We start from the raw sequence: 110,206 nt of genomic DNA, 5'->3' as shown, positions 1-110,206 counted from the left end.
AGAGGTCACTCCCCATGGCTTTGAAAGTTCTCTTCATTGGCGGCACCGGCCAGATTTCCTACCCCTGTGTCGAACGCGCCGTCGCCGCGGGCCACCATGTCAGCGTCTACAATCGCGGCTTGAGAGAAGCCGCCCTGCCCGCCGGTGTCACCTCGATCGTCGGGGAGCTGGGGTCGAGCGCCTATGCCGATCTCGCCAAGGCCAATTACGATGTCGTCTGCCAGTTCATCGCCTTCACGCCGGATCACGTCGCCCGGGACATCGAGGTCTTCACGGGCAATTGCGGCCAGTACATCTTCATCTCCTCGGCCTCGGTCTATGAAAAACCGCCGCGTCATTACGTGATCACCGAGGAGACGCCGGCGATCAATCCCTACTGGCCCTACAGCCAGGCCAAGATCGCCTGCGAGGAACTGCTGAAGAGATCCGATAATCTCGCCTGGACGATTATCCGCCCCAGCCACACCGTTCGCACCGGCCTGCCGATCATGATGGGCGACAGCGACATCATGGCGAGACGCATGCTGGACGGCGACCCCATCATCGTGGCGGGCGACGGCCACACGCCCTGGACGCTCACCCGCTCGATTGATCTCGCCGTGCCCTTTGTCGGCCTTTTCGGCAAGCAGGCGGCACTGAAAGAGATCTTCCACATCACCTCGGATCGCGCCCATATCTGGGACGATATCCAGAAGACCATCGCGAGATTGCTGGGCGTCGAGGCAAAGATCGTCCACGTGCCGACGGACACGCTGATCAAATACAATCCCGAATGGATCGGCCCCCTCCTCGGAGACAAGGCCTGGACTGCCATTTTCGACAATTCGAAGGTCAAGCGCGTGGCCGGAGACTTCACGTGCGCCGAGAGGCTGGATGAAATCCTGGCCGACCCGATCATGCATCTCAAGCAGCGGCTTGCCAAAAACCCACCACCGAGGGGTGAACTCGATGCGCTGATCGACAGGATCTGTGCTGAGCAAGGTGCTCTTGGTTAGGTTGCTCCGTTGGCGACTGGGCGTCCGCGATTGGTACAAAATTGCCGTGACGCTCCGACCGCTCGCAGCCCTTTGCTGCCGTTCGAGGTCGATCCGAGGAACGTGCGGTATGTGCTAGAATGCGGGTCGCGGTGTGATCGAACCAGAATTCGCGCGACCGAGAGCCGACGTTGTGCTCTTCGAAGGGGAGACGAGAACGATGCCGACAACACAGCAACCCAGTCTAATAGTTCGACAGAAATCCCCACCGAACATCGAGTTTCCGTTTGCGTCGCTCTCCGATTGGCTGATCCCAACCGAGCAGTTCTTCGTGCGAAATCATTTCCCCTCACCTGACCTCGATGCGCGAGACTGGAGATTGCGCGTTGGGGGGGCGGTGGAGCAGCCGATCGAACTTGACCTCGACAGCATCAAGGCGATGCGGAGCACGACTTTCAACGCCGTCGTCGAGTGCGCAGGGAACGGGCGCGTCTACTATGTGCCGCCGAGGGAGGGGTTGCAGTGGCAGAACGGAGCCGTCGGCAATGCCGCGTGGACAGGTGTTCTTCTGCGCGAGATATTGGAAATAGCGGGCGTTAAGCGAACCGCATGTGAGGTTCTGCTCGCAGGCGCCGACAGCGGCGTCGTCGACACGAACAAGAAAACGGCTTCTCCCGGCCCCATCGCTTTTGCCCGCAGTTTACCGCTTGAGAAGGCCATCGCTGACAGCACGATCCTTGCCTATTCGATGAACGAGGAGCCGTTGACGCGCGATCACGGCTACCCGCTACGCGCGGTCGTGGGTGGCTGGTTCGGCATGGCTTGGGTCAAGTGGATTACTGATATCACCGTTGTGGAGCAACCGTTCCTTGGCTACTGGCAGGCGCGCGACTATTTCCGTTGGGAGCGCAACCTCGGGGAACCCAGGCTGGTCCCCCTTGCGGAGATGGAGGTCAAAGCGCAGATCGCGCGTCCCGTCCAGGGGGCGCATCTCATCGTCGGCCAGCCGTACCGGATTTTCGGAGCCGCCTGGAGCGGAGAGGCTGCTGTCCGGCAGGTGCAGGTCTGCACTGGAGATGGCAGTGGCTGGCGCGAGGCAAGGCTCCTCGAAACGGAACGTCCCTTTGCATGGCGCTTGTGGGAGTACATGTGGACCCCTGAAGAAGTGGGGCGATATGTACTGCGATGTCGCGCGATCGATGGGGCGGGGTGCGTGCAGCCCGACCTCCAGCGTTCCGACTGCGAGAGCTACGCGGCCAATTGGATCATTCCGGTGGAGGTTACGGTCGTTCCCGAGCCAAAGACGTACGAGGAGGAATTCGTGATCTGATCACCCGCATGGGGCGGAATGGCGGCTTTTGGCGCAAAGCGGCCGAGGCTCGTCGGCGATCGGTCCCAAGCAGCCGGCGCTCAGTTCTTGAGAAATGCTGCGTTTTAATCCTCGCTGGCCGGCCGACGCTGAACGACGTCTTGCGCATGAGGCGAAGTGCAGCCGCCTTCATCTGTCCACCCCTCGGGAATTGTGGCATAACGGGGCCATGGCGATACATGTCTTGGCGGTCCATCGCGACACGGTCGGGACGGAACAGGCGGCGGGCGGTTCGCTTGCAGGCGCCTATTCCGTGGGGGTTTTCTGCTGGCTGCTGTCGGCCGGTGTCTATATCGCCGCGAAATGGGTTTCTTCGGAGATGCCGCCCTGGGCGCTTTGCTTCTGGCGCGTTCTGATCGCCTGGGCGATCCTGATGCCGATCGTGCACCGGCATTTCGGCGCCATGGTGACACTCGCGCGGGCTCGCGGCCTCGAGCTGCTCGCCATCGGCGGCATGGGGCTTGCGATCTGCCAGGGGCTGATCTTTGTCGGCCTCGAACATGCCGATGCCACGACCGCCGGTATCATCATCGCCCTGATCCCGATCATCACCATGATTCTTGCCCGTTTCATTCTGGCTGAGCCGATGGGACGCTGGCAGGTGATCGGCTCGATCGTCGCCTTTCTCGGGATCGTGGTCATCATCGTCAAGGGCAGCCCGACGGCGCTCCTGCGTCTCGACCTTAATCCGGGAGAGCTGTGGATCGTCGCTGGCGCGTTCTGTTTCAGCCTCTATACCGTCCTGCTCCGTCGGGCGAAATTCGATCTGAACCGCCTTGCGCTCCTGGTTCTCCTCCTTGGGGCGGCGGCGTTAACGGCGCTGCCTTTCTACCTGTTTGAGCTTGTCTCCGACGAGCGCTCGACACTGAATGCCAGCGGCCTTATCGCGCTCGGCTATGTCGCGATCCCGGGCGGCGCGGTGATGTATTATCTCTTCAATCGCAGCATCGAGGCCCTGGGTGCAGCGCGCGCGGGCGTGCTGCTTTACATCCAGACGGTCTTTATCGCCGTGCTCGCCTACCTGTTCCTCGGCGAACAGCTGCAACGCTATCATCTCGAAGGCGCGGTACTCATCATCGCCGGCCTGCTTCTCATCATCTTGCTGAGGCCCGCGACCAGCGCGGAGACGACCAAAGCCTGAGGACGAGCGGAATGGCATCCCAGTGACCGCTTCTGGCGCCGCAGCCATCCGTCCTCGCGTCCTCTCGCGAGGCACGTCACCTCCCCCCCAAGCGGGGAGAGGGTCACGGTGAGGGGCAATCACGGCGTTCTCCAAGGCTCCTCATGCTGAGACGCGCTGCCCGAGAGGGCGGAGCCTCGAAGCATCGCTCAAACGTCCTTCGGGGCAACTCAGGATGAAGCTTTCTTGAGCACTCGCACCTATTCCGACCGCCGCGCCGCCACCGGAGCCTCCTGCCTGAAGCCATCGAAACAGCGCCCGCCGTGCAAGTCGAGCTCCCGGTCGGCCAAGGCAAGGAATCGGGCGCAGTTACCCTGTACCGCCAACCTGAACGCAGCGTCGAATTCCGCAGCTAGTTGCGCATCGAGTTTCGTGATGAGGCGCGGCGCCCATTTGCCGCGGCCGGTCCATGCGCCGCGCCCGAGCAGGATCAGGTCGGCCAGCTTCTAGTAGAGAAGAGCTGAAATAGCGCCGATCTCTTCGGGCGGGCGGGCGCCGCGCAGATCGTCGGCGAGATCCGTGACCTGATAGCGCAGCATATCGTAGCTTGGGCCGTCGAGAGGTTTCGGCCCTGCCGCCAGCACTTTCGCTGCCTTTGCCTGGATGGCGCGGGCGTGCTCGATATTAGGCCCCACGATGCTGCCCGTCGCGACCATATTGACCATGACCGGATAGCCGCTCTCTGCGTCTGCATGGAGATAATGCGCCAGCGTTTGGGGATCGTGGACGAAGGCCTCGACCGGAAAACGGTCTTCAGTGAAGGACTCCCGCCAAGCTCTTTCGAGTGACGGGAAGACGACGACCAGATCGATATCCGAAAACGCGGTCCCCTCGCCGCGCATGATGGAACCGGCGACATAGGCGAAGGCCGCCCCGGCATAGCGGCTGGCGAAGGAGCGGCCGGCGGCGGCGAGCGCCCGCTTGGCAAGCATCTGTTTCTGAAGTTCGTCCACGATCTCGTCCTCGAATGCGGGAGACGAGCGACAACAAAAAACCCGCTCGTTCCGGCGGGTTGGTGTCTTCTGCTATGAACGGACTTCAGTTCACGCGTCTGCCACCCACCGCCAAATGGTGGTCGTAGACGTCGTGGATGCTGCGAAAATCCTGTCCATGGACACGAGGTTATCGTTCGCCGGCAACAGCGTCAATCTGTCAAGCACGCTTCCCCGCCGCACTGTTTTCCGTCTAAGATGCGCGCAAAGACTCGTTGAACAGGAAGCCCCCATGCCCCATCCCGCCACCGTCGTTCCGCGTCCCGCACCGGTTTTGCTGCCGGTCGAAGGCAGCGACGAGCGCTTTCCGGTGCGCCGCGTCTATTGCGTCGGGCGCAATTATGCCGATCACGCGATCGAGATGGGGCACGATCCCTCTCGCGAACCGCCCTTCTTCTTCCAGAAGAACCCCGACAATCTGCTGCCGGCTGGCAACCCTTTCCCTTACCCGCCGCTGTCGATCGACGTGCATTACGAAGTGGAATGCGTGTTGGCCCTGAAATCGGGCGGCGCGAACATTGAGGCCGCGGATGCGCTCGACTGCATATACGGCTATGCCGTCGGAATCGATTTTACCCGGCGCGACCTGCAGGCTGAGGCCAAGAAGCTCGGCCGTCCCTGGGAGCTCGCCAAGGCATTCGAACATTCCGCGCCCGTCTCCGCCATCGTGCCGGCAAGCCGCGTCGGCCATCCCGCAAACGGCCGGATATGGCTGGAGCAGAACGGCAGGCGCGCCCAGGACGGCGACCTCAACCAAATGATCTGGAAGGCGCCGGAAATCATCGCCGAACTGTCGAAGCTCTTCATACTGGCGCCCGGCGACGTGATCATGACCGGCACGCCGGCCGGCGTCGGCGCGGTTGCGAGGGGCGACCGCATCACCTGCGGCATCGAGGGTGTCGCGACGCTGTCGGTCGAGGTCATCTGAGCGGAGGATATCATGCCGATCTATGCCCTTGGCGGACTGACCCCGAAACTGCCGCCCGCCGGCCTCCATTGGATCGCGCCGGATGCGCATGTGATCGGAGATGTCGAGCTCGGCGAGAATGTCGGCATCTGGTTCGGATCGGTGCTGCGCGGCGATAATGAGAGGATCACCATCGGCGCCGGCACCAACATCCAGGAAGGTGTTATGGCCCATACCGACATGGGCTTCCCGCTGACGACGGGCAAAGGCTGCACCATCGGCCACCACGCCATCCTCCACGGCTGCACGCTCGGCGACAACGTGTTGATCGGCATGGGCGCCACCATCCTGAACGGCGCCAAGATCGGCAACAACTGCCTCGTCGGCGCCAATGCGCTGGTGACGGAGGGCAAGGAATTCCCCGACAATTCCCTGATCGTCGGAGCGCCCGCCCGTGTGGTGCGGGTGCTGGATGAGAAGGCTGTCGAAGGCATCCGCCGCTCGGCGGATAATTATGTGGCGAACTGGCAGCGGTTTGCGCGGGATCTCAGGGTGATTGGGTGATTGACGGCGCCTCTTCCAGGAAAAATATGCCTTTGGCTTGCGCTCAAGGCGTTCGTCGCTAAGGCACGAAGCGCAAGCTGGGGGGCAAGTAACCGGACGCATTACGGCCACACCCACGCCCTCACCAAATTCTCGGAATCCACCGCCAGCGCACCCGCGCCACATACTCCTCATATCCCGTAAGCCCCTTGCGCAACTCCGCCTCCTCTCCCAGCGTCCGGCCGAAAAGCACGGCAATGAGCAGCCCCACCGGGATCAGTGCGTAAAGCGAGCCGAGCGACAGCGCCATTCCGGAAGCAAGCACAATGGCGAACGCATAGCCCGGGTGGCGGATGACGGCGTAGGGCCCGCTGTCGATAACCTGGTGGTCGCGGTCGGTCTGGATGCGCACCGTTGGCTCGAAATGCCGGTTTACCGATTGCGCCCAGGTCAGGCCCAGATATCCCACGGACGTCAGGAGATAGCCGAGGAGAACGACCCAATCGGGCTGCGGCGCCCAATGGAAGCGCCCGTCGTCGAACGCACCGACCGGAAGAATGGCCGCAAAGAGAATGATCGTCAGCGTCGCGACGACGGCGTCCCAGCGCTTGGTTCCCTTTTGATATCGGCTGCGTGCCGCAAACAGCTCCGGATTCGTCCGCCAGATCCAGACGATCGCGATTGCAGTCAGTGCGAGGAAGAGGCCGAGAAAGATCCAGCCGCGCGGCCAAGCGAGCGTGCCGGCAGGCCAGAACAGCACGACGACCATCACTGCGACGGTTATGGCGAGCGATCCAAGCGGCGGAGCTGCCGCAAAGGATCGACCGGGCCGGCTGCGTTCCTGTGTCATGACCGTTTTCCTACTTCACCGGGCAAGCGCCCTCTGCCGAAAGCGGCCGCAAAAGTCTGACAGTCCTGCGTCTGATGTAGGAAGTGGGACGCGCGTAACAACCGTGCCAACGCGGCAAATGAATTCCGCCTCCCAAAGCAGATGTCATTGTTTTTCGCGGCTGTCTTACCGGAGACTGCGGCTGCTGCAGCATCGGATAATGTTGAAAGGCCGCTCTATTCGGCCGCTTCCAGAAACTGGTTCTCTCCCGAAGAAGCGGCTAGCGCCCGAACCTTGGCTTCCGTCTTGGCGATCAACTGATAGAATTCGTCCTGCGCCTCGACATCCAGCTGAATGACGGCATTGACGTCATCGGGCGTATCGCAAACGAAGGCGACCGCCGAAATGGGGCAAATGCCGCCGGGGTAGCGTTTACCGGTCCCTGTGTAGGCACGACGGCCCCAGCGTTCGGAATAAACCGTTTCTTCCCGATCGAGATGCAGGATCGTGCCTTTACAGGCGGTCACGATGGCCGCCTTTCCGTATGCGAACCAATGATAGTTCAGCTTACGGAGAATATATTTGCCAGTGATGTCTTCTCCAGCCAGTTCGGCAGGGTCTTCTATCATTCTGATCATGACGGCATCCTCAACGTCTGCGCAATATCCTTCAAGTCTGGTTGCGCAGCAAGTCGAAAAACGCTGCTTTTGGAGGGACTTAGTCACAAAGTGTTTCCGATTCTTACATCATGCACGCAATGGACAGTCCGTCCGCCACACAATTCTTCGTCGAATTTGCCGCAGCCTGCACGTTCTTGAGACTTTGTTGAGGAAAACGAGCCGACCGCCGCCGGCAACAAAACGACCATACGGCATTCGCCGGCGCATTGCCGTGATGTGAGTGCAAGCGATCAGCGCCCGCCCGCAAGCTGAGCTTCAATCGCCACCTTGTCCAGCACCGACCACACTTCGCTGATTTTGCCGCCGCGGAATTCGTAGATCACGTTTTCACCGAACGACAGTCGCTTGCCGTTCACATCGAGGCCGAGGAACCTTCCCTTTGGTGTGCACTCAAAACCGAGCCGGCCCGCCACGTAAGGCGGGTCGCAGACAAGCAACAGAACATTGAAGTAAAGATCCGGAATCTCGTTGAAATCCCGCTCCAGCATGGCGGTGTAACCCGACAGCCCAAGCCGTCGCCCGTTATGGATTGCGTCGTCCGCGACGAACTGCCCGAGATTCAGCCAGTCCTGTCTGTTGAGGCAGGCGATGTAGCCGCGATAGAGGTCCGCAAGTTCGGTTTTCGTCATGGGTTTGTCCGGGCTTGGCAACAGCTCCGCAGTCAAGATAGCGCGGCAATCCGTGCCCGCCAGCGCACCACGCGGCCCTCATCTCACTCACGCCGCACAAGCCTCACACAGACCGCGGATCTCGATGGTCGTTTTCTCCGGCTTGAACTTCTGCCCGCGCACCCAGCCCATCAGCCGGTGGTCGACCTCATGGTCGTGGAACTCCATCACTTGGCCGCAGCTTTCGCAGATGGCGAAGGCGACGATGCCGTGGCTGTGGCAGTCGTCGTCGGGATGGGCGCAGGCGACGAAGGAATTGATGCTTTCCAGCCGGTGCACGACGCCATATTCAAGCAGCTTTTCAAGCGCCCTGTAGACCTGCAGCGGCGCTCGAAAACCGTGGTCGCGCAGCTTGTCGAGGATGGTATAGGCGCTGAGCGGCCCCTCGGCCTTTTCGAGCACCTCGAAGACCAGCGACTGGTTCTTGGTAAGCTGCGGTGTTGTCATGAGCTTTGTCCTTGCATGACCGCGCGGCGCCTGAGGGGAAGCAGGCTGAGAATGAAGAGGATCAGCGCCGCGACCACGATCGACGGGCCTGACGGCGTGTCATAGGTGAGCGAGCCGAACAAGCCGCCGACGACTGCGGCCGCCCCGATCAGCGAGGCGAGCACCGCCATGATCTCCGGCGTCGATGAGAAGCGGCGCGCCGTCGCAGCCGGGATGATCAGCAGCGAAGTGATCAGCATGATGCCGACGATCTTCATCGCGATGGCGATAACGACAGCCATCAAGAGCATGAAGAAGAGCCGCGCCCGCTCGGGCTTCAGCCCTTCCGCCTCGGCAAGCTCGGCGTTGACGGTCGAAGCCAGCAGCGGCCGCCAGAGCCAGGCGATCGCGACGAGCACGAAAACCCCGCCGCCCCAGATCAGCGCGATATCGGTCGAGGAGACGGCGAGGATATCGCCGAACAGAAAGGCGACGAGATCGACCCGCACCCAACTCATGAAGGCGACCATGACGAGACCGATCGCCAGCGTCGCGTGCGAGAGGATGCCGAGCAGCGCATCCGCCGACAGCGCCTGGCGCTTCTGCAGGAAGAGCAGCAGCACCGACACGAGGGCGGCGACGGCAAAGACGGCCAGCGTCAGGTTGAGTTCGAAGAGCAGGGACAGCGCCACGCCGAGCAGCGCCGAATGGGCAATCGTATCGCCGAAATAGGCCATGCGTCGCCAGATGATGAAGCAGCCGAGCGGCCCGGTCGTCAAAGCCAGCCCGACGCCGGCAAGGATGGCGCGCACGAAGAAATCGTCAAACATGGCGGCCCTCCCCGCTACGGGAATGAGCGTGTTCATGTGCGTGATCGTGTCCGTGATGGCCGTCATGAGTGTGCCCATGTCCGTGCCCGTGTCCGTGCCCATGATCATGGTCATGGGCGTGATGCCCGTCTTCCGGATGGCAATGATCGGTGACGGACCCGTCCGCATGCAGCACGCGCCCATCCGGCAGGTGCGTATGATCGTGGTGATGACTGTAGACGGCGAGCGTCTGGGCTGCTCGGCTGCCGAACAGGCGCACATATTCCGGGCTGCGGCTGACAGCCTCGGGCGTGCCGCGGCAGCAGACATGGCCGTTGAGGCAGATCACCGTGTCGGTCTCGGCCATGACGACGTGAAGATCGTGCGAGATGAGCAGGATGCCGCAGCCGCTGGCGTTGCGGATCGATTTGATCAGGTCGTAAAGCGCGATCTCGCCGGAGAAATCTACCCCCTGCACCGGCTCGTCGAGCACCAGCAGGTCGGGTTTGCGCGCAATCGCCCGGGCCATCAGCGCCCGCTGGAACTCGCCTCCGGAGAGGTGCTGCACTTCGGCGCCGATCATATGGGCGATGCCGGCGGCTTCGAGCGCTGCCTGCATGTCGCGCTCCGGCAGCGGGCCGGTCAGGGTCATCAGCCGGCGCACCGAGAGCGGCAGCGTCCAATCGATCGCAAGCTTCTGCGGGACATAGCTGACCTTGAGGCCGGCCTTGCGCTCCACCCTACCCTCATCGGGCCTCAATACGCCGATTGCCGTCTTCGCACTCGTCGATTTTCCTGAGCCGTTCGGCCCGATCAGCGTAACGATCTCGCCGCGCGAGACGGAAAAATCGACGCCGCGCACCAGCCAGCGGCCGTCGCGCAGGACGCCGACATTCTCAAGCGAAACCAGCCGTTCGCCCTTCGTATTTGCGGGAGAGAGCATCAAATTTTCCGAAAGTCCTGTTGCGTCCTGCTATCGCACACGTTATAGCATAACGCAATTGATGTAATAACATAACAACTGCAATTCAAGCGGAGCATATGATGAAACGCGCCTTGAGGCCTGACCTGAACAACCTGGCCCTCAAAATGCCGGCTGCCCTCGCCATCGCGGCCCTTACCATCCCCAGCCTCCTTTTTGCCGGCACGATGCGGGCGGCAGATGCGCCTGTCGTCGTCACCTCGATCAAGCCGATCCATTCACTGGTTTCGGCAATCATGCAGGGCGTCGGCGAGCCGGAGTTGATCGTCGATGGCGGCGCCTCCCCGCACACCTACAGCATGAAGCCCTCGAATGCGCGGGCCCTGCAGGAGGCCAAGGTCGTCTTCTGGGTCGGGCCGAACCTGGAGGCTTTCCTGGAAAAGCCGCTCGAGGCGTTGGGCTCGAACGCCAGCGTCATCGAACTCGACAATGCGCCTGGCCTGACCAAGCTGCCCTTCCGCAAAGGCGGCGCCTTCGAGCCGCACGATGACGCCGAACATGAAAGCGCCTCTCCGGAGCATGAGCATGCCTCCGGAGATGAGCATGGTCACGACCATGCCGCTGAGCCCGGCCATGCCGCTGAGCCCGGCGGTGATAGCGGCCATGCGCATCATGATGACGATGAAGAGCACCAGCACGGCCATAGCGCCTTCGACACGCATCTCTGGCTCGACCCGACGAATGCGAAGGCGATGGCTGCCGTGATTACCACGACTCTGGTCGCCGCCGACCCTGCCAACGCGCTGACCTATCAAGCCAATGCCAAGGTGCTTGATGACAGGCTGACGGCGCTGGACAAGGAGATTGCCGCCACCGTCGCCCCTGTCAAGGACAAGCCCTTCGTCGTCTTCCACGACGCTTACCAGTACTTCGAACACCGCTACGGGATCCGTGTCGCGGGTTCGATCACCGTCAGCCCGGAAACCATTCCCGGCGCCGAGCGTGTCTCGGAAATCCACCGCAAGGTCGGCGAACTCGGCGCAACCTGCGTCTTTGCCGAACCGCAATTCGAACCGCGCCTCGTCAAGGTGGTCATCGAGGGTACGAGCGCCAGGTCCGGCGTTCTGGACCCGGAAGCGGCGACGCTCAAAGCCGGTCCCGACCTCTATTTCACCCTCATGCGCGGCATCGCCGACAGCATGAAGGCCTGCCTCTCCGGCGCTTGATCACCGAAGTGCACTAGATTTCGGAAAATCACGCACCACCGCAGATGTTCGGAGCGCCTTCATCCCGGCAGACGGCGCTCCGGGGAGAGCTAAGGCGGAAAGAGGTTGATGACCCCGTTCCGCCTTTTTCGGCACTATGCATGTAATGATATAACATATACAACAACGAGGCTTCCATGGACAAGAGACTTCCAGTCACCGTGCTCTCCGGCTTTCTGGGCGCTGGCAAGACGACCCTTCTCAATCATGTGCTTGCCAATCGCGAAGGCCTGCGCGTTGCCGTCATCGTCAACGACATGAGCGAGGTGAACATCGACGCCGCACTGGTGCGCGATGGCGGCGCCAATCTCTCGCGCACCGAGGAGCAACTGGTCGAGATGACCAATGGCTGCATCTGCTGCACGCTACGCGACGACCTATTGAAGGAGGTGCGGGACCTCGCCGATCAGGGCCGCTTCGATTACCTGCTGATCGAATCCACAGGCATCGCCGAGCCCCTGCCCGTCGCCACCACTTTCGAATTCCGCGACAAGAACGGCCGGAGCCTTTCCGATGTCGCGAGGCTGGACACGATGGTGACCGTTGTGGACGCCGCTAATCTGCTCGCCGACTACGCCTCGGCTGATTTTCTCGCCGACCGCGGCGAAACGGCGGGCGACGAAGATAATAGGACCATCGTCGACCTGCTGGTCGAACAGATCGAATTCGCCGACGTCGTTGTGCTGAACAAGATCGGCACGGCAAGCGAGGAGGCCCGCGACGCCGCGCGCAAGATCATCATCGGCCTCAATCCGGATGCGAAGCTGATCGAGGTCGATTTCGGCCGGGTGCCGCTCGCCCAGGTGCTCGGCACCGGCCGCTTCGACATCGAGAGGTCAGAGACCCATCCGCTGTGGTACAAGGAGCTGCACGGCTTCCGCGAGCACGTGCCGGAGACCGAGGAATATGGTATCCGCTCCTTCGTCTACCGCGAGAAACGGCCCTTCCATCCGGCAAAATTGCAAGCCTTTCTCGATCGGACATGGCCGGGTGTAGTGCGCGCCAAAGGCTTCTTCTGGCTCGCGACCCGCCCGCATCATGTCGGCGAGATCAGCCAGGCGGGCGCCCTCGTGCGCACCGGCAAGATGGGCCTGTGGTGGGCGGCCGTCCCACGCGAACAGTGGCCGCAGGAGCCGGGCTTCCTCGGCGCCATCGGCCCCTATCTCGATCCGGTCTGGGGCGATCGCCGCCAGGAAATCGTCTTCATCGGCGCCGATCCGATGGACGAGGCCTGGATCAGGGGGGAGCTCGATGCCTGTTTGGTGGAAAGCCAGGCCTTCACACCCGAACGCTGGCGCAACCTGCCCGATCCCTTCGCCAGCTGGAGCAGGCAGGCGGCATGAGGGCGACGGCAATCAAAACCTATCGCTGCGTCTGCACGGATGCGATCCGTTGCTACCGATCGATGGGCTGCATCCGTTGACGCATAAGGCAGAGGATGAGACGCCAGGCAAAGCCAGAGGCATTCTCAACGTCATCGGAGAGCGGATCATGCCGTTGCTTCGGCGGGAATAACACGAGAAATGCTTTCGGTGGAACGAAGCGGGCGGAGGATGGAGATCACCGGCAAACGGCACCTCCCGTACAAGTGGTTGATTCAGCCGAACCGCCGCCGCCCACCCTCATCCTTGTGCTCGTCACAGGGATCGAGAGCTGGATTCCTGTGCACGCATAGGAAAGAGGAGTCTGGAGAGACGTCGCCAAACCTTTCTCGAAAGCGAAAGGGCGACCGGAAGCCGCCCCTCCTCCAATCACCATCAAAGCCCGGCAATAATGCTGGAAATGACGCCGCTGAGTAATGAAATCCGTAGCGTGCGCCGGAAGGTTTATACTTCAGATTAACCTATACGCATCCAGGCCGAAGTTCCTGGGATTCCGCTCGCGGGCCGCGTTCGGCATCGTACGCGCGGCATTTGATTGGAGAGCGGATTCGATTTCCAAGGAATTTTAGCGCAGATTTCAGGATAGGAAGCGTCTGCAAACGCTACTCGCAGGCTCGTTCGAGGCAACCATGGCACAATGGAGGAAACCATGTCCGGCATCAGCATGCGCTACATCGTCGACGACGTTGACGCAGCCGTGGATTTTTACAGGCAGCATCTCGGCTTCGCCCTCGCGTTTCGCCCTGCGCCCACCTTCGCCATCTTGACCAGGGACGGCTTTCGCCTGCTCGTCAGTGGCATGACGGGACCAGGCGGAGCGCCCCAGGCTATGCCAGATGGACGAAAGCCGGAGCCTGGCGGATGGAATCGGATGCAAATCGAAGTCGAGGACCTTGAGGCGGAGGTCGGCAGGTTGCGCCAGGCGGGCGCACGATTTCGCAATGAGATCGTACAGGGAATGGGCGGGAAGCAGATCCTGCTCGAAGATCCGGCCGGAAACCCGATAGAGCTCTTCGAAGCGCCAAAGGAATAACCGAGGTGAGCTTACCTTCTCGACAGCGTTGTTCCACCAGGATTCCAATGACGATCGCCCGATATGGACGTTGCTCCTGTCAACAATGGCGGCTGCGCCTTGCCAGCATTGTGCGAGCGTGTAGTTTCGGACTCGCGTCAATTCAGAGGTAGGCACAACATGTCCGAATCCGCGGGCGGGCTCCTCGACTATGTCGGGATACTAGCCGTATTCTTTCTCGTCGCCGCCAATGGCTTCTTCGTCGCCGCCGAATTCGCACTCGTGTCGATGAGGCGCAGCCGTGTCGCCGAGCTCGTCACGGCAGGGCGCATGAACGCCTCGGCCCTTCAGCGCGCCGTTGACAATCTCGACTCCAATCTCGCCGCCACCCAGCTCGGCATTACCATCTCCTCACTGGCGCTGGGCTGGGTCGGCGAGCCCGCACTTGCCCACCTGATAGAACCGCTGCTCTCTTGGCTGCCCGAGCCGTGGGCGACGACCGGGGCGCATACGGTCGCCATCGTCATCGCCTTCGTCATCATCACCGCGCTGCATATCGTGCTTGGCGAACTCGCTCCCAAGAGCCTGGCTCTTCAGCGCAGCGAAGCCACCTCGCTTGCCGTCGTGCGCCCGCTCGGCCTTTTCCTCGTGCTGTTCAAACCGGCAATCTTCACGCTGAACGGCCTCGGCAATCTGGTACTCAAAGCCGTCGGGCTTCGTGCGGGAGCCGGTGAATCCTCCTTCCACTCACCGCAGGAGCTGAAGCTCCTGGTCGCCGAGAGCCAGGAGGCCGGTCTTCTGAACCAGGTGCAGCAGCAGCTCGTCGAGCGGGTATTCAACATCGGCGAGAGGCCAATCTCCGACATCATGACGCCCCGTCTCGACATCGAATGGTTCGATGCCGACGACAGCGAGGCGGAGATCCTGAAGACGATCCGGGAATGCAGCCATGAACAGCTGCTGGTCGCCCGCGGCTCGATCGACGAGCCGATCGGCATGGTATTGAAGAAGGATCTTCTCGACCAGGTCCTCGACGGCGGCAAGGTCAGACCGCTGGAGGTGATCAAGCAGCCTCTGGTGCTGCACGAGGGTACGAAGGTGGTCCGCGTCATCGACAGCTTCAAGGCGTCCCCCGTGCGCCTCGCCATCGTCGTCGACGAATATGGCAGTCTCGAGGGCATCGTCACCCAGACCGACCTGCTCGAAGCTATCGCCGGCGATCTGCCGGGCGCCGACGAGAAGCCCGACATCGTCGTTCGGGAAGACGGTTCGCTGCTGATCGACGCGATGATGCCAGCCTTCGATGCCTTCGAGCGTCTGGGCCTCAAGGATCGACCTGACGCCGATTTCCATACCCTCGCTGGCTTTGCACTGCATCAACTCCAGCATATCCCCGAAGCAGGCGAAACCTTCCTGTTCGAAGGCTGGCGCTTCGAGGTGATGGACATGGACGGCATGCGCATCGACAAGATGCTTGCAACGCGCGTCCCCGCCGAGGGAGCAGAGGCCTGATCAATTCATTGCCAACGTCCAGAGCATTCCGACAGCAGCGCAGCTAAGCAGGGTCGCAATGACGGAGGCCCTGAATCGGAAGATCGCGATCGCGGCGGCAATTGACAGCGCCATTGCCGCCGGCACGGCCGATTGCAGTACGGGAGTGTCGAGCCACAGCCCCCCAAGGCGAATGACGGCGACCTCGGCGAACAGCGTGTGCAGGCCGAACCAGATTGCCAGGTTGAGAATGACCCCAACCACGGCCGCCGTTATCGCCGACATCGCACCGGCCAGAGCGACATTGCCGCGCAGATTTTCGATGAACGGCGCGCCGAGAAAGATCCAGAGAAAACAGGGCACGAAGGTCACCCATGTCGTCAGTATGGCCGCAAGCGTGGCGGCGAGCATAGGATCCAGCGATCCGGGATCGCGGTAGGCGCCCATAAAGCCGACGAACTGGACTACCATGATCAACGGCCCCGGTGTCGTTTCGGCCATGCCGAGACCATCAAGCATCTCCCCCGGTCTCAGCCAGCCGAAATGCTGCACGGCTTCTTGCGCGACATAGGCAAGGACGGCATAGGCTCCGCCGAACGTCACGACAGCCATTTTGCTGAAGAACAGGGAGATCTCGGTGAAGACACTGTCTGCTCCAAGGGCTGCGTAGAGCGCAACGACAGGAATGAGCCAGAGGGCAAGCAGGATGGCCGACATACGCAATGACCAGGGTAGATTCGGGCGAGCATGAGCCGGAATATCCTCGCCCAGCGCCGAGTCGGCATCCGACAGCACCGGCCCACCGCCCGCCCCGTGCCCTCCTCCGGTTCTGAAGGCGGCAAGCTCGAATCTGCCGCCGAAATAGCCGACGATACCGGCTGAGAGCACGATCAGCGGGAACGGCACATGAAGAAAGAAGATGGCGACGAAGGCCGTGGCCGCAATCGCGATCATGACCTTGTTCCTCAATGCCCGCCCGCCGATGCGGATGACGGCCTGTACGACGACGGCAAGCACCGCCGCCTTCAGGCCGAAGAACAAGCCGGCAATGATGGCGACGTTGCCGTAGGCCGCATAGATGTAGCTGAGACCGAGGATCGAAAGAAATCCCGGCAGCACGAACAGAATGCCGGCAACCAGGCCGCCCAATGTCCGATGCATCAGCCAGCCGATATAGATGGCTAGCTGCTGGGCCTCGGGACCGGGAAGCAGCATGCAGTAGTTCAGCGCGTGCAGGAAGCGATGCTCGCCGATCCATCGCTTCTCGTCGACGATGATCCGGTGCATAACCGCAATCTGACCGGCCGGGCCGCCGAAGCTCAAGGCCGCGATCCGCAGCCAGACCCGGAAAGCCTCGCCGAACGAGACGCCGTGATGATGCTCTGAACCTGCGTGTTTCTCCGCCTTTTCACTGGTGGGCGCGTTTCCTGTCATCTCGACCATCTCATGCCCTCTTCTTCGGAATGGGCCAGTTGTGGTTTCCTCGGTCGCCTCGCGGCACCAGCGGAATAAGGCGTCGTGGAGAATCATGCCTGCCTCGAGCTGCTCCAGATCGTCGGAATACATCCTGGAGAGGCCGAGCGAAACGGCAAGCAGCCCGGGCGCCTCCGGCCCGAGATCGAGCCTCGCTGCAATCCTCGTCCGTGCGGACGTCGATGATGCAGGGCGTACCGCGTGTTCCGATGAGGCGGCTGAGCTTATCGGGAGATATTTCGAGAAATGACGGCATGACGCGTCCCTCCGTTGATCGGTTGTACCGGACGCGATTCTTCAGCATGCCGCCTCGTGGGGTGATCGCAACCCCAGAGCCAAAGCATTGGCAAACCGATCCCCTCCTGTCAAGAAAGATGCTTATACGACGGTTGTCCCTGCGTCCGTGGCCATGATGACTGTGTGACGACCGTGCCGCCCCCGGCAAAAATTCTCGTCCTCGATGGGACACCGGCCAACCCGGCACTGGAGCTTCTTGGCACCACGTCTCCTCCCCTCGTGCACTCGAATCCAGCCGTGGCGCGTCATCGCCCATCATCTTCGCCTTTTTCAAGGTTCAACCTGAAAAACGCAATCGAAACGGGCAGAACCTCGGAGCACGCGCCATCGCGCTGCTCCTTGCATCTACAGCCGCCAACACCTGTCTCGTTGCTCAATATCCCCACCGAACTCTCTTGCTTCGCGCTCGGTGGAAACCGCTGGGCGGCAAAAACCCCGTCAATACAAACGCTTCGGCCCCATAATGGAACAAAAGTCCAACTCGTCCATTTCTCTCACACCGAAAGAGGAGAAAGTACCATGACGTACGACCCCAATAATGCCAACGATCCGAACCGCCCGCTGAACCCGAACCTGGACCTGCGCACCACTCCGACTACGCGCAATAGCAATACGTGGGTTGTCTGGGTTGCTGCATTGGCCGTGATCGCTGTTGCTGCATTCGCCTATTCGCAGTGGAGCAGCACCCCCGGCACTTCGCCGGATACGACAGCCTCCACGACCCAGTCCGAGCCGGCCCCGGCCAAGCCGATCGCTCCGACCGATAACAGTGCAACGCCTGCTCCGGCACCTGCACCGGCCACACCGCCGGCCGCTCCTGCCCAGCAGTAACCGCTGCCGGTCGAAAGAAGCTGCGCTAGATGCCTCCTTGGCGTATCCGGCAGGACACGCCAAGGAGGATCTATGCATCAAGGACACTTTGGCTGGGGCGACATGTTTCTTAGAGCGACGCGTCCGGCACCAGCTTCTTTTCGACGGCCGGCTCTTGAAGAAGAGCAATCGGCACTTATTTAGAGATTATTAAATTTGTCTCTGACGGCTGACCACGGATGTACTGGCAGCCGTCATCGAGACAGATCGAGGAAGGTCGGTGCGAGTTTCGCCCGGCCTTTTTTTGTTTTCGTCACCGACGCCGAAATAGTCCGGCTACCCGCCGTTATTGCTCTTCTTGCTGTCGGACCTGGAGGAACAGCGGTCTCCGTTGCCGCAGGTGTTGTAGCAGCCGCCGGAATCGCGCTCCATCATGTAAGTATCGCGGCACGGGCCGGAGATCGGCACATGGCAGGCTCCACTAGCCGGACAATGCTTAGGCTCAAAGGCTAATTGGGAATTCTGTTGTAAAAGGACTGAGGATCGTAGACGCACTCATAGTCGAGGAGGCAGATCTTGCCGTCTGCATCTCTCACCCGCGCGGTGTCGTATTTGTCCCCCAGATTGCACCTTGCCGGCGGATAGCGAAAGCTGCGGCCGCCGAAGCCCATGCGGACGAATACCCGCTTGTCCTGCTGAATGACGCGTCTGAGTTCCGTGCAGCTGTGGTCCCTGGCATTGACTTCCACCGTCTCGGCGGCAAAGGCTACAGACGGAAACGATAGCACGACGGCCATAACGAGATTTTTCATGGACAACTCCTGAATGGGAGGGCTGAAGTAGGGCGGCCGGCCGAGACAGCCAGTAGCCAATCCAACTGCACCGCGCCGAGCAGCAATTCTTAGCCGCTGGATTGAAAAACGCCCTCGCCTCAACACGTGGTGCCGAGTTATGCGACTCCAAGCCAATCCGCAACCCAACTGTTGTTACCCTTATTGCCGCACGACGCGCACCGCAGCCTTGGCGTCAGTACGCCGATCATCGCACCGGTGCCGAACCGTCGCGCGAGCTCCGATTGATCGATCCAGCCTACGTGACGGCATGCCGCGCACCTTCCACCGAGGATGTCCTCCTTCTTGAGCTCGGCCAATGTCAGCCGACCTCCGGCATGCGGAAGCGTGGCCGCGCCTCCCTGTTTGGTGGAGGCCGATCTTGAAGACCCTCGTCGGCTGCCTTCGTTGACTGTGTAGCCGGTGTCCGCGCCAGGCCGTACAAGGTCGATGCCCTTCTGGTGCTTCATTGTAGGGGACGCTCTTTGCGGATTGCCGCGAGCGCGCGATTTTGCGCTCGCAGGACAGCAGCAGCCAGATCCCCGTCCGAATGCAGCCGGTTGGCTGCTACTTCGGTCTCACTGAAGGCGAGCTGCTCTGCCATGATATTTCCCTAGAAGTAGCCTCTGCATTCAAGCGAGCTCGTTCGTATTTTGTTCCCGCATCCCAAAGAGTCAAGAGAGCTGCCGCGGTGTCAGGGGAAAATATAAAGCGAGGCGGGGTCGTAGACGCAGGCGTAGTCAGGGACGCACTGCCTCCCCTCCGCATTGCGAAAACTCGCCGTGCTGCGCTTGTCGCCGCGGCTGCACTGCGCCGGCGGATAGCGAAAGCTGCGCCCGCCAAAGCCGACGCGAACAAAGGCCTTCTTACTTTGACGGATGATCTGGGCAATCTCGCCGCTGCTATGTGCGCTCGACTTGATTTCTATTCCCCCGCCAGCAAACGCCCGCCGACGGAAGCAACAAGGCAACGCCGAAGATGACACTTTTCATGGAAACCTCCGGCTTCAAAAAGGGAGATAGCGCAAGCCATCAGCGCGGCCAGCGTCGATCACGGCAACCGTTCGGGAACAGTTCCATCAAACCGGAAAATCCGATCCGAATTCAAATAGACGAGCTTTATCAAGGAGAATGGTGGGTGATGTAGGGCTCGAACCTACGACCCGCTGATTAAGAGTCAGCTGCTCTACCAACTGAGCTAATCACCCGTTCGCGCTTGGCTGCGCGGTGTGACGGGGCGTATAAACAGGATCGGCTAGCTTGTCCAGCGCATTGGCGAAAATTATTTGGTTAATCTCAAATTTTTTCCGCAAGCGCGAAATGCGGCATGTAATCCTGAGAATCGGAACCGATTTCCGGAGGGATTATGCGCCTATTCAAAGCGATAGCGCGTCCTGCCAGATGCACTGCCCCCATCAAATTAGAGGTCAAGTGTGCCGCTCGCCAGCCGCACCGCCTGGCCGCCGATCCGCGCGTTGGAAATCGTCCCGCCTTCGACATCGATATGCAGGTGGATGAACGACGGGCGGCCCATCTCGACGCCTTGCTCGATCATGATCGGGTGGTGCCCGTCCGTCAGCCGGTCAAAATGGCGGATAGCGCCCGAGAGTGCGGCGGCCGCGGAGCCAGTGGCCGGATCCTCGACAATGCCCATGCCGCTGGCGAACATGCGCGCATGAAACTTCGCCACGTGGTTGACCCCGCCACGGCAATAGACGTAGGCCGAGGCAAGCGCGCCGTCGACGAAAGGCACGATCTTTTCCCAAAGCTGCGGATCGAAGTCTACCCGCTGCGCCGTGCCGACATCGTGCACTGGGATGAGCAGAAACGGAACGCCGGCGCTCCAGACCGAAGGGACGTGATTTTCGAAGCCGATTTCGGTGATCTTCAACGACAGCGCATCCGCGATACCGAGCTTGTCCAGCGGCATGACGGCCTGCTGTGATTTACGCGGCAGGTCAAATTCGGCAAAACTGGCCTCGCCCTCGCGAAGCCGCACCGCGCACCGCACCGGCCCGACATTTTCCTCAAGCACCATAACCAGATCGAGCGCCGCTGCGCCGTGAGCCCGCTCGGCCAGCGCCACGGCGGTGCCGACTGTGGGATGGCCGGCAAAGGGCAGCTCGCGGCCCGGCGTAAAGATTCTGAGTTTCGCCGCATAGGCGGGATTGGTTGAAGGCTGCACGAAAACCGTCTCGGAGAGATTGATCTCCCGGGTAATCGCCTGCATTGCTTCGTCGCTGAGATTGTCGCCGTCGAAGATCACCGCCAGCGGGTTGCCCGCAAGCTTTCGATCGGTGAACACGTCATAGACGCTGTAGCTTCGCGCCACATCGGCCTCCTTGAATCGATCCTCGCGCCGCCAACCTGCCCGACCAAGCGACCGAGTGCAAGGCGCTAACTCGGGTAAGAACAACCCATCTCCGACAGGAGAGGTCGGCAGTCCGCAATTTGTGCGGGATCGTTAATGAAAATCGATTTCGTTTTCGCGGCGCCGGCGGGATTCAAAAAGCCACGTTAAGGCCTGCCCTTCGGCGCTCCGGCCATCGGCCGCGCGCGCTCTCAGGATGAGGAGCGGTGGAGAATGCCGCGCCAACACTTGAAGCCCCTCAGGATAACGGTATTGGAAAAAGGCGCGACCTCTGCGACCTCATCCTGACGCGCCGAAAGCGGCCTCGAAGGTGCGTCGCCGGCCTCCGATTGTGCCCTATGCGCCACTCTTTCCGAAATACCAGTCAATCACCGGCAGCATGGAGATGTTATAGGGATAGGCGTCACGATCGGCCGAACGGATCGCCACCGCACCCGCGATTTCCTTGTCTTCAGCAACCAGCATGTGGGCTTCGATCCGCTCGACAATCTCGTCGGCCGTAAGGTCGAAGCGGAACAGCCTGAGCAGCGTCACGGTACGCCTGGCGTGGCTGGCGAAGAGGCCCTGCCCCGCCACGGAATCGGAAAGATCGAGGCCGGTCTCCTCGAGAACCTCGCGGCGCATGTTGGCCTCGATGTCGCAGCGCCCGTCAACGACATCCTCAGGCTCCAGCGAGCCCGCGGCAAAATAGACCTGGCCAGGATTGGCGGTGTGCGCACCCATTCGGATCGCCACCAGCGCGCCGTCGGAACTTTCGAGCACCGGATAGGCGAAGATATGCAGTCCGCCTTGGCGCTGGGGCTGCCGGCGCCAGTACATGAAGGCGGAAAAGGGCGTGACGTAGCCCTCACCTGAAATCCCCTCCTTGCCGAATGATAGCCGCTCCAGGAAGATCAGGCGCCCGTCGAAGAGCGCGGGATTGGCGGTGGTCTCCCTCACCCAGTTCTCACGGATCGCCGTTTCCTCGGCGGCGACGAAGGGATGGGTGCCGGGCAGGACGCGGAGATCCACGCCGGCGATCGGGAAGACCGTAGCTTCCGGCGGCCACCCGGCGAAATCATCTGAAAAATCACTGCTTGGAAAATTTATGTTCAAATTCGTTTTCATGGGAGATCCAGTGTCATGACGACGGGGCAATGGTCGGAGGCCTTCGGCCGGTCCCAGCCGGTACGGGGATAACGCTCCACCTCCTGCCCCGACGGGAAGATGGTGCGGTAGGGTTGGCCGTTGCGGATAATCTGAGGCAGGCGGCCGGCACTATGCGCGGCAAGAGCCGGCGAAAGCCAGATATAATCGAGCTGGCAGAGATGCTGCTCCTGCGGCCCGCGCGCGTGATAGAGCGTCCAGCGATCGAGGGGCTGACGACGGCGTACGACGTTTTCCGCAAATCCGTCATGGCTGAAGACATCAAGTGCGCTTTCGCCCTCGTCCCGATGCTCAAACCGGTAGTCGGTACCGCGGCGACCGATGACGTCGACCCGTTCCTGATAATCGTTCATGTCGCCGCAGATGGCGAAGCTCTTCGAGGCTGTATGGCCGGCCCCAAAGCGGTCCTCGATGATGCGGCGCACGGCGCGCGCTTCGGCGCGGCGGAGCGGCATGGTCGACAGGCGCCCGTCCAACCCGTCGCGCGGATTGCCCATCGATTTGAAATGCACGACATAGAGCGAGAGCGGCCGGCCGCCGATCAGCAGATCGAGCTCCAGGCAATCGCGCTTGAAGATCTTGTCGTCGATGCGGTTGGTAAGCGCCAGTTCCTCGTCGAAGAGATCGAAATCGCGATAGGTCGTCATCGCATGGCTTCTTATATCCCTGAGCTCGATCTTCTGGCCGTCGCGCGTTTCCTCGCGCATCAGGACGGCGACATCGATGCCGCGGCTGTCATTGCCTTCCACCAGGAATTTCTGCCGGTAGCCGTTACCGACCATGCGGAAGAGATAGCCGTATTCGAACGCCTGCAGGGCGGCCATGTTGTCGATTTCCTGCAGGCAGAGAATATCGGCATCCGCATCGGCAATCGCGAGCGCCGTCATCTGCCGGGTGTCGTCGGTCGCCGCAATCACCCGCGCCTGCTCGAGCTGCTGATAGACGCCCTCGCTGTTCACCTCGAAAAGCTTGATGACGCGATCCTGGCGCAGCTGGTTGCGGAAGCCGGTGAAATCGAAACGGGTCAGCAGATTTTCGACGTTGAAGGTGGCGAGGCGAAGCGACATGGAATGAGTCCGGTTGCGGGCGCTACCTTAACCAGCAGAAGCGGCAGGAAAAGATAGCGCGGCTAAAAAAGTGCAGACAGCCCAGGCTTTTGAAGCCGAAAGCGACCAACTGCGATTGGATGGCCGACATTCTCCCACGGGCCTCGGATAGTTTGCCGCGGACGGCTATGGCCAATTCGCACGCGGGGGCATTTCATGAAACGAATTCTTGGATCGCTTGCAGTTCTGACGCTCCTTGCCGGCGCCGGCACTGCGCTCGCCGACACCTATAGCACCATCGCCTATTCGCCGTCATAAGGCGCCACCGGCTGGTCCTATGCCTATGGCAACAGAGGCGCCGCCAAACCGTCGCGAGGCGCAATCGCGACGACAGCGCAAATGACTGCCGCATCGCCATCTGGTTTCGCAACGGCTGCGCCGCGGTCGCCGTCGGCTATCGCGGCGGCTGGGGCTCCGGCTGGGGTTACGACCGCCCAGCGCCAAGCGATCAGCAGCTGCAACAGGCAGACCGGCGGCTGCCGCATCATCCGCTGGCAGTGCTGGAACGGGGAATAAGCCGACGTGGTCTGAAAACGACCGCGGCCATAGCAGCAAAGTCCTGTGCAGAAGTCCTTAATAAGGCCCATGCTTCCGGGGGCTCTTGACCGCTTGTTCTGACTCTACTGTAAATCGCACCCACCATAATGAGACTTCGTGTCGCCCCTTTCCGTAATCGAAATAATCCACCGGTAGACCAGCCGCGAGCTTAGCATCCGCCACGGCCTTTCGTTCCGCCATGCATGAGTTATCGAGCATTAAAGCAACTTTTTCCGGATCTTTGTTTGAAACAAGATACGATTTTGTGGATCGCTCCAAGCACTTGCCCAATGCCCCCGCGGCTGACCCGACGCGGCGTATCTCCGGGGTGTCATAGGGTGAAGTAGCACACGACGCTAGAGCCGTTACACCACTCAGAATAATGCCCGTATATCGCAATCTTATCCCCTGCTCACATTGAAGTTGAGTCTCAGCGTTGCCTCGCTGCCACTGAGCCTATGTTTCAACACCCGCAATCGAAGGTCATCGCTCAAGACCGTGCCATCCTCCGCAGCTCCAAAGTGGATTTTGAATCAGCTTCGACCTGCGCGGTTACTTCGCAATCGACTCATAGAAGCTAGAAAATATTCAACCGATTGGCGATTAGAAACAAGATCCTGGACCCTTTCAACCCTATATTGTTGAGCTTCAACCGTATCAACGCAGAAGCCAAGCCTTCCTCCATCACAGGCGCCAGCCGGCGCGGATAACGACACGTACGGTCTCGCCGGTCTCGACGACGACGCGGCTGTAGGCGCGCAGCGTCTGGCCGTTGCCGAGCGTCAGTTTGACGGCGTAGCGCTCGCCCTCGAAAAGCACGGATTCGACGGTCGCGAGCGCCCCCTCGCCGCCGATGATCACATCCTCCGGCCGCACGAGAATATCGGCACCATCGGTATTGGCGGCTTGAAGCGCATCCAGCAGCTCGTCCCACTCCAACTGGCGTTCGCCACCTATCACCGGCAGCGTCAGGATCGCGCCGCGCCCGATCAGCCCGCCGACGATGCGCCCTTCCGGCCTCGCATAGATCTCGGCTGGCGGCGCCACCTGCAGCAGCCGCCCCTCGGACATGACGGCGACGTCGGTCGCCAGCGCCATCGCCTCGCTCTGGTCGTGGGTGACATAGATCATCGTCGCGCCGGAGCGCTGGTGGAACTCGCGGAAGGTCTCCTCCATCTCCTGTTTCAGGTGACGGTCGAGATTAGCGAGCGGTTCGTCGAGCAGCACGACGTCGGGCGATGTCACCAGGCAGCGGGCGAGCGCCACGCGCTGGCGCTGGCCGCCGGAGAGATCGGCCGGCCGGCGTGCAGCGTAATCGGCGAGCCGCACGGTAGCGAGCGCCTCGCCGACCTTAGCCCGGTAAGCCGCGCCCGAAATGCCGCGCACCTTCAGGGGATAGCCGACATTGTCGGCGACGCTCATATGCGGCCAGAGCGCGTAGGACTGGAAGACCATCGCCATCTTGCGCTTCTCCGGCGGCAGCGACTGAGCGGCATCGGCAAGCAACCGCTCGCCGAGATGGATGGAGCCGTCGGAGGGCGTCTCGAAGCCGGCGATCATGCGCAGCACCGTTGTCTTGCCGCAGCCGGAAGGCCCGAGCAGCGCCAGGAAGCCGCCCTCGCGCACATCGAGCGAGAAATCGCTGACGGCGGCGCGACCGGTGCCGAAATCCTTGGCCACCCGGTTGAGGATCAGCTTCGCCATGGCACCACCCCTTTCGGCAGGCGTTTCGCCAGCAGCTCCAATAGCAGCATCATGGCGATCACCATAAGGACGATGAGCACCGAGAGCGCCGAGGCAAGGTCGGAGCTGCCGCTGTCGTCGAGATTATAGATGGCGACGCCGAGCGTCTGGGTTCCGGCCGACCAGAGCAGCGCGGAGATCGTCAGCTCATTGCAGGCGATCAGAAAGACGAGGATGACGGAAGCGCCGGCTGCGGGCGCAATCAGCGGTACGACGATGTCGAAAAGCCTGCGGAAGAAGCCGGCGCCCGAAAGCCGCGCCGCCTCCTCCAGCGCCGGATCGAGCTGGTGGAAGGCGCTGACGACGGGTTTCAGGCTGACGGCGAAGAAGGAGGAGAAATAGGCGATCAGGATGATCCAGATCGTCCCGTAGAGCGAGACGTTAAGGACGGGGATCGGTGCTGCGAAGACCAGAATGAAGGCAACCGCCACGACGATACCCGGCAGTGAATAGGGTATCTCGATCAGGCTGGCGACGATGCGAGAGACGGTATCTCTCCGTCGCGTCAGCTCATAGGCAGCAAGCACCGTCAGCAGAAGGAGACCAAGCGCGGCACCGCCGGCAAGCGAGAGCGAGTTGATGAAGGCCGTGCGAGTCACCGCCTGCCGAAACAGGATTTCCTCGAAGGCATGCAGCGACATGGTCTTGAAGGTGAGCGGCACACCATAGGCCGGCACCAGCGCGCCGGCGACAAGCGCGAAGAAGGGTGCGGCGAGCATGAAGAACAGGATCGCCCAGAGGAGCGGCGCCGCAAGGAAGCGCCAGGGGCCGAGCTCGAAGGCGGCACTTGCCCCCGACAGGCCGATGACGCGATAGTCGCGGCCTCTGAGCGCCCGGTCCTGGATCATCAGCCCTGCGACCGAGATCAGCGCAATGATGGCTGAGAGTACGGCGACATCGCCGAAAGTGCGGCTGGTGAAGGCTGAGAATTTGGTGAAGATGAGCGTCGGCAGCGTGAAGATCGAGGCCGGGATGCCGAGAATAGCAGGGATGCCGAAATTGCCGGTGCAAGAGACGAAGGAGATCGCCGCCCCGGCGATGATGCCCGGCAGCGACAGCGGGAGGATGATGTCGCGGAACACCCTGAGACTCGAGGCGCCGGAAAGCCTTGCGGCTTCCACGCCGTCGCGCGGCAGCGTCATCAGCCCGGCCCTGAGCGCCAGATAGACGAGAGGCGCATGCTGCACGCCATAGAGCAGCGCGATGCCGCCGACCGAATAGAGCGGCTGCGGCGCGCCGAGCGGCGGAGCGATCGCGAGTGCCTTCAGCAGTGGGCTCGACGGCCCCGACATCTGCACCCAAGCGAGCGCCGTCACTTGCGGCGGTATCATCATCGGCAGCACGAAGAAGAAACTCAGCAGGCCCTTGCCGCGGATGTCCGTCAGCGTCAGCAGGAAAGCGAACAGGCAGCCGACGGCAAGCGAAATGATCGTCCCGAGAATTGATGTAACGATGGTGTAATAAGTCGCCTGCCACAGCGCCGGATCCGCAAACACATCGATGACGCCGCCGCTGGCAAATGCCGCGATCCCTGCCATGGCAAGGCGGGCGAGCGGCAGCACGCTGAGGACGAAAACGGTAATGACGATAAAAGGAAACAGCCAGGCGGGCTGGCTGTTCCCTGATCTAACATAGCCTGGCATGAAGAGATCAGTTCGAGCCGTAGATGCCCGAGAAGGTCTTCAGATCCTGGTCGGTATTCTTCAGGGCTTCGGCCGCCTTGATCGGCAGAACCTTGATGGTATCCCGCGCCGGGAAACCTTCCGGCAGCTTCATGCCGTTGCGGGCCGGGATGTAGCCGAGCTTGAGGAAGCCTTCCTGGCCCTTTTCAGAGAGCACGTAATCGACGAACTTCTTGGCGGCCTCGGCATTCTTGCTGCTGGCGAGGATGCCGACCGGCTCGGTGACGGCGGAAACGCCTTCGCTCGGGAAGACGAACTCGACCGGCGCCCCCTTGGCCTTCTCGCGGATCGGCAGATAGTCGACGACCATGCCGTAGGCCTTCTCACCCAAGGCGACCGACTTCAGCACGGCACCGTTGCCGCCGGCAGCGATCGCGCCGTTTTCCGCGAGCGCCTTGTAATAGTCCCAGCCGAGGCCGGGAACGGCGGCAAGCGTCTGCGCGTGGATGAGCGCCGCGCCCGAAGCGAGCGGGCTCGGCATGGTGACTAGGCCCTTGGCCTCCGGCTTGGTCAGGTCCTTCCAGCTCGTCGGCTTCATCGCAGCTGAGGTGTTGTACATGATGCCGGTGGTGATCAGCTTGGTGGAATAATAATAACCGTCGGCATCATAGAGACGGGCGTCGTATTGCGCAGCTTCCGGCGACTTATAGGCAAGCAGCTTGCGCTCTTCCTTCAGACGCTCCAGCGTTACCATGTCAGCGATCAGGAGAAGATCGGCGACCGGGTTACCAGCCTGGATCTCGGCCTGCAGCTTGGCGATGATCTTCGGCGTGCCGTCGCGCACCCAGTCGACCTTGATATCGGGATTGGCGGCCATGAAGCCATCGACCGTCGCCTGCGCGTCTTCATTCGGCTGGCTGGTGTAGAGCACGAGGTTTGCGGCAAAAGCCGGAACGGCAAGCAGGCTCGCGGCAAGAAGGGCAGCGGCGGAAACGATCGTCTTCATGGGAGGGTCCTCGGGATTGCGTCACCCTCCCTTATTAGCGGTCGTTGACAGAGATGTGACAGGGCAGCCGCTGGTCCGCATGCTACGCCACGACATTTTTATCGACCGGTCGCGACCTCACCAGGGCTGCTGCGTCGGCATCACGAAAACCTCGGCGATATCCATGCGCGCCGGCGCCTGCAGCGCGAAGAGCACCGTCTCGGCGATGTCGTCGGCTTGCAGGAACTCCATCTGCTCCTTCAGCGCTTCCATCTGCTTGCGATAGTTGCCGTCGGAAATGTGTTCGAAGAGTTCCGATTCCACCGCGCCTGGCTGTACACAAGTCACGCGGATGTTGTGCTTCTTCGAAAGCTCTAGGCGCATGCCTTCCGAGATCGCCGTCACAGCATGCTTGGTGGCGCAATAGACGGCAAGACCCGGAAAGACCTTCCGGCCGGCAATTGACGAGGTATTGACGACATGTCCGGACCTCTGCCTGATCATATACGGCAGAACCGCAGCAGTCGTGTTCAGCAGCCCCTTGATGTTGACGTCGACCATGCGATGCCACTCCTCGGTTTTCAGCACCTCCAGATCCGAGATCGGCATCAGGCCGGCATTGTTGAAGAGGATGTCGATCGAGCCAAATGTGTCCGCGAGCTTTTCCGCGCCCGCCGTGACCGATGCCTGATCGATGACGTCCATTTCGACAGCGACGGCCTGGCCGCCATTTGTGACGATCTGCCGCTGGATCTCAGAGAGCCGGTCGAGCCGGCGGGCGGCCAGGCCGATCTTGGCTCCTGCCTTTGCGAGCCTCAGGGCGGTGGCAGCGCCAATACCGCTCGATGCACCGGTGACGAGAGCAACCTTACCTTCAATAGACATGTTCGCTTCCTTTTATATAGCCGCTCCGAACACGGAGCCGGTCTGTGTTGACGGAAGACAATCTAGGAAAGGCAGCCGGCGTTCTCGCTCGGGTCTTTGCGGTCGATGTCGCGATCTTGCGACAAACGTCAGCCGCCGCGATATTCCGATGGGGTGACGCCGACGACTTTGCGGAAGACGGTGGCGAAATGGCTGGGGCTGGAATAGCCGACGTCGAGGCCGATTTCGATGACGCTCCGGTCGGTTTCGCGAAGCAGCCTTCGCGCCTCCGCCATTCGCATCCGGATGAAATATTCCGAGGGCGAATATCCCGTCGATTGTTTGAAGACACGGCTGAAATGAAAGGGACTGAGCCCGACTTCGGCGGCGAGCGCTTCCAGGCTGAAAGCCTCGCCGATGCTCTTTCCCATGAGATCGATCACTCGACGAAGCTTGAATGCCGGTAAAGCAGCCCGGCGTTGCGATGGCATTTCCACATCGGCATAGCAACGCACCAGATGAACGGCGAGCGCCTGAGCGGCCCCCTGGACGAAAGTTTCGCTCGGCTGGCTCGCCTCGGTCAGTTCGCTGAGGATCAACTCGAGCAGATGATTGATCAGCGGGTCCCGCCCCGCCGATACGTCGCGCAGGCTAAGCCGGTCATGACTGATGGATAGAACCTCCTCAGCGGCCGCTTCGATCAGCGGCAGACCGAGATAGACATGCATCACCCGGAAGGGCTCTTCGGAATCAGAAGTCCAGCGCATCTCATATGGCGTCGCCGAGTTGGTGAGATAGAAGTCACCTTTATCGGCGCGGGCGGCCTGCCATTCGCCGGCGAATTCGCGCTCCTCTATTACAGCGGAGCCGGAAATGATCCAGACCAACAAGGGTTCGGCAACGGCGGGAACGATCAGCCCGTCCTCTCGTCCGCTGTGCGACAGCAGATGCACGAGCACGTTCTTCCATGCGGGCCCCTCGCTTCGCGAGAGAAGCCGGCCATGGATGTGGTCTTTAAGATTGTCGGCAGAGGTTCTGAGCATCCCGTCATTCTGCGGGAAGGTCGGCGATCTTTTCAAGCGCCCTAATCGACCTCGCGCCGCAGGAGCCGCCGGGAGCGGTCGGGCCACAGCACCTCCGCGCTGTGGCCTTGCGAGAGACGTTATTTTGCAGCCTCTTCGATGAGCTCCGCAACCTTCTGCGGCTGCGAGACCATCACGACGTGGGACGCGCCCTCGACCACGATGGTTCGCTTGGACCCTGCCCGCTCGGCCATGAAGTCCAGGGCCGCGGCCGGGATATTCTTGTCGCCGGTGCCGTAGACAAACCACGACGGCAGCTTCTTCCAGGCCGGCTCGCCGGATTTGTCGGTCAGCGCGGCCTCGGTGACCGGGCGCTGGCCGGCCGCCATCAGCGCCGCCTGTTCGGCCGGCACGTCGCTGGCGAACTGATCATGGAACTTTGCCTGGTCGATATAGAGATCAACGCCGCCGGTGCTAAGCTTTACCGGGGCTGCCAGCGCTCCGCTCAGCGTACCGCCCGGAAACTTGCCGGCGAGATCGGCAACCGATTCCCCGGCCTCCGGCGCGAAGGCCGCGACATAGACGAGCGACTTGACATTGTCATGGCCGTTGGCGGCGGTCGAGATCACCTGGCCTCCATAGGAATGGCCGACGAGGACCACGGGGCCGGCAATGCTGCCGACGACGTCGGAGACATAGGCAGCGTCATTGGCAACGCTGCGCAGCGGATTGGCGGCGGCCACGACCGGGAAGCCGTCCTTGCGCAGGATTTCAACGACGCCGTTCCAGCTGGACGAATCGGCAAAGGCGCCATGGACGAGGACGACGGTCGGCTTGGCCGGCTGGGCAACGGCAGCACCGGAGAACAGAGCGCCCGCCAGGGCGACGGCAGCAGCAAACTTGAACATTGGTCATTTCCTTTCGTCGGTTGAGTGTCAGAGGAGCCGAAGCGGGGTTGATGTGCTTTTCGGCTCTTAGGTTTGCCATTTAATTTGTAAGCAATTTCTTTGTACACGATCTATCTAGGCCATCCCTTCCGACGCGTCAATAGCTTGCAAACAGATCGCGCACAAATTATATTGAAGCCAAAGGAGAGCGTGATGAAAGACACCATATCGAATGATCTCGCCGCCGTGCCACAGATCGATGAAATGCTCTGCTTTTCAATCTATTCGGCCGGCCACGCCTTCAACCAGCTTTACCGTCCCCTGCTCGACGAATTGGATCTCACCTATCCGCAATTCCTCGTCATGACAGCTCTGTGGGCGCGTGACGATCGCACGGTGAAGGATCTCGGCGAGACGCTTTTCCTCGATTCCAGCACCCTCACCCCGCTGCTGAAGCGGCTGGAAAATGTCGGCCTCGTCACCCGCAACCGAAACCCTGCCGATGAGCGCCAGGTGCTTCTGCGCCTGACGAAGAAGGGACAGGCCCTCAAGAGCCGTGCCGGCCATGTGTTCGACTGCATCGGCAAGGCCGTCGGACTCGACGCCGAAACCGTGAACAAAATCCGCGATACAATCGCGTCGCTCCGCGACAACATTCACAAGAAGAACATGGACGAGAGCTGACGCGAGGCTCCACACGCCGGGCCGCCCCCACGCCGGAACGATTTCCGTCGACAAGCCGATCACATATTGTACGATCTGCCGCGCCCCAGCCCCGCGCAATTGATCTTAGCCTAGGGCGCCCGCAATCTCGCCGCCCCTCACGCAGGCGTGAACACGCCGCCATTGTGATTCTATCGCGTTGAGGTACGTCGATCCCGTTTCGATGAAGGAGGAGTTTCAATGGAATATCGTCTGCTCGGCCGTTCCGGCCTGAAGATTTCGACTGTGACCATGGGCACGATGACTTTCGGCGGCGTCGGCTGGGCGAAGATGGTCGGCGATCTCGGCGTCGCCGAGGCGAAGAAGATGATCGACATCTGCATCGACGCCGGCGTCAACCTGATCGACACCGCCAACGTCTATTCCTCAGGCGAATGCGAAAAAATCATCGGCGAGGCCCTCGCGGGAAAGCGGCCGCAGGGCGTGCTGCTCGCCACTAAGGCCCGGTTCGGCATGGGCGAAGGCCCAAACGACCGCGGCCTGTCGCGCTACCACCTGATCCGCGAATGCGAGGCAAGCCTGAAGCGCCTGAAGACCGATGTCATCGACCTTTACCAGGTGCATGAATGGGACGGCCAGACGCCTCTCGAAGAGACGATGGAGGCGCTTGATACCCTGATCCGGCACGGCAAGGTGCGTTATGTCGGCTGCTCGAACTATTCCGGCTGGCACATCATGAAGGCGCTCGGCATTGCCAACGAGCACCGCTACCAGCGCTTCGTAAGCCAGCAGATCCATTACACGCTGGAAGCGCGCGATGCCGAATACGAACTGCTGCCGATCTCGGTCGACCAGGGTCTCGGCGTGCTGGTCTGGAGCCCACTCGCCGGCGGCCTGCTTTCCGGCAAGCATCGCCGCAACCAGGCCGCGCCCGAAGGCACGCGCCAGTTCGCCGGCTGGACCGAACCGCCGATCCGCGACGAAAACCGCCTCTGGAACATCGTCGAGACGCTGGTGGCGATCGGCGACGAGCGCGGCGTTTCGGCCGCTCAAGTGGCGCTTGCCTGGCTGATCGGCCGCAAGGCCGTCACCTCCGTCATCATCGGCGGGCGCACCGAAGCCCAGTTCCGCGACAACATCGCCGCCGCCGAGCTGAAGCTGACGGATGAAGAGCGCAAGCGGCTCGACGCCGTCAGCCTGCCGCCGGTGATCTATCCCTACTGGCATCAGCTGAACACGGCGAGCGACAGGTTCGGCGAAGCCGATCTCGAGCTTTTCGGCTCGCATCTCCAGCAATAGGATAGAAGATCAAGCACGACGCGGTGAAAGACAGCGTCACAAAAGATGCGCTTTCACCGTGTTAGTCTGCGGGCCCGCCACTCCCGCGAGGCTCTCCATGCTGAAGAATTACAAGGTCTTGAAAGGCACCGCAAGCGCGCTCGCCCTTGACGACGACAACGATCCCCATATCGAGATCCGCATCGAGGCGAACGGCGTCAGCTATCGCATCGCGCTGAACGTCCGCTCCAAAATGTCGCCGCACGACCTGCTTTACGCCAATATCGTCGATTTCACGCATGCGACGCTGACGGAGGCGCTCGAAGCCCTGCCGATGGGCCTGACCGACATCCGCAGAGACCGGCCTGAGCTCGCGATCGATTATGTCCGCGGCGGGATGATCGAGCGCGAGGATATGGACGTCGCGCCCTTCCAGCTCTCCGGCCCGAAGAACGACCTGCGCGAATTCATCGAGCCGATCGTCGAGGAAGGCATTGCCAATCCCGATATCCATTTCTACGCCTTCGGCGAAGCCTGGGGACCGGAGCACAACAAGCCCGACCAATATTTCGATTTCGAGCCGGGCAACGGTATCCACGACATCCACATGAACCAGGGTGACGGCGGCAGCTTCAAGGCCACCAATGGCCCGAACCAGGACGGGGCGCTGCTCGTCCACTTTACCGAAACCGACGAATGGGCGGCGATCTTCCTCTGCTTCCAGTCGCAGAACTGGAACACCGATGCGGAGACCGGTCATCCGGTTTCGGAAAACCGCGGCGGTCAGGGTCGCGGCGAAGGCACGCGCCGGCCGCAGCCGATCGTCGCCTCGTCGCTGCGCATTATCGCCGCGCTGATCAACCCGGTGAACGGCGAAGGCGGCATCGAGAATGAGACGGTGACGATCATCAACCGCTCCGATATATCTGTATCGCTCGACGGCTGGAAGTTGAAGGACGAAAACGGCCGGACGCAGACGCTGTCTGGAAGGCTTGCCGCAGGCGAGATCCGCACCTTTGCGCTCGACGCCGAAGCCGGCGGCCCGCAGCTCGCCAACCGCGGCGGCGACATCATCCTGCTCAACACCGACGGAGCAGTCGCCGACCGCGTCGGCTACGGCAAGAGCGAGACGGCCAACGAGGGCTGGACGACGATTTTTTGATTGGTGTTCCGGCTGGCGGTTTGCCATGCGTGGCAGGGGGAGGATAAACCGCGTACCCCTTCCCGCTGAGAAAAGAAGACGAAAGTGCCTCCCTCTCCTCTCCTGTGTACGTCGCAGGAAATGAAGAATGAGAGGGCGTGCCGTGCAGCTCCCTGATCTGCCTGCCGGCATCTTCTCCCCGCCGGGGAGAAGGGGAATCGTGGCAACGTCTCGTTTCCCAGAAACGTCAGCAGTGGCGAGAGAAGTAAACGGCTTGCTCCCTCTTCTCCCCCGCCGCACGGCACACGGTTATCGTTGCACTCACTCCAACACTCACCCGCCAATCTCGTCAGCAACCAACTTCCCCAACCGGCTGATGCCATCCTCGATCATCTGCTCGTTGGCGCAGGAGAAGCTGACGCGGAAGGTGTTGGCGCCGGAGCCGTCGGCGAAGAAGGCCTTGCCGGGCACAAAAGCGACCTTGGCGCTCTCGAGCGATTTCGCCAGCAGCTTGGCGCCGTCCATGCTCTCCGGCAGCGTGATCCAGATGAACATGCCGCCCTCCGGCTTCGTCCAACTGATGCCCTTCGGCATATATTTCTGAAGCGCCGCCAGCATGCAGTCGCGGCGCCCGATATAGGCGGCCTTGATCTTTGCGACCTGCGCATCGAAACCGCGCTCGGCGACCTGTGTGATGGCGATCTGGTTGATCGTCGAGGAATGCAGGTCGGCCGCCTGCTTCATCAGCACCAGCTTGCGGATGACGGGCGCACTGGCGACGATGAAGCCGACGCGCAGGCCGGGCGCGAGAGTCTTGGAGAAGCTGCCGCAATAGATCGTGCGCGTATCGTTGATATGGCCCCTCTCGGCGATTTCGAGCGCCAGGATCGGCGGGATCGGATCGCCGTCGTAACGCAGCGACTGATAGGCTGCATCCTCGATGACGGCGACATCGAGCTCTTCGGCAAGCGCTAGCACCCGCTTGCGGCCGGCGAGATCGACGGTTTCGCCTGTGGGATTGGAGAAATCGGCGGAGAGATAGGCAAACTTCACTTTGCCGCCAGCAGCGGCCGCGGCGACGCGATAGGATTCGGGCGTCCGGTTGCCGTTCGGCGCCAACTGGTCGTAGGCCGGTTCATAGGCGTTGAAGGCCTGCAGGGCGCCAAGATAGGTCGGCCAGGTCACGAGCGCGGTATCATTGGGCGACAGGAAGAGTTTGCCGAGATAATCGAGCCCCTGCTGCGAGCCGGAGACGATGAAGACATTGTCGAGTTCGCAGGGAATACCGAGCGCCGCCATCTGCCTGGCCAGCCATTCGCGCAAAGGCTTGTAACCTTCGCTCAGCGAATATTGCAGCGCCGAGTTGACCGCAGCACCCGAGAAAATATCTGCATAAGCCCGCTGGAATTCCTCGGCCGGAAACAGCGCCGGATCCGGTATGCCGCCGGCGAACGAAATGATGTCAGGCCGGTCGAGAAGCTTCAGAAGCTCACGGATCTCGGATGCGCGCATGCGCGATGAGCGCGACGCAAACATGGTTTCCCAGTTCAGCATGGGGTTTCCTCGTATTTTCTATTGCCGCCAGCACATCACGCCGCGTATTTTATGTCAACATTACTGACCTATTTTCTTGTCACAGTGACAAGTTCCGCGCCTTGTATTCGAAACTATCGGCAACCGAAATAGCCATCGCAGTGAAAGCGTTCGATCATCGACCGAAATCCGGCGCCTTTTTCGGATCTCCGGTGCGTCCTCCACCGATAAAAAGACTATCTCGAATGTGACCCAAGCGCTCGACGAGAAAGGACAACAGTTCTATCACGATGTGGGAGATGGTAATCCGACATCAGGGACAGTTGAAACCGGCATGAGCGGGCGGCACCGAATTCAATGGCGAAACTGACGATCGCGCTTCCGGATAATCTGGCGGAATATGTCGCGCGCCGTGTCGCAAGCGGCAGATATAGCAGCGCCGGGGCGTTCCTGGCCGAGCTCGTCCTTAAAGACCAGAACCATCGCAAACTTGACGACGAGGAACTGCGTGACCTGCTGAGGCAGGCCGAGGAGAGCGGCATCAGCGACCGGCGCATTCCCGAGATCCTGTTGGAAACGAAGGCGAAGCTGCGTGACAACCACCTATAGGCTGACCCGGACGGCCGACGCCGTGCTGTCAGGCATTGACCAATATGCCAGCCTGCATTTTGGCGAATCGCAGGCGGACGCCTATCTTCTCGACTGGGACCGGATTTTCATACTTCTATCGCGCGTGCCCTCCATGGGCGACGAGTGCGACGACCTCGGCAACGGGCTTCGCCGCCTCCTCCACATGCGCCACGTCGCCTTCTACAGGGAAATACCTGACGGCATCCTCGTCATCGACATCATCGGTGCCGACCGGCTTGCCGAAAGACATCTCCAATCTAACCGAAGATCCGGACCGGCCGCACCACATGCCCCATGACAGCACCTCCGCCTTCTATGACAATAACGCAGAGATATACGCCAGCCGCGCGCGCAGCCTGCCGAAACAGAAGCTCGACGCTTTTCTTGCCCGACTTGCGCCCGGCGCCGCTATTCTCGAACTTGGCTGCGGCGGCGGCCATGACAGCGCCTACATGCTCTCTCAAGGCTTCAACGTGACGCCAACCGACGGCTCGCCTGAACTCGCAAAACAGGCCGAGGCGCGGATCGGTAGGCAAGTTAAGGTCATGCTGTTCGAAGATCTTAACGCCGAAGCCGCTTTCGACGGCGTCTGGGCCGAGGCAAGCCTTCTCCATGTTCCGAGGTCGGACCTGCCTGACGTCTTCGCCCGCATCCGTCGCACGCTCAGAACCGACGGCATCCTCCACGCAAGCTTCAAGGCGGGAGAAGCCGAAGGTCACGACGGCTTCGGGCGCTATTACAACTATCCCTCCGCCGATTGGCTCTCGACGCTTCTGACGGCGGGCGACTGGCGCAACCTCGCCGTCGAGGAAAGCGACGGCGGCGGATACGACGGCAAGCCAACTCGCTGGCTCACCGTGAGTGCGCAACGATAAAGGTCGCAGCTTCGCCCCGCGTTCGGCGAGAGTCTTGGCGCCGTCGCGATTTCAGGCGAAAACGCCGGCCTCCTTCCTTCGTGTCCCAATGCCCGAGAGAAGAATAGAGAACACCTGCTCATCGCGGGCGTTGGTTCCCGGGCGTTTCAAGTGGACCGAGAATGGAGAATTTCGCACACGATTGCCGGATTTTTCTTCTCCAGCGGGAACCGAAAACCATCGAGAGGGTTCGACCACAATCTGACGAACCCGGCTAAAGCTGAACATGCCGCAGGTATCTCAAAAGCGGACGAAGATTGGACGGGGAGATACCGAAGATCTCTTATTGACCACCTGTCTGCCTGGATGGATCGCCCGTTCTCTCGCCAGAAGTGGAATTCACCGAATGAGCCAATTGGTAGACATGAAGAACGCTGAACTCCTGCAGCTCGCAGGGATCGGCCCCCGCTCCGTCGAGCAGATACGCTCGGCAATTAGAAAATTCAAACGTAACCGAACACACAACTCGTCGGCGCAGTCGAAGGAATGATCGACGTTGCGGATCGGAGTACGGAATGAACGAGAAGGCTCGACTGGAAAGCGACATCGCAGCCCTGAGGCCATGGTTTCACAATCTGCGAATTAGAGGGGTTCAGACCGCGCCGGATCATTTCCTTGGCGACTACCCGTCCTTCAAATGGGCCCACTTTCAGCAGGTTGTGCCTGAAGATCTCCGGGGGTGCAGCGTTCTGGACATCGGCTGCAACGCAGGGTTCTACTCGCTTGAAATGAAAAGAAGAAATGCCGGGCGGGTCGTGGGAATCGATTCCGACCCGCATTATCTCAGGCAGGCCGAGTTCGCAGCCAGACAGACAGGTGAGGATATCGAGTTCAAGCTGATGTCCGTGTACGAGGTGGAAAAACTCAGGGAGAGATTTGACCTCGTCCTTTTCATGGGCGTCCTTTATCACCTGCGGCATCCGCTGCTGGCACTTGACCTGCTGCATGAGCATGTTGTCGGCGGCCAGATGCTGTTTCAATGCATGCAGCGGGGTGAAGAGGAAGTCCCGGCGCTTGGCGAAAATTACGACTTCTTCAACGCGGCAATCTTCGAGCAGCGCGGCTTTCCGAAAGTCTATTTCGTGGAAGAACGTTACGCCGGCGATCCATCCAACTGGTTCATTCCGAATAAGGCGGCTGTCGAAGCGATGCTGAGAAGCGCTGGGTTTGTCATTCGTGCTAATCCGGAACGGGAGGTCTATCTCGTGGAACTTGGAACACGCCACCCGATGGCGGAACCGCCTCCGTCACTTTGCTGACAAATTCCCGATCAGACCGCTTCCCGAAGTCAGGGTCGTATCAATTGAGGCAGGCGGTCCAGGTAACGTTTGATGGTGCTTTCAATCCGCTCCGTCTCGGCACCATCGACACTGACCCTGGCCTGCGACCACAGACCTATCTGAAAACCGAGATAACATGCCTCAAAAAGCTTGAGCACATCGTCGCGCAAATCGCAGCCCCCTTCCCCCCCGACGATATAGGCAAGACGGTCGCGCTCCTTGCTCGAGAGTTCGAATTCCACGCAAGCACCCACGACGTCCCAGGCAATGTCCTGGCACCCAATCAGATCATGGGCCGCATTATGGTCGAGTGCGTCCGTCTTCATGATGCGCCCGCTGGTGGTGGTCAGCCATTCCCATGGGTGAAGCCGGTTGTCGGTATCGACCCGTCGCAATCGTCCGGACAGGCGCTCGGGCGTGCCTATCATGCGCCTCAATTTTTCTGCTGTGTCCGATCCTGCCGCTTCCGCAATATTGAAAATAGCCATTTCGGAAAGCTTCTGGATCGAGGCTCCGCCGTTTCGTGCCGGCAGGTGACGGGCACGAAAACCGAGATAACGCCCGAGGTGATCGACGATGTCGCGCCTGCTTGCACCGCTATGGCCGAGAGGCGTTCCATCCAGCCATTCGTCGATGATAAATCCGTAACAGGTGCCGACAATCTTCGGAATGAAGCCGGCATCGCTCAGCAAAGAGCCTCTTCTTGCCTTCTCCACGTCGCTCCCGCAAAGCCCGGCAAACTTGACCTGCCAAGCACCCCTTTCGCCTTCCATTAGGAACTTCCGCTTTTCCATCTGCATATAGCTCGGCGGCCAATGTGAAGGATCGCGATACCGAACCCCGCGCCATGCGCCACCGGACAGGTCGCGCCAGGACGATTGCGTAACTCCGACAACATCGGCGGCCCATGTATGCAGACGATGTCTTGGGTTCCGAGCCCTGAGGATAAGATCGTCGAAGCTGACGACATGGCGTGGCCGATCTCGCCAACGGGTCCGATGCGTCTCGCTTGCATGCGGGCCCGGCTCACCTGTGTGGCTCGGGAAAAAATGAAGCCGATCATGCGCCACACCGTTAGCCTGCAACCAGTCACCTACGCAGCCGAACGAACTCCCGGATAGACCCGGCCCTTCATCGACAATGGCAAAATCGGTTTCAGGGTCTGCAAGCATGCGCCGGGACAAAGCCGGTGTGACGCGCACGTGCCGCTCGAAGGGGTGGCCAGTTGGCCGCAGCGAATAGGCAGGCCCGGCACCCAAGGCTGCGGAAACCAGGGCCGCGAGTCCGGTCCCGATGCTTCGTACCCCGATGACGACTGTATTAGGCGTCAAATTCGAGATCGACGCCGCCTCGATATAGCTCTCGGGATACAAAGCATAAAAGGCGTAGCCCTCTGCACGCTTCATCCGCACCGGATCGGCGCTGGTGAGTGATGCGAGTTTGGCTGTCCAATCCTCTGGAAAGGACAAACTGCCGGCAAATCCGTTTCGCCACGATTGCATGATCTCCCGTGCCTGCATTCGCAGAAGTTTCGCGCCCGCGTCCTGAAGCTCGGACAGATCGTCCGCGCCTATTTTCCCGAATTCCTGATCAGCCAGTCCCTGAACCAATTCTCCAGTCAGAATGAACGCTCGAACCAGGGTTTCGTGGCGCTGCCGGCTAGGCTGCATTTCGATGCAGGCCATCATCATTCTTGAAATCGATGCGCGCACTGCTGCTGCGCTCTCGATGTGTTCGACATCACCATAGACCAGCATCCGGTCCTCCTTCTTGCCACAATGCCTGAGCTGGTTTGCTCATCGTCAGACGCGGTCGAAAAAAACGGGAAGGCCGGGAACCGTTGCAGTTCCCGCTTGTTAGCTTTGTAGATGCCTCAGCAAGCAGCCCCTGGAGGGAACCATGCGTTCAAAATCCATTCGCGTTGGATTGGTGGGAGTTGGCAATTGCGCTTCGTCATTGGTTCAAGGACTTACCTACTATGATAACGTGCGGGAAAACGAGCCGGTTCCAGGCCTCATGCACATTGAACTCGGTGGATATCACGTGCGCGATATTGAAATATCCTCCGCCTTCGATGTCGCGGCTTCAAAGGTAGGGCGTGATGTCGCGGAAGCGATCTACGCCGAGCCAAACAACACACAGCGTTTCGCGGATGTCGCCCCGATTGGAGTCGAGGTTAAACGCGGCAGGACGATGGATGGGATAGGGAGGTATCTTCAGGATCGGATCGAGGAATCTCCGGAGCCCCCAACGGACGTAACCGAAATCCTCAGGCAAACCAAGACCGAAGTGCTGGTTTCCTATCTTCCGGTTGGCTCGGAAGAAGCAACGAAATGGTACGCCGAACAGGCACTGGCGGCAGGTTGCGCGTTTATCAATTGCATTCCGGTATTCATAGCCTCCAAACCGGAATGGCAGCAGAAGTTTGCTGCTCGAAAGCTGCCGATCATCGGCGACGATATCAAGAGCCAGGTGGGCGCAACGATCGTCCACAGAATGCTCGTCAATCTCTTCCGCGACCGGGGCGTCCGTGTGGATCGCACCTATCAGCTCAATTTCGGCGGAAACACCGATTTCCTCAATATGCTGGAGCGGGAGCGGTTGGAATCAAAGAAAATCTCCAAGACCCAGTCGGTCACCAGCCAATTGGATATTCCGCTTCCTGCCGACGATGTACATGTCGGACCAAGTGACCATGTCCCATGGCTCACCGACCGGAAATGGGCTTATATTCGTCTGGAGGGCACTACCTTCGGGGGCGTGCCGCTCAATGCCGAGCTCAAGCTTGAAGTATGGGACTCCCCCAATTCCGCCGGCGTTGTCATCGATGCAATACGCTGCGCGAAACTGGCCCTCGACCGAGGCGTGGGCGGAGCCCTGACAGGGCCGTCGAGCTATTTCATGAAATCGCCCCCACAACAATTCACCGATTACGAGGCCCGTCGCCGAACGCAGGATTTCATCGATGACCAGGAGGATGTTCTGCGCGGAGCCGCGGAATGACGGCAACGTTCTTCCTGATACGTCACGCCGCGCACGACAATGTCGGGAGTTTCCTGGCGGGCCGCACAGCTGGAGTTTCGCTTGGCGAAGCCGGCCGCTCGCAAGTTCAGCGGCTCGGGCAGAGGCTGCGCCGCGAGGACATCAATGAGATCTACACCAGCCCGCGCGAACGAACACGGGAGACGGCAGTCGGTATAGCATCAGCCTGTGGCCTGTCTCTGCCGCAATCAGACGATGCTTTGGACGAAGTGAATTTCGGAAACTGGTCCGGAAAGACCTTCGACGTTCTCAATGACGATCCCCTGTGGCGCCGCTGGAACACCACACGCAGCCTCACCCGCACGCCCGGAGGCGAGACGATGCTGGACGTCCAGGCTCGGATTTTCGGCCTTATAGAGACTTTGGCCGGCCGCGGCAACGATAGGCGCATTGCGCTGGTGTCTCATGCCGATGTCATCAAGGCGGCCGTGAGTCATGTTCTGGGACTGCCGATCGATGCCTGGCCGAGATTTGATATCGCGCCCGCCTCCGTCACAACGTTTGTAGTCGGCGACTGGGGCGCCAAAATGATCACGCTCAACGAAGTGACCTTATAACCCGTTCGTTAAATCCTTTCCGGGGAAGTCAAATGATCGAAGCTACGATGATCTGGAACGAGCCCAACAACAAATCGCACTGGGATCCTGAAATCGATCCTGAATGGAGCCTGTTTGCTCAGATGGCAATCCTCGCGGCCGATGCCATCGCAGCCAAGAATCCGGAACTGACGAAGGTGCTCGGCGGAATATCTCCGATCGACCCCTTCTTTATCAGCCGCATGAAGAATTACGGCGTGCTCGATCACCTCGACGCCGTCGCGCTGCATGGTTTCCCCCTCGACTGGAACCTGTGGCAGATTCATGAGTGGCCGGAGAAAATCAACGAAATTCGCGCTGTCACAGATCTGCCCATCTGGGTCAGCGAAGTCGGTGTCTCGACCTTCGGCGCGGAGGAAGTGCAGTTGTGGGGTCTGCAGCGAACTGCCGAGTTGCTCAAGGGTAAAGTCGAGCGCTGCCAATGGTACAGCCTCTACGACCTCCCCCGGTCATGGGAGGCAACAACGCGCCATCGCGAAGCTGAAGGCTCCTCCTACTATCGGCACTACTATATGGGAATTCTGCGCGAAGACGGAACGCCCAAGCCGGCGCTTGAGGAGTTTGCCAAACACACGCCGGATTTCGGGCTGGTGCAATGGTTCCACTTCGAAGACCCGCGACTGGAGGAGGCGGCTGCCTGGATGAGACGGCTGGGCGTGAAATCTGTGCGCACTGGGCTTTCCTGGGCGGACCGATTCCGGCCTAATGCTCTCGATTGGTTCGACCGACAGATGCAGGCCCTCGAAGACTTCGACGTAACGGTGACATTCTGCTTCACGCCGGAGCATCGGGGTATCGCGCCGCACCATACCAGTCCCCCCTTGGTGCCCGAAGAATTCGCCGGTTTCTGCGAAGAAATGGTCGAACGTTATGCACCCCGCCAGGATAGCGGATATGTGTCGCGCGTCGCGAGATCAGCTGCCCGATTGCTGGGTCTTGAATCACGTGCGTCCCTCGGAGCCGGCTAAACCCAGGCTCCGAGCTATCCTGCCGATCGGTCCTCGGGAATAGGCCACTCCCTGATAGCATGCCAAGGCAGCACGAGCCCACAGAATGTAAAGTCTGGGGCTATGCAGGAACTGGGCGATTGAAAAGACGCGATGACTCCAATGACTGATCCCGTAACGCATGATGTAGACCGCCTTGCGCTGACGAGACAGTCCATCGCTGCGGGCACTGACGCGCTTGCGCGGGCGCATACCGTTACGAGGCCAGGTCAAACGGAATGAGAGGCCCTCGCGGCGCTGACGGAATCCCGCAGCCTGGGTAGCTATAACAAAATCGGCGTCGACAGACGACAGCGCGAGCCTCTTCTGATCTATCCCCGCTTCTACAACATCTAGAAGTGCTTTTGAGCGAACGATCACCACGTTCGTTCCTCTTCCATCAGATGAGTATGGCTCCTTCCACGCATCCCCGAAAGCGATATCGGCCGTTTCTGCAACGACGTCGTCGCAGAAATTGCAAGCGGAGTTCTGAAAAAAGCCTGCACCCCAGTCCCCATCGGCCAGATGCCACCAATCTTGGGCACACGTCTCACCGTTTTCGAGCGTCAGTTGAGCCCGATACCAATTCGCAGGCCGATCCGGAGACTTTATCCTGTAATCGAGGCGTTTGACGTGCCGAATGTCCTCGCCCATCTGCCACGCGAAGCTCTCGGCCATGCGCGCGCTTTTCATATGGCCGCAAAACAGCCCAAGCGTGAAAGCAATTCGCTCCTTCAATATTGGGTCGTCGGCACAGGCCAGTCGCACCGCCTTGATGAAACAGGGAATGCCAACCACGGCATACCGACCGGGGGCCCCGCGAATGGACTGAAGCACTCCGGAAAGCTCGACTGGATAATATCGAGATTTGGCGCCTGCCTGAAGTTCCTGCAGATTACGTGACAGCGAATAATGAAACAGGCGCCCTTCCGATTGCGGATCATCGCTCTGCTTGACGTGAGCGACACCGTCGACGAGCCCCAGGCGCAGCAATTCCGCCGCCACCCAGGTGACCATACCTCCGGAGCTGCCGTTGGAACGGTATTCCCCTTCCTCGACATGGCCGACCAAGGCAGCCTCGTAACGACCCACTAGAAGGTCTTGGTTTTTCGCGCCGGCAAAATATTCGGCCGCCAGTTGCTCCTCGTCCCGGGCCACCGGGGAAAACGGGCAGGTTCGGGCCAAATCTTCATCGCGACCCCGCAACCAAGTCCTCGGGCCTTTTGGCTTCATCTGGCCGTATCGGTCAAGTTCCATGCGCACATCAGGTCGCGCTGACTTTGCGACGCAGGATCCGCAGCCGATGCAGAGGCCGGAGCCCATAATATCCTTGGGAGCAATACCGGACGCGAGCCGACTATGTTGACCGGAGCTATTGCAAGGCATGGCTGAGATAGGCGCTGGATCTATGACGCAGGGAGGATATTCGCTGCGAAATGCCCGTAGGAAGCGGGTTGCCAAGGATAACGTCTAGCGACGGGATCGCATCTTCGGTCAGCACATGATGTTCGGCTCGCACGAGCTGCGTTAGATCGCGAATCTTGTTGGAGCGGTAGTCGGAGAGGACACATGCAAACGGCTTCTCATTGATGAGCGAGAACACACACCCGTGAAAGAAATTTGTCACGACAGCCTTTGCTTCGGAGATGAACCCAGCGAATTCCTCCGGCCCGGCATCAATCCATTGCTCGTCGGCCCAATCGTTCCGATAGCCGATGCTTACAAGCGGATAGCCCCGGTCTCGTGCCCATCGGCGCATCGCATCCTGGAACCACGTGGGGAAACTATGCCCGTAGACGGCTATATATGATGCCGCCTCCCGGCCATCTCTGCTCGCGTTCAGCATCTGCGGAAATTGCAGGCACGGGTCAAGAACGAGTTCTGGCTCCAGTCCCAATGTCTCGCGGATGATCCGCTCTGAATGGAGGTCCCGGACCGAAATATGAGAAAACCTTCGCAGCTTTTCCGCCCAACCCTCCAGCCGCTCCGATGACGTCAGGCTTCCAAAAGTTGCGGCATAGGAGACAAGGCGCCTGCATCGCAGGCCCTCTCCATAAAACACCGGATACCCGCCATACCAGGGATGGCGGAGGTTCCACACCTCGTCGCTGCCGACGATGATGAGCGAATAATCATCCATCCCGGCTGGATTCTCCAAGGGAAAAGGCGGCGAAAGGGGCAGGCTGGCAAACGAGTGAAAGAATTTCCGGATTTTCGCTTTGTAGAGCGGGTAGTCTTCCTTCGGCGTTGCGGCAGGAAGCAGCGGCTGCAGCGCGCATCGCCATTCTGCGCGGTTCACGCGGTCCGACATGTGTTCCAGAAGAACGGCTTCTACCCCCATGGACGCGAGGCCCTCGGCCAGACAGCGTGCCTGCCAATAAGAGCCGTAATTTATGCAGCGGTGAAAGGTAAGAATCCCGGCCTTAGGCATCTGGTCCCTGAAGCAGATCGAAAGAATATTCTCTAACCGACCAACTCCATTTACGTTCCCAATAAACCGAGGCTCGCCTCCTGGTTCGCGTGATGTGATCACCACCCACCGGTGCTCGATTGCAGCCTGTTTTGGATCAGGTTCTTCAGCATGTCGCAATGAATCAGATAACCCCCAGCTCAGCCGGGGGTTATCAGCAGCGTCGAGGCTGGAGCTTTACTCCGGGCCTCGCTATTTTGCTTTACTCGAACAGCTTAGTTGACCGACTTGTCGACCAGCTTGTTCTTGCCGATCCAGGGCATCATGCCGCGCAGCTTCGCGCCGACTTCCTCGATCTGGTGGCTGTCGTTGTTGCGGCGGATGCCCTTGAAGCGGGCGGCGCCCGACCGGTATTCTTGCATCCACTCGGAGGTGAACTTGCCGGTCTGAATGTCCTTAAGGACGCGCTTCATCTCGGCCTTAGTTTCTTCGGTGATGATGCGCGGGCCGGTGACGTATTCGCCCCACTCGGCCGTGTTGGAGATCGAGTAGTTCATGTTGGCGATGCCGCCTTCATAGATCAGGTCGACGATCAGCTTCACTTCGTGCAGGCACTCGAAATAGGCCATTTCGGGTGCGTAGCCGGCTTCGACCAGCGTTTCGAAACCGGCGCGGATGAGTTCGACGAGACCGCCGCAGAGAACGACCTGTTCGCCGAAGAGGTCGGTTTCGCACTCTTCCCGGAAGTTGGTTTCGATGATGCCTGAACGGCCGCCACCCACGCCGCAGGCGTAGGAGAGAGCGAGTTCAAGAGCATTGCCGGAAGCGTTCTGGTGAACGGCGACGAGGCAGGGAACGCCGCCGCCCTTCTGGTATTCGCCGCGAACCGTATGGCCTGGGCCCTTAGGGGCGATCATGACGACGTCGACGGAAGCCTTCGGCTCGATCAGGCCGAAATGAACGTTGAGACCATGGGCAAAAGCGATGGCAGCGCCGTCACGGATGTTCGGAGCGATGTCCGACTTGTAGATGTCGGCCTGCAGTTCGTCCGGCGTCGCCATCATCATCAGGTCGGCCCAGCCGGCGGCTTCGGCAACCGTCATGACCTTGAAGCCATCGGCCTCTGCCTTCTTGACGGTCGGCGAACCGGCCTTCAGCGCGATTGCGACGTTCTGGGCGCCGCTGTCCTTCAGGTTCAGCGCATGGGCGCGGCCCTGCGAGCCGTAGCCGATGACGGCGACCTTCTTGGCCTTGATGAGGTTGAGATCGGCATCACGATCGTAATAGACGCGCATTTGAAGTTCCTTCCCTTGTGCTTGTCCTGTTGATTGTCATTAAGGCGAAATCAGCCGAGAGCCGGCATCTCCGCCAGAACCTTCTCCGTGCCGTAGAGCCGGAGGAAGGAGGTCACCGCCCTTTCCGCCTGGCGCGCAGTATCCTTGAGGCCCGGCTCGCCGAGCAGCATGCGCACATGCAGGTCGGAGACAACAAGGCCGTAAAGCGTGTGGTAAGCCTCGTCGGCATCGGAAAAACGCAGCAGCCCCGCCCTCTTTCCGGCGTCGATCAGCGCCATCGCGCGCCGATCGATCTGGCGCCGGCCGCGCTCGAGCAGGAGCTTGCCGAGCTTCGAGCCGTCGCGATGGGACTGGCCGATCGCCAGCCGGTTCAGCGCCAGCGAGACGTCGCCCGCAAGAACTTCAAGCAGATCACGTGCGAAGATCACGACATGGTCGTGCAGGCTCGTCGCCGTCAGCCGCTCGCCGTTGCGCTCGAAGGTGCGCACCTTGCTCGCCTGATAGGCGATCATCGCCGAGAGCAGCCCGTCACGGTCGCCGAACCACTTATAAAGGCTTTCCTTGGAGCAGTTAGCGGCACGTGCCACACCCGAGGTCGTCAACGCCTTCTCGCCGCCATCGACGAGCAGACGTAGCGCCTGCTCCAGAACGGCATTCTGGCGCGGCGAAAACTCGCTCGGATCTGCGGTATCGACGGACACGATGCTGGCTCCCATGTACGTACCGTACGGTACGGTTCGTGAGGTTTATGCGACAATCCGTTCGGGGCGTCAAGCAGGCCCGGCGGATTTTTTATACGGGAAAGGCCGGTGCGGCACCAGAATTGGATAGGCGGAGACCGGATTGAGATTGCATAATGCTGCGGAATGTCGTTTGCCCAGAGGCTTCCATGTCGCGTCTATCTGCCCTTCTCCTGGCCGGAGCGATGCTCCTGGCGACGACGCCCTTCACCGACCGCGCCGCCGCGCAGTCGGATAGCGAGGTCTATAATCGGATCGAGGAATTGCACGGCGATGCCGCCGGCTTCGACCGGCCGCTGCGCCAGCTCGTCCAGGCGATGCGCACCGGCGATGCAGAGACCATCGCAGGACTTGCCGAATATCCGCTGAGCGTAAAGGCAGATGGAGAAACCTACGATATCGAAAACGCCGAGGATTTCATCGAGAATTTCGACGATCTCGTGACGCTGGAGACCCGCCGCGCTGTCGGGCGCCAACAATATGAGGATCTCTTCGTCAGCAGCGAAGGAGTCATGCTTGCAAATGGCGCCGTCTGGATGGGCGCGGTCTGCGACGACAACGCCTGCGACGAGAGTCATTGGGCGATCATCGCCATCAATAATTAGCCCGCGACATTTGTGGCGCAGCGACGTCAGCCATCGCTGCGAAGCTTGCGCGCCAGCGTCTGAAGCTCCTTGAATGCTTCGTAACGCTTGCGATGGAGATCTGAAACGTCACCGTCAGACGGCTGAAAGCGCTTTTCCACCTTCGTGAGTCTGCTCATCGCCTCGCCAACATCGGCAAATTGACGGCCGGCGACGGCCCCGAGAATGGCCGCTCCCAGCAACACCGGCTCCTCGGCCTTCGTCGCCACCACCGGTTTGCCGCTCGCATCGGCGAGCACCTGGCGGACGAAATCATGCTGGCCTGCCCCGCCACTGATGACGATGTTTTCGACCGTCACGCCGGCCTCGGCCTGCGTTTCGATAATTTGCCTGAGGCCGTAGCCGATGCCGCAAAGTCCGGCAACGTAGAGCGAGACCAGGCTGTCGACATCCCGTTCCATGCCGAGACCGGCAATGACGGCGCGGGCATGCGGATCGGCAAAGGGCGCACGGTTGCCGAGGAATTCGGGAACGACGTGCAGCCCGGCCGCCAGCTTGACTGCATCGGAAGCACGGCCCGCCTGGCGGGTGGCCATGTCGGCGAGCAGGACCGGCAGCGCAACGCCGGCGCTCTTTGCAAGCTCCCTCGCCTCGCCGGCCGCCGGATGAAAGGAGAGGAGCTGGTCGATCGCCGCGCCGGCGGCACTCTGGCCTCCCTCGTTCAGCCAGAGGCCCGGCACCATCGCCGAATAGTAAGGTCCCCAGACCCCTGGAACGAAAGACGGTTCCGCCGTCGATGTCATCGTGCAGGAGGAGGTCCCGAAGACATAGGCAAGATTGGCCTGCGGATCGGCGCCGACGGTTCCGACGCCGCCGGCATGGGCATCGATCAGCCCGGCCGCAACGGCCGTGCCCGGCACCAGGCCGAGCTCTTCCGCCGCAGCATCGGTCAGTCCCTTGCCGAGCGAAGAACCTGGCTCGACGATCGACGTACCGATACGGGCAAAACCTTCGTCTACCAGCACGCCAAGGCCGATCTGGTGGAAATAGCTGCTGTCCCAGCGCTTTTCATGGGCGAGATAGGTCCACTTGCAGGTGACCGTGCAGGTCGAGCGCGAGAGGTCGCCGGTCGCCCGCCAGGTGAGGAAATCCGCAAGATCGAAAAATTGCCAGGCGGCATCGAATACGTCACGGCGGTTCTCCTTGAGCCAGAGAAGCTTGGGCGTTTCCATCTCGGGAGAAATGCGGCCGCCGACATAGCGCAGCACATCATGGCCAAACGCATTGATGCGCTCCGCCTGCGGGACGGCGCGGTGATCCATCCAGACGATGATGTTTCGGTCCGGATTTTCCGAAGGCCCGACGGGAAGCGGCTTGCCGCCGTCGCCGAGGACCACGAGCGAACAGGTGGCGTCGAACCCCAAGCCGGCCACTGAGGCCGGATCGACGCCGACTGCGGCGACCGCCTCTCGCACGGCCGCGCAGACGGCACTCCAGATTTCTCTGCTCGATTGCTCAACGATGGACCCGGCTTCATGAAACAGGCTGATATTCCGCTTGGCGGAGGCAAGCATGCTCCCGGCCATATCGAACAGGCCGGCCCGGGCGCTACCGGTGCCGACATCGATGCCGACGACATATTTGGCGCCGGCTTCTGCGGGATGATATGTGTCGCTCATGGTATCTCGTTTCGGATCGCCAGGGATCGGGTTGATTAACAGCTGCGGTCGAATTTCAAAGTCTGTTGTCTGGAGAGATCCCGCCTCCAGGGACGCTGACATTACGCGGTCGCGACGACTTGGCAAGGAGGCTGGGCGTTGAGTGCGCCCTCCGCCTGGGGCGCCATCACAACCTCCCTCCGACATTTTCCAGAATGGCGGTGAGCTCCCCTGCCCCTGTCGCAACGGCGGCGGCTCCGGCGGCATCGAGCACGGCGCGGCGGCCGGGCCTCGGATCGGCCGGATCGACGAAACCGATGGCCGTCATGCCTGCGGCGATTGCCGCCGCCACACCATGAACGCTGTCATCGATCATGATGCATCTGGCCGGGCGGGCCCGAAAACGCTCGGCGCAATGCAGCAGCAGATCGGGGGCCGGCTTCGGCCGGGCGACGAATTCGGCGCTGAAGACGCCTTCGCCGAATGCGCTCCAGAGATCCAGTCTGCCCAGGCTGTTGCGCAGCCGCCGCATCGTGCTGTTCGATGCGACGCATTTCGGACGGTCGAGGCTGTTGACGACCTCGGCTATGCCGGCAATAGGCGTCAGCGAACGGGCGAATTCCTCGAAGAGATGAAGATGCCACTTCTCGAACAGCGCGGCTACATCGATGATCCCGTATTCGCGCCGACACATCTCGGCAATGATGCTTTCCGAGTTGCCAGTGAATTTGACATGGGCCTCCCCCGCGCTGATCGCGATACCTGCGCCATGCAGCGTTTCCGCGAGCGTACGGCTGGCAATCGGCTCGCTGTCGATCAGCACGCCGTCGCAATCGAAGATTACGAGGTCGATTCTGTCCATGGCGCCTCGCGTTCCGGGATGATCGATGCGGCTATCGAGCATGCCTCACCTCCGCGCCTGCAGGGCGAGATCCGGCCGGTCCGTAGTGATCTGCCGGATCGGTTTGGCAAGCCAGTATTCGAGATCGCTCATTTCGTTCGGAACCCAGGCCCCGAGCCGGTCGAGCGGCACGAGCTTGGTGATCTCGTCCCACTTCGCCTGAAGCAGCGACCGTTCGATCGCAATGATATCCGAGCATTGCTTCATCAGGCTGAGACCGCTCGCAAGGCCGAGACGCTCGGCCGACTTGGCATCGAAGGACGACAGGGTGCGAATCCCGGGAGCGGCCTTGCGAATATCGGCAAGCACATCGGGATGAAAGCTCGTCAGGATCGAGCGCTCCAGGAGACCTAGCCGCTCGACGGCGGCGAATGCCTTAGCGGCCAACCCCTCGTAAGGCGTTCCATCGGCATGGGTTTTCAGCTCGATATGAAGCTCGAGCGGCGTATCCCTGAAGACGGCAAGCACCTCTTCCAGCGTCGGGATCGCCTCCCCGTCGCTGTCCTTGAGGCTGATTTCACGATGTTTTCCGGGGCTGAGGTCGGAGACCAAGCCCTGCGAATCCGTCGTGCGATCGAGCGTCGGATCGTGAATGACGAGCATTTCGCCCGAACGCGTCAGGTGGATGTCGAATTCCACGCCATCGACCGGCATTTGCCCAAGTTTGCGGAAGCCCAAGAGGCTGTTCTCGGGCCAGAGATTGCGGCCACCGCGGTGGCCGATGATATGCACCATCGTCTGAATGTCCTTGAGATGTCGCGTGTTACTTTCCGGAGTCCACCAGCCCCTTGGTGAACCAGCGTTGCATAAAAAGAATGACGGCAGCAGGCGGAAGCATGACGAGCAGCGCCGCGCTCATTGCAATGTTCCAGGCGGGTGCGGAGTCGGAGACCGGAACGAGTTGCTTCAGCCCGAGGACCGCTGTCCCCATTTCCTTGTCGGTCGTGAAGAGCAGCGGCCACAAATATTGGTTCCAGCCATAGAGAAACAGGATGATCGACAGGGCCGCGATGTTGGCGCTCGACAGCGGAAGAAGGATATCCTTGAAGAACTTCAGCGGACCGGCGCCGTCCAGCTTGGCCGCCTCACAAAGTTCATCCGGAACCGTCAGAAAGAATTGCCGGAACAGGAAGGTCGCCGAGGCCGAGGCAATCAGCGGCAGGATCAGGCCGGAATAGCTGTTGACCATGTTCCATTTCAACGAGGCTTCGATGCTGTATCCGGTGAGGCTCTCGACTACGCCGGAAAGCCCGATCGTCCCGGCCAGCCAGCGGATCGGCCCTGCGGCATCGGCGACCGCTTCATAGGTCGGGATGATGCGGACCTCGACCGGAAGCATCAGCGAGACGAAGATGAGCCAGAACGCGGTCATGCGAAACGGGAACCGGAAATAGGTCACGCCGAATGCGGCGATCAGCGAGATCGCCAGCTTGCCGAGGACGATGCCGGCGGTGACGATGATCGAATTCAGGAAAAGCTGGGAGAATTCGCCCTGCTGCCAGGCGGCGGCCAGGTTTTCAAAGAAATGCGAACCCGGCACCACCGGAAACGGCGCCTGCTGAACCTCCTGCAAGGTGAGGGAACCGGCGACGAAGGCGAAGTAGAGCGGCAGGCAGACTAAAATCGCGCCGATGAGCAATATTGCGTGACAGAAGATCGAAAGACCGAGATGACGTTCGGGCATGACTACACCTGGTAATTGACCTTGCGCTCGAGGGCGCGGAACTGGACGACGGTGAATAGGATGGCGATCAGCATCAGCAGCACGGATTGAGCGGCCGACGAGCCGAGGTCGAGCTGCACGAAGCCGTCCTGGTAGACCTTGTAGACCAGGCTGTTCGTCGCCCCCGCCGGACCGCCGCGTGTGACCGCATCGATGATCCCGAAGGTTTCAAACAATCCATAGACGAAGTTCATCACCACGAGGAAGAAAATCGTCGGCGAGATCAGCGGAAGCGAGATCGTGAAAAAGCGTCGGACGGGTCTTGCACCGTCGAGCTTTGCGGCCTCCAGCAGCGAGGCAGGCACGGCCAGCAATGCGGCGACGAGGAAGATGTAGTCATAACAGACATTCTTCCAGACCGAGGCGATCGTCACCAGAAGCTGCGCATCGAAAGGACGCCGGTTCGGATCCCATTCGAAGCCGAGCCCATGCAGAAACTGCGCGATCGGCCCCACTGCCGGATTGAACAGGAAGGCCCAGATCACGCCCGATATGACAGGCGCGATCGCATAGGGAAGCAGGATGATGCTCTTGTAGATCCCCCTTCCCCTGATCACGAAATCGGTCGCAAAGGCGAATAGGCCGGCAAGCAGAAGCGTCGCGACGTTCTGCGCAATGGCGAACCAGAGCGTGAACAACGCGCTGCCGCGATACTCCGGGCTGGCGAACAGATTGTAAAAATTTGTCAGCCCGACGAAGATTTGTGTACCGCCGAAGGGATCGACCTGAACGAAGGCCAGCGACAGCGCCTTGTAAGAAGGTATGAAAAAGAAGAACAGCAGGATCAGCAGCTGCGGCGCAACCAGGCCAAAGGCAAGCCACGGCTTGTTGAAGTGGGCGGACTTCAATCCGGCCTCCGACGGCCGCACGATCGAACGGCCCGTCGTAAGTATATCCGAGATGCGAAGGCGCCGGGCGGCGCCTCCGATCGTTCCGAAGGTCCTACTTTGCTGCATGAAGCTGCTCGTACTGCCGAAGGATCTGGTTTCCGCGAGCCACTGCGGCATCCAGCGCCTGCTGCGGTGTCTTCTGGCCGGTCCACACGCCCTGGATCTCTTCCACCAGAAGCGCCATCGACTGGTTATGATTGCCGAATCGGAAGCCGCGCGAATTGTCGGTCGGGGTACCACGCGTGAGCTGGAGGATGGCGATCTCGCGGGTGGGGTGGTCCTTGTAATAGCCCTCGGACTTGGCTTGTTCATACGCAGCGTTGGTGACCGGAACATAGCCGGTCTGCTTGCTCCACCAGACCTGCGTCTTCGGCGATGCGACGAAGTTCAGGAAGGCGGCCGCGCCGGCGTATTCTTCCTCCGACTTGCCCTTCAGGACCCAGAGCGCACCGCCGCCGATGGTGCTATTCTTCGGCTGAACGCCTTCCTCATGCGGCAGGAATGTCGCGCTCCAAGTGAATTTCGCGCCGCTTTCGACGGCAGCATGCGCCGCGGTGGAGGCCACATAGGTCGAACAGGTGCCCGAGTTAAAGAGCTGGTCGGGCGAGAGGCCCTGCCCAGCGATCTGCAGGATGCCGGCATCCATCCACGTCTTGAGGCGCGTCACCTGGCCGACCACCAGCGGGCTCTTGTTGAAGATGAACTCGGTATCGAGGCCGCCGAAGCCATTCGCCTTGGTGCCGTACGGCTGGTCGTGAATCGCCGCATAATTCTCGATCAGGCTCCAATAAAAGTCGTTCGCAAGCGCCATCTGGCATTTGGAAACGCCCTTCTCCTTGATGGCACGCAGCTGCTTGTCGACTTCTTGCCAGGTCTCGCCCGGCTTATCGAAACCGGCTGCCTTGAAGTGATCGGCATTGTACCAGAAGATCGGGGTCGAGCTGTTGAACGGCATTGCCGCCGGCTTGCCGTCGACCAGATAGAAACCGGCGACCGGAGCGACGAAATCGTTCCAGTCGATCTTGTAGCCTTCCTTCTCCATCAGCTCCGGCACCGGAATAACAGCGCCGGAATTATACATGGTCAGAAAGCCGCGCTCAGCCGCCTGAATCAGCACCGGCTGCTGGCGGACGCGATAGGCGGCCACCATGGCCGCCATGGTCTCTTCGTAATTGCCTTTGCCAATGCCAACGACCTCGTATTTGTCCTGCGAGGCATTAAAGTCGGCAATCAGCTTGTTGGTGATTTCCGCTAGGCGGCCGCCTGCCGCATTCCACCATTCGATCTTGACGCGATCGGCTGCGCTGGCCTCACCCGCAGCTGCCAATCCAAGCGTCGCCAGTGCAGCGCCCGCCGCGAACGAGCGGATTGTCCGCCCCACGCGCGCGCCCATCGAAGACTTTGCCGTCATTTCGTTTTCCTCTCCATAGCCGTTGTTCGCCGACCGGTGCGTCCAGCGCCGGTCAACCCCTCCCAGAGTGGCGATAAAACAAGGTTGGGGTCACTTGTTACAAATGTCAATAGCGTGTTACAAATGTATGACGATGGCGAAGGAGGATGCTATGGCAGCTATCGAACTGATCGATCTGAAGAAGAATTACGGGCCAGTTCCGGCGGTAAAGGGGATCAATCTCACCGTCGCAGACGGCGAGATGATCGTGCTGGTCGGGCCTTCCGGATGCGGAAAATCGACCCTGCTGCGGATGATAGCCGGCCTCGAAGCCATAAGTTCCGGGCATCTCAGGATATCAGGAAAGGACGTCGGCCATGTCGATCCGGCCGACCGCAACATCGCCATGGTGTTCCAGAATTACGCACTCTATCCCCACATGACAGTCCGTCAGAATCTCGAATACGGCCTTAAGAACCGCCGCCTGCCGCGCGACGAGATCAACCGGCGGATCGCCAGCGCCGCTGGCATTCTCGAGATCGGCGAGTTCCTTGAGCGGCGCCCCCGCCAGCTCTCGGGCGGACAGCGCCAGCGTGTGGCCATGGGCCGCGCCATCGTCCGCGATCCCGCCGCCTTCCTGTTCGACGAACCCTTGTCCAATCTCGATGCGAAGCTTCGCGTGCAAATGCGGCTCGAGATCCGCAGGCTGCAGCGGCAGCTCAAGACGACGAGCCTCTATGTCACGCACGACCAGCTCGAGGCCATGACGCTGGCCGACAGGCTGGTCGTCATGAACGGCGGCAGGATCGAGCAGATCGGCACACCGATCGAGGTCTATCGCCGTCCCGAGACCGTTTTCGTTGCCGGCTTCATCGGTTCTCCGCCGATGAACCTCATCGGTCTGGACGAGCTCGGCCCCTGCGACCTCGCACTGCCTAGGGATACGGATCTCATCGGCATCAGGCCGGGAGCGGTCAATCTCGGCGCCGGATCGGCGCATGACCTGCAGTTCGACGCTCAGGTCGAATTGATCGAGACCGTCGGCGATGAAAATAACGTGCATCTACGCATAGACGGCAGCGATAAGCGCATCGTTGCGAGCGTTCCCACCGATCAGCGTCTGCAGGAGGGCGACCGAATTTCCTGTTACGTGCGAAGGGATGGTCTGCATCCCTTCGATAGGTCGACGGGGCGGCGAACCGATTGACGGGAGTGAAGCAAATGACGGCCGGCCGCTGCGATTGACAAGCGCCGGGGATTTGAGATCCATGGCGTCGAAGCGGAGCGCAGATTATCGCATGTCACAGAACAGAAATGCTTCTTTCGCACCGATCGCTCTGCCCGACGAGCAGATGCAGGTGCGCGTCGTCTGGCTCTATTACATGGAGGGACGCACGCAGGGTGAGATCGCTGAAGCGCTTTCGACCAACAGGCTTCGCGTCAATAAGATCATCGCCGAGGCGCGCCGATCTGGCCTCGTGACCATCACCCTCAATTCCCGGCTGACGTCCTGCATCGCCCTGGAGCAGCAACTGGCAGCGGAATTCTCGCTGAATCGGGCGATCATCGTACCAACACCCGAGGACGAAGAGCTCATCCCCGTCCTGCTCGGCCAGGCGGCCGCCGATTATCTCGTGCAATTGCTGAATGGCGGCAATATCCGCGGCGTCGGCGTCGGGTGGGGAGCGACGCTCCGCGAGATGGTTCGTCATATGCCTTCGCTCAGACGGCCTGATATTTGCGTCAATTCCGTCATGGGCGGACTTACGCATGGCATCGAGATCAACACCTTCGATATTGCGAGCGATCTTGCCCGTCAGCTCCATGCCGAATGTTCCTATCTTGCAGCGCCGATCTATGCCGGCAGCCCCGAGTCTCGAACGGCAATCATCAGGCAGGATGTTTTTGAGACGGCGTTCCGCCAGATCGAGGCGAATGACGTCATCGTGCTCAGCATCGGCGACATGACCGAACGCTCCCTGCTGATGCGCTACGGCCTTCCCAAAAACATCAACATCGACGAGCTCCTCGCAGCTGGCGCCTGCGGTGACGTGCTCGGCCAGTTCGTCGATAAGATCGGGCGGCCGATCGACCATGCGATAAACAGATGCGCAATCGCTCCCGATCTTGAAACCCTTCGAGCCATTCCCAATGTCGTCTTCACGTCGGGCGGCCTGAACAAGGTGCATGCTATCGCAGCAGTGTTGCTGTCGGGTCTGGGAAACGTGGTGATTTGCGACGAAGACACGGCTCGGCAGGCGCGACAGCTTGCGATCGAGCTGAGGACTAGTCGCACTTCGTAGCGCCGCACATCCACAGCCTACGACGCCCTGGCGCAACCGGCCGGGATCGAGAGAGGTTCCGCCGGCATTACCTTGTCGATCGCATAAAGCTTGGCGAAACCGGCATCCCCGATAAGCGTCAGTCCCGCCGGCATCGAGCTGCCGACGTAGCGGTCAGGGATATCGGCATTGGCGACGAGGATGAAGTTGAAACGCCTGCGCCAATCCGAAAGATAGGGTGTAAAGCCCTCATACTCCCGCATCATTGCCGGGCATGAAAGTACGCCGATCGACACCAGATTGCCCTCGGGAACCGCGATCTCCGACCACGGCGGCAGGATGGAAAGCGGCTGTTTGCCCTTTGCCGTAAAGAGCGTCGGCACGAAAGCATGCGAGAAGGGCACGGCGAGCGTCGGCAGATGCCGGAAGGTATCCAATCCCCAGGCAAAGTGCCGGTTGGAATGGGCAAGGCTGCTGGCGGTCTCCGGTTCATGCCCCAGAGGCAGCACGGCCGCGCCGGCAGGTACCTTTCTCAGCACAGTCTCGACAGCCGCGACATCTTTCTCCGCCAGCCACCAATTCCAGCCGACCCAGCCGGCTCGGCCGAAGACAGCAAGATTGATGATCAGCGCCAGCGACAGCGCATGTCGGCGCCTTAAATTGGCAAACGGGCACACCATCGCCATGGCGACGAGGGCTGTCATGATCGGAAAGCGCCAGCTGATCCAGCCGGTGCCGAGAGCGTGGCGCGGCGAAATACAGGAAAGAAGCAATAATCCGCAGGCGGTAACGGCGAGCCCCGCATGCACCTGCATGTCGCCCGCACGTGCGGCCCGCGTGCAGATGAGGATCAGTGGCAGAATCAGCACGACGTCAACCAACGGAACATAGGTCGTGATGGCGGAGACAAGGTTTATCAGGATCAGGATGAGGCCATCGTTCCAGGCAAGTCCAAGGCCGCTCCCGCCGGCATCCGGTAAGGCAGCAGTGCGGAGGTACAAGGCGAGCGGCGGTAGGGCGCAGGCACTGATCGCCGACGCCAATCGGCCGGTAAGCCTCGCCAACCCCACTCTCGATCGCAATATGTCGATGCGCCAGGAAATTTCGAGGCCGCAGACGATCGCGATATAGAAGCCGAGCGAGAAGATGTGCATCACCGTCAGCAGCACTGCGGCGGCGAGCCGCCAGGCAAAAATCCAGAACGGATTTCCACCCTGCAGCCGCAAATCGATGCACGCGAGGAAAAAGGCCATGCCGAGGCCGATCTGGAAATTGATGAAGCCGCCGATCATCGTGGCGCACCAGGCGAACGACAGCATGGCGATCTGCCAGTAGTGCCGGCCGCCGAAGAGCGAGCGGTGCAACCCGATCGCACCGAGCGGCGGCAACACGATCGCCAGAAAAAGCAATGCACGCGCCAACCTGTCGGCGCCGACGAGCGGCCCCAGCCAGACAGCGAGAAGATCTATTCCCACATTGGTGAAGGTGCGATTCCAATCGATCACATAGATCTCAGGGAACGGCTGCTCGCCGATACCGCCCGAAAGCAGCCAGATCCGGGCATAGTGATTGGCGTAGTCGAGAATCGGCGGGAATTGAAACAGGACGATCAATGCAGCCGCTAGCGCGATGAACACGGCGATCGCAATGGTCGAGTCCTGCCGGGCGATCAAATCCTCCGGTCCGGCCGCCACGGCGTGAACGGGCGCAGCAATTCGATTCATTTTCTGATCCGGTTGCCCTTTTGCGGCCGCGGTTCTGCCATCGCAAAGGCCGAATCCAGCGCGGCGCGCCGTTCGCCGGCGCTCATTTCCGAAAAAGCCGTCGGCAGTTCGGCCTGGTCGCCGCCCCGCAGGATCGTCTCGACCATGAACATCGGCCGCTTCTTGCTCTCCTGCACGAGACGACCGAGATATTCGCCGATGATGCCGATGCAGATCAGCTGGATGGCGCTGAAGGCGCTGACGGCCGCCATGATCGACGACCAACCGCTGACGGTCTCGCCCTGCAGCCAGCGAACGAGTGTATAGATTAGCAGCGCCACCGCCACGCCGGCGCTGATCATGCCGAGCCATGTGGCGATCCGCAGCGGCGTCGTCGAGAAGCTGGTGATCGCATCGAGGGCGAAATTGACCATCTTGCGCAGAGGATATTTCGTCGTTCCGGCAAAACGGGCGTCCCGTTCGTATGGCAGGGCCACCTGCCGACCGCCGATCCAGCTGACCATTCCACGGATGAAGCGATCGCGCTCCGGCATCGCCAGCAGAATATCAACGACGCGCCGGCGCATCAGCCGGAAATCGCCGGTATCACGCGGAATGCTGACGGAAGCGAGTCGGGAGAGAGCGCGATAGAAGATTGAAGCGGAAGCGAGCTTGAACCAGGTTTCGCCCTCGCGGCGCGTACGCTGGCCGTAGACGACATCGGCGCCGCGCTCCATGATCGGCATCATCATCAAAAGCAATTCGGGTGGGTCCTGGAGATCGGCATCGATCAGGAGCACGCGCTCGCCCCGTGACGCGGAAAGACCCGCCGTCGACGCCAGCTGGTGACCATGATTGCGCAGGAGACGGACGCCGAGCACCTGCGGCACTTTTGCCGCCAGCTCCGAAATGATCTCCCAGGTGCCGTCCGACGAGCCGTCATCGACGAGAATGAGTTCGAAGGCGTCGCCGGCGACGCTCTGCGCGGCAGCAGCGGCGCGGCGGCAGAACTCGCGCAGGCCCTCCTCCTCGTTATGGCAAGGCGCGACGATGGAAAGTAACGGTGCTTGCGTCATGCGGACGGCGGTGCCTGCTTGATGGATGGCGCCAGCCTAGAGCGGAAAGGTCAAACATCCTTTAATGGCTGGCCGGCAGCCGCGCCGACGCCGGCGCCCTCAGCGCTATTCCGCCGCGATGATCTCGCGCACGCCTTCGACATCGCGGGCCGGCGAAGCGCCGTAGAGGCGACTATATTCGCGGCTGAACTGCGACGGGCTTTGATAACCGACACGATGGCCGGCCGTACCGGCGTCCAGCCGCTCGACGAGCATCAGCCGGCGCGCCTCGTGCAGGCGCAGCTGCTTCTGATACTGGACGGGCGTCATGGCGGTGACCGACTTGAAGTGGTGATGGAAGGACGACACGCTCATATTAACGCGCTCGGCAAGATCTTCGATGCGCAGCGGCCGCGCGAAATTCTCCTTCAGCCATGCGACGGCGCGGGCGATTCTGTTGCTGTGGCTGTCTGCCGTGGCGATGTTGATCAGCCGGGCGCCGTGCGGCCCGGTCAGCACCCGGTATAGGATTTCTTGCTCGATCAGCGGCGCCATCGCAGGAATGTCGCCTGGACGATCGAGCAAGCGCAGCAGGCGGACTGCGGCATCCATCAGCTCCGGCGGCGCGACGTTCACCACCATCCCGCGCTGGCCGTCGGTATGAGAGGCCGGGCGCGGAATGTCGATGCGGCTGAGCAGCTCCAGTAACTTCTCCGAATCGATCGCCAGCCCGAGACAGAGATGAGGCACCTCGGGACTAGCCTCCGTAACTCGCCAGGCGACCGGCAGGTCAAGCGAGGTCAAGAGATAATCGCCGGTTCCGTAGCTGATCTGCTCCGTGCCGAGCTGCAGGCTCTTGGCGCCCTGCAGCACGAAGGCGAAACAGGGCCGGTAGCTGCTGTGCAAGGGATCGCTGGGCTTCGACCGGCGGCTGATATGGAGGTTGCCGATCGCAGTCGAGAACTCGCCGTCGCCGGGCGCGAAGCGCATCGCGATCTCGACGATTTCCTGATAGGGGCTGAAGGGCAAGGTCATGCGGCAACTCTTTCTGTCAATTTTCTGACCGGCGATACCGCCCTTATCTAGAGTGCCTTTGGCTTTTCGCAAACAGGCGAGCGCCTCAATTTTGCAGGATCGTGCAAAAAGCTGAGAGGATCGCTCTAACCCTCTCACGCCGTTCTGGGCAATAGTCCGCCATCCCGCTCACCCCCCCCTCCCGAAAACGAAAAAGGAAGGTTCCCATGCCTATTGCACGAGGCTACGCCGCCACCGACGCTTCCAAGCCACTAACCCCCTTCACCTTCGAACGCCGCAACCCGAACCCGGATGACGTCGTCATCGACATCAAATTTGCCGGCATCTGCCATTCGGACATCCACACCGTCCGCAATGAATGGAAGAACGCCGTCTATCCCATCGTGCCCGGCCATGAGATCGCCGGCATCGTTTCGGCCGTCGGTTCGGCCGTCACCAAATTCAAGGTCGGCGACCGCGTCGGCGTCGGCTGTTTCGTCGATTCCTGCATCGGCTGCGCTGAGCGCGACCTCGACCGCGAACAGTACATGCCGGGCCTCAGCGGCACCTACAATGACTTCGAAGCCGACGGCAAGACACGCACCCAAGGCGGCTATTCCGACTCGATCGTCGTCAAGGAGGGCTATGTCATGTCCATTCCTGACAATCTGCCGCTCGACGCCTCCGCGCCGCTGCTCTGCGCCGGCATCACGCTCTATTCGCCGCTGCGCCACTGGAATGCCGGCCCCGGCAAGAAGATTGCGATCGTCGGGATGGGCGGCCTCGGCCACATGGGCGTCAAGCTGGGTTCGGCCATGGGCGCCGATATCACCGTCCTGTCCCAGAGCCTTTCCAAAAAAGAAGACGGCCTGAAGCTCGGCGCCAAGGAATATTACGCAACCAATGATCCGGAAACCTTCACCAAGCTCGCCGGCACGTTCGACCTGATCATCTGCACCGTCAGCGCCGAGATCGACTGGAACGCCTATCTCGGCCTGCTCAAGGTGGACGGTTCCTTCGTGGTCGTCGGCGCGCCGGAGAATCCGATTCCGGTTCACGCCTTCTCGATCATCCCCGGGCGCAAGAGCATCTCCGGCTCGATGATCGGCTCGATCAAGGAAACCCAGGAAATGCTGGATTTCTGCGGCAAGCACAACATCGTCTCCGAGATCGAGAAGATCAACATCCAGCAGGTCAACGAAGCCTATGAACGCGTGCTGAAAAGCGATGTCCGTTACCGCTTCGTCATCGACATCGCCTCGCTGGCGGCCTGAGGAAAATGGAAGGCGGCTTCTCCGGCAGCCGCGCCGATGTGAGATGCCTGCAGCCGCCGAAGTCCCGTCTTCGGCGGCCGTTTTACGTCATCGGAAGATGTCAGCGATTGTACAGCGCGGTTATCCCCTGAAAAGGCAAGGCGGACGCCGAGAAGGATCATGACGATACCGGAGAACCGCTGCTGCCACGCGATCAAGCTTGGCCGGCGCGAGAGCCAGCCGCCGAGCGTGCCCGCGCCGAACGCGACGGTGCCGAGGATGACGAAGTTCGAAAGCTTCGTCACCGCCCCGTGAACAAGAAGCTGCATCGCCACCGGCCATGAACTCTCGGGGTTCACGAATTGCGGAAGGAAGGCGAAGAGAAAGACGAGCGCCTTCGGATTGGTCAGATTATTAATCGTGCCCTCACCAAGCGCCCTCGCTGCCGAGACGGACTGTGCCGCTGTCCGTGCCCCTCGCGATGCCGGTCTGCACTGCGAAGCAGCTTGACACCAAGCCAGGCAAGCTACGCGGCTCCGGCCCAGCGCAGAATGTCGAAAGCAACCAGCGAGGCGTGAAGCAGCGAGCCAACGCCCAGGATCAGCAGCGAGATCTGGATTGCCCCGGCCAGCACCGTGATGCCGACCGCACTCAGAAAGGCGGTTCGCCGACCCTGCCCGACGCCTCGCCCGATGACGAGCATCATATCCGGCCCCGGCGAGAGCTGAATGGCGAGAACGGCGACATAAAGGTGAGAAACGTATCGATATCGGGCATGAAGCCTCCGAACTTGAGGTGATAATAGTCGGGGGAAATCCTTGTTCCCGACCGAGCGCGACTTTAGACACTCCCGCGCAGGCGCAGCAGATATTCGACGGCGTTGAACGGATCAGGCCCCGAGCGGCGGCGAAAGCGCGGCGAGCTGGTCGCCGGGGCGTGATGGTCGAAAGCGGTTTCCATGGTTCCTGCCCCACTCGTCAGGCCCGGCAATTGCTGCTGGACGTTTCGAACCACCGCAGATGCCATGGTGCCTTCAAGCCGGGCGACGCCGTCGGCGATCACCGAATCCGACGTCGTCGACGCCGATTTTGCAAGCAGGGTGAGCACGGCGCTCAACCTCTCTGCCGGCGTTTCGATGTAAAAGCGGTCCACAGGTTCGCAGAGAATAGTCTGTGCGGCCGTTAGCGCCGTCGCCAGCACCCAAGGAGTCAACTGCCGGAAATCGGCGGCGGTACTTGCGGGCGAACTGTGCCGGGCCGCCGTCATCGCCACGTGGCAATCGACGACCTGCCAGCCGAAAATCCCCTGCTTCAGCGCCTCGAACACGGTTTCCGCGACCGCCCGATAGAAGGCGGCGGGCATCTGGCCGACATCCACTTCCAGCGCGAAGCTGTTGCCCGCTCCGGCCGGCCGCGGCTCGACTCGCAGGCCTACCGTCGCCAAGAAGGGATTGGGTTCCTTGAAGAGGATCTGCAGGCCCTCTCCAATTCCCATGGGCCTTTCGACATAGATGACCATGCTTTCATCGAAGCTTGCCTCAAGGCCGAAGTCCGTGAGCAAGGTCGATTGGATCACCTCCTTCTGGACCTCGCCATAGAGGGAGACGAAGACCTCGTTCGTCTCATCGTTCCGGCGCAGATTGATCAGGGGATCCTGCTCGACCATCTGGTTCAGCGCCAGCCAAAGCGCAGCCTTGTCGGAAGGCCGCCGGGCGAGAACCAGGGTTTCCAGCGTCGGCAGCGCGAAGCAAGCCCGTCGGTCGAAGCGCGCATCGCCGCCTACCACATCGCCAATGCGGGCGCCGGTTAGGCCGCTGACGCGCGCAATCTGCCCGGCGCGAAAACCGTCGACCGCATGACTGCGGCCTCCCTCGAAGAGCTGGATCGCGGTTATTCTTTCCGCCCCTTTTGGCAGATCCAGATATTGCCGGAGCCGCACCGTGCCCGAGGCCAGGGAGAAATAGCACAGCTTTTCCCCGCCCCAGCCGCGCTCGATCTTGAAGACGTTGCCTGCGACCGGACCATCCGGATCGGGTCGCCGCGCCGGCAAGATCGCGGCGATGGCCGAGGCGAGCGCCGGCACGCCGGCGCCGGTCATGGCCGCGCCGGCGAAGACGGGATGCACCAGGCCGTGCGCCACCTGATCGGCCAGAGCGCGGCCGAGCCTTTCCTCCGTCAGGCGCTCAGGGGCGAGCACATAATCATTGAGCAGTACTTCGTCGTTTTCCCCGAGCGCCTCGCAGAGCGCCGAAAAAAGTGGCTCGTTTCCCGAGTCCTGTGCCTCCACCCGCGCAAGCTTGGTGCCGGCATCGATGACCGAAGACATGGGGATCGGCCGGACGGCCAACTGCGCGGCGAGCGCCTCCATCACCTCCCCATAACGCGCGCCGAGGCGATCGACCTTGTTGACGAAGAAGATAAAGGGGACACCCAGCCGCCGCAACGCCCGCACCAGCACGCGCGTCTGCGCCTGCACGCCTTCGACCGCCGAAACGACGAGGACCACGGCATCCAGCAACCCCAGCACCCGCTCGACCTCGGCGATGAAGTCCGGGTGGCCGGGCGTGTCGATCAGATTGACGGTTACGTCGCCGATTGCAAACGACACCACCGCGGCCCTGATCGTGATGCCGCGTTGCCGCTCGAGTTCGAGATTGTCCGTCTGTGTATCACCGGCATCGACGCTGCCGAGCTTGTCGATGACGCCGGCGTTGAAAAGCAGTCTTTCGGTAAGGCTAGTCTTGCCTGCATCTACATGGGCGAGGATGCCCAAATTCAAAGTGCGCATGAACCACCAACTTCTCAGAAATTCGGATGTGATTTTCTTGAGAAGCGAGTCGGCGCATTGGGACCTCTACCCGTTGTTACGGCTGGATGCGTGACCTCCCGGTGGTGGGAGACGCGGGCGGGATGCTAAGGGCGTGTGGGGAAAAATGTCAAGGTTGGGTGTATCACCCCAGATGCTGTGCATCACGAAATTCAGCGCAGGCATCCACCCACCACCCTCATCCCTGTGCTCGTCAATCCAGCGCGTCCAAGTCTTTGGACACAGCAGACTCTGTCCGTAACGGCAACTCATTCACGGCGCAGACGCGCCGTGGCTGGATTCCTGTGACGAGCACAGGAATGGCGGAGGAGAAGATGTGCCGTGTGTGCCCCTATAACTTTTTACGCCATCCGTCAGCTGCCTACCCCTCCTCCCGCATCGTCTCCCGCTGCGTGATCAGCCGGGCGCTGTGTTGGCCGCTCAGATAGATCCACAACCAGTTCCAGGCGACGGAGAAGCGTGAACGGGTGCCGATCAGGAAGTAGATATGGGCGAGACCCCAAATCCACCAGGCTATCCAGCCTTTCAGCTTGATCCGGCCGAAATCAATGATCGCGGCGCTCTTGCCGATTGTCGCCAGGCTCCCCTGATGCCAGTATTTGAAGGGCGCAGGCGCCGGCTTGCCCGACAGCCGGGCGCGGATGACCTTGGCGACATAGCCGCCCTGCTGCTTGGCGGCGGGCGCGATGCCAGGCACAGGCTTGCCGTCCTCGCGCATCACCGAGGCAGTATCGCCGATAACGAAGACGTCGGGAAGGCCGGGCGCGCTCAGATCCTGTTCGACGACGACGCGCCCTGCCCGGTCGGCCGGGACGTTGAGCCAACGGGCGGCCGGCGAGGCTGTGACCCCGGCCGCCCAGACAATCGTCCGGCTCGGCACGAAAGTTTCACCGATTTGCACGCCGTCGGCGCCGCACTCCGTCACCGGTTTGCCGAGGAGGACCTCGACGCCGAGTTTCTCCAGCGCCTTCTGCGCATAGGCCGAAAGCTCCTCGGCAAAGGTCGGCAGCACCCGCGGGCCGGCCTCGACCAGCACGACCCGTGTCTTGCGCGTATCGATGTTGCGGAATTCGTCCGGCAGCGTGAAATGCGCGAGCTCGGCGATGATGCCGGCAAGCTCGACCCCCGTCGGGCCGGCGCCGACGATCGTGAAGGTCAGCAGCGCATCGCGCACCGCGGGACTGACCTCCATCTCCGCCTTTTCGAAGGCGAGCAGAACGCGCCGGCGGATCGTCGTCGCATCCTCCAGCGTCTTCAGCCCCGGCGCCACCGGCTCCCATTCGTCATGGCCGAAGTAGGCATGTGTTGCCCCCGTCGCCAGCACCAGCGTATCGTACCCCAGAGTCATGCCGTTGCGTAAAGAGACCGTTTTCGCGCCGCTGTCGACATCGGTGACCTCGCCGAGCAGCACCGTTACGTCAGGCCGGTCGGCATAGAGGCGGCGGATAGGCCATGCGATTTCCGAGGTGGAGAGAATGGTCGTCGCTACCTGATAGAGCAGCGGCTGGAAGAGATGATGGTTGCGCCGGTCGACGAGCGTGATCTTCACGCCTGCGCCCTTCAACCCGTTGACGAGCTGCAGCCCGCCGAAACCGCCGCCGACAACGACGACATGATGTTCGCTCATGACTTACCCCTTTTGCGCCATTTCGCTCGGAGCCAAATGTGGCTCTCGCAGCGAATGTTGCAACCGTCGTTTCGGAATGGCTCCCGTGCAGCGATCGCAGTCGACAGAGCGTGTCGCTAAAATGCACAGCAGTTTTGGTGAGCACAGCGTGTCGGAACCAAAAACCTGAAGCAAAAAACGAATCTAAGCTGGCAAAACTTGCCGAGCAGAAATCAGGCGGAGGTGTGCCGAGGTTTGAACAGGCAGGCCGACCGAACGGATCATGACGTCGGTCGACCTGGAACCAGTTCACAGCGCCAATGCGCGCAAGTGTCAATCAGTAGGGACTGATGCACTGGCGACGGGGTCCGTAATAGGGCTGGAACGTATTATCGAAAGCCCTGTAGGAACGATAGCGGGCATAACACCAGCTCACGTGGCTGCGGCGCCCTCCATAATAGCCCGATGATGCATAGTTCCGATAGGGCGGGGCATAATACCGGCCGTAATCGCGATAGGGCGGACCATAACGGTAGGGCGAGCCATAATAGCGGTAGGGTGGATCGTAATAGCGGTACGGGGAACCGTAGTAGCGGTAGGGCGAACCATAGTAGCGGTAAGGCGAGCCATAATAGCGGTAAGGCGAGCCATAATAGGGCTGTGCCAATGCGCCGCCAATGATGGTGCCGACGGCTAGACCACCCAAAGCCCAGCCCCACTCAGCTCCCCGCCGATGTCCACCTCGGCCGCGCCATCGTACATGCTCGATCTGCTGCTGCGCCTCGATCCTAGGTGGGTTGATTGCCGGAAACGCCTGAGCCGGCGTGATGCCGGAGGCACCGATGATCAAGCATAAGGCGGCGACGCTTAGCTTTCTCATGATTGTTCTCCTCTACTCCTCCAAGTGAAGGAAATATCCTCCCCTCCACCTGAACCAAAGGTGAACGTAGTATGTCGAAAAACGTTCCATATTGAGACAATTAATCGCTACCGATAGCCCGCGGCATAGCCCACGGGTATCGCCATTCCATTTTTCAGTTCCTCCATCGAAATCGACGCCGAGACGTCGAAGAGTTCCAGCTTTCGCACGATCTGCTTGTAGATCACGTCGTAATGCTCGACGCGCGGCAGGACGATCTTCAGGATATAATCGTGATTGCCGGTCAGCCGGTGCGCCTCGACGATTTCGGGGATATCGCTGATTATCCAGCGGAAACTCTCCGTCCAATCGTCGGAATGGTGCGCCGTCTTGACGAGAGCGAAGACGGTCGTCGGCACGCCCATCCTCTCCCTATCGAGCACGACGATGCGCCGAGCGATATGGCCGCTCTCTTCCAGCCGCTGGATGCGCCGTGAACACGCCGACACCGAAAGCGCCACGCGCTCGGCCAGATCGGTTACGGAGATGCTCGCATCCTTTTGCAGCATGTCGAGAATGCGTCTGTCGCGATCGTCAAGCATTGCCCGAAATCATCCCCACGCCGAAAATTTGCGTCATCACATCCAAACACGCAAAACCATAGCACAAAAATGGCCCGCAAAACAAACAACGCAAACATACCGCGCCGGCTTTGCGGCATGATTTTTCAAGTTCAAAACAAGGGAGTGTGAGGAATGGAAACGATCGGCCTGATTGGCGGCATGAGTTTTGAAAGTTCGGCGGTCTATTACCGTCTGGTCAACGAAATGGTGCGCGCCCGCAAGGGCGGCCTCGCCTCGGCCGAGCTCATCCTGCATTCGGTCAATTTCGAGGAGATCGTCGCCCTTCAGAAGGCTGGAGATTGGGCTGGTGCGGCACACCACCTCGGCAATGTCGCCGAAAGCCTTCAGGCGGCCGGCGCCGGCTGCGTGCTCATCTGCACCAACACCATGCACTTGATCGCTGAGGAGGTCGCGGCGAGGATTTCGGTGCCGCTGATCCACATTATCGACGAAACGGCGAAATCGCTGCGTGCGGCCGACCGCAAGCGTCCGTTGCTGCTCGCCACCCGCTATACGATGGAGCATGGCTTCTATAGCTCCCGCATGAAGAGCCTCGGCCTCGACATCATGGTGCCCGACGCGGCTGACCGCACCACGGTCCATGACATCATCTTCAACGAGCTCTGCGTCGGCAGGGTGCACGAAAGCTCGCGCGAAAAGCTGATCGCGATCATCGACCACGCCATGGAACGCGGCGCCGACAGCATCATCCTCGGCTGCACTGAGATCTGCCTGATCCTCGACCCCGACCGCCTGCCGCTGCCGGGTTTCGACACGACCGCGATCCATGCGCGGGCTGCAGTGGAATTCGCTTTTGGTGCCGAGGAAGAAGCCGAAGAGGCGGCTGCCTGATCAGAGCGTCAATTTAGTTGACTCAGTCAAATAAATGCATGACAAAGGTCTGCGCCAGGAGATCTTGTCAGTTCATCGACGCCTCGCTTCGCCTCAACATCATCCTCGGCACAAGGCCGAGGACTTCGAGGAGTTGGCCGACTTGTCCCGCAAAAGATCTCCATCTGGAGACCATTTGCCATGCCCGATGTCGCCCTTATCGAAACCGCCCGCGATTTCAACCGGTTCTACACGAATTTCCTCGGCCTCCTGAACAAGGCCTATCTCGATTCGCCCTACACGCTGACGGACGCCCGCGTCCTCTTCGAGATCGGCTCGCATGAAGGTGTCAGCGCCAAAGCACTCGCCCGCGACCTGCATCTCGACCCGGCCTATCTCAGCCGCATCCTCAAGCGTTTCCGCGCCGAAGGGCTGATCGAGACCAGCGCCGATACGGCTGATCTGCGCAGCCAGATCATCACTGTCACCGACCGGGGACGAGAAGAGTTCGAAGAACTCGGACGGCGCGCCAATGACCAGATCGCCGCCCGTTTCGACATGCTTGCGGCCGGCGAGCCGCAGGCGGTGGTCTCAGCCATGAACACGATCCGTGCCCTGCTCGACCCGACGGCAAAGCCAGCACCCGCGATCATTCGCGCCCATCGCGCCGGCGATATCGGCTGGATCGTCGAGAGCCAGGGTCGCTTCTATGCCGAGGAATATGGCTGGGACCTGCGTTTCGAGGCGCTGGTCGCCGAAGTTGCCGGCAAATTCCTCGCCAATTTCGATCCTGAAAAGGAATATTGCTGGATCGCCGAACGCGGCGGCGTCAATGTCGGCTCGGTCCTCGTCACCGATGGCGGCGATGGCGTCGCCAAGCTGCGCCTGCTCTATGTTGACAAATCCGCTCGCGGCCTCGGGCTTGGCAAGCTGCTGGTCGGTGAATGCATCCGCTTTGCCAGGCAGAAGGGCTACCGGCAGCTATCGCTCTGGACCAACGATATGCTGGACACCGCCCGCGCCATCTACATCAAGGCCGGCTTCGAACTTGTCTCCGAGGAGAGACATTCCATGTTCGGCCCCGAGGCGAAAGGCCAGACGTGGGTACTCGATCTCTGATTTCGCTGCATCGCGGAAATTCCGCTTGATTTGGAAACGGTCATTCCCTAATTAGGGGACATGACCGTTGCCAACCTCACATCAGATGAAAAAAACCGCAGCCGCGGCCGTCCGCGCGAGTTCGATATAGACGCCGCGCTTGATTCGGCACTGCGGGTCTTTTCCGAACGCGGCTACCACGCCACCTCGATCAGCGAACTGAGCGAGGCGATGGGCCTTGCCTCGGGCAGCATCTACAAGGCGTTCAAGGACAAACGCGGCGTCTTCGTCGCCGCCTTTGCCCGGTATCGCCAACTCGGCCGGCGACGCCTGGAAGCGATGATCGCATCTGCGGACACGGGCCGCGAAAAGGTCTTCCAGATGGTGATGTATTACACGGAGCTCTCCCATGGCGAGGCCGGCCGCAAAGGTTGCCTCGTCGTCGGCGGCGCCAATGACTTCGCCCTGCTCGACGAGGAAACCGCCGCTCATGTCGCCACAGCCTTTGCCGCCGACGAAAAGCTGATGGCCGATCTCATCCGCATCGGCCAAGTCGACCACACCATTCCGAAAACGGTGGATGCTGATGCCGCCGCCCTCACCTTTCTCTGCTTTACCAAGGGCTTGCGCGTCATCGGCAAGACAGGGCGCAGCAGGCAAGAGATGCTCGCCGCAGCCGAAGCGGCGATGAAGCTCCTGACCTGAATACGCACGTTAGATTACGCGCAAACGTTCGACATGCGTCATCAGGTCAAGGATCGGGTGGCTGCAGCTAGCATTCTTTCATTCAATTCTCACTATCTTTGAGAACCGGAGTTTCTGATGAGCATTTCAGCCACCACGCCGGATAAAGCCATTCCACGAGCGCTATCCCCCTGGCTCACCTTTCTTTTCGCCGCCGCCTGCGGGCTGGTGGCCGCCAATCTCTATTACGGGCAGCCGCTTGCCGGGCCGATCAGCGCCGATCTCGGCTTTTCCCCTGCCGCGACCGGTCTGATCGTCACGCTGACGCAGATCGGCTACGGTCTCGGCCTGCTGCTGATCGTGCCGCTCGGCGACCTCACGGAAAACCGCCGCCTCGTCCTGCTGCTGATCGCCGTCTCTGCCGTGGCGCTGATCGGCGCCGCGCTGTCTTCGACGCCGGCCATGTTCCTCGCCGCCTCGCTCTGCATCGGCCTCGCCTCGGTCGCCGTCCAGGTGCTCGTGCCCTTTGCCGCGAACATGGCGCCGGATGCGACGCGCGGCCAGGTCGTCGGCAACGTCATGAGCGGCCTGCTCTGCGGCATTATGCTGGCGCGGCCCTTCGCGAGCTTCGTCGCCGAGGCCTCGTCCTGGCACATGGTCTATTATGTCACAGCAGCCCTGATGCTCGTGCTCGCCATCGTCTTGCGCACCAACCTGCCGGTCCGCGTCCCGAAGACCAAGCTTGGCTATGGCGAACTGCTTGCCTCAATGGCCCATCTGGCGCTGACCTCGCGTGTGCTGCAGCGCCGCGCCCTCTACCAGGCCGGCATGTTCGGCGCCTTCAGCCTGTTCTGGACGACGACGCCCCTGCTGCTCGCAAGCCCCGCCTTCGGGCTGACGCAGAACGGCATCGCCCTCTTCGCGCTCGCCGGTGCCGCCGGCGCCGTCGCCTCGCCGATCGCCGGCCGGCTTGCCGACCGCGGCATGACCAGGATCGCCTCGACGATCGCCATGCTGCTCGGCATGGCGTCCTTCCTGATCAGCCATTTCGCAAGCGACGGCTCGCTCACCGCGCTGATCCTTCTGACCGCGGCCGCGATCATTCTCGATTTCGGGGTGACGACCAATCTCGTCTGCGGTCAGCGGGCGATCTATGGGCTGAACCCGGAACATCGCAGCCGCTTGAATGGCCTTTTCATGGCCACCTTCTTTGCCGGCGGCGCGCTGGGTTCCGCTTTCGGCGGCTGGGCCTATGCCACAGGCGGCTGGACCATGACGGCGTGGATCGGTTTTGCCTTCCCGGCGCTCGCCTTCCTGCTGTTCCTGACCGAAGGGCGCGGACGCAAAGCCTAGCTCTCTGCGGAATCGAAACGCGAACGGGCGGCGCGAACGGCATCATGGTTCGCTTCCGCCCAATTCAAGAGTTGCGACAGCGGCTGATAGAGCGAGCGGCCGAGATCGGTCATCGAATATTCGACGCTCGGCGGCTTGGTCGGAAACACTTCACGCGCAATGTAACCGTCCCTCTGCAGATCACGCAGCGTTTGTGTCAGCATGCGCTGCGATATATCGGGAAGCATCCGCCGCAGTTCGCCGAAGCGGCGGGGCTCGGCCGCCAGCACTTCGAGCAGCAGCGTCGACCACTTGCCGCCGATCTGCTGCATCATGTCCCGCACCGGGCAATTGGAAAAATCAAGGGCAGCAAGATTAATCTCGCGCCGCGCCCCTGGCATCCTGTTCTTGAGACTGACGATTGCCCCGCCCATGAACTTGGTTCCCTTTTGGTAACTTACAGCCGAAAAGCTGCCTCCTTTACAGGTCGAAGTCAATTCCTATTCTAGCGTTAGTCTCTTTTTGAGACCACTTTCAGAACGCAGAAGGAACGACCCATGAGCGAAACCATCCTGGTCACCGGCGCCGCCGGGCAGCTCGGCCAGCGTGTCATCCACCACCTCATAGAGACCTACAAGGTCGCCCCAGGCAAGATCGTCGCGGCGACGCGCAGCCCGGAAAAACTCACCAAGCTGGCAGACAAGGGCGTCATCATCCGGAAGGCTGATTTCGATGATGCCGCCGGCCTGGAGAAGGCTTTCGCCGGGATCGACCGTCTGCTGCTGATCAGCACCGACGCGCTCGACACCCCCGGAAAGCGCCTCGCGCAGCACAAGGCCGCGGTCGCGGCCGCCGTGAAAGCAGGCGTCAAGCACATCGCCTATACCTCGATGCCGGCGCCGGACAATTCGCTCGTCACCTTCGCGCCCGACCACCTCGGCAGCGAAAACGCCATCAAGGCAAGCGGCATCGCCTATACGATCATCCGTGACGCCTGGTATCACGACAATTACCTGCATAGCATGCCGCACAACCTGCAGGGCGGCAAATGGTACAGCGCCACGGGCAATGGCAAGGTGTCGACCATCTCGCGTGATGACTGCGCCCTGGCGATCGCCGCGGCCCTTGCCTCGGGTACATCCGAAAGCGCGACCTATACGCTGACTGGCGCGGCATCGCTGGACAACCGCCAGATCGCGGCTATCGTCTCCGAAACCGCCGGAAAGCCGCTCGAGGTCATCGATGTCAATGACGAGCAGCTCGGCCAAGGCATGCGCGGCGCCGGCCTCCCCGGCTTCGTCGCCGATATGCTGGTCTCCGCCGACGCCAATATTCGCGCCGGCAATTTCGACATCATCACCGAAGATTTCACCAAGCTGACCGGCAAACAGCCCCAGCCACTGAAGGATTTCTTCGTGGCGCACAAGGCGGCGTTGACGACGGTTGGAACTGGTGAGCACTGATACAATTGGGCGGTGGCTCCCCCTCTCCCCGGCAGGGCAGAGGGGAGCCCTGCCGACCAGTTGCTTCCTAAACCGTCTGCCCGCAAGCCCGGCAGAAGCGGCGCACCGTTTCGGCCATCCCAAACTCCAGCGCATCGGCAGTCAGCCCGTGGCCGATCGAGACTTCGGCAAGCGCTGGGATGCGCTTCACCAGATCAGGCAGGTTTGCGACCGTCAGATCGTGGCCGGCGTTGACGGCAAGGCCGATCGCCAGCGCTGCGTCCGCCGTGCGACCTAGCGCTTCGAGGATCGGAGCTGCTCGTTCCGGCGCGTCGTAGCAGCCGCCATAGGGGCCGGTGTAAAGTTCGATCCGGTCGGCGCCCGTCGCCTTCGCCAGCTTCACCGCTTCAGCATCGCCATCGCCATCGGCAAAGAGCGACACACGGCACCCCATCTTCTTCAGCCTCGCGACCACATCGGTGAGGAAAGCCTGATGTTTGCGGAAATCCCAGCCGTGATCGGAGGTCGCCTGGGATGGATCGTCGGGCACCAGCGTCACCTGCTCGGGTGCGGCACCGGCGCAGAGATCGAGGAATTCGTCCGTGGGGTAACCCTCGATGTTGAATTCCGCCGTGGGGAATTCGTCATCGATCAGGTTACGAATGACAGGCAGGTCTGAAAATCTTATATGGCGCTGGTCGGGGCGGGGATGGACCGTCAGGCCGCTGGCGCCCGCGGCAAGGGCTATGCGTCCGAGGCCCTCAACGCTCGGCCAAGGCAGATCGCGCCGGTTGCGCAGCATGGCGATGGCATTGAGGTTCACGGAGAGCTTGGCTGGCATGGCGGATTATCCATTGGTGTCGGAAGCGGGAGGCCCCCGCTTTTAAGCCAAGTGCCCGGCGATGGCCAACGAGAATCGCAGATGCATCCGATACCGATTGCTGATGGATCTGGGTTACAACCGAGAGCGAGCATGAATACTAGTTCCCGCCGCCCTAAAGGAGACCTCTCGATGCGCCGGCGCGGCGGTGTTTTTGCCGTGACCTTCGGGCAAAGCCTGCAAAACACGCCGTCGCGTTGCGATCCCATTTAAAAGAGATTACTTTTAGCACTTCTAAAAAAGATCGTTCACGCATAACGTGGACATAATGTCGCGTAAACGTAGGCCGCGTACTGCTTCTTTCCCCATGGAAGACGCTCAGAGGAAACCCCACTCGCCGCGACCGGGAAGCAACTGGCAAATCCGCATGAGGTGCAACAAGATGCCCTAGGAGGGTTCATGCCAGACGGTTCCAAACGCCTGTTTGCTGCCGCCGGTGTCGCTTCGGAGGGCCGGTCGAAATACCGGTTTCTGCCTTCGGCCGCGCTGCCACCGGATCTGCCGGAAGGTCCGGTGCCCATTGCCGATATGGCCAATGCATTCGGCGTTACGCACAGGACACTACATTTCTACGAAGAGAAGGGTTTGATTTCAGCCAATCGCATCGGCCTGATGCGGGTCTACGGCCAGGACGACGTGATGCGCATGGCTGTCATCACCGTCTGCCGCGAAACGGGCATGCCGATCGCGGTTATCCAAGAGTTGATGGACGAGCTTCGCAACGCTGATTCGCAGGAAAAGGCCGAGGCTATGTTTCGCGAGGCCTTGCAGGTGCGCAAACGCGAGCTGACGGCTGAGATGTCGACGCTTCACCGCCAGCTTCAGCAGGTCGGCGATCTCCTCGAATTCGACGACAGCATAGAGGCGCAGCCGCTCAACGACAATCAGGACAGTGCCGGCCTGACCGCGCAGGAGCGGCGTTGCCTGGAACTGATGGCAGAGGGCTATTCCACTCAGCGCATTGCCCGGGCGCTCGACCTGAAGCATGACGAGACCCGCGATCTCGAGGCCGGAATCATCCTGAAATTCCGCGCCAACAACCGCTTCCAGGCGATCGCCAAGGCCGTTCTGCTCGGCATCGTGCAAGCCTAGCACAGGCCGTGCCCCGACAGCCGCCACCGTCCCCTGCTCCCGGGCCGAACCTCATCCGCGAACGATCGTGAGTGTCTCCGCCGCGCGGGTGATTGCGGTATACAGCCAGCGTTCTCGCGTGTCGCGAAAGGCCCAGCTCTCGTCGAAGAGCACAACGTCGTTCCATTGCGAACCCTGTGCCTTGTGTACGGTCAGCGCATAACCGTAATCGAACTCGTCATAGCGCTTGCGGGTGTTCCAGGGGATCTCGCCTTCGACATCTTCGAAAGCCTGTTTCAGCAGCTTGATCTTGGCCGCCCCGCGATCCATGTCGTCGTCCTCGGGACGAACGAGGAGATTGATGCCGGGTTTCGTCGTTTCCTTCGATGAGGTCATCACCTGCCAGAGCGAGCCGTTGAGCAGGCCCTTGGCCGGATCGTTCCGAAGGCAGACGAGCTTGTCACCAGTCTGCGGATAATCGGCGGTGAAACCCTTCAATTCCCGCAGGCGCTGATTGTAGCGCCGCCGCGTCCGGTTAGTGCCGACGAGCACCTGATCGGCGTCGAGCACGAGCTGCTGCGTCACCTCGTTCTTCGAAATCACCTTGGCCGTGCCGTAATCGCCATACATGATCTCGTTGCCTTCGCGCACCTGCATGGCGAGCTTGATGATCGGATTGTCGCGCGCCTGCCGGTGGATATCGGTCAGAAGATAATCCGGTTCTTGATTGGTGAAGTAGCCGCCGCCGCTGACCGGCGGCAGCTGGCCGGGATCGCCGAGCACAAGGATCGGCGTGCCGAAGCTCATCAGGTCCTTGCCGAGCGCCTCGTCCACCATCGAGCATTCGTCGACGATGATCAGCGCCGCTTTCGCGACCGGACTTTGCCGGTTGATCGAAAACATTGGCGCAATCGAGGTCTTGCCAGTCTCCTCATCTTCCACCGCTTCTTCGCCGCGGGGTCGGTAGATCAGCGAATGGATGGTCTTGGCATTGGAAGCGCCGCGCGACCGCAGCACCTGCGCCGCCTTGCCGGTGAAGGCGGCAAACAGCACATCGCCATCGACATTTTCGGCAAAATGACGGGCAAGCGTCGTCTTGCCCGTCCCAGCATAGCCGAACAGGCGAAAGAGCGGAGAGCGCCCTTCCTTCAGCCATTTCGAAACAGCCTTCAGGGCTTCGTCTTGTTGCGGCGCGAATTGCATGATCGCAGGACTTGGCAGGATTCGCCGGCGTTAGGCAAGGCGGAAAACGGCAAATCGCCGGGCCGGGGGATCATCCGTTCCACTGCCGGTCCGCACCGCTCGCGCACATTGATGGATCCCGCCCCATAGCGTCGATGAGAAAATCCAGAACTGTCTTGACGCGCAGCGGCATGTTGCGTCGCGACGGATAGACGACGGTGACCGGCAGCCGGCTCGGCTGGAAATCCTTCATCACGGCTACCAGCCGGCCGGCCGCGATATCGGGCGTAGCAATAATATGGGAAAGCACCGCGAGACCCGCGCCGGCAAGGGCAGCCCTGTGAATGGCGACGGCATTGCAGGCCGTCAGCCGCGGCGAAATCCTGACCGATAGGTCTTCCGAGCCGTTCGAGAAGGACCATGTATTGGCCTCGCCTGCCCTGCTGTAGCACAAGCACTCATGATCCTTGATGTCCTTGGGCGCGCGCGGAGCAGCCCTGCGCGCGAGATAGGCGGGAGACGCGACAAGGAAGGCTGTGGTCCAGCCAATCCGCCGGCAGACGAGGCTACTGTCGGCGACCGGTCCGAGGCGCACTTCGAGGTCAAGCCGCTCCTCGATCATATCGGAGCTCTGCTCTCTGAAGAGCAGTTCGACCGAAAGCTTCGGATAGGCGGCAAGAAGATCGCCGAGCCGCTCACTGAGATAGAGGCCGAGCGGCGCAGGAACGCTGAGCCTGACCTTCCCGGAAGCCATGGCCCCTTCAGAGCCGGCCGCATCGCCCAGTTCCTCCACCGCTTCCAGAATCCGGAGCGCCATCGGCAGCATCCGTTCCCCCTCCGCCGTCAGCGACAGGCCGCTCGTCGTGCGATGGAGCAGGCGCGTGTTGAAATGGACTTCGAGGGCTGCGATCTGCCGTGAGACCGCTGGCTGCGTCACGTCGAGATCATGCGCCGCCGCCGAGAAGGACCCCGTCTCCACGACGCGCTGAAAGGTCCGCAATGCTGAAACGATATCCATCCCTGCCCCCTCATACTTTTGCGCATAGGCTTTATGCGGGCAGACTAAGCGAGAATGGCTTTACAGTCCAGATATTACGGATATCTTTTATCCATAAGGATATCAAATATCCTTAATAAAGGAGAGAGAGATGACCCAACGATTGAACTATGCCCAGCAGTCCCCGGAGCTGTTCAAGAAGTTCATGGAATTCAGCATGGCGCTCCGCAGCAGCGTGATCGACGAGAAGCTTCAGGCGCTGATCGAGATCCGCGCCTCGCAGATCAACGGATGCGGCTTTTGCCTCGACATGCATGTGAAGCAGGCAAAGATCCATGGCGAGAGCGAACTTAGGCTCCATCACGTCGCCATCTGGCGTGAATCCAACCTGTTCATCCCTCGCGAGCGCGCTGCACTTGCCTGGACGGAAGCGCTGACGAAGCTGCCGGAGGGCGGCGTCCCCGACGAGATCTACGAGCGGGTTCGCGGTCAACTTTCGGAAAAGGAAATCTCGGATCTGACCTTCGTCATCATGGCCATCAATGCCTGGAACCGCGTCAATGTCGGCTTCAAGACCGTGCCCGGCACGGCCGACAAGGCTTATGGTCTTGATAAGGCCGGCCTGACCTAACCCTCGCAATCCATTCAGAAGAAACTTTGACGCTGCCGTAATCATGGCAGCGAACGGAGATCTGTTATGAAAATCGTTGTCATCGGCGGAACCGGCCTCATCGGTTCGAAGACTGTCGATCGCCTGCGCAAGCGCGGGCATGAGGTGAGCGCCGCCTCGCCGAACTCAGGCGTCAACACGGTCACCGGCGAAGGTCTGGCGGAAGCGTTGGCGGGCGCCGACGTCGTGCTCGACCTCGCCAACTCGCCCTCCTTTGAGGACAAGGCAGTACTCGACTTCTTCGAGACATCGGGGCGCAATCTGCTCGCCGCGGAAAAGACTGCCGGCGTGAAGCATCACATCGCGCTTTCCGTCGTCGGCACCGAGCGGCTGCAGGAAAGCGGCTATTTCCGCGGCAAGCTCGCCCAGGAACAGCTGATCAGGGCGTCGGGCATTCCCTATACCATCGTGCATTCGACGCAGTTCATGGAGTTCCTGAACGGCATCGCCCAGTCCGGCACGGTCGGCCAGACGGTTCGCCTGTCGCCCGCCTATGTGCAGCCGATCGCTTCCGACGACGTCGCCGACGCCATGGCCGACGTGGCGCTCTCCGCCCCGGCCAACAAGACGATCGAAATATCCGGCCCGGAGCGGGTCCGTCTCAGCGAGCTTGTTGCCCGCTATCTAAAGGCGATGAAGGACCCGCGGACCGTGGAGGCAGACGCCGAGGCGAAATATTTCGGCGCCAGGCTGAACGACCAGTCGCTTGTATCCGACGACGATCCGCGCCTCGGCTCGATCACCTTCGAGCAGTGGTTCGCCACATCCGCCCGGCCGAACTGATCGGCCTCCTCACCCAGCCGACAAGGAGATTCCCATGATCAAGTCATCATTCCTCGCTGCCGCCCTCGCCCTTCTGGCAACGACCGGCGCTTCCGCCCACGACAGCAGCAAATCCGCCAAGGTGACGCTCGTCTATGAACACGAACTGCCAAACGTGCCGGGCAAGAGCATCAAGGGCGTGCTGGTCGAATACGGCCCCGGTGGTCTCTCCGAAGGCCACACCCATCCCGACTCGGCCTTCATCTACGCCACCGTGCTGGAGGGATCGATCCGCAGCCAGGTGAATGACGGTCAGGTCAAGACCTATCAGGCCGGCGAGAGCTTCTCGGAAATGCCGGGCGACCGCCATAGCGTCAGCGCCAATGGCAGTGAGACGCAGCCGGCCCGCCTGCTTGCCGTCTTCGTCGTCGACACCGATCAGAAGGAGCTGACTTTCCCGCTGCAGAACTGACGACCCCGCCAAAGGCCATCTGCGCGAGCCCATGCTTGCGCGGCTGGCCGACATGCTCAATCATGCGCCGCCCGCCCCTCCCGGAGAAAGAGTGAGATGATCTACGACGCGCTCTTCGGCAAGCCTCTGATATCTCTCATAGCGGTCGGCTTCGCCGGCATCATCGTCTGGTACTTCCTCTCCAGCCAGCGGCCGACAACACGGCTGGTGGTGCAGATCCTCTTCTTTGCCATGATGACGCTGATCCTCGTCGGCAGCGGCATCGAACCCCACCGCTTCCAAGGATATGCGTCGCAGGACCCGCAGGCCCTGCTCGTCATCCTCGCCAAATCGCTCTGGTGGATCCACCTCGCATGGGCCGTCATCGGCTTCATCAGGCTCTATCTGGTGCTGGAGGGCAGCCCGCGCGAGGCCCGCCTGCTCCAAGATCTCGTCGTCGGCATCGTCTATATCGGCATGATGCTCTCGATCCTCGCCTTCGCCTTCGGCGTGCCGATCGGGACCCTCGTCGCCACATCAGGCGTGGTCGCCATCATTCTCGGTCTCGCGCTGCAGAACACGCTCGCCGACGTCTTCTCCGGCATCGCGCTGACGCTCGGCCGTCCCTATGTCATCGGCGACTGGATCCTCTTGAGCGATGGCACGGAAGGGCGCGTCTTCGAGAGCAACTGGCGTGCGACGCACATCCTGACGCCCGGCAACAATATCGTCGTGCTGCCGAACAGCTTTCTTGCCAAGCTCGGCCTGACCAATGTCAGCCGGCCGGACGAGACCCATCTGCTGTTTCTTACCATCCGCATCGCGCCCACACGGATGCCAGCATCGATCCGCCAGGTCATGCTCTCGGCGCTCACGAGCTGCAATTCGATTGTGCGCGAGCCGCCGCCGGTCGTCGCATTGAAGGGCCTGGATGCCACCGCGCTCGAAGTCGAGCTGCAGTTTCGGGTGACGAGCCCCAGTCAGCGCGTGCCGGCGCGAAACGAGGTGCTCGATCTCGTCTATCGCCATTGCAAATCCGCCGGCCTCTTTCTCGCCGTTCCACCGGCGGCCAAGGTCCTCACCGCCGATCTGCCGACGGAAGAAAACGCCAAGCCGCCAAGCGTAACGCCGCTTGCGCTGATCCAAGCCATTCCGGTCTTTGCGGCGACGCTGACATCCGATGAAAAGGAGAAACTCGCCGAGTCCTCCACTGTCCGGCAGTTCCGCAAAGGCGATGTAATCGTGCGGGAGGGCGAAATGCTACCCTCGCTGATGATGGTGCGCGCCGGCATTATCGTGGCGCGGCGCGAAGGCGAAGAGCGCGGGCGGTTTGCACCGGGCGATTTTTTCGGCGAGACCGGCCTGCTCGCCGGCATGCAGGAAGTCTGCACCCTCGAGGCCCTGACCCCGACGGCGGTTTATGAAATCGACCAGGAGGCCTTCGCGCCGCTGCTCACCGAACGCCCCGCCCTGGCCGAAGAGATTGCCGCAGCCCTCGCCGAGCGCGCCGAGCGCTTCCGCGACGGCGCCGCTCTGCCGCCGGAGCAGGTTCGCAACGCCCATGCCATCCTCAAGACCATCAGGACCATCTTCAGGGCATGATCAGCCGGCACGCTGGAGCACCCACTGAAACGTGCCTTGCCAGATATCGGCCGGTACCTCCTCGGATAAGGTGCCGACGAGATCGGAGAGCCGGACGGCTCTCAGCGTATTCCGCCAGGCCTCGTCGGCTTCCCACATGACGCGCGCGACCGCGCAAGGCTTGCTGTCGCAATAGCCTGCCGGCCGGCACGGATTGTTCTCCCGAATATTTGTGCAGGTGAAGCTGCGCGCCTTTCCCTCGACCGCCTCGACGATGTCGAGGAAATTGATCTCGGACGGGGATCTCGCAAGCCTGTAGCCGCCGCTCGGGCCGAGCGTGGTATTGACAAGGGAAGCTTGCGAAAGGCTTTGCAGCGCCTTGGAGAGATATTCCTTCGGCAGACCATGCAGCTCGGCGAGCGCCTTGGTGGAGAGATACCTGCCCTCGGGCAGGCCCGCGAGAATGGCGCAGCAGTGCAGCGCCCACTCAACCTGGCTTTTCAGGATCATTCAAAAACTCGCAACGGCCGGTTCTGCCACGGAATTAAGGATATATGCTATCCGCAAACGTGCGCGATGTAAATGATTGCCGGCGACGGCGAGGCTCTGCCGTAGCGCCGTGAACATCGGGACGGGACGGCTCAGATCGTCTATTCATACCAGCGACACGATTACGCAGGCATTTGAATAAAGAAAGAGAGGAGAGAACGCGATGCCCAAGATGATCTTCGTCAACCTGCCGGTGAAAGACCTCGCCGCTGCTACCCGCTTCTACGAAGCGATCGGCTGCAGCAAGAACGAACAGTTCAGCGATCACCAGGCCTCGAATATGGTCTGGTCCGACGCCATCGTCTTCCACCTCTTGACGCGCGATTACTTCGCGACCTTCACCTCGAAACCCATCGCCGAGGCACGGAAGGCAAGCGAGATGCTGATCGCGCTGACAATGGACGGCCGCAAAGACGTGGACGCCATCGTCGAGGCCGCCGCCGGGGCCGGCGGCATAGCCGATCCGCGCCCGGCAACTGACATGGCCTGGCTCTACAACCGCGCCTTCGAGGATCCGGATGGCCATATATTCGAAGCCGTTTGGGTCGACATGGCGGCGGCCTCTGCCTCCAGCCAATAACCATAGCGCCTCCGGGCGAAGCCGCTCGTCCCGGCCTCGCCCGCTAAAATTTTCGCTTAACCAGGAATAAAACCAGTTCGCCTCGTGTCTCATCTCAGGTATCGCAGCATTGCGTGCCAAACCTGAGGAGAGACATCATGACACGCGTGAAATTCCTGCCCGTCGTGGCGGCAGCCGCCCTTGCCGCGACAGCTGCCTTCGCCGCCGCTCCCGTCAAGGAAGTAGATTCCGCCAAGGGCAAAGTCCTGGCCGGAGAAAACGGCATGACCCTCTATACCTTCAAGAAAGACACCAAAGGCGTTTCCAACTGCTATGACGACTGCGCCAAAAACTGGCCTCCGCTGATGGCGGCTTCCGATGCCAAGGCTGATGGTGCATATTCGATCATCGACCGTAAGGATGGCACGAAGCAATGGGCCAAGGATGGCATGCCGCTTTACTACTGGGTCAAGGACAAGAAGATGGGCGACATCACCGGCGACGGTGTCGGCGGCAACTGGGATCTCGCCAAACCTTGATAGCTAGGGCCTTGATGCCAAGAGTGCCGGCATGAAGATACCCGCACCGGAAAGCTTCGAGGGCCAGATCTTGGCCCTCCTCCCCTCGCTCAGGCGCTATTCGCGCAGCCTGACGCGCTCGGATGCCGACGGCGAGGATTTGCTCCAGGACTGTGTCGAGAAGATTCTGACGCACCGCGGCCAATGGCGCGGACTCAATCTGCGCGGCTGGGTCCTGACCATTATGACGAACCTCTATCGCAACGGCCGGCGCGGCAAAAGACGCGGCGGTCTGGTCGAACTCGACGCCGCAGAGGATGTAGCCGCCCCCGAACCGGCGGCCGATCCGCTGGAGCGCGCCCGGCTCAACGATGCGCTGAACAGCCTTTCGGAGGAGCACCGCGCCGTGCTGATGCTCGTCGTCATCGAGGGATATAGCTACAGCGAGGTCGCCGCCGCGCTCGATATTCCGATCGGCACCGTCATGTCCCGACTGTCGCGCGCCCGTCGGCGAGTCGCGGAGCACCTGAAGGCCGACAACATCATTACGCTCCGGAGACCGAAATGAACGAGACCAATCCGAGCGTCACCGAAGCCGATCTCCACGCCTATGCCGACGGCCAGCTGGCTAAAGCGGCGCGCACCCGCGTCGAGGCTTACCTCGCCGACAATCCGGAGGAGGCGGCAATGGTCGCCGAGTGGCAGGCTCAAAGTTCGGGCATCCGCTCGCTCTTTTCAGGTTACGAGAAGGCCAAGGATACCGATCCCCTTCTCGTCGCACCCGCCCGCGCCGTCTCATCGGGGGCAAGGCACTGGAGGACCGCCGCTGCGGCCCTGCTCGTCTTCGCGCTCGGCGCCGTCAGCGGCCACTATGGGTCAGGTCTTCTGGAAACGCCGGGTCTGCAGCTTGCCGGCTCGGAGACCCTGCCTAAGCAGGCCGAGACCGCCTTTACGGTCTATGCCGCCGAAGTTCGCCATCCCGTCGAAGTTTTCGCCGACGAGGAGGCCCATCTCGCCACCTGGCTCGGCAAGCGCCTAGCGATCGAAAACCTCAAGATCCCCAACCTGCAGCCGCTCGGCTTCAAGCTTGTCGGCGGCCGCCTGCTGCCGGTCGACGGCAGGCCGGGCGCGATGTTCATGTACGAGAACCAGGCCGGCGAGCGCCTGACCGTCATGGTCGGCCGCAATAGGGAAAACCGCACCACGAGCTTCCGATTCGCTTCATCCGGCAATCTCGAGACCTTCTACTGGATCGATGGTGAACTCGGCTACGCCGTCACCGGCGAAATCTCGCGCGAGACACTACGTGAGGTGGCCGAGGAGTGCTATCGGCAGTTTCCGTCGTGAGACTCAGCGCAGCGGGTCGTTAGCGAGCTCGATCGGCTTCCCATGCGGCGTGGCTTCGGCCGCACGCTGCCAGCTCTTCTGCAGGTCGAGGATGGCGGATGCATCCGCTATGCCACGGCTAACCAGGAGCCCTGAAAGCGCCGCAACCCAGCAGTCGAAGTAGTCGCTGCCGTCCTTGGCGCGGCTTGGCTGATGCAACTCCTTTGAGAGAGCCGCTGCCCATTCGCTCCAGGTGAAGATGCCCTTTTCGTGCAAGTACAAGGCCATGGCGAAGGCTTCCGCCGCCCAGGGCTCGGGGAAGACGGGATCACCCTCCGACGACGTCGGCAGCCCCGGCGATTGCGCGATCTGAGGGGATGTTTCACAGAGGCTCAAGATAGCTCTCCCAGGCATCGATCGAGACCGTCAGCGACGGATCCGCGCCCTCGCCCCAGACCTCTGCTCCATCGAAGACGACGGTATAGAGCCACTGCGGGTTCTCGCCCTTGCCATGCGCATTATCGTCTGGAAAAACGAACGAACCCTGCACTGCTTCGACCACGCCCTGCTTGGCGCGCGCATAGCGCGGCAGTCGTGTATGCGTCGCAGGGTTGAAATTCTTCGTCTTTACCCGTTCGCCGACCACGAAGAGCGGCGCGGTTTCGACGGGACGATCGCAAGGCCCGCCTTTCGCCAACACCGCCGGCACCATCTCCGCCCTTAGCACCCGCTTCGGCGCCGCGCCGTCCCGCAGCTTGTGCCCGGACAACAATTCCTCGCGCGTCGCAAAGCCGTGCCGCTCCAGCAGCATCTCCACGCCGCGGATCCAGATCTCGTAATAGCTCGCCGCGAGATAATCGGCCGGCGGAATGCTCTCGCGTGCATGCCGACTTTCATCGATCGTCCAGGCGCCAAAGGCGCCGCAGGAAAGGGTGATCCCCAGCGCCCGCTTTTCCCATTCGGCATGAAAATAGGGCTCGCCTTTTTCGGGCGAGACAGGCCCGAAGCCCATTTGACCGCCGAGATCGTGCGGTCCATTCATGATAGCGCCTCCGGGCTGCCGGCGACTGCGGTGCCGATCATCGCGTCGCGGCTGACGAGGTCGGCAAGTGCAGCTTCGTTCATCCCCGCCGTCCCTTCTGGCCGCTCGGGGATCACGAGATAACGCAGCTCTGCCGTGGAGTCCCAGACACGAATCTTCTTCTCCTCTGGCAGCACCAGCCCAAACTCGGCAAGCACGCTGCGCGGATCGATGACGGCGCGGGAACGGTAGGCCGGCGCCTTGTACCAGACCGGCGGCAGGCCGAGCACAGACCAGGGATAACAGGAACAGAGCGTGCAGACGATGAGGTTATGGGTGTCGGTCGTATTGAAGACGGCGCGCATATGCTCGCCCTGCCGGCCGATGTAACCGAGGCTGGCGATCGCCGCCGTCGCATCGCGCTTCAGCCACTCGGCGAAATCGGAATCGTTCCAGGCTTTCGCGACGACCCGAGCACCATTCCGCGGCCCCACCTTCGTCTCATAAGTTTCGACAATCGCATCGATCGCCGCCGGATCGATCAGCCCTTTCTCGGTCAGCAGCGTTTCCAGCCCTTTTACGCGCGCCTGCATATCGGAGTAATGGTTGTCGTGATCGTGACGGTGCTCGTCGTGGTCATGGTCGTGCAAGGCTATGTCCTCCCGAACGGCAATAGGCCGGCCGCTTCTTCTCTCTTGCAATGCTGGTTTCCCCTTCTCCCCAGGGGAAGAAATGTGGCCCCAGGGGTCGGAGGAGGCGGCGGGGGACTCGCGGCAAGGTCCGGCCCTTCCTCAAAGCATCCGCGTATGAACATCTCTCCCCTTTCTATCACACCCTATGCCCCCGCCAAGTCCTCCTATCCCCCTCACGCATTTCCGTTAATCTCTCACAATGAACATCCTGATTCTTGGCGCAACCGGCTTCATAGGCTCCGTCGTCGCAGCCCGGCTCGCGGCTGATGGACACAGCGTAACAGGGCTCGGCCGAAATCCCGGACGGGCGCGCTTGAAGCAGCCTGCTATACACTGGCGGCAGGACGATCTCGCACGCATGACGAAGGCGGAGGACTGGGACGATCTCCTCAAGGACCAGCATGCCGTCGTCAATTGCGCTGGCGCGCTGCAGAACAGTCTTTCTGACGATGTGACCGCCACACAGGCAGATGCGATGCTCGCGCTCTATACCGCCGCCAAACACTCTCAGCCCCTGATCGTCCAGATATCGGCAAGGACGGCGGGAGCGGCCGCCGTCCTTCCCTTCCTCGCCACCAAACGGCGGGCCGACGAGGCGCTGGCGGCAAGCGGCCTGCCTTACGTCATCCTGCGCCCTGCCGTCGTTCTCGGCCGCAATGCTCATGGCGGCTCGTCGCTCATCAGAGCGCTGGCCGCGTTTCCCCTTGTATTGCCGCTCACCCATGCGCAAAGTCCGGTCGAAACGCTTTCGGCGGACGACGTGGCGCAAGCCGTTTCACGGGCGGTTGCAGGCGATCTCCGCGGGGATATCGTTCTTGCCGCCGACGAGACACTGACGCTCGCCGATCTCGTGCACCTTCACCGGCAATGGCTCGGCCTGCCGCCGGCGCGTGTCTTTTCTCTTGCCCCATGGCTCGCCAGGCCGGTGACGTGGTTTGCCGATCTCTCCGGCCTGTTCGGCTGGCGCTCACCGCTGCGCTCGACAGCGATGACCGTGATGTCGGAAGGTGTGCGAGGCGCGGACGTGAAAAATAGGCTTCCCTCGACTTCGGCCGCGGCAACGCTCGCGGCCAATCCCTCCGGTGTGCAGGATCTCTGGTTCGCCAGGCTCTATCTGCTGAAGCCGATCGTCATATCAGGCCTGTCGGCCTTCTGGCTGCTCTCCGGCCTTATCCCGCTGCTGTCGGTGACGAAGGCCTCTGCTCACTTCCTGCCCTTCATGCCGGAGGCGGCGGCAACGGCGCTGACGCTTGTCACCTGTGTCATCGACATCGCCCTCGGCGTCGCCATTCTTGTCCGCCCGCTCGCCAAACGCGCCCTTCTCGGCATGCTGGCCGTCTCGTTGGCCTATCTGACAGGCGGCACACTTCTCGAACCGGCGCTCTGGCTCGATCCGCTCGGGCCCCTTATCAAGGTACTGCCGTCGATCCTGCTGACGCTCACGGCCCTTGCCACACTGGATGAACGCTGATGCCCGAGCAATGGCTGCTGCTTGCCCATGTCATCGGCGCGACCGTGCTCTTCGGCACCGGCGCCGGCATCGCCTTTTTCATGGTGATGGCGCATCGCACCCGCGATCCGTCGCTGATCGCCCATGTCGCTGGGACCGTCGTCATCGCCGACACCTTATTCACGGCCACCGCGGTCATTCTCCAGCCGGTCACCGGCTATCTCCTGGCGCGATCGATCGGCTGGGATCTCGCGGAGGGCTGGATTACGCTGTCGCTGCTACTCTACGTCGTGACCGGCCTGTTCTGGTTGCCGGTCGTCTTGATCCAGATCCGGCTGCGCGACCTCGCTCGCGCAGCAGCAACTTCGAAAAGCGCCCTGCCGCCCAGCTATTACAGTCTCCACCGCATCTGGTTCGCCTGCGGCTTTCCTGCCTTCCTCGCTGTCATCGGCATCTTCTGGCTGATGCTGACGAAGCCGTCGATCGCTTTATTTTAACATCGGCCAGAGGCTCGCCACCAGAAGCACGGCCATGGTTATATTAAACCATTTCAGCCGCACCGGGTCGGAAAGCCATTCCCTGAGCGCCGAGCCAAAGCCCGCCCAGGTCGAAACGCTCGGAACGTTGACCACCGCGAAAGCCAGGCCGACGATCAGCACGCTCGCGAGATAGAGCTCAGGAATCGTATAGGTCGCCATGGCGGTCACTGCCATCACCCAGGCTTTCGGATTGATCCACTGGAAAACCGCGGCAGAGAGGAAGGACATCGGCGTCGCACCGCTCCTGGCTTCGCTGAGCGAACGCGATGAGGCGATCTTCCAGGCGATCCAGACGAGATAAGCGCCTCCCGCAAACTTGAGCGCCGTATAAACGGCGGGCACCGTGTGCAGCAGCGCGCCGAGACCGAGGCCGACGCCGATGAGCAGCGAGAAGAAGCCGGCGCCGATGCCGAACATATGCGGGATGGTCCTGCGGAAGCCGAAATTCACGCCCGAGGCGAAGAGCATCATATTGTTCGGCCCCGGCGTGATCGAGGTCGTGAAGGCGAAGAGAACGAGGGCGAAAAACGTATCCAGCGGCATGCGACCTCCCAAAACCGGCCTTTTGCTTATTGCTCTTATTTAGGTCAGCATAACTGCCACAAATTCCGGATGCCATTGCATCATTGTCATGGTGACAGGATTACTTGAAAGATGGCGACGCGGCCCAATCTCTTGAGCAGGAAGAAGAGCCATGCAGGACGACCCCATCCCCTCCGTCAGATTTCCGAACGGCATCGACGTGCCTGCGCTCGGCCAGGGAACCTGGGCCATGGGCGAGGATGCGGGCGATGCCCGAGCCGAGATCGACAGCCTCAGAGCCGGCATCGATCTCGGCATGACGCTGATCGACACCGCGGAAATGTATGGCGACGGCGGCGCCGAGGAGATTGTCGGCCAGGCGATCACGGGACGGCGCGACGAGGTCTTCATCGTCAGTAAGGTCTACCCCTGGAATGCCAGCCTGAAGGGTACAATCGAAGCTTGTGAGCACAGCCTTGAGCGGCTGGGCACCGACCGCATCGATCTCTATCTCCTGCACTGGCGCGGCAATTATCCACTTGCAGAGACCGTCGCCGGCTTCGAAATGCTGAAAGCGTCCGGCAAGATCAGCGCCTGGGGCGTCTCCAACTTCGACACCGACGATATGCAGGAACTGCTCGCCGTTCCGGACGGCGCCAATGTCGCCGCCAACCAGGTGCTTTACAATCTCTCCCGCCGCGGCATCGAATATGACCTCCTGCCCTGGTGCCAAAGCCGCGGCGTCCCCGTCATGGCCTATTCGCCGATTGAGCAGGGACATATCCTGCATAATGCGGAACTCATCCGCATCGCCAAGGCCTACCAGGCGACCCCTGCCCAGTTGGCGCTCGCCTTCCTGCTGAAACGCGACGGCGTCATCGTTATCCCCAAGACTTCGAATGCAGGACGCGTCCGCGAAAACCGCGACTGCGTCTCGCTCGACGTCACCGACGAGGATTGGCAGTCGCTGGACGCCGCCTTCCCGCCGCCGGCAAAGAAAAAACCGCTGGAGATGCTTTAGCTGAGTCCGGTGGGATTTCCGCCATAAAGCTGCAACAAACCGTCCGAGAGTTCACGACTGGATCGATCGGCCCGCGTTGCCGGTGAAGGAAAAAATCTGAGCGGACGCCGGATCCGGCGCCCGCTTGAGACATATCACATCCCCTGCGCGCCGCGGTTCATCGCCGCGATGCCGGTGCGGCAGACTTCGATGAGACCGAGCGGCTTCATGATCGCGATGAACTGGTCGATCTTCGCCGACTTGCCTGTTATCTCCAGGATGAAGTGATCGATCGTCGCATCCACCACCTTTGCATGAAAGGCATCGGCAAGACGCAACGTTTCGGCGCGCGTTTCGCCCTCACCGATCACCTTGACCAGTGCCACCTCACGCTCGATCGGCCGTTCCTGGCCGAGTTCGCGCGCCCGCACCGTCAGATCGACGACGCGATGGACCGGCACGATGCGATCAAGTTGCGCCTTGATCTGCTCCAGCACATGCGGCGTGCCGCGCGTGACGATGGTGATGCGGGAAAGATGCGCCTGGTGCTCCGTCTCCGAAACCGTGAGGCTTTCGATATTGTAGCCGCGGCCCGAAAACAGGCCAATGACACGGGCAAGGACGCCGGGCTCATTGTCGACGAGAACCGAGAGCGTGTGGCTCTCGATTGCCGTCGTTTCCGGAGAGATGAAATAGGCAGAGCCCGTGGGCTGAAGATGTGCGTTCATGGTCCTGGGGTTCCTCTGACTTTTTCTTAGACGAGCTGGCGGCCCTTGGCGTCGATCGCGTTGGCGACCGCTTCATCGGTGGCTTCGTCCGGCAGCAGCATTTCGTTGTGCGCCTTGCCCGAAGGGATCATCGGGAAGCAGTTGGCGAGATTGGCGACCCGGCAATCGAAAATGACGGGCTTCTTGACCTCGATCATCTCGACAATGGCATCATCGAGTTCATCCGGCTTGTCGCAGCGCAGCCCGACGGCGCCATAGGCTTCCGCCAGTTTGACGAAATCGGGCATCGCCTCCGTATAGGAGTGCGACAGGCGGTTGCCGTGCAGAAGCTGCTGCCACTGGCGCACCATGCCCATATACTGGTTGTTCATGATGAAGATCTTGATCGGCGCGTCGTACTGGATCGCCGTCGACATCTCCTGAATGCACATCTGGATCGAAGCGTCGCCGGCGATGTCGATGACGAGGCTTCCGGGATGGGCGATCTGGACGCCGAGGGCCGCCGGCAGGCCGTAACCCATCGTGCCCAGGCCGCCCGAGGTCATCCAGCGGTTCGGCTGCTCGAAGCCGAAGAACTGCGCCGCCCACATCTGGTGCTGGCCTACCTCGGTCGTGATGTAGGTGTCGCGATCCTTGGTATGCGCATAGAGCCGCTCCAGCGCATATTGCGGCATGATCACGTCGTTGCTTTTCGTATAGGCGAATGAATTGCGCGCCCGCCAGCGGGCAATATCGCTCCACCAGTCCTCGAGGCGGTTCTTCTCAGGCTTCTTCGGCAGCGCCCGCCACAGGCGGACCATGTCTTCCAGGACATGGCCGACGTCGCCGCGAATGCCGATATCGACGCGGACGTTCTTGTTGATCGACGATGGATCGATATCGATATGAATCTTCTTTGAGTTCGGGGAAAAGGCATTGAGACGGCCCGTGATGCGGTCGTCGAAGCGGGCGCCGATGCAGACCATGACGTCGCAATCATGCATCGCCATGTTGGCCTCGTAGGAGCCGTGCATGCCGAGCATCTTCAGCCAGTTCTTGCCCGAAGCCGGATAGGCGCCGAGCCCCATCAGCGTCGAGGTGATCGGGAAGTCGGTGAGCTCGACCAGTTCGCGCAGCAGCTTGGAGGCTTCAGGGCCGGAATTGACGACGCCGCCGCCGGAATAAATAACCGGTCGGCGCGCATTCGCCATCAGCTCGATCGCAGCATGGATCTGGTTGAGGTCGCCCTGGATTTTCGGCTGGTAGCTCTTCTGGATCGGGTAGTCGGCAGGCGGCGTATAGGTGCCGGTCGCAAACTGAACGTCCTTCGGAATATCGACGACGACGGGACCGGGACGGCCGGACTGAGCGATACGGAAGGCTTCGTGAATGATGGCGGCGAGCTCGTTGACGTCCTTGACCAGCCAATTGTGCTTGGTGCAGGGGCGGGTAATGCCGACCGTATCGCATTCCTGGAAGGCGTCGGAGCCGATCAGCGAAGTCGGAACCTGGCCGCTCAGGCAGACGAGCGGGATCGAATCCATAAGCGCGTCCTGCAGCGGCGTGACCGCATTGGTGGCGCCCGGACCAGAGGTCACCAGCATGACGCCGACCTTGCCGGTGGAGCGGGCGTAGCCTTCGGCCGCATGGCCGGCCCCCTGCTCGTGGCGCACGAGAATGTGCTTGATCTCGTCCTGCTGGAAGATCTCGTCATAGATCGGCAGAACCGCGCCGCCGGGATAGCCGAAGATATGTTCGACGCCGTTGTCCTTCAGCGCCTGGAGAACGATCTCCGCTCCTGTCATCCGATTGCCTGCCGCCTGATTGTCCGTGCTCATCTGTCTGTTCCGTTTGATGCTGGGATTTGCGTTTGTGGCCGGAAGCCCGAATTTCGGGCACAAAAAAAGGCCCCGGAGGAGCCTGTCATTTAGCGCATGGGTGGCTGTCGCCGGATGGTTACACCATCCTGCCCATGCGCTTTCCCACCACGATAAGAGCCGTTGCGATTTTCATGGCGGGAAGTGATAGACAGAAAATTTCGCAGCGTCAACGCATGCCGCAATAAAAAACTGCGCCGCGCCTGCGCCTGCCAAAATCGATAGGATGAAGGATTTGTTAAAGGATCGATCTTATCCTTTAACGCTACTGCAGGGAGTAGCCCGTTGCTCAACAACGACTTGCGCATGTCTGGCAAGGCAGGCGAGCACGATCGCCGCGACAGCCATACGCCGGGAAATCGCTTTCTCGGCCGCGTCGTTGCATGCAGCGGCTCCAGAGCGACGATTGCCGCCGTGGCCGAACAAGGCGGCACCGATCTCACCGAGCTCTGGTCCGTCGGCCGGCTGATTTCGATCAGTGTCGGCCGCAACCGTGTTGTCGCCCTGGTTTATCAAATGAACACCGGCAGCCATGCGTGGGGCGAAGGCGAGGACAATAAATTCAGGATCGAGACCGAGCTCCTCGGTGAAGTCCGTGTCGACGAGGACGGGCGAGAGGAATTTTCGACCGGCATCTCGCGTTATCCCCATCTTGGCGCCATCGCCCATCGCATCCGTGCCGCGGACCTCATGCGCATCTACGATGCCGGAACAGGTACGACCGCCGTCATCGGCAAGCTGACGCAGGACGAAAGCATCGATGCGGCGATCCACATCCCTTCGATGCTCTCCAAACATTTCGCCGTTGTCGGCTCGACCGGCGTCGGCAAATCGACGGCCGTGTCGCTGCTCCTGCACAAGGCGATCGTGGCGGATCCGAAGCTGCGGGTGCTGATCCTCGATCCGCACAACGAATTCGCCGCCGCTTTTCCGAAGCATGCCGTCACCATCGACACCGATACGCTCGACCTGCCCTTCTGGCTGATGCGGCTCGAAGAATTCGCCGAAGTCGTCTTCCGCGGCCGCCCACCGGTGCCCGAAGAGCTCGACATGCTGCGCGACATCATGCCCGAGGCCAAGCGGGCGTTCCGCGGCAGCGACAATTCGCTGGTGCGCCGCACCACGGAAAAGAGTTCGATTACCGCCGATACACCAGTTCCCTACCGAATGGCTGACCTGCTGGCGCTGATCGACGAACGCATCGGACGCCTGGAAGGTCGCGGGGAAAAGCCCTTCCTGCGGTCGCTGAAGATGCGCCTCATCGCCGCCATCAATGATCCGCGTTATCACTTCATGTTCTCCAACAACACGATCAGCGATACGATCACCGACACCATCGCGCAGATCTTCCGTATTCCCGGCGATAGCAGGCCAATCTGCACCTTCCAATTGGCGGGCATCCCATCCGAAGTGGTCAATTCGGTCGCCTCCGTGCTCTGCCGCATGGCTTTCGAGGTTGCGCTCTGGAGCGACGGCGCCATCCACATGCTTGTCGTCTGCGAGGAAGCCCACCGCTACATACCGTCAGATCCGAATCTCGGCTTCATTCCGACGCGCCAGGCGATCGCCCGCATCGCCAAGGAAGGCCGCAAATACGGCGTTTCGCTCGGCATCATCACCCAGCGGCCGGGGGAACTCGACCAGACGATCCTTTCGCAGTGCTCGACGCTCTTTGCCATGCGCCTTGCCAACGATCGCGACCAGGAAATCATCCGCTCGGCCATCCCTAACTCATCGATCTCAACGACGAGCTTCATCTCCTCGATCGGCAACGGGGAAGCGATCGCCTTCGGCGAAGCGATCAGCGTGCCGATGCGCATGCGTTTCTCCCGGGTCGCCGAGAACCTCCTACCGAAGGCCGCCAGCGCCAACAGCAAGCATAGTGAGGAAGATCCCGATACTGTCGATCTGCGCAAGATCGTCACCCGCATGCGGGCGGTGACTGTCGGGCCTGATATTTCGAATTTCCAGCAGAGCGTTGCGGCATCCATACCGAGTTTTGACGAGGCGCAGGAAACCGGCGAGGGTTTCGAGACAAACCCCGTCATCCCGCCCGCGCCCGCTTCGGCGCCGCTCGAATCCTACCGGCGCGAATTGCTACCGCAGGCGCCGCGGCTGGACCCGGCCGAGCCGGCCCCGATCGATCCGCGCCTGGACGCGCTACGCCGCGAACTGCGTCGCGAAGAACCCGTCTTCCCCCGGCCGGCGCCACCGGCAGACCAGCCGCCGGTCGTTCGCCGGGAACCGGGCACGTCGCTGCGCGAAAGCATCCTGAAAAAGCCGGTGAGCAGACTTTACAACAAGGATTGATGCTCCAGCTCGATCAGCGGCTGAGCGTTGTCGAGCACGCGCTGCCGCTCCGCCAGCCCTAGCGGCATGAGGGGCCGCGGAAGTTCCGCCTGGACGCCCAGGAGATGCTCGGCCAGCGTATAGACCACGCGAATGCTCCCATACGCCTTGAACACCTCCCAGAGCGGCTGAAGCAGGCTATCCAGCCTGTGCGCCTCGACATCATTGCCAGCCATGGCGGCCTTCGTCAGAGCGAGCGCCGTGCGCGGAAGCAGCCCGCTGATAACGCTGTACCAGGCGTCTGCGCCGGAAAGCAGTGCCTCCGCCGCACCCCAATCGCCGCTGTAGCCGATCGAGAGATCGGTCTTTTGCCGCAATTGCGCAAGCTCTCCTCGCAGGTCACCGTCGGCCGGCAGCGGCATTTTCACCGCCTTGATCGTCTCGACATCGGAAAGGCGCTGCAAAAGCTCGCGGCTGAAGGTGAAGTGCGTCGTGCCGGGATTGTTGTAGATGCAAAGCGGAAGCCTGGTCGCCTTCGCCACCGCAAGGAAATGTTGGTAGGCTTCTTCCTGGGTCAACGGCGTGTAGGAAACGGGCGCGAGGAGAAGCGCGTCCGCGCCGGCAGCCTCGGCGTCCCTCGCCAGATCCAGAGCATGGTCTGTTCTCAGAGCGCCGGCGCCGACGATAAGCGGAACACGGCCGTTGACGCATTCGACGGCCGCCTTGACGGCCCGAAGCCGCTCCTCGCGCGTGAGATAGGCATAGATCCCGGTGCTGCCGAGAAGGCCGATGGAGGCGGCGCCCGCGTCACACAAAGGGTCCAACAGCCGGCAGAGTGCTTGCGCGTTCACGCGACCATTGATGTCGGCGGGCGTCGGTGGAAAGGCCGAAAGACCACGAAACGGAGAAACTGAAGACATGATGCAATCCTGGACAGCGATCAACGGGAGAACAGCAGGCGTGATCCGGCACCCGCGAAGAACATCGCAAGACTTGCCTCGATCCAACGACGCGCCCGGGCATAACCGCGCACCATAGGCGCCGTCGAAAACAGGATGGCGTAGCCGGCAAATATCGACATCCCCAGGAGCACGCAGCCGCCAAACGCAGTCACGGCCATTTGAGTCGAAGCCCCGGGCTTGAGGCCGAGCGACATGATCGCGACCCAGGCCAAAACCGATTTAGGGTTTCCGAGATGCATCAATATACCCCGGCGATAAAGCGCGCCGAGCGGCACGGCTGACCGGACGGCCCGGCTTGCGGGCGCGTCCGTTGCGGCAGCCGAGCGAGCCGCCTTCCAGGCGAGCCAAAGGAGGTAGAGCCCGCCTGCCATCTTGAGGATTGTCAGGGCATGAGCATAGCGCACGAGCAATGTCGAAATGCCGGTGACGGCGATCAGCCCCCAGCATGTCGACATCGTGATCACTCCGGCGGATAGAGCCAGAGCCGGTCGACGCCCGCGGCTCATCGCGACGTTCATGATCGCCAGGTTGCTTGGACCCGGGCTGCCTGCTGCGATGACATAGGCGATATAGACGACGATAAGATCTTGCATGTCCATTTCCAGGAGTCGTTGATGCGCTTTCTTCTGCTCGAAAATTGGTTCATCATGAAGCGCCATTTTCAGAAATATTGATGGACCATTTTTCGATGTCGAAGCGACGCGCCACCATTGAAATCCCGTCACTCAACGCGATCGATCGATCGGCCAGCGTAGGCCGCCAGCTTGCGCAGGCCCTGCGGAACGCCATTACCCGCGGCGAACTGAGGCTGGGCGAGCGGCTTCCCTCGACACGTACCCTCGCCGCCTCCCTGCAGATCGCCCGCGGCACCGTCGTCGAAGCCTTCGATCAGTTGACCGCCGAGGGCTATCTCCAGGCACGAGTAGGAGCCGGGACCCATGTTGCAGCGGCTCTGACGGACGCGGCGCCAGCCCTCCAGCCGCCGCCCGCCGAGCCGGAGGCCGAAGATGCGCTCGACCTGCCTGCCCCGGCGGCCCGGCTGATATCAGTAGCCCGTGCACTTACCCCTCATCCGCCCGTCCCCTTCGCCATCGCTGTACCCGCTTCGGGCATCGCGCCGGACGACAGTTGGCGCCGCCTCGGCAATCGGATGCGCGCGTCCAGGCAGGCCGCACCTTCGGGTTACCACGATCCGGCAGGCGTATTGGAGCTGCGCATCGCCATCGCTGACCATGTCCGCCGCGCACGGGCCGTTCATTGTGTGCCGGAGCAGGTCATCGTTACGGCGGGCACCCAGCAAGGCCTCTATATGGCAGGTCGGGTCCTGTTGTCCCTCGGTGATGCCGTATGGGCGGAAGACCCAGCATATCCGGGGCTGACGGCCATCCTCGACGATCTCGGCGTCCGGACGTATCGCCTGCCGGTCGATGCTCAGGGTATGGACGTCGAACGCGGCCTTGAGCTGTGTCGAGAAGCGCGCGCCGCATTCGTGACCCCTTCGCACCAATATCCAATTGGCATGCCGCTTAGCATGGCTCGACGCAATGCCCTGATCACGTGGGCCGACAAGAACCGCGCCTGGATCGTGGAGGATGACTACGACAGCGAACTGCGTTATGCCGGACATCCCTTTCCCTCAATGCAGGGGCTGCGTCCGTCGCGTGTCATCTATCTCGGCACCTTCAGCAAGATCCTCTTTCCTTCACTGCGCCTCGGTTACGTCATCGCCCCGCCGCCGCTCGTAGAAGCCTTCGCGGGCGCACGCGCCATTCTTGATCGGCATTCGCCGACCGCCGAACAGCATGTTCTGGCTGCCTACATCAGCGAAGGCTATTTCGAGGCGCATATCAGACGCATCAGAGCTCTCTATGCCGAACGCCGCAATATTCTGCTCGCGGCGCTCGAACGGGCATTGCCGCAGGGGTGCCACGTTCAGCCGAGCGATCAGGGCATGCACGTTCTTCTGTGGTTGCCCGAGAGGGCTGACGACGTGCAGCTTGCAGCGCGCGCCCTCTCGGCTGGCCTCGCGGTGCGAGCGATCTCTCCCATGTATGCCGCGCAGCCTGCGCGCCCCGGCTTGATGCTGGGTTTTGGTGGATTTCCGCAAGAGAAGCTGGAGGCGGCGGTAGGCGAGCTCGCCAGGCTGCTGCAAGCGCATGCGTAGACGCGCCTGGAGCGGGAAGTCGGCAACGGCGCATGGGACTAGACGCTCAGCCTTTCCCAGCTCTCGTCCATCTGATTGCGAAACCAGGTCATTTGACGCTTGGCGTATTGCCGTGTCGCCGCAGCCCCCTTCTCCAGCACGTCATCGCGCGTCATCTCGCCCTTCAGCATCGCCGCGATCTGGGAGACGCCGATGGCCTTCATGACAGGCGCCTCGGAGGACAGACCGAGCGCAAGAAGCGCCCTCACCTCATCTTCCGCACCCTGTTGCAGCATCTTTTCGAAGCGGCCGTTAATGCGGGCGTGCAGCACCGCCCGGTCCGGCAGAACGACGATCTTGCGGGCCTCGTTGGCATCGATCACCACGGGTCCGGACCGGCCCTGGAAATCGGCGATCGACCGTCCCGTCGCTTTGATCACCTCCAGCGCGCGGACGATGCGCTGGCCGTCCTGGCGATTGAGGCATGCCGCCATGGCGGGATCGACGTCAGAAAGCTCGGCGTAAAGCGCGTCCGGCCCTTCGTCCACGAGTCGCGTGCGCAATTCTTCCCGCAGTACCTTGGGTATATCAGGCATGTCGGAGAGACCTCCGGTCAGCGCCTTGAAATAAAGCCCGGTGCCCCCCACGAAGACCGGCAGCTGCCCGGCGGCCCTGAGCGCCGGCAAAAGCGTCGAGACATCGTGCAGCCAGGCGCCTGTGGAATAGCCGGCACCCGCCGGCACGTGGCCGTAGAGATGATGCGTTACGCCTTGCATCTCCTCCTCCGACGGACGCGCGGTCAGCACCCGCAATGTGTCGTAGACCTGCATGCTGTCGGCATTGACGACCGCGCCGCCATGGCGTTTGGCCAACTCGACGGCGAGCGCGGACTTGCCGCTGGCGGTCGGCCCGGTTATCAGGATCGCGTTCTCTACGCTCAGAAGGTTTTCCATCATGGCCCTCGTTGCCACGCTTGTTGCCAATCCGTCAAATCCTGTGCTTACTCCTGGCATCGCCGAACAGGCGGCCGAGGCTGTAACTGCTTCCGGCCTGTATTGGCTGGCCGACGGCGTTGCCTGCGACATTGCGCTGCGCGACGGCACGGATGCGCAAGCGGACGAGGCCAATCTTCTCGCCGTCATATCAAGCGCTCCCATCGACCTCGTTATCCAGGAGCAGGACAGCCGCCGCAAGAAGCTGCTCATCGCCGACATGGATTCGACGATGATCGGCCAGGAATGCATTGACGAACTCGCCGCAGAAGTCGGCCTGAAGGGGAAGGTCGCCGACATCACCGCCCGCGCCATGAATGGCGAGATCGCCTTCGAACCCGCTCTGCGTGAGCGCGTCGCCCTGTTGAAGGGACTGCCGATCTCGGTTGTCGACGAGGTGATCGCCAAGCGCATCACGCTGACCCCGGGCGGGCCGGAACTGATCGCCACGATGAAATCGAAAGGCCATTACACCGCCCTCGTCTCCGGCGGCTTCACCGTCTTTACGAGCCGCATCGCCGCCACCCTCGGCTTCGACGAGAACCGCGCCAATATTTTGCTCGAAGAGAGTGGCATCCTCTCCGGTTTTGTCGCTGAGCCTATCCTTGGAAAGCAGGCAAAGGTGGATGCGCTGAACGAGATTTCGGCACGCCTGGGGATTTCGCCACGCGAGGCAATCGCCGTCGGCGACGGCGCCAATGATCTCGGCATGCTGCAGCTCGCCGGCTCCGGCGTCGCCCTCCACGCGAAGCCAACTGTCGCCGCTCAAGCGCAGATGCGCATCAATCACGCTGACCTGACGGCACTTCTTTACATCCAGGGTTACCGAAAGACCGACTTCGTGACGGCTTGAGAAGCGTGCTCCGCCTACATTCCTCCAGCGGGTAGAGGTCGCGGTGGCTAATCTATCGCCGCCGGAGCTACTATTCCATCGGCACGGCCACAAACCGCAGATCGCCGTTTGCCGAGGCGATCATCAGCTGGGCGTTGCGTCGGCCCTCCTGTTTCAGCGATTTCACCTTGGCCGCGACCGCGTCAGGGGATTTCATGAACTCTTGCGCCACTTCGACGATCACGTCCCCTGGCTTCAGCCCCTTTTCGGCTGAGGCGGAGCCGGGCGCTACCTCCGTCACGACAACGCCGTCGACGCTCTCGGCGATGCCAAAAGCCTTGCGTGTCTCCGGGCTCAGGAGCGACAGCGACAATCCGAGCACGTTCTTCGGCGTGGCCGCATCCGGCGAGACCTGACCCTGGTGCTGGTCCGGCTCCGGCGCGCCGGGCACTGGCTGGGTCTGATCGCCGGTATCCGGCTGGTCCATATCGTCGTTCTCGTCAGGATCAGGTGTGATGACGCCGTCCTGCGAGCCATCGGGCGCTGCATCGCCGGCTGCGGCCTGATCGCTGTCTTCGAGCCGGCCGAGCTTCACCTTGACGGTCTGTTCTTTGCCGTCACGCAACACCACGACGTCGACTTCTTTTCCCACCGTGCTTTCGGCCACGACGCGCGGCAGGTCGCGCATTTCATTGACCGTCTTGCCGTCGAATTTCAGAATGACGTCGCCCGCCTTGATCGAGCCGTCGTCGACGGGACCACCTTTGATGACGCCGGCGACCAGCGCGCCCTTGGCCGTGTCGAGCCCGAGGCTGTCGGCGATGTCGTCGGTCACCGGCTGGATACGCACGCCGAGCCAGCCTCGCCGCGTCTCGCCATATTGGCGCAACTGCTCGACGACGCCGAAGGCAAGTTCGGACGGCACCGAGAAACCGATGCCGATCGAGCCGCCGCTCGGCGAGATGATTGCCGTGTTGATGCCGATCACTTCACCCCTCATATTGAAGAGCGGGCCGCCGGAATTGCCCTTGTTGATCGCCGCATCCGTCTGAATGAAATTGTCGTAGGGGCCGGCATTGATATTGCGGCCGCGCCCAGAAATGATGCCCACCGTGACCGAGCCGCCGAAGCCGAACGGATTGCCGATCGCCATCACCCAGTCGCCGATGCGCATCTCGCTGGAATCGCCGAATTTCACCGATTTCAGCGGCGTCTTCGGCTCGACCTTCAACACCGAGAGATCGGTCTTCGTATCCGTTCCGATCAGCTTCGCCTTGAGCTTAGTGCCGTTGGCGAAATTGACCTCAATGTCGTCGGCGCCCTCGATCACGTGGTTGTTGGTGACGATATAGCCGGCCGGATCGATGACGAAACCGGAACCAAGCGAGCTGACATTATGGTTGGGGCCGCGGTTGCCCTGCTGCTTGTTGAAGAAGTCGTTGAAAAATTCCTGGAATGGCGACCCGTCAGGCGCGCGCGGCGCCGGGCCTACTCCTTCATCGTCCTTCACATTCTGCGAGGTCGAGATATTGACCACGGCGTCGAGCAGCCCTTCGGCGAGGTCGGCAACCGAAGCCGGCCCGTTGTTCGGCACGACCGTCTGGACCGGTGGGGTCTGCTGCGGTGCAGTCGGTGCGGGTGACGTGGGAGCGGGAGCAGCCGGAACGGGCGCGGCAACCCCCGGCGCTGCTGTTTCAGGCGTGGTTTGCGCAAAAGCAATCCCACTGACGCCGGCTTGCGCCATGATGGCGGCGCTGGCCAGCAGCGCGAGCGTTCGTCTGAAGGGCGAGCGAATCGTGGGGGCCATCAAGCTTCCTCATAAGGGGGCAAATGCGCATATTGAGCACCAGCATAAGGCGGAATGATGGAGGGTGAAATCACCTTTTCGCGAAATCCCCGTGCAATCTGACGGACCGTCATAAAAGCTCGGACTTGGCTCTTGGAAACTAAAAGGGCCGGCGCTGGGCCGACCCTTTCTCGATCTTGGCAGGGAACTAATCCCTCATTCTCAGTTTGCCGGCGCGGCTGGCGTTGCCGGAGCGGTTGCTCCGGGCGTCGCAGGAGCGGGCGCAGCCGAGTTCGCCGGCGCGGCGCCCGCGGCGGTGTTGAAATAACGGAAGAATTCCGAATCCGGCGAAAGGACCAGCGTCGTGTCCTGCGACGAAAGCGCCGCCGAATAGGCCGCCATCGAGCGATAGAACTCGAAGAAATCAGGATTCCTTGAGAAGGCCTCGGCGAAGATGCGGTTGCGTTCGGCATCGCCTTGGCCGCGGAGAATTTCGGAGTCGCGCTGTGCGCCGGCAGTCAGCTCGACGACCTGGCGGTCAGCGATGGCGCGGCGGCGCTGGCCTTCCTCATTGCCCTGCGCCCGTAGCAGCTCAGCTTCCGCCAGTCGCTCGGCGCGCATGCGGTTGAAGGTACGCTCCGAAACATCCTGCGTCAGGTCGGTACGGCTGATGCGCACGTCGTCGAGCGTGATGCCGAGCGTCTCCGCATCGGCTTGCAGCTCGTTGCGAACCTCGAGCATCATCGCCACGCGTTCCCGGGAGAGGGCGGCTTCGATGCTGCGCACGCCGTAAACCCTGCGCAGGGCGGAATCGAGGCGCGTACGAAGCCGCGCCTCCGCCGCCTCCCTGTCGCCCGAGACCGTTTCGCGGAAACGGCGCGCGTCGTTGATGCGGTAGATGAGGAAGGCATTTACCTCATAGAAGGCGCCGCCGGAGACCTGGACACGTATATTGTCGAGGTCGAAGCGCAGTTCCTGCTTCGGCACATACTGCACCCGGTCGGCGTCGGCAAAGGCGAAGGGCAGTTTGAAATAGATGCCGGGGTCAGTTTTGACCGACTGGATTTCACCGAAACGAACGACAATGGCCTGCTCGCGGGCATTCACCACGAAGATCGAGGAATAGACCACGACCAGCACGACCGCCAGAAGGATCAGAACTACGGGAAGTCTGTTCGACATGGGTCTCAGCCTCCCTGCTGCTGTTGTTGCTGCGTCGATCTGTTGATCTCATTCAGCGGCAGATAGGGCACGGCGCCCGCCTTTTCGTCTATGATCACTTTTTTGGAACCCTTCAGCACCTGTTCCATGGTTTCCAGGAACAGCCGCTCCCGCGTCACGTCAGGAGCCTTGGAATATTCGTCGTAGATTGAAACGAAGCGTTGCGCTTCACCTTCGGCTTCCTTGACGATCCGATCCTTATAGGCCGCTGCTGCTTCGCGGATGCGGGCTGCATCACCGCGCGCCTGGCCGAGCTTCTGGTTGGCGTACTGGTTCGCCTCTTCGACGAGACGCTGCTTATCCTGGTCGGCGCGCTGCACTTCCTCGAAGGCATCGGCCACATCACGCGGCGGTGCTACGTCCTCGATCGTCACCCGGTTGATCACGAGGCCGGCGCCGTAGCGATCCATCGTATCCTGAATGATGTTGCGCACTTCGGTTTCGATCGGTCCGCGATTATCGCGGAAGGCATCCTGTGCCGGTCGCCGGCCGACGATTTCGCGCATGGCGCTTTCAGAAACCTGCTGCAGCGTTTCAGCCGGATTTTCGAGACGGAAAAGATAGGATTTCGGGTCGTTTATCGTATAGAGCACCGAGAACTGCACGTTGACGATGTTCTGGTCTCCGGAAAGCATCAGTCCAGCCGTCGAATTGCTGTTGTTGCGTCCGCCGATATTCTGCTGCTGCTCCGTCACCTTTACGATCTCGACCGAGTCCATCGGCCAGATACGAAAATGCAGGCCGGGCATGGAGATTTCTTCTCTCGGCTTGCCGAAGCGCAGTTCGACGCCGCGTTCATCCGGCTGGACGGTGTAGACGCACTGGATCAGCCAAAAAACGGCGACGATCGCCGCCACGATCACCGCCACGCCACCGTTGAAACCACCGGGAACGATGTTGCGCAGTTGATCCTGGCCGCGCCGGATAATGTCTTCCAGATCGGGTGGCCCGCCTTTGCCGCCGCCACGCGGGCGGTTCGGCCCCTGGCCCCATGGTCCCTGATTGTTACCGCCGCCGCCCCAAGGGCCGCCGCCGCCATTCTGATTGCTCCAGGGCATCAAAACCTCGTTGTTCGTTAAGTCTTCCCCGCATCCAGGACCGTGGGGGCTGACCGGCGAATGCGTTGGTGACCGTTATAGGTATCACCGCACCGGCTTTCAACGCAGCGTGAGAAACTTGGTCAATTTAATTGGAAAATAGTTCGTTTTCAGGCGCGACGGCGGTCATAGACGACAAAGCGCGTGGGATAGCTGTCCCTCTCGCCTGCCGGCACCGCTACCATCTCCCCGGCCTGCCAGGTATTCGGATCGATCGCCGGAAAGAACGCGTCGCCGTCAAGGTCGGCCTCGACGTGAGTGATGCACAGACGATCGGCAAGGTCGATTGCCTGGGCATAGATCTGCCCCCCGCCGATAATGCAGATTTCTCCGGCGCCGGTTTGGAGCGCCAGTCTTTCGGCCGCTTCCATCGCCTCGGTCAGCGAATGCGCCATGCTGACGTCGGGATGATCGATCGCCGCTTGCCGCGAAATGACTATGTTCGGCCGTCCCGGCAACGGTTTGCCGATGGAATCGTAAGTCTTGCGGCCCATCACCACAGGCTTGCCCATTGTTAGCGTCTTGAAGCGTTTGAGGTCGCTCGACAAACGCCAAGGCATGTCGCCCTCACGGCCGATGGTGCTGTTGCGGGCGACGGCGGCGATAATGGTCCTGCGGATATCGGCCATGAAATGTCCCGGTCAGACGGCGATCGGCGCCTTGATGCTGGCATCGGCTTCGTAGCCGATCAGCTCGAAATCCTCGAATTTGAACCCGAAGATATCCTCAACGTCAGGGTTGATTCGCATGAAGGGCAGCGGCTTTGGCCGGCGCGTCAGCTGCAGTTTCGCCTGGTCGAAATGGTTGTGATAGAGGTGCGCGTCGCCGAACGTGTGTACGAAATCGCCAGGCTTGAGCCCCGTCACCTGAGCCACCATCATCGTCAAAAGCGCATAGGAAGCGATGTTGAAGGGCACGCCGAGGAAAATATCGGCGGAGCGCTGGTAGAGCTGGCAGGAGAGCTTGCCGTCGGCGACATAGAACTGGAACAGGCAATGGCATGGCGGCAGCGCCATCTGGTCGACCTCAGCCGGATTCCAGGCCGAGACGATGTGACGGCGTGAATTCGGGTTGTTGACGATGCCTTTGACGAGGTTGGCGATCTGGTCGACATGGCCGCCGTCGGCTGCCGGCCAGGAGCGCCACTGAGCGCCGTATACAGGTCCGAGATCGCCATTCTCGTCAGCCCACTCATCCCAGATCGAGACGCCGTTCTCCTTGAGATAACGGATATTCGTTTCGCCTTTCAGGAACCATAAAAGCTCGTGGATGATCGAGCGCAGATGCAACTTCTTCGTCGTCAGGACGGGAAAGCCTTCCTCGAGATCGAAGCGCATCTGGTAGCCGAAGACCGAGCGCGTACCTGTGCCGGTGCGGTCGCCCCTGTCGGAGCCCTTTTCCATCACATGGGCGAGGAGATCGAGATATTGCTGCATGTTGCGCTGATTCCGTTTTCTCCAATTTAAGCCTTTGCCTTGAGGAAACCAATCGCCGACGGGTATTTTCCCGTTTTTTCTGCGGGCTGACATAAAGCTTTTATGACGTTTGCCCTTTCCTTGGACGAAGGAAATCACTATATCAGCCCCGCCGGCTCTCGGGCCGGCTATGGCAATAAATGAGCGGTGTAATAAACCTATTGGACCCGGGGGCGGTACCCGGCGCCTCCACCAAAAACCGGCGGCATTGAAGGCCGGCTTTTGATGGGGGCGAAATAGGATCGACAAGGGTGTAAAGATCGACTTTTTGCTCGGCATTGTACCGCCGTTATCGGGCTAAAATTGTAGTTGCAAACGACAACTATGCGGAAGCTCGTCTCGCTGCTTAATCGCGGTGTGACACTTCAATCAAAGTCCTAGTGGTTCGCACCTCTAGGCGGGGTCCGAAGGCACCTGGCAACAGAAGCCTTCACCTTCTCCCTCCTGACGAAATCATGTATGCTGCTCTTTAGCGTTGACTCGGCTCCGGACTTTCCCAAGGCGCCTGAACGTGCCATATACCTTGTGAAAAGACTTCAGAACCGACGAAAGACAGGAAAAGCATGGGGCAGGATCATATCCGCTACGACATTCTGGCACAGGATGCACTTCGCGGCGTCATCCGCAAGGTTTTGGCGGAGGTAGCAACGACGGGCCGTTTGCCCGGCGACCACCACTTCTTCATCACCTTCCTCACCGGTGCGGCCGGCGTGCGCATCTCCCAGCACCTGAAGTCCAAATATCCCGAACAGATGACCATCGTCATCCAGCATCAGTTCTGGGACCTCAAGATTACCGAGACGCATTTCGAAATCGGCCTTTCCTTCTCCGACGTTCCGGAAAAGCTGGTCATTCCGTTCAATGCGATCCGCGGTTTCTACGACCCCTCCGTGAATTTCGAACTCGAATTCGACGTGCCGCTTGCCGATGGCGAGGAGTTGCCGTCCGGCGAGATCACCGCTTATCCGGTCGAGGCGGCAGGAAAGCCTGATGAAGCCGCCGGCACAAAACCGGCCGACGGCGAAGAGAAGAAACCGGGCTCCGTCGTCTCGCTCGACTCCTTCCGCAAGAAGCAGTGATTTCAAAGGGAGGCCCAGCCTCCCTTTTTCATAAGGATTAAAGGCATCTGTATGAGCGCCGAAATCATCAACCTGCGTCAGTTCCGCAAAAAGCAGGCCCGCTCCGAAAAGGAGAAGCAGGCGGAGCAGAACCGCATTTCCTTCGGCCGCACCAAAGCCGAAAAACAGCTCACCCGGAGCATGAACGAGAAGGCCGACAAGGCTCATCGCGACGGCCGGATCGGGACGGATGACGACGGCGCATGAGGCTTCACGCAAAGCTTGAAGAGCCGGAAACGAATCTGCGATCAGTCACTTGCGCGGTTTCCTTGAATGGATCCTCCAAGCCGATTACGATCCGAACCGGCTTATGATCCGCAAGCACTCGGCGACACTGCATGGCCATCGCACCAGCTTTTCGCTGGAAGATGAATTCTGGGCCGAGCTGAAGACGATTGCGGCAAGCCGTTCGATGTCGCTTGCCGCCCTGATTTCCGAGATCGACGACCACCGCCCGCCGGACAGCAACCTGTCCTCGGCGCTGCGGCTTCATGTGCTTTCGTGGGCGAAGGCCGGCTGTGGCCGACAGCCATGACTCCCGGAATACAATTCAAAGTCCAACGCCGGTTTTGGGAAGCCGGCCTTCGACAAAACAAGCACCTGAAACGTCTCTGACGCAAACCCCATGGGTCTTCATTGCGCCTGGACGCCCGGCAACTGGTCAAAATTGAGCTGACCGGGCTGCACCTGCCCGGCGCGCCGGGCCGCTTCCGCCTCGGCGGCCGCCCTCGCCTGCGCATCGGCCCGTGCTTTGGCCTCCGCTTCGGCAGCGGCCTTCTCCGCGGCTGCCTCCTGCGCCAGTGCGCGCAGTCGCTCTTCCTCCGCCTGTCGTTGCCGCTCCATTTCGGCCGCTCTGACCCGCTCGGCGTCATTGAAACGATAGAGCGCCACCTCGCGACGCAGTCGCTGCTTTTCGAGTACGATCGCCTGCAATCGCTCGACGCGCCGCCGCTCGCGCTCAAAAGCACGCAGCGACAAATAGCTGGTGATATCGGTCACATCCATCGTCTTGCCGGGTGACGGCAGCATGCCGGAAAAATTCAGCCTCAGCGCCGGCTCGACACCGGGAAGCGCTTCAATGCCCGGATTGAGGCCGATGCCGACTGTCGCGCTGATCCGCTCCTCCGGCAAAGCGATCTGGGCGTCGGCGGTGACCCGGGCCAGATCGTTGGCGACGGTCACATTCTGCACCCTGAGCGTTCCATCGGTGATGTTGAAGGGAATTCCGAGCGGTGGCAGCTTAGCCTCGCCGTTGTTGAGCAGCGTCTCGACGATCGGATGCACCTTGCCCGCATTGATCTGTTCCTGCATCGTGTCGGTCGCCGCAAGCAGCGGCGGCAGAATGGCAAGGTTCAGTCCTCGTATGCTCGTATCGCCGAGTCTCAGTTCCCCCGAACCATTGAGGGAGCTGGCGATCTCGCCGATCGTCTTGCCCGAAGCCTCCATCGACAGCGACAATCCGAACTTGCCATTGGCGACCGGCGCGCCGTCACGCAGCCAGATGACGCCGGCCAGATCGGAATCGGCAAGGGCCAATTTCGTCTGCAGGAAACCGGTGCCTTCGGCATTGGTGAAGAGCAGATTGCCGGAGAGCCTGCCGCCATCCCAGTTGCCGGCCATGTTGTTGAGCTGCAGCTCGTCGCCTTTATAGGCGACGTTGCTGGTGAAATCGGAAACTGCCGTTTCCGGCAGCCCGGGCCAGAACTCTTTGGCCGACAGCTTCACCTGGATGTCGAGATCCTTGAAGATCGGCAAGCCCAGCGGCGCCTTCGACAGCGTGCCGGTGGCGGGATCGACGATCTGGCCGAACACCGCCTCGCCGAGCCAGCCGGCATCTGCCTTGGCGAGACTCAGCTCGCCGCTCGCTGTCGTCTTTGCAGCCTTGCGGTCGAAGGTCAGCGCACCGGAAAACTCATTGTCGGCCGCATGTCCCTTGAGATCGGACAAGACGATCTTGTCGCTATCGACAGCGGCATTGACCTGAACGCCGACCGGCAGCCCTGTTCCGGTCTGCGGCAAGGCTATGCCGTTCATGATAAGATAGGGGTCGATATCGGCGCTGTCGAGCGAGAGCGCGATCTGACCATTCATGAAGCTCTCCGGCCGCACGTCAACCTTGCCGTTCGCGGTAAACGAGGTCCGGTCGGTCGCAAAGGTCAGCGCTGCATCGGCGGGATCGTTGCCGGACGCCTTCACCTTAAGCGTCAGGCGGCCGTTCGCGCCGACATCGACCGGCAACGGGTCAAGCCCGGCCTGACCGAACAGGATTGACGGCATGGCGTTCTCGAGCGTCGCCTCCAGGCTCGTCGTGCCGTTTCCGGTCAGCGCCAGGAGATCGGACATGCGGTAATCGAGGTTGACCCGGCTGCCGTTCGAGACGCCGGCCAGCGTCACCGTGAGCGCATCGCCCTCGTCGCCACCGAGGGTCAGCGCGCCGCGAAGCGCTGTGTTGCCGTACCAGCCGGCATTGCGCACCAGGCGGTCGAGCACGGGATGGTGCGGAAGATGCTCGCGCAACATGGTGAAGAAGCCGCCGGGATCGGCCGATTTGAAAGTGATCTCGCCCGCACCCTTATAGTCGAGCAGCGAGCCTTCGGCCCGGCCGGTCGCCGTCAGCTCGGCGCCCGCGACGTTCTTGACGGAAAGCCGGTCGACCGCGAGCGCGCCGTCGGCGATTGTGAAGGTGGTCTCGACATTCTCGGCGTCAACCCCAAAGGCGGTGAACTTGTCGGCCTTGAGCTGTGCGGCGATCTTATGGTCGAGGACATTGTCGCCGCTCTCCTGCCCTGTCGCAAGCCCGGCCAGCGCCTGCAACGCGTCGAGATCGAGCGTGTCGCCATTCAGCGCCACCGACAGGGTCGGCGTCTGGCCGGAGATCGCCTGCCGCTCCAGCCGGCCCTTCAACGTCGCTGAACCCATGGCGATCTCGAGATTTTCGAAACGCTGCAATTCGTGAGTCAGGCTGACATTTGCGGAAAAACCCGCCTGCCGCAATTGCCGGATAGCCGGGTCGACCGAGCCCGCCAGCCAGGAGGCAAGCCCCGTTGGCTGGTTCGAGGCCAGCACTATCTGGCCGTTGAACGAAGGTTCGCCCTGAAGCAGGAGCTTGCCCTTGCCTTCCACCTGCGTACGTCCAGGCAGCGTGCCGATGGCGCTGTCGATCATCCAGCCGGTACCGGCCGGTTCCAGCTCGAGTTGCACATCGCGTAGGGTCGTGTCGCCGGCGACGATGGCCGGCAGCTTGACGCTTGCCTTGCCCGGTACCTGCGGGATCGGTACCTGCGCGACGATATCGATCAGCGAATTCAGCCGCTGGCGCGCCGAAACCGCGGGATCACGGGTGGTCTTGCCGGCTGCGCCATGATTGCCGATGCGGTTCACGTCGATCTGCTGCCCGTCGGCGGTCAACAGGAATTCCGGCGCATTGCCGGTATCGAGCGTCGCCTCCCCAGTAATCACATAGGGATCGTCTGTTGGACCGATCTCCATCCGGTATTCGGGAATGCGGATACGTTCATTGGTGAGCTCGAAACGGCCCTTGACCCTTGGCGGCTGCTCGTTCTTGTTGGCCGACTTGGCACTGTTGCGGATTTCGATCGCCGCCGAAAGCTGGCCCTGATAGTTCGGCTTGCGGTCGACCAGCTTCAGTTCGCCGTCGAGATCGATACTCACCGGATGCTTGTCCGGCGAAAGCTTCGTGCGCATGCGCAGCACGCCTTTCTCGTCCGGCTGGCTGCTCGAAATCGAAAAATTGCCGTGTTCGCCGTCGAGCGCCGCATCGCCCTCGACGCGCCAGGGACCGGCGAGCGATTTGGCCGACATCTCCGCATTCAGGCCGGTGATGCGGCGCGCCCGGCCCGACTGGTCATCAAGGAAGTCGACTTCGCCGCCGCTGACATGCACATTTTCGAGAACGACTGTTTTTGCCGGTATTTCGGCGCGGCTGCCGCGCATCCAGTCGAGTGTGCCGTCTTTGAGCAATCTGAGGCGCACCTTCGGATTGACGACGCGCATGTCGAAGATCAGCGCCTCGCCCGACAGGAAAGGCGCAAGCTCGGCATCCATGGAAAACTGTTCGACCTGGACGATCGGAGTACCGTCAGCCTCCTGACCGACACGCAAGTCATGCAGCGTGACCGACGGAAACGGCAGCAGACGGGCATCCACTGTGCCGTGGACGGTGACTTTCTTGCCGATGATGCGGCTTGCCTGATCCTCGAAATTCTTGCGGAAATCCGTCCAGTCGATGAACAGTGGCGCAAGCAGCGCCACAAACAGCACTACGACGATCACTCCCCCCAGAAAGACGAGGAACCGGCCTACCAATGCAAGGATTCTCCATTCGGGGTTCTGTTGCCGACGCTGTTCAGGATTCTATTGTCGACACTAGCGCTATTCATGCCGGGGGCAAGGCCCAAGTTCATGAGAATATTCCGTTTTCAGCCCTGGTGGAAAATCTTGCCGGGATTGAATATCCCGTCCGGATCGAGCGCCTGCTTCACCTGTCGCATCAGATCCACCGACCCTCCGAGCT

Annotated in this window: 109 protein-coding genes, 1 tRNA gene, 1 other RNA gene and 3 pseudogenes (1 of these 114 only partly in view); 50 read left to right on the top strand and 64 right to left on the bottom strand. The window is 61.3% G+C overall.

All coding sequences use genetic code 11. The features are described from left to right. Nucleotides 1-14 precede the first annotated feature (14 nt). The 3 genes from FFR93_RS11205 (at nucleotide 15) to FFR93_RS11195 (ending at nucleotide 3,484) form a co-directional block, all read left to right on the top strand. On the top strand, nucleotides 15-995 hold the full coding sequence (locus tag FFR93_RS11205; protein WP_138393256.1) for an SDR family oxidoreductase: 981 nt from the start codon (nucleotides 15-17) through the stop codon (nucleotides 993-995). A 199-nt stretch (nucleotides 996-1,194) separates the two neighbouring features. After that, a complete protein-coding gene (locus FFR93_RS11200; protein WP_246661294.1) occupies nucleotides 1,195-2,304 on the top strand; it encodes a sulfite oxidase in 1,110 nt (369 codons plus the stop codon). Between the two features lie 208 nt (nucleotides 2,305-2,512). After that, nucleotides 2,513-3,484 (top strand): DMT family transporter, encoded by a 972-nt coding sequence (locus FFR93_RS11195; RefSeq protein WP_138393254.1) that lies wholly within the window; start codon nucleotides 2,513-2,515, stop codon nucleotides 3,482-3,484. Between the two features lie 239 nt (nucleotides 3,485-3,723). Here the strand turns inward: FFR93_RS11195 and FFR93_RS11190 are convergent. Further along, nucleotides 3,724-4,476: pseudogene (locus tag FFR93_RS11190) on the bottom strand (nucleotidyltransferase domain-containing protein). A 271-nt stretch (nucleotides 4,477-4,747) separates the two neighbouring features. Here FFR93_RS11190 and FFR93_RS11185 point away from each other — a divergent pair. Both FFR93_RS11185 and FFR93_RS11180 read left to right on the top strand, forming a co-directional pair. After that, nucleotides 4,748-5,443, top strand: coding sequence for a fumarylacetoacetate hydrolase family protein (locus FFR93_RS11185; protein WP_138393253.1), 696 nt, complete (start codon nucleotides 4,748-4,750; stop codon nucleotides 5,441-5,443). A 12-nt stretch (nucleotides 5,444-5,455) separates the two neighbouring features. Next, entirely contained in the window at nucleotides 5,456-5,986 is a 531-nt protein-coding gene (locus FFR93_RS11180; RefSeq protein ID WP_138393252.1) for a gamma carbonic anhydrase family protein, read from the top strand. Between the two features lie 121 nt (nucleotides 5,987-6,107). Here the strand turns inward: FFR93_RS11180 and FFR93_RS11175 are convergent, their stop codons facing one another. The 6 genes from FFR93_RS11175 to FFR93_RS11150 form a co-directional block, all read right to left on the bottom strand. Beyond that, nucleotides 6,108-6,815, bottom strand: a complete 708-nt coding sequence (locus tag FFR93_RS11175) for an isoprenylcysteine carboxylmethyltransferase family protein (protein WP_064705464.1) — start codon at nucleotides 6,813-6,815, stop codon at nucleotides 6,108-6,110. A 215-nt stretch (nucleotides 6,816-7,030) separates the two neighbouring features. Next, nucleotides 7,031-7,432 (bottom strand): hypothetical protein, encoded by a 402-nt coding sequence (locus FFR93_RS11170; protein ID WP_064705465.1) that lies wholly within the window; start codon nucleotides 7,430-7,432, stop codon nucleotides 7,031-7,033. 272 nt (nucleotides 7,433-7,704) lie between these two features. Further along, nucleotides 7,705-8,103, bottom strand: a complete 399-nt coding sequence (locus FFR93_RS11165) for an ester cyclase (RefSeq protein ID WP_064705466.1) — start codon at nucleotides 8,101-8,103, stop codon at nucleotides 7,705-7,707. An 87-nt stretch (nucleotides 8,104-8,190) separates the two neighbouring features. Next, nucleotides 8,191-8,589, bottom strand: coding sequence for a Fur family transcriptional regulator (locus FFR93_RS11160; RefSeq protein ID WP_064705467.1), 399 nt, complete (start codon nucleotides 8,587-8,589; stop codon nucleotides 8,191-8,193). Then, nucleotides 8,586-9,398, bottom strand: a complete 813-nt coding sequence (znuB, locus tag FFR93_RS11155; protein ID WP_138393251.1) for a zinc ABC transporter permease subunit ZnuB — start codon at nucleotides 9,396-9,398, stop codon at nucleotides 8,586-8,588. The genes FFR93_RS11160 and znuB overlap by 4 nt, the downstream gene beginning before the upstream one ends. Continuing rightward, nucleotides 9,391-10,320, bottom strand: coding sequence for a metal ABC transporter ATP-binding protein (locus FFR93_RS11150; RefSeq protein ID WP_138393250.1), 930 nt, complete (start codon nucleotides 10,318-10,320; stop codon nucleotides 9,391-9,393). The genes znuB and FFR93_RS11150 overlap by 8 nt, the downstream gene beginning before the upstream one ends. Before the next feature lie 101 nt (nucleotides 10,321-10,421). Here FFR93_RS11150 and znuA point away from each other — a divergent pair, with 101 nt between their 5' ends. The 4 genes from znuA (at nucleotide 10,422) to FFR93_RS11130 (ending at nucleotide 15,470) form a co-directional block, all read left to right on the top strand. Beyond that, a complete protein-coding gene (gene znuA, locus FFR93_RS11145; protein ID WP_138393249.1) occupies nucleotides 10,422-11,525 on the top strand; it encodes a zinc ABC transporter substrate-binding protein ZnuA in 1,104 nt (367 codons plus the stop codon). A 176-nt stretch (nucleotides 11,526-11,701) separates the two neighbouring features. Beyond that, a complete protein-coding gene (gene zigA, locus FFR93_RS11140) occupies nucleotides 11,702-12,907 on the top strand; it encodes a zinc metallochaperone GTPase ZigA (protein WP_138393248.1) in 1,206 nt (401 codons plus the stop codon). Nucleotides 12,908-13,595: 688 nt separating this feature from the next. After that, nucleotides 13,596-13,979 (top strand): VOC family protein, encoded by a 384-nt coding sequence (locus FFR93_RS11135; protein ID WP_064705472.1) that lies wholly within the window; start codon nucleotides 13,596-13,598, stop codon nucleotides 13,977-13,979. 159 nt (nucleotides 13,980-14,138) lie between these two features. Then, nucleotides 14,139-15,470, top strand: a complete 1,332-nt coding sequence (locus FFR93_RS11130) for a hemolysin family protein (protein ID WP_138393247.1) — start codon at nucleotides 14,139-14,141, stop codon at nucleotides 15,468-15,470. Here FFR93_RS11130 and chrA read toward each other — a convergent pair whose 3' ends face one another. Both chrA and FFR93_RS11120 read right to left on the bottom strand, forming a co-directional pair. Beyond that, a complete protein-coding gene (gene chrA / locus FFR93_RS11125; RefSeq protein ID WP_138393246.1) occupies nucleotides 15,471-16,892 on the bottom strand; it encodes a chromate efflux transporter in 1,422 nt (473 codons plus the stop codon). It lies immediately after the preceding gene. A gap of 1 nt (nucleotide 16,893) precedes the next feature. Next, a pseudogene (locus FFR93_RS11120) lies at nucleotides 16,894-17,078 on the bottom strand (chromate resistance protein ChrB domain-containing protein); the annotation flags it as partial. 660 nt (nucleotides 17,079-17,738) lie between these two features. Here FFR93_RS11120 and FFR93_RS11115 point away from each other — a divergent pair. Beyond that, the gene (locus FFR93_RS11115) at nucleotides 17,739-18,050 is read left to right on the top strand and encodes a hypothetical protein (protein ID WP_064705475.1); all 312 of its coding nucleotides are present in this window, start codon (nucleotides 17,739-17,741) and stop codon (nucleotides 18,048-18,050) included. A gap of 488 nt (nucleotides 18,051-18,538) precedes the next feature. Here the strand turns inward: FFR93_RS11115 and FFR93_RS11110 are convergent, their stop codons facing one another. The 7 genes and pseudogenes from FFR93_RS11110 to FFR93_RS11085 form a co-directional block, all read right to left on the bottom strand. After that, complete coding sequence (locus FFR93_RS11110) at nucleotides 18,539-18,841, bottom strand: hypothetical protein (RefSeq protein ID WP_138393245.1); 303 nt, start codon at nucleotides 18,839-18,841, stop codon at nucleotides 18,539-18,541. 484 nt (nucleotides 18,842-19,325) lie between these two features. After that, nucleotides 19,326-19,463: a hypothetical protein gene (locus tag FFR93_RS40800; protein ID WP_156665758.1), complete on the bottom strand. Its 138-nt coding sequence runs from the start codon at nucleotides 19,461-19,463 to the stop codon at nucleotides 19,326-19,328. Nucleotides 19,464-19,553: 90 nt separating this feature from the next. After that, nucleotides 19,554-19,851 (bottom strand): annotated as a pseudogene (locus FFR93_RS41375) (hypothetical protein). A 139-nt stretch (nucleotides 19,852-19,990) separates the two neighbouring features. Further along, nucleotides 19,991-20,066: transfer RNA gene (locus FFR93_RS11100), tRNA-Lys, on the bottom strand. Nucleotides 20,067-20,278: 212 nt separating this feature from the next. Further along, on the bottom strand, nucleotides 20,279-21,190 hold the full coding sequence (locus FFR93_RS11095; protein ID WP_138393244.1) for a PhzF family phenazine biosynthesis protein: 912 nt from the start codon (nucleotides 21,188-21,190) through the stop codon (nucleotides 20,279-20,281). 375 nt (nucleotides 21,191-21,565) lie between these two features. Then, nucleotides 21,566-22,336 (bottom strand): NUDIX hydrolase, encoded by a 771-nt coding sequence (locus tag FFR93_RS11090; RefSeq protein ID WP_138393243.1) that lies wholly within the window; start codon nucleotides 22,334-22,336, stop codon nucleotides 21,566-21,568. Then, nucleotides 22,333-23,442, bottom strand: a complete 1,110-nt coding sequence (locus FFR93_RS11085; protein ID WP_138393242.1) for an endonuclease/exonuclease/phosphatase family protein — start codon at nucleotides 23,440-23,442, stop codon at nucleotides 22,333-22,335. Before FFR93_RS11085 ends, FFR93_RS11090 begins: the two co-directional genes overlap by 4 nt. Before the next feature lie 293 nt (nucleotides 23,443-23,735). Here FFR93_RS11085 and FFR93_RS41370 point away from each other — a divergent pair, with 293 nt between their 5' ends. Next, nucleotides 23,736-24,086 (top strand): DUF4189 domain-containing protein, encoded by a 351-nt coding sequence (locus FFR93_RS41370; protein WP_348640323.1) that lies wholly within the window; start codon nucleotides 23,736-23,738, stop codon nucleotides 24,084-24,086. A gap of 616 nt (nucleotides 24,087-24,702) precedes the next feature. On the opposite strand, the gene FFR93_RS11075 is transcribed toward FFR93_RS41370, so the two are convergent. The 6 genes from FFR93_RS11075 to FFR93_RS11050 all read right to left on the bottom strand — a co-directional run bounded on the left by FFR93_RS11075 (nucleotide 24,703) and on the right by FFR93_RS11050 (nucleotide 31,162). Next, nucleotides 24,703-25,722 carry an ABC transporter ATP-binding protein gene (locus FFR93_RS11075; protein ID WP_138393241.1) on the bottom strand — a complete coding sequence of 340 codons (1,020 nt, stop codon included), beginning with the start codon at nucleotides 25,720-25,722 and terminating at the stop codon, nucleotides 24,703-24,705. After that, nucleotides 25,710-27,404 (bottom strand): iron ABC transporter permease, encoded by a 1,695-nt coding sequence (locus tag FFR93_RS11070; protein WP_138393240.1) that lies wholly within the window; start codon nucleotides 27,402-27,404, stop codon nucleotides 25,710-25,712. The genes FFR93_RS11075 and FFR93_RS11070 overlap by 13 nt, the downstream gene beginning before the upstream one ends. Before the next feature lie 7 nt (nucleotides 27,405-27,411). Further along, entirely contained in the window at nucleotides 27,412-28,389 is a 978-nt protein-coding gene (locus tag FFR93_RS11065) for an ABC transporter substrate-binding protein (protein ID WP_138393239.1), read from the bottom strand. Between the two features lie 117 nt (nucleotides 28,390-28,506). Continuing rightward, entirely contained in the window at nucleotides 28,507-29,253 is a 747-nt protein-coding gene (locus FFR93_RS11060) for an SDR family oxidoreductase (protein ID WP_138393238.1), read from the bottom strand. A gap of 128 nt (nucleotides 29,254-29,381) precedes the next feature. Further along, nucleotides 29,382-30,275: an AraC family transcriptional regulator gene (locus FFR93_RS11055; RefSeq protein ID WP_064705484.1), complete on the bottom strand. Its 894-nt coding sequence runs from the start codon at nucleotides 30,273-30,275 to the stop codon at nucleotides 29,382-29,384. A gap of 119 nt (nucleotides 30,276-30,394) precedes the next feature. Next, complete coding sequence (locus FFR93_RS11050) at nucleotides 30,395-31,162, bottom strand: alpha/beta hydrolase (protein ID WP_138393237.1); 768 nt, start codon at nucleotides 31,160-31,162, stop codon at nucleotides 30,395-30,397. A gap of 192 nt (nucleotides 31,163-31,354) precedes the next feature. Here FFR93_RS11050 and FFR93_RS11045 point away from each other — a divergent pair, with 192 nt between their 5' ends. The 3 genes from FFR93_RS11045 (at nucleotide 31,355) to FFR93_RS11035 (ending at nucleotide 34,244) form a co-directional block, all read left to right on the top strand. Continuing rightward, entirely contained in the window at nucleotides 31,355-31,825 is a 471-nt protein-coding gene (locus FFR93_RS11045; protein WP_138393236.1) for a MarR family transcriptional regulator, read from the top strand. A 219-nt stretch (nucleotides 31,826-32,044) separates the two neighbouring features. Beyond that, nucleotides 32,045-33,103 (top strand): aldo/keto reductase, encoded by a 1,059-nt coding sequence (locus FFR93_RS11040; protein ID WP_138393235.1) that lies wholly within the window; start codon nucleotides 32,045-32,047, stop codon nucleotides 33,101-33,103. Between the two features lie 97 nt (nucleotides 33,104-33,200). Continuing rightward, nucleotides 33,201-34,244, top strand: a complete 1,044-nt coding sequence (locus tag FFR93_RS11035; RefSeq protein ID WP_138393234.1) for a DUF2278 family protein — start codon at nucleotides 33,201-33,203, stop codon at nucleotides 34,242-34,244. Between the two features lie 312 nt (nucleotides 34,245-34,556). On the opposite strand, the gene FFR93_RS11030 is transcribed toward FFR93_RS11035, so the two are convergent. Next, complete coding sequence (locus FFR93_RS11030) at nucleotides 34,557-35,777, bottom strand: PLP-dependent aminotransferase family protein (RefSeq protein ID WP_138393233.1); 1,221 nt, start codon at nucleotides 35,775-35,777, stop codon at nucleotides 34,557-34,559. Nucleotides 35,778-36,113: 336 nt separating this feature from the next. Here FFR93_RS11030 and FFR93_RS11025 point away from each other — a divergent pair, with 336 nt between their 5' ends. The 5 genes from FFR93_RS11025 to FFR93_RS11005 all read left to right on the top strand — a co-directional run bounded on the left by FFR93_RS11025 (nucleotide 36,114) and on the right by FFR93_RS11005 (nucleotide 38,559). Continuing rightward, a complete protein-coding gene (locus tag FFR93_RS11025; protein WP_064711598.1) occupies nucleotides 36,114-36,365 on the top strand; it encodes a type II toxin-antitoxin system ParD family antitoxin in 252 nt (83 codons plus the stop codon). After that, nucleotides 36,349-36,684: a type II toxin-antitoxin system RelE/ParE family toxin gene (locus FFR93_RS11020; RefSeq protein ID WP_064705491.1), complete on the top strand. Its 336-nt coding sequence runs from the start codon at nucleotides 36,349-36,351 to the stop codon at nucleotides 36,682-36,684. The genes FFR93_RS11025 and FFR93_RS11020 overlap by 17 nt, the downstream gene beginning before the upstream one ends. After that, nucleotides 36,674-37,261 (top strand): class I SAM-dependent methyltransferase, encoded by a 588-nt coding sequence (locus FFR93_RS11015; RefSeq protein WP_138393232.1) that lies wholly within the window; start codon nucleotides 36,674-36,676, stop codon nucleotides 37,259-37,261. Before FFR93_RS11020 ends, FFR93_RS11015 begins: the two co-directional genes overlap by 11 nt. A gap of 265 nt (nucleotides 37,262-37,526) precedes the next feature. After that, nucleotides 37,527-37,790 carry a DNA-directed RNA polymerase subunit alpha C-terminal domain-containing protein gene (locus tag FFR93_RS41895; protein WP_138393231.1) on the top strand — a complete coding sequence of 88 codons (264 nt, stop codon included), beginning with the start codon at nucleotides 37,527-37,529 and terminating at the stop codon, nucleotides 37,788-37,790. 25 nt (nucleotides 37,791-37,815) lie between these two features. Then, nucleotides 37,816-38,559, top strand: coding sequence for a TIGR04290 family methyltransferase (locus tag FFR93_RS11005; RefSeq protein WP_138393230.1), 744 nt, complete (start codon nucleotides 37,816-37,818; stop codon nucleotides 38,557-38,559). A 29-nt stretch (nucleotides 38,560-38,588) separates the two neighbouring features. Here FFR93_RS11005 and FFR93_RS11000 read toward each other — a convergent pair whose 3' ends face one another. Then, a complete protein-coding gene (locus tag FFR93_RS11000) occupies nucleotides 38,589-40,337 on the bottom strand; it encodes a hypothetical protein (RefSeq protein WP_138393229.1) in 1,749 nt (582 codons plus the stop codon). Between the two features lie 142 nt (nucleotides 40,338-40,479). Here FFR93_RS11000 and FFR93_RS10995 point away from each other — a divergent pair, with 142 nt between their 5' ends. From FFR93_RS10995 to FFR93_RS10985, 3 genes are read left to right on the top strand one after another with little or no spacing between them, the layout of a single operon-like run. Next, on the top strand, nucleotides 40,480-41,583 hold the full coding sequence (locus FFR93_RS10995; protein ID WP_064705494.1) for an inositol-3-phosphate synthase: 1,104 nt from the start codon (nucleotides 40,480-40,482) through the stop codon (nucleotides 41,581-41,583). After that, a complete protein-coding gene (locus FFR93_RS10990) occupies nucleotides 41,580-42,179 on the top strand; it encodes a histidine phosphatase family protein (RefSeq protein ID WP_064705495.1) in 600 nt (199 codons plus the stop codon). The genes FFR93_RS10995 and FFR93_RS10990 overlap by 4 nt, the downstream gene beginning before the upstream one ends. Before the next feature lie 32 nt (nucleotides 42,180-42,211). Then, complete coding sequence (locus tag FFR93_RS10985; protein WP_064705496.1) at nucleotides 42,212-43,186, top strand: hypothetical protein; 975 nt, start codon at nucleotides 42,212-42,214, stop codon at nucleotides 43,184-43,186. Here the strand turns inward: FFR93_RS10985 and FFR93_RS10980 are convergent. From FFR93_RS10980 to FFR93_RS10965, 4 genes are all read right to left on the bottom strand, one after another. Then, complete coding sequence (locus FFR93_RS10980) at nucleotides 43,160-44,461, bottom strand: Coenzyme F420 hydrogenase/dehydrogenase, beta subunit C-terminal domain (protein ID WP_138393228.1); 1,302 nt, start codon at nucleotides 44,459-44,461, stop codon at nucleotides 43,160-43,162. The genes FFR93_RS10985 and FFR93_RS10980 overlap by 27 nt on opposite strands. A gap of 115 nt (nucleotides 44,462-44,576) precedes the next feature. Next, nucleotides 44,577-45,635 (bottom strand): polysaccharide pyruvyl transferase family protein, encoded by a 1,059-nt coding sequence (locus tag FFR93_RS10975; RefSeq protein WP_138393485.1) that lies wholly within the window; start codon nucleotides 45,633-45,635, stop codon nucleotides 44,577-44,579. Between the two features lie 254 nt (nucleotides 45,636-45,889). After that, nucleotides 45,890-46,909, bottom strand: coding sequence for a ketol-acid reductoisomerase (gene ilvC, locus FFR93_RS10970; RefSeq protein WP_138393227.1), 1,020 nt, complete (start codon nucleotides 46,907-46,909; stop codon nucleotides 45,890-45,892). Between the two features lie 50 nt (nucleotides 46,910-46,959). Further along, nucleotides 46,960-47,625: a TetR/AcrR family transcriptional regulator C-terminal domain-containing protein gene (locus tag FFR93_RS10965; RefSeq protein ID WP_171049154.1), complete on the bottom strand. Its 666-nt coding sequence runs from the start codon at nucleotides 47,623-47,625 to the stop codon at nucleotides 46,960-46,962. A 173-nt stretch (nucleotides 47,626-47,798) separates the two neighbouring features. Here FFR93_RS10965 and FFR93_RS10960 point away from each other — a divergent pair, with 173 nt between their 5' ends. Then, nucleotides 47,799-48,254 carry a hypothetical protein gene (locus tag FFR93_RS10960; RefSeq protein ID WP_138393226.1) on the top strand — a complete coding sequence of 152 codons (456 nt, stop codon included), beginning with the start codon at nucleotides 47,799-47,801 and terminating at the stop codon, nucleotides 48,252-48,254. A gap of 26 nt (nucleotides 48,255-48,280) precedes the next feature. Here the strand turns inward: FFR93_RS10960 and FFR93_RS10955 are convergent, their stop codons facing one another. The 6 genes from FFR93_RS10955 to FFR93_RS10930 form a co-directional block, all read right to left on the bottom strand. Beyond that, nucleotides 48,281-49,912, bottom strand: coding sequence for an FGGY-family carbohydrate kinase (locus FFR93_RS10955; RefSeq protein WP_138393225.1), 1,632 nt, complete (start codon nucleotides 49,910-49,912; stop codon nucleotides 48,281-48,283). Nucleotides 49,913-50,078: 166 nt separating this feature from the next. Next, a complete protein-coding gene (locus FFR93_RS10950) occupies nucleotides 50,079-50,795 on the bottom strand; it encodes an HAD-IA family hydrolase (protein ID WP_138393224.1) in 717 nt (238 codons plus the stop codon). A 3-nt stretch (nucleotides 50,796-50,798) separates the two neighbouring features. Next, nucleotides 50,799-51,527: a glycerophosphodiester phosphodiesterase family protein gene (locus FFR93_RS10945; RefSeq protein WP_138393223.1), complete on the bottom strand. Its 729-nt coding sequence runs from the start codon at nucleotides 51,525-51,527 to the stop codon at nucleotides 50,799-50,801. A gap of 28 nt (nucleotides 51,528-51,555) precedes the next feature. After that, entirely contained in the window at nucleotides 51,556-52,476 is a 921-nt protein-coding gene (locus tag FFR93_RS10940; RefSeq protein WP_138393222.1) for an ABC transporter permease subunit, read from the bottom strand. 2 nt (nucleotides 52,477-52,478) lie between these two features. Continuing rightward, nucleotides 52,479-53,471 carry an ABC transporter permease subunit gene (locus tag FFR93_RS10935; protein ID WP_138393221.1) on the bottom strand — a complete coding sequence of 331 codons (993 nt, stop codon included), beginning with the start codon at nucleotides 53,469-53,471 and terminating at the stop codon, nucleotides 52,479-52,481. Continuing rightward, the gene (locus FFR93_RS10930) at nucleotides 53,458-54,816 is read right to left on the bottom strand and encodes an extracellular solute-binding protein (protein WP_138393220.1); all 1,359 of its coding nucleotides are present in this window, start codon (nucleotides 54,814-54,816) and stop codon (nucleotides 53,458-53,460) included. The genes FFR93_RS10935 and FFR93_RS10930 overlap by 14 nt, the downstream gene beginning before the upstream one ends. 151 nt (nucleotides 54,817-54,967) lie before the next feature. Here FFR93_RS10930 and FFR93_RS10925 point away from each other — a divergent pair, with 151 nt between their 5' ends. Both FFR93_RS10925 and FFR93_RS10920 read left to right on the top strand, forming a co-directional pair. Further along, on the top strand, nucleotides 54,968-56,002 hold the full coding sequence (locus tag FFR93_RS10925) for a sn-glycerol-3-phosphate import ATP-binding protein UgpC (RefSeq protein WP_138393219.1): 1,035 nt from the start codon (nucleotides 54,968-54,970) through the stop codon (nucleotides 56,000-56,002). A gap of 91 nt (nucleotides 56,003-56,093) precedes the next feature. Next, entirely contained in the window at nucleotides 56,094-57,098 is a 1,005-nt protein-coding gene (locus FFR93_RS10920) for a sugar-binding transcriptional regulator (protein ID WP_138393218.1), read from the top strand. Between the two features lie 17 nt (nucleotides 57,099-57,115). On the opposite strand, the gene FFR93_RS10915 is transcribed toward FFR93_RS10920, so the two are convergent. The 3 genes from FFR93_RS10915 to FFR93_RS10905 form a co-directional block, all read right to left on the bottom strand. Beyond that, a complete protein-coding gene (locus tag FFR93_RS10915) occupies nucleotides 57,116-58,801 on the bottom strand; it encodes a hypothetical protein (protein ID WP_138393217.1) in 1,686 nt (561 codons plus the stop codon). After that, nucleotides 58,798-59,856: a glycosyltransferase family 2 protein gene (locus FFR93_RS10910; RefSeq protein ID WP_138393216.1), complete on the bottom strand. Its 1,059-nt coding sequence runs from the start codon at nucleotides 59,854-59,856 to the stop codon at nucleotides 58,798-58,800. The genes FFR93_RS10915 and FFR93_RS10910 overlap by 4 nt, the downstream gene beginning before the upstream one ends. 105 nt (nucleotides 59,857-59,961) lie before the next feature. Next, a complete protein-coding gene (locus FFR93_RS10905) occupies nucleotides 59,962-60,870 on the bottom strand; it encodes an AraC family transcriptional regulator (RefSeq protein WP_064705509.1) in 909 nt (302 codons plus the stop codon). Between the two features lie 206 nt (nucleotides 60,871-61,076). Here FFR93_RS10905 and FFR93_RS10900 point away from each other — a divergent pair, with 206 nt between their 5' ends. After that, nucleotides 61,077-62,123 (top strand): NAD(P)-dependent alcohol dehydrogenase, encoded by a 1,047-nt coding sequence (locus FFR93_RS10900; RefSeq protein WP_064705510.1) that lies wholly within the window; start codon nucleotides 61,077-61,079, stop codon nucleotides 62,121-62,123. Here FFR93_RS10900 and FFR93_RS10895 read toward each other — a convergent pair. The 6 genes from FFR93_RS10895 to FFR93_RS10875 all read right to left on the bottom strand — a co-directional run bounded on the left by FFR93_RS10895 (nucleotide 62,084) and on the right by FFR93_RS10875 (nucleotide 67,995). After that, nucleotides 62,084-62,623 (bottom strand): LysE family translocator, encoded by a 540-nt coding sequence (locus FFR93_RS10895; protein WP_260695027.1) that lies wholly within the window; start codon nucleotides 62,621-62,623, stop codon nucleotides 62,084-62,086. The two genes, FFR93_RS10900 and FFR93_RS10895, sit on opposite strands and share 40 nt — an antisense overlap. 5 nt (nucleotides 62,624-62,628) lie before the next feature. Continuing rightward, nucleotides 62,629-62,808 (bottom strand): hypothetical protein, encoded by a 180-nt coding sequence (locus FFR93_RS41890; RefSeq protein WP_260695000.1) that lies wholly within the window; start codon nucleotides 62,806-62,808, stop codon nucleotides 62,629-62,631. A 134-nt stretch (nucleotides 62,809-62,942) separates the two neighbouring features. Next, complete coding sequence (locus FFR93_RS10890) at nucleotides 62,943-64,889, bottom strand: TetM/TetW/TetO/TetS family tetracycline resistance ribosomal protection protein (RefSeq protein ID WP_138393215.1); 1,947 nt, start codon at nucleotides 64,887-64,889, stop codon at nucleotides 62,943-62,945. A 400-nt stretch (nucleotides 64,890-65,289) separates the two neighbouring features. Beyond that, entirely contained in the window at nucleotides 65,290-66,555 is a 1,266-nt protein-coding gene (locus tag FFR93_RS10885) for an NAD(P)/FAD-dependent oxidoreductase (protein WP_138393214.1), read from the bottom strand. A 316-nt stretch (nucleotides 66,556-66,871) separates the two neighbouring features. After that, the gene (locus FFR93_RS10880) at nucleotides 66,872-67,414 is read right to left on the bottom strand and encodes a BA14K family protein (RefSeq protein ID WP_064705515.1); all 543 of its coding nucleotides are present in this window, start codon (nucleotides 67,412-67,414) and stop codon (nucleotides 66,872-66,874) included. Nucleotides 67,415-67,521: 107 nt separating this feature from the next. Next, nucleotides 67,522-67,995: an Lrp/AsnC family transcriptional regulator gene (locus tag FFR93_RS10875; RefSeq protein WP_138393213.1), complete on the bottom strand. Its 474-nt coding sequence runs from the start codon at nucleotides 67,993-67,995 to the stop codon at nucleotides 67,522-67,524. A 153-nt stretch (nucleotides 67,996-68,148) separates the two neighbouring features. On the opposite strand from FFR93_RS10875, the gene FFR93_RS10870 reads away from it, so the two are divergent. The 4 genes from FFR93_RS10870 (at nucleotide 68,149) to FFR93_RS10855 (ending at nucleotide 71,982) form a co-directional block, all read left to right on the top strand. Then, nucleotides 68,149-68,868 carry an aspartate/glutamate racemase family protein gene (locus tag FFR93_RS10870; RefSeq protein ID WP_064705517.1) on the top strand — a complete coding sequence of 240 codons (720 nt, stop codon included), beginning with the start codon at nucleotides 68,149-68,151 and terminating at the stop codon, nucleotides 68,866-68,868. A 180-nt stretch (nucleotides 68,869-69,048) separates the two neighbouring features. Continuing rightward, nucleotides 69,049-69,966, top strand: coding sequence for a bifunctional helix-turn-helix transcriptional regulator/GNAT family N-acetyltransferase (locus FFR93_RS10865; protein ID WP_138393212.1), 918 nt, complete (start codon nucleotides 69,049-69,051; stop codon nucleotides 69,964-69,966). A gap of 60 nt (nucleotides 69,967-70,026) precedes the next feature. Continuing rightward, on the top strand, nucleotides 70,027-70,650 hold the full coding sequence (locus FFR93_RS10860; protein ID WP_064705519.1) for a TetR/AcrR family transcriptional regulator: 624 nt from the start codon (nucleotides 70,027-70,029) through the stop codon (nucleotides 70,648-70,650). Nucleotides 70,651-70,767: 117 nt separating this feature from the next. Next, complete coding sequence (locus tag FFR93_RS10855) at nucleotides 70,768-71,982, top strand: MFS transporter (RefSeq protein ID WP_064705520.1); 1,215 nt, start codon at nucleotides 70,768-70,770, stop codon at nucleotides 71,980-71,982. On the opposite strand, the gene FFR93_RS10850 is transcribed toward FFR93_RS10855, so the two are convergent. Continuing rightward, on the bottom strand, nucleotides 71,979-72,395 hold the full coding sequence (locus FFR93_RS10850; RefSeq protein WP_138393211.1) for a helix-turn-helix domain-containing protein: 417 nt from the start codon (nucleotides 72,393-72,395) through the stop codon (nucleotides 71,979-71,981). The two genes, FFR93_RS10855 and FFR93_RS10850, sit on opposite strands and share 4 nt — an antisense overlap. 123 nt (nucleotides 72,396-72,518) lie before the next feature. Between FFR93_RS10850 and FFR93_RS10845 the strand changes: the two genes are divergently transcribed. Then, nucleotides 72,519-73,424 (top strand): SDR family oxidoreductase, encoded by a 906-nt coding sequence (locus tag FFR93_RS10845; RefSeq protein WP_138393210.1) that lies wholly within the window; start codon nucleotides 72,519-72,521, stop codon nucleotides 73,422-73,424. A 67-nt stretch (nucleotides 73,425-73,491) separates the two neighbouring features. On the opposite strand, the gene FFR93_RS10840 is transcribed toward FFR93_RS10845, so the two are convergent. Continuing rightward, nucleotides 73,492-74,244 carry a pyridoxine 5'-phosphate synthase gene (locus tag FFR93_RS10840; protein ID WP_064705523.1) on the bottom strand — a complete coding sequence of 251 codons (753 nt, stop codon included), beginning with the start codon at nucleotides 74,242-74,244 and terminating at the stop codon, nucleotides 73,492-73,494. A gap of 438 nt (nucleotides 74,245-74,682) precedes the next feature. On the opposite strand from FFR93_RS10840, the gene FFR93_RS10835 reads away from it, so the two are divergent. Beyond that, nucleotides 74,683-75,375 carry a MerR family transcriptional regulator gene (locus FFR93_RS10835; RefSeq protein ID WP_064705524.1) on the top strand — a complete coding sequence of 231 codons (693 nt, stop codon included), beginning with the start codon at nucleotides 74,683-74,685 and terminating at the stop codon, nucleotides 75,373-75,375. Nucleotides 75,376-75,426: 51 nt separating this feature from the next. On the opposite strand, the gene FFR93_RS10830 is transcribed toward FFR93_RS10835, so the two are convergent. Both FFR93_RS10830 and FFR93_RS10825 read right to left on the bottom strand, forming a co-directional pair. Continuing rightward, on the bottom strand, nucleotides 75,427-76,557 hold the full coding sequence (locus tag FFR93_RS10830; RefSeq protein WP_064705525.1) for an ATP-dependent RecD-like DNA helicase: 1,131 nt from the start codon (nucleotides 76,555-76,557) through the stop codon (nucleotides 75,427-75,429). Between the two features lie 70 nt (nucleotides 76,558-76,627). Continuing rightward, entirely contained in the window at nucleotides 76,628-77,554 is a 927-nt protein-coding gene (locus FFR93_RS10825; RefSeq protein ID WP_138393209.1) for a LysR family transcriptional regulator, read from the bottom strand. 130 nt (nucleotides 77,555-77,684) lie between these two features. Here FFR93_RS10825 and FFR93_RS10820 point away from each other — a divergent pair, with 130 nt between their 5' ends. From FFR93_RS10820 to FFR93_RS10805, 4 genes are all read left to right on the top strand, one after another. Then, nucleotides 77,685-78,164 carry a carboxymuconolactone decarboxylase family protein gene (locus tag FFR93_RS10820; protein ID WP_138393208.1) on the top strand — a complete coding sequence of 160 codons (480 nt, stop codon included), beginning with the start codon at nucleotides 77,685-77,687 and terminating at the stop codon, nucleotides 78,162-78,164. Between the two features lie 66 nt (nucleotides 78,165-78,230). Continuing rightward, nucleotides 78,231-78,986: an SDR family oxidoreductase gene (locus tag FFR93_RS10815; RefSeq protein WP_138393207.1), complete on the top strand. Its 756-nt coding sequence runs from the start codon at nucleotides 78,231-78,233 to the stop codon at nucleotides 78,984-78,986. A 34-nt stretch (nucleotides 78,987-79,020) separates the two neighbouring features. Then, the gene (locus tag FFR93_RS10810; RefSeq protein WP_138393206.1) at nucleotides 79,021-79,437 is read left to right on the top strand and encodes a cupin domain-containing protein; all 417 of its coding nucleotides are present in this window, start codon (nucleotides 79,021-79,023) and stop codon (nucleotides 79,435-79,437) included. Between the two features lie 96 nt (nucleotides 79,438-79,533). Further along, nucleotides 79,534-81,018: a mechanosensitive ion channel family protein gene (locus FFR93_RS10805; RefSeq protein ID WP_138393205.1), complete on the top strand. Its 1,485-nt coding sequence runs from the start codon at nucleotides 79,534-79,536 to the stop codon at nucleotides 81,016-81,018. Here FFR93_RS10805 and FFR93_RS10800 read toward each other — a convergent pair whose 3' ends face one another. Then, a complete protein-coding gene (locus tag FFR93_RS10800; protein ID WP_064705530.1) occupies nucleotides 81,019-81,507 on the bottom strand; it encodes an Rrf2 family transcriptional regulator in 489 nt (162 codons plus the stop codon). It lies immediately after the preceding gene. 202 nt (nucleotides 81,508-81,709) lie between these two features. On the opposite strand from FFR93_RS10800, the gene FFR93_RS10795 reads away from it, so the two are divergent. The 4 genes from FFR93_RS10795 to FFR93_RS10780 all read left to right on the top strand — a co-directional run bounded on the left by FFR93_RS10795 (nucleotide 81,710) and on the right by FFR93_RS10780 (nucleotide 83,970). Beyond that, a complete protein-coding gene (locus FFR93_RS10795) occupies nucleotides 81,710-82,126 on the top strand; it encodes a VOC family protein (protein ID WP_064705531.1) in 417 nt (138 codons plus the stop codon). Nucleotides 82,127-82,263: 137 nt separating this feature from the next. Further along, nucleotides 82,264-82,644 carry a hypothetical protein gene (locus FFR93_RS10790; protein WP_064705532.1) on the top strand — a complete coding sequence of 127 codons (381 nt, stop codon included), beginning with the start codon at nucleotides 82,264-82,266 and terminating at the stop codon, nucleotides 82,642-82,644. 31 nt (nucleotides 82,645-82,675) lie between these two features. Next, nucleotides 82,676-83,191: an RNA polymerase sigma factor gene (locus FFR93_RS10785; protein WP_064705533.1), complete on the top strand. Its 516-nt coding sequence runs from the start codon at nucleotides 82,676-82,678 to the stop codon at nucleotides 83,189-83,191. Beyond that, nucleotides 83,188-83,970: an anti-sigma factor gene (locus tag FFR93_RS10780; protein ID WP_138393204.1), complete on the top strand. Its 783-nt coding sequence runs from the start codon at nucleotides 83,188-83,190 to the stop codon at nucleotides 83,968-83,970. The genes FFR93_RS10785 and FFR93_RS10780 overlap by 4 nt, the downstream gene beginning before the upstream one ends. Before the next feature lie 3 nt (nucleotides 83,971-83,973). On the opposite strand, the gene FFR93_RS10775 is transcribed toward FFR93_RS10780, so the two are convergent. From FFR93_RS10775 to nthA, 3 genes are read right to left on the bottom strand one after another with little or no spacing between them, the layout of a single operon-like run. Next, complete coding sequence (locus FFR93_RS10775) at nucleotides 83,974-84,345, bottom strand: nitrile hydratase accessory protein (protein ID WP_138393203.1); 372 nt, start codon at nucleotides 84,343-84,345, stop codon at nucleotides 83,974-83,976. Then, entirely contained in the window at nucleotides 84,332-84,991 is a 660-nt protein-coding gene (gene nthB / locus FFR93_RS10770) for a nitrile hydratase subunit beta (protein ID WP_064705536.1), read from the bottom strand. Before nthB ends, FFR93_RS10775 begins: the two co-directional genes overlap by 14 nt. Further along, nucleotides 84,988-85,563, bottom strand: a complete 576-nt coding sequence (gene nthA, locus FFR93_RS10765) for a nitrile hydratase subunit alpha (RefSeq protein ID WP_246661305.1) — start codon at nucleotides 85,561-85,563, stop codon at nucleotides 84,988-84,990. The genes nthB and nthA overlap by 4 nt, the downstream gene beginning before the upstream one ends. Nucleotides 85,564-85,861: 298 nt before the next feature. Between nthA and FFR93_RS10760 the strand changes: the two genes are divergently transcribed. Together FFR93_RS10760 and FFR93_RS10755 are read left to right on the top strand one after the other, a co-directional pair. Further along, nucleotides 85,862-87,133, top strand: a complete 1,272-nt coding sequence (locus FFR93_RS10760) for an SDR family oxidoreductase (RefSeq protein ID WP_138393201.1) — start codon at nucleotides 85,862-85,864, stop codon at nucleotides 87,131-87,133. Then, a complete protein-coding gene (locus tag FFR93_RS10755; protein WP_138393200.1) occupies nucleotides 87,133-87,609 on the top strand; it encodes a DUF2269 domain-containing protein in 477 nt (158 codons plus the stop codon). Before FFR93_RS10760 ends, FFR93_RS10755 begins: the two co-directional genes overlap by 1 nt. Here the strand turns inward: FFR93_RS10755 and FFR93_RS10750 are convergent. After that, entirely contained in the window at nucleotides 87,601-88,194 is a 594-nt protein-coding gene (locus FFR93_RS10750) for a LysE family translocator (protein WP_138393199.1), read from the bottom strand. The two genes, FFR93_RS10755 and FFR93_RS10750, sit on opposite strands and share 9 nt — an antisense overlap. A gap of 151 nt (nucleotides 88,195-88,345) precedes the next feature. Here FFR93_RS10750 and FFR93_RS10745 point away from each other — a divergent pair, with 151 nt between their 5' ends. Beyond that, a complete protein-coding gene (locus tag FFR93_RS10745; RefSeq protein ID WP_138393198.1) occupies nucleotides 88,346-89,194 on the top strand; it encodes an aldo/keto reductase in 849 nt (282 codons plus the stop codon). Nucleotides 89,195-89,328: 134 nt separating this feature from the next. Here FFR93_RS10745 and ilvN read toward each other — a convergent pair whose 3' ends face one another. Then, a complete protein-coding gene (ilvN, locus tag FFR93_RS10740; protein WP_064711583.1) occupies nucleotides 89,329-89,901 on the bottom strand; it encodes an acetolactate synthase small subunit in 573 nt (190 codons plus the stop codon). A 26-nt stretch (nucleotides 89,902-89,927) separates the two neighbouring features. Continuing rightward, nucleotides 89,928-91,718, bottom strand: coding sequence for an acetolactate synthase 3 large subunit (locus FFR93_RS10735; protein ID WP_138393197.1), 1,791 nt, complete (start codon nucleotides 91,716-91,718; stop codon nucleotides 89,928-89,930). A gap of 324 nt (nucleotides 91,719-92,042) precedes the next feature. Between FFR93_RS10735 and FFR93_RS10730 the strand changes: the two genes are divergently transcribed. After that, nucleotides 92,043-94,067: an ATP-binding protein gene (locus tag FFR93_RS10730; protein ID WP_138393196.1), complete on the top strand. Its 2,025-nt coding sequence runs from the start codon at nucleotides 92,043-92,045 to the stop codon at nucleotides 94,065-94,067. On the opposite strand, the gene FFR93_RS10725 is transcribed toward FFR93_RS10730, so the two are convergent. Together FFR93_RS10725 and FFR93_RS10720 are read right to left on the bottom strand one after the other, a co-directional pair. Beyond that, nucleotides 94,052-94,966 carry a dihydrodipicolinate synthase family protein gene (locus tag FFR93_RS10725; protein WP_138393195.1) on the bottom strand — a complete coding sequence of 305 codons (915 nt, stop codon included), beginning with the start codon at nucleotides 94,964-94,966 and terminating at the stop codon, nucleotides 94,052-94,054. The genes FFR93_RS10730 and FFR93_RS10725 overlap by 16 nt on opposite strands. Before the next feature lie 20 nt (nucleotides 94,967-94,986). Further along, a complete protein-coding gene (locus tag FFR93_RS10720) occupies nucleotides 94,987-95,601 on the bottom strand; it encodes a LysE family translocator (protein WP_138393194.1) in 615 nt (204 codons plus the stop codon). Between the two features lie 95 nt (nucleotides 95,602-95,696). Here FFR93_RS10720 and FFR93_RS10715 point away from each other — a divergent pair, with 95 nt between their 5' ends. Then, nucleotides 95,697-97,172 carry a PLP-dependent aminotransferase family protein gene (locus tag FFR93_RS10715; RefSeq protein ID WP_205910738.1) on the top strand — a complete coding sequence of 492 codons (1,476 nt, stop codon included), beginning with the start codon at nucleotides 95,697-95,699 and terminating at the stop codon, nucleotides 97,170-97,172. A gap of 38 nt (nucleotides 97,173-97,210) precedes the next feature. On the opposite strand, the gene miaA is transcribed toward FFR93_RS10715, so the two are convergent. After that, a complete protein-coding gene (gene miaA / locus FFR93_RS10710) occupies nucleotides 97,211-98,107 on the bottom strand; it encodes a tRNA (adenosine(37)-N6)-dimethylallyltransferase MiaA (protein WP_171049152.1) in 897 nt (298 codons plus the stop codon). On the opposite strand from miaA, the gene serB reads away from it, so the two are divergent. Beyond that, a complete protein-coding gene (gene serB, locus FFR93_RS10705) occupies nucleotides 98,106-98,996 on the top strand; it encodes a phosphoserine phosphatase SerB (RefSeq protein WP_138393191.1) in 891 nt (296 codons plus the stop codon). The genes miaA and serB overlap by 2 nt on opposite strands. Before the next feature lie 70 nt (nucleotides 98,997-99,066). Here the strand turns inward: serB and FFR93_RS10700 are convergent, their stop codons facing one another. From FFR93_RS10700 to FFR93_RS10680, 5 genes are all read right to left on the bottom strand, one after another. After that, entirely contained in the window at nucleotides 99,067-100,782 is a 1,716-nt protein-coding gene (locus FFR93_RS10700) for a DegQ family serine endoprotease (protein ID WP_138393190.1), read from the bottom strand. Between the two features lie 201 nt (nucleotides 100,783-100,983). Beyond that, a complete protein-coding gene (locus FFR93_RS10695) occupies nucleotides 100,984-101,943 on the bottom strand; it encodes a protease modulator HflC (protein WP_138393189.1) in 960 nt (319 codons plus the stop codon). A 5-nt stretch (nucleotides 101,944-101,948) separates the two neighbouring features. Then, complete coding sequence (gene hflK / locus FFR93_RS10690) at nucleotides 101,949-103,040, bottom strand: FtsH protease activity modulator HflK (protein ID WP_064705549.1); 1,092 nt, start codon at nucleotides 103,038-103,040, stop codon at nucleotides 101,949-101,951. A gap of 149 nt (nucleotides 103,041-103,189) precedes the next feature. Next, nucleotides 103,190-103,708: a dihydrofolate reductase gene (locus FFR93_RS10685; protein WP_138393188.1), complete on the bottom strand. Its 519-nt coding sequence runs from the start codon at nucleotides 103,706-103,708 to the stop codon at nucleotides 103,190-103,192. Between the two features lie 12 nt (nucleotides 103,709-103,720). Beyond that, the gene (locus FFR93_RS10680; RefSeq protein WP_138393187.1) at nucleotides 103,721-104,515 is read right to left on the bottom strand and encodes a thymidylate synthase; all 795 of its coding nucleotides are present in this window, start codon (nucleotides 104,513-104,515) and stop codon (nucleotides 103,721-103,723) included. Between the two features lie 111 nt (nucleotides 104,516-104,626). Here FFR93_RS10680 and ssrA point away from each other — a divergent pair. The 4 genes from ssrA to FFR93_RS10660 all read left to right on the top strand — a co-directional run bounded on the left by ssrA (nucleotide 104,627) and on the right by FFR93_RS10660 (nucleotide 106,207). Continuing rightward, nucleotides 104,627-104,989: a transfer-messenger RNA gene (ssrA, locus tag FFR93_RS10675) on the top strand. Between the two features lie 128 nt (nucleotides 104,990-105,117). Beyond that, on the top strand, nucleotides 105,118-105,633 hold the full coding sequence (locus tag FFR93_RS10670) for an SspB family protein (protein WP_064705552.1): 516 nt from the start codon (nucleotides 105,118-105,120) through the stop codon (nucleotides 105,631-105,633). A gap of 51 nt (nucleotides 105,634-105,684) precedes the next feature. Further along, nucleotides 105,685-105,879, top strand: a complete 195-nt coding sequence (locus FFR93_RS10665) for a DUF4169 family protein (protein WP_064705553.1) — start codon at nucleotides 105,685-105,687, stop codon at nucleotides 105,877-105,879. Nucleotides 105,880-105,982: 103 nt separating this feature from the next. After that, on the top strand, nucleotides 105,983-106,207 hold the full coding sequence (locus FFR93_RS10660; RefSeq protein WP_064706123.1) for a ribbon-helix-helix domain-containing protein: 225 nt from the start codon (nucleotides 105,983-105,985) through the stop codon (nucleotides 106,205-106,207). A gap of 98 nt (nucleotides 106,208-106,305) precedes the next feature. On the opposite strand, the gene FFR93_RS10655 is transcribed toward FFR93_RS10660, so the two are convergent. Both FFR93_RS10655 and FFR93_RS10650 read right to left on the bottom strand, forming a co-directional pair. Then, entirely contained in the window at nucleotides 106,306-109,998 is a 3,693-nt protein-coding gene (locus FFR93_RS10655) for an AsmA-like C-terminal region-containing protein (RefSeq protein WP_138393186.1), read from the bottom strand. A 113-nt stretch (nucleotides 109,999-110,111) separates the two neighbouring features. Further along, a protein-coding gene (locus FFR93_RS10650) for an FAD-linked oxidase C-terminal domain-containing protein (protein WP_064705555.1) crosses the window boundary here: on the bottom strand, nucleotides 110,112-110,206 show its 3' portion. Its footprint extends 1,318 nt past the window's final position; the window shows 95 of its 1,413 coding nt (coding positions 1,319-1,413); its start codon lies off the right edge, out of view — the gene reads right to left on this strand; the stop codon is at nucleotides 110,112-110,114.

Origin of the sequence: Rhizobium sp. MHM7A, from assembly GCF_005862215.1 — a bacterium.
Lineage (GTDB): Bacteria > Pseudomonadota > Alphaproteobacteria > Rhizobiales > Rhizobiaceae > Rhizobium > Rhizobium bangladeshense.
Note: the sequence above shows the minus strand (reverse complement) of the source record. Positions and strands in the feature narration are given on the sequence as shown.

What these genes read in the sequence shown, in the direction of transcription:
- FFR93_RS10935 (WP_138393221.1), bottom strand. Translation starts at nt 53,471, where the DNA reads ATGCAGCAAAGTAGGACCTTCGGAACGATCGGAGGCGCCGCCCGGCGC.
- FFR93_RS10825 (WP_138393209.1), bottom strand. Translation starts at nt 77,554, where the DNA reads ATGGATATCGTTTCAGCATTGCGGACCTTTCAGCGCGTCGTGGAGACG.
- FFR93_RS10840 (WP_064705523.1), bottom strand. Translation starts at nt 74,244, where the DNA reads ATGCCAGCCAAGCTCTCCGTGAACCTCAATGCCATCGCCATGCTGCGC.
- FFR93_RS10870 (WP_064705517.1), top strand. Translation starts at nt 68,149, where the DNA reads ATGGAAACGATCGGCCTGATTGGCGGCATGAGTTTTGAAAGTTCGGCG.
- FFR93_RS10890 (WP_138393215.1), bottom strand. Translation starts at nt 64,889, where the DNA reads ATGCGCACTTTGAATTTGGGCATCCTCGCCCATGTAGATGCAGGCAAG.
- FFR93_RS10940 (WP_138393222.1), bottom strand. Translation starts at nt 52,476, where the DNA reads ATGCCCGAACGTCATCTCGGTCTTTCGATCTTCTGTCACGCAATATTG.
- chrA (WP_138393246.1), bottom strand. Translation starts at nt 16,892, where the DNA reads ATGGTCGAGATGACAGGAAACGCGCCCACCAGTGAAAAGGCGGAGAAA.
- FFR93_RS10980 (WP_138393228.1), bottom strand. Translation starts at nt 44,461, where the DNA reads ATGGAACTTGACCGATACGGCCAGATGAAGCCAAAAGGCCCGAGGACT.
- FFR93_RS10750 (WP_138393199.1), bottom strand. Translation starts at nt 88,194, where the DNA reads ATGCCGCTGGATACGTTTTTCGCCCTCGTTCTCTTCGCCTTCACGACC.
- FFR93_RS10965 (WP_171049154.1), bottom strand. Translation starts at nt 47,625, where the DNA reads ATGGGAGCCAGCATCGTGTCCGTCGATACCGCAGATCCGAGCGAGTTT.
- FFR93_RS11170 (WP_064705465.1), bottom strand. Translation starts at nt 7,432, where the DNA reads ATGATCAGAATGATAGAAGACCCTGCCGAACTGGCTGGAGAAGACATC.
- FFR93_RS10855 (WP_064705520.1), top strand. Translation starts at nt 70,768, where the DNA reads ATGAGCATTTCAGCCACCACGCCGGATAAAGCCATTCCACGAGCGCTA.
- ilvC (WP_138393227.1), bottom strand. Translation starts at nt 46,909, where the DNA reads ATGCGCGTCTATTACGATCGTGATGCCGATCTCAACCTCATCAAGGCC.
- FFR93_RS11055 (WP_064705484.1), bottom strand. Translation starts at nt 30,275, where the DNA reads ATGCTCAGAACCTCTGCCGACAATCTTAAAGACCACATCCATGGCCGG.
- FFR93_RS10835 (WP_064705524.1), top strand. Translation starts at nt 74,683, where the DNA reads ATGCCAGACGGTTCCAAACGCCTGTTTGCTGCCGCCGGTGTCGCTTCG.
- FFR93_RS10910 (WP_138393216.1), bottom strand. Translation starts at nt 59,856, where the DNA reads ATGACGCAAGCACCGTTACTTTCCATCGTCGCGCCTTGCCATAACGAG.
- FFR93_RS10945 (WP_138393223.1), bottom strand. Translation starts at nt 51,527, where the DNA reads ATGGTGCATATCATCGGCCACCGCGGTGGCCGCAATCTCTGGCCCGAG.
- FFR93_RS10665 (WP_064705553.1), top strand. Translation starts at nt 105,685, where the DNA reads ATGAGCGCCGAAATCATCAACCTGCGTCAGTTCCGCAAAAAGCAGGCC.
- zigA (WP_138393248.1), top strand. Translation starts at nt 11,702, where the DNA reads ATGGACAAGAGACTTCCAGTCACCGTGCTCTCCGGCTTTCTGGGCGCT.
- FFR93_RS10865 (WP_138393212.1), top strand. Translation starts at nt 69,049, where the DNA reads ATGCCCGATGTCGCCCTTATCGAAACCGCCCGCGATTTCAACCGGTTC.
- FFR93_RS10950 (WP_138393224.1), bottom strand. Translation starts at nt 50,795, where the DNA reads ATGCTCGATAGCCGCATCGATCATCCCGGAACGCGAGGCGCCATGGAC.
- FFR93_RS10920 (WP_138393218.1), top strand. Translation starts at nt 56,094, where the DNA reads ATGTCACAGAACAGAAATGCTTCTTTCGCACCGATCGCTCTGCCCGAC.
- FFR93_RS10745 (WP_138393198.1), top strand. Translation starts at nt 88,346, where the DNA reads ATGCAGGACGACCCCATCCCCTCCGTCAGATTTCCGAACGGCATCGAC.
- FFR93_RS10815 (WP_138393207.1), top strand. Translation starts at nt 78,231, where the DNA reads ATGAAAATCGTTGTCATCGGCGGAACCGGCCTCATCGGTTCGAAGACT.
- FFR93_RS10670 (WP_064705552.1), top strand. Translation starts at nt 105,118, where the DNA reads ATGGGGCAGGATCATATCCGCTACGACATTCTGGCACAGGATGCACTT.
- znuA (WP_138393249.1), top strand. Translation starts at nt 10,422, where the DNA reads ATGAAACGCGCCTTGAGGCCTGACCTGAACAACCTGGCCCTCAAAATG.
- FFR93_RS10695 (WP_138393189.1), bottom strand. Translation starts at nt 101,943, where the DNA reads ATGTCGAACAGACTTCCCGTAGTTCTGATCCTTCTGGCGGTCGTGCTG.
- FFR93_RS11175 (WP_064705464.1), bottom strand. Translation starts at nt 6,815, where the DNA reads ATGACACAGGAACGCAGCCGGCCCGGTCGATCCTTTGCGGCAGCTCCG.
- FFR93_RS11030 (WP_138393233.1), bottom strand. Translation starts at nt 35,777, where the DNA reads ATGCTGAACTGGGAAACCATGTTTGCGTCGCGCTCATCGCGCATGCGC.
- FFR93_RS11160 (WP_064705467.1), bottom strand. Translation starts at nt 8,589, where the DNA reads ATGACAACACCGCAGCTTACCAAGAACCAGTCGCTGGTCTTCGAGGTG.
- FFR93_RS10755 (WP_138393200.1), top strand. Translation starts at nt 87,133, where the DNA reads ATGCCCGAGCAATGGCTGCTGCTTGCCCATGTCATCGGCGCGACCGTG.
- FFR93_RS10930 (WP_138393220.1), bottom strand. Translation starts at nt 54,816, where the DNA reads ATGACGGCAAAGTCTTCGATGGGCGCGCGCGTGGGGCGGACAATCCGC.
- FFR93_RS10780 (WP_138393204.1), top strand. Translation starts at nt 83,188, where the DNA reads ATGAACGAGACCAATCCGAGCGTCACCGAAGCCGATCTCCACGCCTAT.
- FFR93_RS11180 (WP_138393252.1), top strand. Translation starts at nt 5,456, where the DNA reads ATGCCGATCTATGCCCTTGGCGGACTGACCCCGAAACTGCCGCCCGCC.
- FFR93_RS10725 (WP_138393195.1), bottom strand. Translation starts at nt 94,966, where the DNA reads ATGTCTTCAGTTTCTCCGTTTCGTGGTCTTTCGGCCTTTCCACCGACG.
- nthB (WP_064705536.1), bottom strand. Translation starts at nt 84,991, where the DNA reads ATGAATGGACCGCACGATCTCGGCGGTCAAATGGGCTTCGGGCCTGTC.
- FFR93_RS10795 (WP_064705531.1), top strand. Translation starts at nt 81,710, where the DNA reads ATGCCCAAGATGATCTTCGTCAACCTGCCGGTGAAAGACCTCGCCGCT.
- FFR93_RS11070 (WP_138393240.1), bottom strand. Translation starts at nt 27,404, where the DNA reads ATGCCAGGCTATGTTAGATCAGGGAACAGCCAGCCCGCCTGGCTGTTT.
- FFR93_RS11115 (WP_064705475.1), top strand. Translation starts at nt 17,739, where the DNA reads ATGACGTACGACCCCAATAATGCCAACGATCCGAACCGCCCGCTGAAC.
- FFR93_RS11060 (WP_138393238.1), bottom strand. Translation starts at nt 29,253, where the DNA reads ATGTCTATTGAAGGTAAGGTTGCTCTCGTCACCGGTGCATCGAGCGGT.
- FFR93_RS10985 (WP_064705496.1), top strand. Translation starts at nt 42,212, where the DNA reads ATGATCGAAGCTACGATGATCTGGAACGAGCCCAACAACAAATCGCAC.
- FFR93_RS11165 (WP_064705466.1), bottom strand. Translation starts at nt 8,103, where the DNA reads ATGACGAAAACCGAACTTGCGGACCTCTATCGCGGCTACATCGCCTGC.
- FFR93_RS10845 (WP_138393210.1), top strand. Translation starts at nt 72,519, where the DNA reads ATGAGCGAAACCATCCTGGTCACCGGCGCCGCCGGGCAGCTCGGCCAG.
- FFR93_RS11040 (WP_138393235.1), top strand. Translation starts at nt 32,045, where the DNA reads ATGGAATATCGTCTGCTCGGCCGTTCCGGCCTGAAGATTTCGACTGTG.
- FFR93_RS11150 (WP_138393250.1), bottom strand. Translation starts at nt 10,320, where the DNA reads ATGCTCTCTCCCGCAAATACGAAGGGCGAACGGCTGGTTTCGCTTGAG.
- ilvN (WP_064711583.1), bottom strand. Translation starts at nt 89,901, where the DNA reads ATGAACGCACATCTTCAGCCCACGGGCTCTGCCTATTTCATCTCTCCG.
- FFR93_RS10785 (WP_064705533.1), top strand. Translation starts at nt 82,676, where the DNA reads ATGAAGATACCCGCACCGGAAAGCTTCGAGGGCCAGATCTTGGCCCTC.
- FFR93_RS11195 (WP_138393254.1), top strand. Translation starts at nt 2,513, where the DNA reads ATGGCGATACATGTCTTGGCGGTCCATCGCGACACGGTCGGGACGGAA.
- FFR93_RS11065 (WP_138393239.1), bottom strand. Translation starts at nt 28,389, where the DNA reads ATGAAGACGATCGTTTCCGCCGCTGCCCTTCTTGCCGCGAGCCTGCTT.
- FFR93_RS40800 (WP_156665758.1), bottom strand. Translation starts at nt 19,463, where the DNA reads ATGGCAGAGCAGCTCGCCTTCAGTGAGACCGAAGTAGCAGCCAACCGG.
- FFR93_RS10715 (WP_205910738.1), top strand. Translation starts at nt 95,697, where the DNA reads ATGTCGAAGCGACGCGCCACCATTGAAATCCCGTCACTCAACGCGATC.
- FFR93_RS10820 (WP_138393208.1), top strand. Translation starts at nt 77,685, where the DNA reads ATGACCCAACGATTGAACTATGCCCAGCAGTCCCCGGAGCTGTTCAAG.
- FFR93_RS10810 (WP_138393206.1), top strand. Translation starts at nt 79,021, where the DNA reads ATGATCAAGTCATCATTCCTCGCTGCCGCCCTCGCCCTTCTGGCAACG.
- FFR93_RS10885 (WP_138393214.1), bottom strand. Translation starts at nt 66,555, where the DNA reads ATGAGCGAACATCATGTCGTCGTTGTCGGCGGCGGTTTCGGCGGGCTG.
- FFR93_RS11000 (WP_138393229.1), bottom strand. Translation starts at nt 40,337, where the DNA reads ATGCTGGTCTATGGTGATGTCGAACACATCGAGAGCGCAGCAGCAGTG.
- FFR93_RS10790 (WP_064705532.1), top strand. Translation starts at nt 82,264, where the DNA reads ATGACACGCGTGAAATTCCTGCCCGTCGTGGCGGCAGCCGCCCTTGCC.
- FFR93_RS10700 (WP_138393190.1), bottom strand. Translation starts at nt 100,782, where the DNA reads ATGGCCCCCACGATTCGCTCGCCCTTCAGACGAACGCTCGCGCTGCTG.
- FFR93_RS10685 (WP_138393188.1), bottom strand. Translation starts at nt 103,708, where the DNA reads ATGGCCGATATCCGCAGGACCATTATCGCCGCCGTCGCCCGCAACAGC.
- FFR93_RS10680 (WP_138393187.1), bottom strand. Translation starts at nt 104,515, where the DNA reads ATGCAGCAATATCTCGATCTCCTCGCCCATGTGATGGAAAAGGGCTCC.
- FFR93_RS11075 (WP_138393241.1), bottom strand. Translation starts at nt 25,722, where the DNA reads ATGGCGAAGCTGATCCTCAACCGGGTGGCCAAGGATTTCGGCACCGGT.
- FFR93_RS10720 (WP_138393194.1), bottom strand. Translation starts at nt 95,601, where the DNA reads ATGCAAGATCTTATCGTCGTCTATATCGCCTATGTCATCGCAGCAGGC.
- FFR93_RS10900 (WP_064705510.1), top strand. Translation starts at nt 61,077, where the DNA reads ATGCCTATTGCACGAGGCTACGCCGCCACCGACGCTTCCAAGCCACTA.
- FFR93_RS11200 (WP_246661294.1), top strand. Translation starts at nt 1,195, where the DNA reads ATGCCGACAACACAGCAACCCAGTCTAATAGTTCGACAGAAATCCCCA.
- FFR93_RS10905 (WP_064705509.1), bottom strand. Translation starts at nt 60,870, where the DNA reads ATGACCTTGCCCTTCAGCCCCTATCAGGAAATCGTCGAGATCGCGATG.
- FFR93_RS10990 (WP_064705495.1), top strand. Translation starts at nt 41,580, where the DNA reads ATGACGGCAACGTTCTTCCTGATACGTCACGCCGCGCACGACAATGTC.
- FFR93_RS11185 (WP_138393253.1), top strand. Translation starts at nt 4,748, where the DNA reads ATGCCCCATCCCGCCACCGTCGTTCCGCGTCCCGCACCGGTTTTGCTG.
- FFR93_RS41890 (WP_260695000.1), bottom strand. Translation starts at nt 62,808, where the DNA reads ATGATGCTCGTCATCGGGCGAGGCGTCGGGCAGGGTCGGCGAACCGCC.
- FFR93_RS10860 (WP_064705519.1), top strand. Translation starts at nt 70,027, where the DNA reads ATGACCGTTGCCAACCTCACATCAGATGAAAAAAACCGCAGCCGCGGC.
- hflK (WP_064705549.1), bottom strand. Translation starts at nt 103,040, where the DNA reads ATGCCCTGGAGCAATCAGAATGGCGGCGGCGGCCCTTGGGGCGGCGGC.
- FFR93_RS11205 (WP_138393256.1), top strand. Translation starts at nt 15, where the DNA reads ATGGCTTTGAAAGTTCTCTTCATTGGCGGCACCGGCCAGATTTCCTAC.
- FFR93_RS10955 (WP_138393225.1), bottom strand. Translation starts at nt 49,912, where the DNA reads ATGAGCGACACATATCATCCCGCAGAAGCCGGCGCCAAATATGTCGTC.
- FFR93_RS10830 (WP_064705525.1), bottom strand. Translation starts at nt 76,557, where the DNA reads ATGCAATTCGCGCCGCAACAAGACGAAGCCCTGAAGGCTGTTTCGAAA.
- FFR93_RS11035 (WP_138393234.1), top strand. Translation starts at nt 33,201, where the DNA reads ATGCTGAAGAATTACAAGGTCTTGAAAGGCACCGCAAGCGCGCTCGCC.
- FFR93_RS10975 (WP_138393485.1), bottom strand. Translation starts at nt 45,635, where the DNA reads ATGCCTAAGGCCGGGATTCTTACCTTTCACCGCTGCATAAATTACGGC.
- FFR93_RS10660 (WP_064706123.1), top strand. Translation starts at nt 105,983, where the DNA reads ATGATCCGCAAGCACTCGGCGACACTGCATGGCCATCGCACCAGCTTT.
- znuB (WP_138393251.1), bottom strand. Translation starts at nt 9,398, where the DNA reads ATGTTTGACGATTTCTTCGTGCGCGCCATCCTTGCCGGCGTCGGGCTG.
- FFR93_RS11085 (WP_138393242.1), bottom strand. Translation starts at nt 23,442, where the DNA reads ATGTCGCTTCGCCTCGCCACCTTCAACGTCGAAAATCTGCTGACCCGT.
- FFR93_RS10915 (WP_138393217.1), bottom strand. Translation starts at nt 58,801, where the DNA reads ATGAATCGAATTGCTGCGCCCGTTCACGCCGTGGCGGCCGGACCGGAG.
- FFR93_RS10960 (WP_138393226.1), top strand. Translation starts at nt 47,799, where the DNA reads ATGTCGCGTCTATCTGCCCTTCTCCTGGCCGGAGCGATGCTCCTGGCG.
- FFR93_RS10850 (WP_138393211.1), bottom strand. Translation starts at nt 72,395, where the DNA reads ATGGGCGGGGCAATCGTCAGTCTCAAGAACAGGATGCCAGGGGCGCGG.
- FFR93_RS41895 (WP_138393231.1), top strand. Translation starts at nt 37,527, where the DNA reads ATGCCGCAGGTATCTCAAAAGCGGACGAAGATTGGACGGGGAGATACC.
- FFR93_RS10805 (WP_138393205.1), top strand. Translation starts at nt 79,534, where the DNA reads ATGATCTACGACGCGCTCTTCGGCAAGCCTCTGATATCTCTCATAGCG.
- FFR93_RS11005 (WP_138393230.1), top strand. Translation starts at nt 37,816, where the DNA reads ATGAACGAGAAGGCTCGACTGGAAAGCGACATCGCAGCCCTGAGGCCA.
- FFR93_RS11015 (WP_138393232.1), top strand. Translation starts at nt 36,674, where the DNA reads ATGCCCCATGACAGCACCTCCGCCTTCTATGACAATAACGCAGAGATA.
- miaA (WP_171049152.1), bottom strand. Translation starts at nt 98,107, where the DNA reads ATGATGGAAAACCTTCTGAGCGTAGAGAACGCGATCCTGATAACCGGG.
- FFR93_RS10760 (WP_138393201.1), top strand. Translation starts at nt 85,862, where the DNA reads ATGAACATCCTGATTCTTGGCGCAACCGGCTTCATAGGCTCCGTCGTC.
- FFR93_RS11110 (WP_138393245.1), bottom strand. Translation starts at nt 18,841, where the DNA reads ATGAAAAATCTCGTTATGGCCGTCGTGCTATCGTTTCCGTCTGTAGCC.
- FFR93_RS10995 (WP_064705494.1), top strand. Translation starts at nt 40,480, where the DNA reads ATGCGTTCAAAATCCATTCGCGTTGGATTGGTGGGAGTTGGCAATTGC.
- FFR93_RS10925 (WP_138393219.1), top strand. Translation starts at nt 54,968, where the DNA reads ATGGCAGCTATCGAACTGATCGATCTGAAGAAGAATTACGGGCCAGTT.
- FFR93_RS11130 (WP_138393247.1), top strand. Translation starts at nt 14,139, where the DNA reads ATGTCCGAATCCGCGGGCGGGCTCCTCGACTATGTCGGGATACTAGCC.
- FFR93_RS11050 (WP_138393237.1), bottom strand. Translation starts at nt 31,162, where the DNA reads ATGTTCAAGTTTGCTGCTGCCGTCGCCCTGGCGGGCGCTCTGTTCTCC.
- FFR93_RS11025 (WP_064711598.1), top strand. Translation starts at nt 36,114, where the DNA reads ATGGCGAAACTGACGATCGCGCTTCCGGATAATCTGGCGGAATATGTC.
- nthA (WP_246661305.1), bottom strand. Translation starts at nt 85,563, where the DNA reads ATGCAGGCGCGCGTAAAAGGGCTGGAAACGCTGCTGACCGAGAAAGGG.
- FFR93_RS11135 (WP_064705472.1), top strand. Translation starts at nt 13,596, where the DNA reads ATGTCCGGCATCAGCATGCGCTACATCGTCGACGACGTTGACGCAGCC.
- FFR93_RS11045 (WP_138393236.1), top strand. Translation starts at nt 31,355, where the DNA reads ATGAAAGACACCATATCGAATGATCTCGCCGCCGTGCCACAGATCGAT.
- FFR93_RS10875 (WP_138393213.1), bottom strand. Translation starts at nt 67,995, where the DNA reads ATGCTTGACGATCGCGACAGACGCATTCTCGACATGCTGCAAAAGGAT.
- serB (WP_138393191.1), top strand. Translation starts at nt 98,106, where the DNA reads ATGGCCCTCGTTGCCACGCTTGTTGCCAATCCGTCAAATCCTGTGCTT.
- FFR93_RS11090 (WP_138393243.1), bottom strand. Translation starts at nt 22,336, where the DNA reads ATGAAAACGAATTTGAACATAAATTTTCCAAGCAGTGATTTTTCAGAT.
- FFR93_RS10880 (WP_064705515.1), bottom strand. Translation starts at nt 67,414, where the DNA reads ATGAGAAAGCTAAGCGTCGCCGCCTTATGCTTGATCATCGGTGCCTCC.
- FFR93_RS10735 (WP_138393197.1), bottom strand. Translation starts at nt 91,718, where the DNA reads ATGAGCACGGACAATCAGGCGGCAGGCAATCGGATGACAGGAGCGGAG.
- FFR93_RS10800 (WP_064705530.1), bottom strand. Translation starts at nt 81,507, where the DNA reads ATGATCCTGAAAAGCCAGGTTGAGTGGGCGCTGCACTGCTGCGCCATT.